At 35.6% G+C, this 115,343-nt stretch carries 90 protein-coding genes and 1 other RNA gene (2 of these 91 cut by a window edge); 36 read left to right on the forward strand and 55 right to left on the reverse strand.

Translation table 11 applies throughout. From position 1 onward, the window contains the following. A protein-coding gene (locus BZG02_RS06170; RefSeq protein ID WP_218972157.1) for an ammonium transporter crosses the window boundary here: on the forward strand, positions 1-660 show its 3' portion. It extends 582 nt beyond the left edge of the window; only the last 660 of its 1,242 coding nucleotides appear in the window; its start codon lies beyond the left edge, outside the window; its stop codon occupies positions 658-660. A gap of 164 nt (positions 661-824) precedes the next feature. Further along, positions 825-1,415, forward strand: a complete 591-nt coding sequence (locus tag BZG02_RS06175) for a DUF3332 domain-containing protein (protein WP_101260540.1) — start codon at positions 825-827, stop codon at positions 1,413-1,415. A gap of 306 nt (positions 1,416-1,721) precedes the next feature. Here the strand turns inward: BZG02_RS06175 and BZG02_RS06180 are convergent, their stop codons facing one another. The 5 genes from BZG02_RS06180 to BZG02_RS06200 all read right to left on the reverse strand — a co-directional run bounded on the left by BZG02_RS06180 (position 1,722) and on the right by BZG02_RS06200 (position 8,230). Continuing rightward, positions 1,722-3,086 carry a glycosyltransferase family 2 protein gene (locus BZG02_RS06180; protein WP_218972158.1) on the reverse strand — a complete coding sequence of 455 codons (1,365 nt, stop codon included), beginning with the start codon at positions 3,084-3,086 and terminating at the stop codon, positions 1,722-1,724. Positions 3,087-3,175: 89 nt separating this feature from the next. Beyond that, positions 3,176-4,369, reverse strand: coding sequence for a HEAT repeat domain-containing protein (locus tag BZG02_RS06185; RefSeq protein WP_180335648.1), 1,194 nt, complete (start codon positions 4,367-4,369; stop codon positions 3,176-3,178). A gap of 1 nt (position 4,370) precedes the next feature. After that, positions 4,371-5,672, reverse strand: a complete 1,302-nt coding sequence (locus BZG02_RS06190) for a CotH kinase family protein (RefSeq protein ID WP_101260543.1) — start codon at positions 5,670-5,672, stop codon at positions 4,371-4,373. A gap of 6 nt (positions 5,673-5,678) precedes the next feature. Continuing rightward, a complete protein-coding gene (locus BZG02_RS06195; RefSeq protein WP_101260544.1) occupies positions 5,679-6,965 on the reverse strand; it encodes a YaiO family outer membrane beta-barrel protein in 1,287 nt (428 codons plus the stop codon). Between the two features lie 92 nt (positions 6,966-7,057). Further along, positions 7,058-8,230: a hypothetical protein gene (locus BZG02_RS06200; protein ID WP_101260545.1), complete on the reverse strand. Its 1,173-nt coding sequence runs from the start codon at positions 8,228-8,230 to the stop codon at positions 7,058-7,060. A gap of 425 nt (positions 8,231-8,655) precedes the next feature. Here BZG02_RS06200 and BZG02_RS06205 point away from each other — a divergent pair, with 425 nt between their 5' ends. Together BZG02_RS06205 and BZG02_RS06210 are read left to right on the forward strand one after the other, a co-directional pair. Further along, positions 8,656-9,318: a DUF2461 domain-containing protein gene (locus BZG02_RS06205; protein WP_180335649.1), complete on the forward strand. Its 663-nt coding sequence runs from the start codon at positions 8,656-8,658 to the stop codon at positions 9,316-9,318. Between the two features lie 316 nt (positions 9,319-9,634). Further along, on the forward strand, positions 9,635-11,563 hold the full coding sequence (locus BZG02_RS06210) for a DUF3857 domain-containing protein (protein WP_101260547.1): 1,929 nt from the start codon (positions 9,635-9,637) through the stop codon (positions 11,561-11,563). Between the two features lie 697 nt (positions 11,564-12,260). Here the strand turns inward: BZG02_RS06210 and BZG02_RS06215 are convergent. Further along, entirely contained in the window at positions 12,261-13,430 is a 1,170-nt protein-coding gene (locus BZG02_RS06215; protein ID WP_180335650.1) for a hybrid sensor histidine kinase/response regulator, read from the reverse strand. Positions 13,431-14,133: 703 nt separating this feature from the next. Between BZG02_RS06215 and BZG02_RS20785 the strand changes: the two genes are divergently transcribed. Both BZG02_RS20785 and BZG02_RS06220 read left to right on the forward strand, forming a co-directional pair. Next, the gene (locus BZG02_RS20785; protein ID WP_180335651.1) at positions 14,134-14,271 is read left to right on the forward strand and encodes a hypothetical protein; all 138 of its coding nucleotides are present in this window, start codon (positions 14,134-14,136) and stop codon (positions 14,269-14,271) included. Between the two features lie 1,069 nt (positions 14,272-15,340). Further along, a complete protein-coding gene (locus BZG02_RS06220; protein WP_101260549.1) occupies positions 15,341-16,258 on the forward strand; it encodes a carboxypeptidase-like regulatory domain-containing protein in 918 nt (305 codons plus the stop codon). Positions 16,259-16,408: 150 nt separating this feature from the next. On the opposite strand, the gene BZG02_RS06225 is transcribed toward BZG02_RS06220, so the two are convergent. The 26 genes from BZG02_RS06225 to BZG02_RS06350 all read right to left on the reverse strand — a co-directional run bounded on the left by BZG02_RS06225 (position 16,409) and on the right by BZG02_RS06350 (position 47,587). Further along, positions 16,409-17,584 (reverse strand): mannose-1-phosphate guanylyltransferase, encoded by a 1,176-nt coding sequence (locus BZG02_RS06225; protein WP_101260550.1) that lies wholly within the window; start codon positions 17,582-17,584, stop codon positions 16,409-16,411. A 139-nt stretch (positions 17,585-17,723) separates the two neighbouring features. Continuing rightward, positions 17,724-18,860 (reverse strand): aminotransferase class I/II-fold pyridoxal phosphate-dependent enzyme, encoded by a 1,137-nt coding sequence (locus BZG02_RS06230; protein ID WP_101260551.1) that lies wholly within the window; start codon positions 18,858-18,860, stop codon positions 17,724-17,726. A 1-nt stretch (position 18,861) separates the two neighbouring features. Next, positions 18,862-20,841: an NAD-dependent epimerase/dehydratase family protein gene (locus BZG02_RS06235; protein WP_101260552.1), complete on the reverse strand. Its 1,980-nt coding sequence runs from the start codon at positions 20,839-20,841 to the stop codon at positions 18,862-18,864. Between the two features lie 3 nt (positions 20,842-20,844). Next, on the reverse strand, positions 20,845-21,447 hold the full coding sequence (locus BZG02_RS06240) for a sugar transferase (RefSeq protein WP_101260553.1): 603 nt from the start codon (positions 21,445-21,447) through the stop codon (positions 20,845-20,847). A gap of 28 nt (positions 21,448-21,475) precedes the next feature. After that, positions 21,476-22,855: a hypothetical protein gene (locus tag BZG02_RS06245; protein WP_101260554.1), complete on the reverse strand. Its 1,380-nt coding sequence runs from the start codon at positions 22,853-22,855 to the stop codon at positions 21,476-21,478. 13 nt (positions 22,856-22,868) lie between these two features. Continuing rightward, positions 22,869-24,320: a lipopolysaccharide biosynthesis protein gene (locus BZG02_RS06250; RefSeq protein ID WP_143470425.1), complete on the reverse strand. Its 1,452-nt coding sequence runs from the start codon at positions 24,318-24,320 to the stop codon at positions 22,869-22,871. Positions 24,321-25,805: 1,485 nt separating this feature from the next. Continuing rightward, positions 25,806-26,342 (reverse strand): GNAT family N-acetyltransferase, encoded by a 537-nt coding sequence (locus BZG02_RS06260; RefSeq protein ID WP_101260557.1) that lies wholly within the window; start codon positions 26,340-26,342, stop codon positions 25,806-25,808. Continuing rightward, entirely contained in the window at positions 26,339-27,403 is a 1,065-nt protein-coding gene (locus BZG02_RS06265; RefSeq protein ID WP_101260558.1) for an N-acetylneuraminate synthase family protein, read from the reverse strand. The genes BZG02_RS06260 and BZG02_RS06265 overlap by 4 nt, the downstream gene beginning before the upstream one ends. After that, on the reverse strand, positions 27,378-28,283 hold the full coding sequence (locus BZG02_RS06270) for a dTDP-4-dehydrorhamnose reductase family protein (RefSeq protein WP_101260559.1): 906 nt from the start codon (positions 28,281-28,283) through the stop codon (positions 27,378-27,380). Before BZG02_RS06270 ends, BZG02_RS06265 begins: the two co-directional genes overlap by 26 nt. Continuing rightward, positions 28,284-29,591 carry an aminotransferase class III-fold pyridoxal phosphate-dependent enzyme gene (locus BZG02_RS20995; protein WP_218972159.1) on the reverse strand — a complete coding sequence of 436 codons (1,308 nt, stop codon included), beginning with the start codon at positions 29,589-29,591 and terminating at the stop codon, positions 28,284-28,286. An 11-nt stretch (positions 29,592-29,602) separates the two neighbouring features. Further along, positions 29,603-30,364, reverse strand: coding sequence for a cytidylyltransferase domain-containing protein (locus BZG02_RS21000; RefSeq protein ID WP_218972160.1), 762 nt, complete (start codon positions 30,362-30,364; stop codon positions 29,603-29,605). Continuing rightward, positions 30,361-31,245 carry an aldo/keto reductase gene (locus BZG02_RS06280; protein WP_180335652.1) on the reverse strand — a complete coding sequence of 295 codons (885 nt, stop codon included), beginning with the start codon at positions 31,243-31,245 and terminating at the stop codon, positions 30,361-30,363. The genes BZG02_RS21000 and BZG02_RS06280 overlap by 4 nt, the downstream gene beginning before the upstream one ends. 11 nt (positions 31,246-31,256) lie before the next feature. Beyond that, positions 31,257-32,267, reverse strand: a complete 1,011-nt coding sequence (gene pseB, locus BZG02_RS06285; RefSeq protein WP_101260561.1) for a UDP-N-acetylglucosamine 4,6-dehydratase (inverting) — start codon at positions 32,265-32,267, stop codon at positions 31,257-31,259. Between the two features lie 27 nt (positions 32,268-32,294). After that, a complete protein-coding gene (locus tag BZG02_RS06290) occupies positions 32,295-33,401 on the reverse strand; it encodes a Wzz/FepE/Etk N-terminal domain-containing protein (protein ID WP_101260562.1) in 1,107 nt (368 codons plus the stop codon). 440 nt (positions 33,402-33,841) lie between these two features. Next, positions 33,842-34,147 carry a GIY-YIG nuclease family protein gene (locus tag BZG02_RS06295; RefSeq protein WP_218972161.1) on the reverse strand — a complete coding sequence of 102 codons (306 nt, stop codon included), beginning with the start codon at positions 34,145-34,147 and terminating at the stop codon, positions 33,842-33,844. Positions 34,148-34,296: 149 nt separating this feature from the next. Beyond that, positions 34,297-34,602 carry a GIY-YIG nuclease family protein gene (locus BZG02_RS06300; protein ID WP_218972162.1) on the reverse strand — a complete coding sequence of 102 codons (306 nt, stop codon included), beginning with the start codon at positions 34,600-34,602 and terminating at the stop codon, positions 34,297-34,299. 267 nt (positions 34,603-34,869) lie between these two features. After that, entirely contained in the window at positions 34,870-35,139 is a 270-nt protein-coding gene (locus BZG02_RS06305) for a nucleotidyltransferase domain-containing protein (RefSeq protein ID WP_218972163.1), read from the reverse strand. A gap of 263 nt (positions 35,140-35,402) precedes the next feature. Beyond that, a complete protein-coding gene (locus BZG02_RS06310; RefSeq protein WP_101260564.1) occupies positions 35,403-35,765 on the reverse strand; it encodes a four helix bundle protein in 363 nt (120 codons plus the stop codon). 237 nt (positions 35,766-36,002) lie between these two features. Next, complete coding sequence (locus BZG02_RS06315; protein ID WP_101260565.1) at positions 36,003-36,404, reverse strand: nucleotidyltransferase substrate binding protein; 402 nt, start codon at positions 36,402-36,404, stop codon at positions 36,003-36,005. A gap of 245 nt (positions 36,405-36,649) precedes the next feature. Next, positions 36,650-39,079: an SLBB domain-containing protein gene (locus BZG02_RS06320; RefSeq protein ID WP_101260566.1), complete on the reverse strand. Its 2,430-nt coding sequence runs from the start codon at positions 39,077-39,079 to the stop codon at positions 36,650-36,652. Positions 39,080-39,388: 309 nt separating this feature from the next. Beyond that, positions 39,389-41,341: a polysaccharide biosynthesis protein gene (locus BZG02_RS06325; RefSeq protein ID WP_101260567.1), complete on the reverse strand. Its 1,953-nt coding sequence runs from the start codon at positions 41,339-41,341 to the stop codon at positions 39,389-39,391. Between the two features lie 358 nt (positions 41,342-41,699). Next, an RNA gene (gene rnpB / locus BZG02_RS06330) (RNase P RNA component class A) lies at positions 41,700-42,057 on the reverse strand. Between the two features lie 55 nt (positions 42,058-42,112). After that, complete coding sequence (locus BZG02_RS06335) at positions 42,113-42,514, reverse strand: four helix bundle protein (RefSeq protein WP_101260568.1); 402 nt, start codon at positions 42,512-42,514, stop codon at positions 42,113-42,115. Between the two features lie 92 nt (positions 42,515-42,606). After that, positions 42,607-43,794, reverse strand: coding sequence for an SPOR domain-containing protein (locus BZG02_RS06340; protein WP_101260569.1), 1,188 nt, complete (start codon positions 43,792-43,794; stop codon positions 42,607-42,609). A gap of 141 nt (positions 43,795-43,935) precedes the next feature. Further along, complete coding sequence (locus BZG02_RS06345; RefSeq protein WP_101260570.1) at positions 43,936-45,825, reverse strand: OmpA family protein; 1,890 nt, start codon at positions 45,823-45,825, stop codon at positions 43,936-43,938. 526 nt (positions 45,826-46,351) lie between these two features. Continuing rightward, positions 46,352-47,587 (reverse strand): S-adenosylmethionine:tRNA ribosyltransferase-isomerase, encoded by a 1,236-nt coding sequence (locus BZG02_RS06350; protein WP_101260571.1) that lies wholly within the window; start codon positions 47,585-47,587, stop codon positions 46,352-46,354. Between the two features lie 162 nt (positions 47,588-47,749). On the opposite strand from BZG02_RS06350, the gene BZG02_RS06355 reads away from it, so the two are divergent. After that, positions 47,750-48,775: a Smr/MutS family protein gene (locus BZG02_RS06355; RefSeq protein WP_101260572.1), complete on the forward strand. Its 1,026-nt coding sequence runs from the start codon at positions 47,750-47,752 to the stop codon at positions 48,773-48,775. A 255-nt stretch (positions 48,776-49,030) separates the two neighbouring features. On the opposite strand, the gene BZG02_RS06360 is transcribed toward BZG02_RS06355, so the two are convergent. From BZG02_RS06360 to BZG02_RS06380, 5 genes are all read right to left on the reverse strand, one after another. Further along, positions 49,031-50,014: an ISAon1 family transposase gene (locus tag BZG02_RS06360; protein WP_101260573.1), complete on the reverse strand. Its 984-nt coding sequence runs from the start codon at positions 50,012-50,014 to the stop codon at positions 49,031-49,033. Then, a complete protein-coding gene (locus BZG02_RS06365; protein WP_101260574.1) occupies positions 49,995-50,369 on the reverse strand; it encodes an ISAon1 family transposase N-terminal region protein in 375 nt (124 codons plus the stop codon). The genes BZG02_RS06360 and BZG02_RS06365 overlap by 20 nt, the downstream gene beginning before the upstream one ends. A 170-nt stretch (positions 50,370-50,539) precedes the next feature. Next, positions 50,540-51,190, reverse strand: coding sequence for a LysE family translocator (locus BZG02_RS06370; protein ID WP_218972164.1), 651 nt, complete (start codon positions 51,188-51,190; stop codon positions 50,540-50,542). 52 nt (positions 51,191-51,242) lie between these two features. Beyond that, a complete protein-coding gene (locus BZG02_RS06375; RefSeq protein ID WP_101260575.1) occupies positions 51,243-53,048 on the reverse strand; it encodes a bifunctional lysophospholipid acyltransferase family protein/GNAT family N-acetyltransferase in 1,806 nt (601 codons plus the stop codon). A gap of 269 nt (positions 53,049-53,317) precedes the next feature. Continuing rightward, the gene (locus tag BZG02_RS06380; RefSeq protein ID WP_101260576.1) at positions 53,318-54,157 is read right to left on the reverse strand and encodes a histidinol-phosphatase HisJ; all 840 of its coding nucleotides are present in this window, start codon (positions 54,155-54,157) and stop codon (positions 53,318-53,320) included. Positions 54,158-54,358: 201 nt separating this feature from the next. Here BZG02_RS06380 and BZG02_RS06385 point away from each other — a divergent pair, with 201 nt between their 5' ends. Further along, positions 54,359-56,194, forward strand: coding sequence for a YgiQ family radical SAM protein (locus BZG02_RS06385; protein WP_101260577.1), 1,836 nt, complete (start codon positions 54,359-54,361; stop codon positions 56,192-56,194). A gap of 102 nt (positions 56,195-56,296) precedes the next feature. Then, positions 56,297-57,022, forward strand: a complete 726-nt coding sequence (locus BZG02_RS06390) for a tetratricopeptide repeat protein (protein ID WP_101260578.1) — start codon at positions 56,297-56,299, stop codon at positions 57,020-57,022. Position 57,023: 1 nt separating this feature from the next. On the opposite strand, the gene mnmL is transcribed toward BZG02_RS06390, so the two are convergent. After that, the gene (gene mnmL / locus BZG02_RS06395) at positions 57,024-57,977 is read right to left on the reverse strand and encodes a tRNA modification radical SAM protein MnmL/YtqA (protein ID WP_101260579.1); all 954 of its coding nucleotides are present in this window, start codon (positions 57,975-57,977) and stop codon (positions 57,024-57,026) included. Between the two features lie 289 nt (positions 57,978-58,266). Here mnmL and BZG02_RS06400 point away from each other — a divergent pair, with 289 nt between their 5' ends. The 7 genes from BZG02_RS06400 (at position 58,267) to BZG02_RS06430 (ending at position 69,672) form a co-directional block, all read left to right on the forward strand. After that, entirely contained in the window at positions 58,267-59,823 is a 1,557-nt protein-coding gene (locus tag BZG02_RS06400; protein WP_101260580.1) for a DUF4301 family protein, read from the forward strand. Between the two features lie 149 nt (positions 59,824-59,972). Continuing rightward, the gene (locus BZG02_RS06405) at positions 59,973-61,376 is read left to right on the forward strand and encodes a tetratricopeptide repeat protein (protein WP_101260581.1); all 1,404 of its coding nucleotides are present in this window, start codon (positions 59,973-59,975) and stop codon (positions 61,374-61,376) included. A 54-nt stretch (positions 61,377-61,430) separates the two neighbouring features. Further along, on the forward strand, positions 61,431-62,357 hold the full coding sequence (locus BZG02_RS06410) for a polyprenyl-phosphate transporter (RefSeq protein ID WP_218972165.1): 927 nt from the start codon (positions 61,431-61,433) through the stop codon (positions 62,355-62,357). Between the two features lies 1 nt (position 62,358). Continuing rightward, positions 62,359-63,099: a shikimate dehydrogenase family protein gene (locus BZG02_RS06415; protein WP_101260582.1), complete on the forward strand. Its 741-nt coding sequence runs from the start codon at positions 62,359-62,361 to the stop codon at positions 63,097-63,099. A 234-nt stretch (positions 63,100-63,333) separates the two neighbouring features. After that, positions 63,334-65,697: a DUF2339 domain-containing protein gene (locus BZG02_RS06420; protein WP_101260583.1), complete on the forward strand. Its 2,364-nt coding sequence runs from the start codon at positions 63,334-63,336 to the stop codon at positions 65,695-65,697. Positions 65,698-65,756: 59 nt separating this feature from the next. Then, positions 65,757-66,992, forward strand: a complete 1,236-nt coding sequence (locus BZG02_RS06425) for a DUF3999 family protein (RefSeq protein ID WP_218972166.1) — start codon at positions 65,757-65,759, stop codon at positions 66,990-66,992. A gap of 205 nt (positions 66,993-67,197) precedes the next feature. Continuing rightward, entirely contained in the window at positions 67,198-69,672 is a 2,475-nt protein-coding gene (locus tag BZG02_RS06430) for a S8 family peptidase (RefSeq protein ID WP_101260585.1), read from the forward strand. Here BZG02_RS06430 and BZG02_RS06435 read toward each other — a convergent pair. The 3 genes from BZG02_RS06435 to truA all read right to left on the reverse strand — a co-directional run bounded on the left by BZG02_RS06435 (position 69,669) and on the right by truA (position 72,240). Further along, the gene (locus BZG02_RS06435; protein WP_101260586.1) at positions 69,669-70,679 is read right to left on the reverse strand and encodes an AAA family ATPase; all 1,011 of its coding nucleotides are present in this window, start codon (positions 70,677-70,679) and stop codon (positions 69,669-69,671) included. The genes BZG02_RS06430 and BZG02_RS06435 overlap by 4 nt on opposite strands. Positions 70,680-70,976: 297 nt before the next feature. Beyond that, positions 70,977-71,456: a ribonuclease HI gene (locus BZG02_RS06440; RefSeq protein WP_101260587.1), complete on the reverse strand. Its 480-nt coding sequence runs from the start codon at positions 71,454-71,456 to the stop codon at positions 70,977-70,979. Then, the gene (gene truA, locus BZG02_RS06445) at positions 71,449-72,240 is read right to left on the reverse strand and encodes a tRNA pseudouridine(38-40) synthase TruA (RefSeq protein WP_245868061.1); all 792 of its coding nucleotides are present in this window, start codon (positions 72,238-72,240) and stop codon (positions 71,449-71,451) included. Before truA ends, BZG02_RS06440 begins: the two co-directional genes overlap by 8 nt. 339 nt (positions 72,241-72,579) lie before the next feature. On the opposite strand from truA, the gene BZG02_RS06450 reads away from it, so the two are divergent. The 9 genes from BZG02_RS06450 (at position 72,580) to BZG02_RS06490 (ending at position 82,508) form a co-directional block, all read left to right on the forward strand. Continuing rightward, positions 72,580-73,575 (forward strand): AAA family ATPase, encoded by a 996-nt coding sequence (locus tag BZG02_RS06450; RefSeq protein WP_101260589.1) that lies wholly within the window; start codon positions 72,580-72,582, stop codon positions 73,573-73,575. Between the two features lie 105 nt (positions 73,576-73,680). Then, positions 73,681-74,550, forward strand: coding sequence for a DUF58 domain-containing protein (locus tag BZG02_RS06455; protein WP_101260590.1), 870 nt, complete (start codon positions 73,681-73,683; stop codon positions 74,548-74,550). A 19-nt stretch (positions 74,551-74,569) separates the two neighbouring features. Beyond that, a complete protein-coding gene (locus tag BZG02_RS06460) occupies positions 74,570-75,601 on the forward strand; it encodes a hypothetical protein (RefSeq protein ID WP_101260591.1) in 1,032 nt (343 codons plus the stop codon). Between the two features lie 18 nt (positions 75,602-75,619). Then, positions 75,620-76,612 carry a vWA domain-containing protein gene (locus BZG02_RS06465; RefSeq protein WP_218972167.1) on the forward strand — a complete coding sequence of 331 codons (993 nt, stop codon included), beginning with the start codon at positions 75,620-75,622 and terminating at the stop codon, positions 76,610-76,612. 34 nt (positions 76,613-76,646) lie between these two features. Continuing rightward, positions 76,647-77,684 (forward strand): VWA domain-containing protein, encoded by a 1,038-nt coding sequence (locus BZG02_RS06470; protein WP_101260592.1) that lies wholly within the window; start codon positions 76,647-76,649, stop codon positions 77,682-77,684. A gap of 18 nt (positions 77,685-77,702) precedes the next feature. After that, positions 77,703-78,509, forward strand: coding sequence for a tetratricopeptide repeat protein (locus tag BZG02_RS06475; protein WP_101260593.1), 807 nt, complete (start codon positions 77,703-77,705; stop codon positions 78,507-78,509). 109 nt (positions 78,510-78,618) lie between these two features. Then, positions 78,619-80,430, forward strand: coding sequence for a BatD family protein (locus BZG02_RS06480; RefSeq protein ID WP_101260594.1), 1,812 nt, complete (start codon positions 78,619-78,621; stop codon positions 80,428-80,430). A gap of 77 nt (positions 80,431-80,507) precedes the next feature. Then, complete coding sequence (locus tag BZG02_RS06485) at positions 80,508-81,257, forward strand: tetratricopeptide repeat protein (RefSeq protein WP_101260595.1); 750 nt, start codon at positions 80,508-80,510, stop codon at positions 81,255-81,257. A gap of 372 nt (positions 81,258-81,629) precedes the next feature. Then, positions 81,630-82,508, forward strand: a complete 879-nt coding sequence (locus tag BZG02_RS06490; RefSeq protein WP_101260596.1) for an aldose 1-epimerase family protein — start codon at positions 81,630-81,632, stop codon at positions 82,506-82,508. Positions 82,509-82,556: 48 nt separating this feature from the next. Here the strand turns inward: BZG02_RS06490 and BZG02_RS06495 are convergent, their stop codons facing one another. Next, the gene (locus BZG02_RS06495; RefSeq protein WP_101260597.1) at positions 82,557-83,639 is read right to left on the reverse strand and encodes an alkene reductase; all 1,083 of its coding nucleotides are present in this window, start codon (positions 83,637-83,639) and stop codon (positions 82,557-82,559) included. A gap of 245 nt (positions 83,640-83,884) precedes the next feature. Here BZG02_RS06495 and BZG02_RS06500 point away from each other — a divergent pair, with 245 nt between their 5' ends. From BZG02_RS06500 to BZG02_RS06525, 6 genes are all read left to right on the forward strand, one after another. Next, complete coding sequence (locus tag BZG02_RS06500) at positions 83,885-85,705, forward strand: peptidase U32 family protein (RefSeq protein ID WP_101260598.1); 1,821 nt, start codon at positions 83,885-83,887, stop codon at positions 85,703-85,705. Between the two features lie 39 nt (positions 85,706-85,744). Continuing rightward, positions 85,745-86,392, forward strand: coding sequence for an AlbA family DNA-binding domain-containing protein (locus tag BZG02_RS06505; protein ID WP_101260599.1), 648 nt, complete (start codon positions 85,745-85,747; stop codon positions 86,390-86,392). Between the two features lie 435 nt (positions 86,393-86,827). After that, entirely contained in the window at positions 86,828-87,535 is a 708-nt protein-coding gene (locus tag BZG02_RS06510) for a TatD family hydrolase (protein WP_101260600.1), read from the forward strand. After that, positions 87,532-88,254 carry a tRNA threonylcarbamoyladenosine dehydratase gene (locus tag BZG02_RS06515; RefSeq protein WP_218972168.1) on the forward strand — a complete coding sequence of 241 codons (723 nt, stop codon included), beginning with the start codon at positions 87,532-87,534 and terminating at the stop codon, positions 88,252-88,254. The genes BZG02_RS06510 and BZG02_RS06515 overlap by 4 nt, the downstream gene beginning before the upstream one ends. Before the next feature lie 104 nt (positions 88,255-88,358). Continuing rightward, entirely contained in the window at positions 88,359-88,865 is a 507-nt protein-coding gene (locus tag BZG02_RS21195) for a methylated-DNA--[protein]-cysteine S-methyltransferase (protein WP_143470426.1), read from the forward strand. 204 nt (positions 88,866-89,069) lie between these two features. Continuing rightward, complete coding sequence (locus BZG02_RS06525) at positions 89,070-90,869, forward strand: hypothetical protein (protein ID WP_101260601.1); 1,800 nt, start codon at positions 89,070-89,072, stop codon at positions 90,867-90,869. A gap of 482 nt (positions 90,870-91,351) precedes the next feature. Here the strand turns inward: BZG02_RS06525 and BZG02_RS06530 are convergent, their stop codons facing one another. From BZG02_RS06530 to BZG02_RS06540, 3 genes are all read right to left on the reverse strand, one after another. Beyond that, a complete protein-coding gene (locus BZG02_RS06530) occupies positions 91,352-92,689 on the reverse strand; it encodes a citrate (Si)-synthase (protein WP_101260602.1) in 1,338 nt (445 codons plus the stop codon). A gap of 67 nt (positions 92,690-92,756) precedes the next feature. Further along, a complete protein-coding gene (locus BZG02_RS06535) occupies positions 92,757-95,024 on the reverse strand; it encodes an aconitate hydratase (RefSeq protein WP_101260603.1) in 2,268 nt (755 codons plus the stop codon). Positions 95,025-95,397: 373 nt separating this feature from the next. After that, a complete protein-coding gene (locus tag BZG02_RS06540; protein WP_101260604.1) occupies positions 95,398-95,898 on the reverse strand; it encodes a metallophosphoesterase family protein in 501 nt (166 codons plus the stop codon). A 245-nt stretch (positions 95,899-96,143) separates the two neighbouring features. Between BZG02_RS06540 and BZG02_RS06545 the strand changes: the two genes are divergently transcribed. Beyond that, complete coding sequence (locus BZG02_RS06545) at positions 96,144-97,718, forward strand: peptide chain release factor 3 (RefSeq protein ID WP_101260605.1); 1,575 nt, start codon at positions 96,144-96,146, stop codon at positions 97,716-97,718. A 78-nt stretch (positions 97,719-97,796) separates the two neighbouring features. Then, positions 97,797-98,171: a thioesterase family protein gene (locus tag BZG02_RS06550; RefSeq protein WP_101260606.1), complete on the forward strand. Its 375-nt coding sequence runs from the start codon at positions 97,797-97,799 to the stop codon at positions 98,169-98,171. 72 nt (positions 98,172-98,243) lie between these two features. Here BZG02_RS06550 and BZG02_RS06555 read toward each other — a convergent pair whose 3' ends face one another. The 9 genes from BZG02_RS06555 to BZG02_RS06595 form a co-directional block, all read right to left on the reverse strand. Further along, positions 98,244-99,491: a DUF438 domain-containing protein gene (locus BZG02_RS06555; protein ID WP_101260607.1), complete on the reverse strand. Its 1,248-nt coding sequence runs from the start codon at positions 99,489-99,491 to the stop codon at positions 98,244-98,246. Between the two features lie 124 nt (positions 99,492-99,615). After that, positions 99,616-100,614, reverse strand: a complete 999-nt coding sequence (locus BZG02_RS06560) for a glycosyltransferase family protein (protein ID WP_101260608.1) — start codon at positions 100,612-100,614, stop codon at positions 99,616-99,618. A 107-nt stretch (positions 100,615-100,721) separates the two neighbouring features. Further along, complete coding sequence (locus tag BZG02_RS06565; protein WP_101260609.1) at positions 100,722-101,585, reverse strand: UDP-2,3-diacylglucosamine diphosphatase; 864 nt, start codon at positions 101,583-101,585, stop codon at positions 100,722-100,724. Positions 101,586-101,927: 342 nt separating this feature from the next. After that, positions 101,928-102,635, reverse strand: coding sequence for an RluA family pseudouridine synthase (locus tag BZG02_RS06570; protein ID WP_218972169.1), 708 nt, complete (start codon positions 102,633-102,635; stop codon positions 101,928-101,930). A 180-nt stretch (positions 102,636-102,815) separates the two neighbouring features. Further along, positions 102,816-104,657: a sensor histidine kinase gene (locus tag BZG02_RS06575; RefSeq protein ID WP_101260610.1), complete on the reverse strand. Its 1,842-nt coding sequence runs from the start codon at positions 104,655-104,657 to the stop codon at positions 102,816-102,818. 201 nt (positions 104,658-104,858) lie between these two features. Further along, positions 104,859-107,108 carry a peptidase U32 family protein gene (locus BZG02_RS06580; protein ID WP_101260611.1) on the reverse strand — a complete coding sequence of 750 codons (2,250 nt, stop codon included), beginning with the start codon at positions 107,106-107,108 and terminating at the stop codon, positions 104,859-104,861. A 199-nt stretch (positions 107,109-107,307) separates the two neighbouring features. Further along, a complete protein-coding gene (locus BZG02_RS06585) occupies positions 107,308-109,779 on the reverse strand; it encodes a glycoside hydrolase family 2 TIM barrel-domain containing protein (RefSeq protein ID WP_101260612.1) in 2,472 nt (823 codons plus the stop codon). Between the two features lie 179 nt (positions 109,780-109,958). After that, positions 109,959-111,269: a type II toxin-antitoxin system HipA family toxin gene (locus BZG02_RS06590; RefSeq protein ID WP_101260613.1), complete on the reverse strand. Its 1,311-nt coding sequence runs from the start codon at positions 111,267-111,269 to the stop codon at positions 109,959-109,961. Further along, a complete protein-coding gene (locus tag BZG02_RS06595; protein WP_101260614.1) occupies positions 111,263-111,607 on the reverse strand; it encodes a helix-turn-helix domain-containing protein in 345 nt (114 codons plus the stop codon). Before BZG02_RS06595 ends, BZG02_RS06590 begins: the two co-directional genes overlap by 7 nt. 442 nt (positions 111,608-112,049) lie before the next feature. Between BZG02_RS06595 and BZG02_RS06600 the strand changes: the two genes are divergently transcribed. Continuing rightward, positions 112,050-113,198 (forward strand): hypothetical protein, encoded by a 1,149-nt coding sequence (locus BZG02_RS06600; RefSeq protein WP_101260615.1) that lies wholly within the window; start codon positions 112,050-112,052, stop codon positions 113,196-113,198. A gap of 129 nt (positions 113,199-113,327) precedes the next feature. Here BZG02_RS06600 and BZG02_RS06605 read toward each other — a convergent pair whose 3' ends face one another. Next, entirely contained in the window at positions 113,328-114,044 is a 717-nt protein-coding gene (locus tag BZG02_RS06605) for an RDD family protein (RefSeq protein ID WP_101260616.1), read from the reverse strand. Between the two features lie 284 nt (positions 114,045-114,328). On the opposite strand from BZG02_RS06605, the gene BZG02_RS06610 reads away from it, so the two are divergent. Further along, positions 114,329-115,291, forward strand: coding sequence for a stage II sporulation protein M (locus tag BZG02_RS06610; RefSeq protein WP_101260617.1), 963 nt, complete (start codon positions 114,329-114,331; stop codon positions 115,289-115,291). Positions 115,292-115,311: 20 nt separating this feature from the next. Then, on the forward strand, positions 115,312-115,343 hold the beginning of the coding sequence (locus BZG02_RS06615; protein WP_101260618.1) for a glycerophosphoryl diester phosphodiesterase membrane domain-containing protein. 823 nt of this gene lie beyond the right edge of the window; only the first 32 of its 855 coding nucleotides appear in the window; it begins with the start codon at positions 115,312-115,314; its stop codon lies off the right edge, out of view.

Raw genomic sequence — 115,343 nt, forward strand, 5'->3', positions numbered from 1 at the left:
AACGGAAAAGTAAATGCTATTCCAGGTCATAATCTTACCTTCGCAGCTCTTGGTGTATTTATCCTTTGGTTTGGATGGTTTGGCTTTAATGCAGGCTCTCAGCTAGCAGCAAACGGAACGGCTAATACTGCAGCTATATCTCATATTTTCTTAACCACCAACTTATCGGCCGCCGCTGGCACTTTATCGGCCTTATTTATTAGTTGGATGCGATACAAACGTCCTACCCTCTCTTTAAGCTTAAATGGCTCGTTGGCCGGATTGGTAGCAATCACAGCAGGTTGTGATATTGTATCTCCAACTGGTGCTATAATTATTGGCTTACTCGCAGGCGCCGCTCTTGTATTCGGTGTTGAATTCATCGACAAAGTGTTACGAATTGACGATCCCGTAGGTGCCGTAAGTGTACACGGAATTAACGGTGCCTTAGGAACCATTCTTGTCGGATTCTTCGCAAAAGAAGGTGGTGTATTTTACGGAGGAGGATTCAGTTTACTAGGAATTCAAGCCTTAGGAGTTGTTGCAGTTGCGGCATGGGCTCTTGGAACTGCATTTATCATTTTCAAACTACTAAAAATAACCGTTGGCTTAAGAGTATCTGCCCGCATCGAAGAAGAAGGTTTGGATATTTACGAACACGGCGAACAAGCATATCTATAACATACTCTATCAAAACCGTTTCTCTTAAATGGCAAAGATCAAATAATGATCTTTGCCATTTTTTTTTCATCTTAAGGAAGATTTTTTACAAGATAGTTTGTAATTTCATGTCACATTCTACGTTAGCATAGGATAAATGGTAATTAACTTTAAACCAAAAAAAAATGAATCAAATGAAGAAAGTAAATGTATTTTTATTAGCGTGTTTCTTTTTAGTACTTAGCATCGGTCAATCGGGATGTTACGGTCCTTTTCGCCTTACAAAAAATTTACACGAGTGGAATGGTACGGTAGGTGATAAATTTATTAATGCACTAGTGTTTTTTGCATTTATTGTAATTCCTGTATACGAAGTTGCTGTTTTTGTCGATGGCGTAGTACTAAACACCATTGAATTTTGGACTGGGGATAATCCAGTGAGCATGGGCGAAAATGACAAAGATGTTCAAATTGTAAAAAAAGATGGTAATAAATATCGCATTACTGCCACTCAAAACAAATTTCATATTGAACAACTTCAAGGAAGCAACAAGGGCGATACCGCTGAATTAATTTTTGACCCAGCAAACAAAACATGGAGCCTTAAAGATGGAAATAAAGACCTGCAAAAACTGGTAAATCTTAACGAAGAAGCAAACCTAATTCAGGTTTACAAGCCTAATGGTCAAATCGTAACTTTTGATCAGAACACAAATGATCTGGCAAGTATTAAATTACAACTGCAAACAGAATCTGTAAACTGGGCTCAAAAATAAATTACAAGATACTGTCCGAAAAGCTACATTTCCTGGCTACTGTTACATGAGCTATAAAATGATAGACATTCTGCCAACTTCCCAATATCAAAGGAATAGCAACAAGAATAAGCATCTACTTTTCGGACAGTATCTTAAATCCTAAAAAAAGACACCTGTTTGTCTTTCACTACTATTAAAAATTGCAGAAATGTAAAGAACAAAAAAAAGATAGTATTGAATCCCAACCAAAAATTTACATTCAAAATAGTCCCTGCTTTTTTCAATAAACCACCAGTCAAAGCTGGACAAAGAATACGAATCAACTTAGTTTTTCGAATCCACTTTTTTAGGTTTATTCTTATGATGTTGAAAGCCTTTCCGCTCCATTTTTCCCCAACTTCTATTTCCCATTAAATATTCAACATTCCCTTTAACTGCAAAAAATAAACTTATTGGGTGAAGAAGAAAAGGCTCCAATAAAGCCGCTATCCACAAGCGGAATACATCCATTTTTCGTTCGTAGCGATGAAAAGTTAACTCCTCGTACAATATTGCACAAGTTGAAAAAAACACCGCAAATGTGTACACAAACAAAGATGTTATCAATACAAAATCCAAACTTAAGTTATCGGTTAAAAATAACACTATCATATAAATAATACCCAATACCTCAACAAGAGGAGCTAACCACTCGAATAAAAACCAAAATGGATAACCCAATATTCCCATTGCCCCGTACCTAGGCGAAAGAAATATTTTCGAATGATCTGTAAGTGTTTCAATTGTACCTCTAGTCCACCTGCTTCGTTGTCGACCAAACACCTTCAAATCAACAGGAGCTTCGGTCCAGCACAACGGATCCGGAACATACTCAATCTTATACTTTTCGCGATTCTCTGACATGTATCTTCGAATCCGTACCACCAATTCCATATCCTCACCAATAGAATGTGCATAGCCACCACTTTGAATCACTATTTCGCGTTCGAACATTCCCATTGCACCAGAAATAATAATTAATCCATCAAGCTTAGCCCAAGCCATCCTTCCCATTAAAAAAGAGCGCGTATATTCCAACACTTGCATTCTGGCTAAAATATTCCGAGGAATTCTTACTTCCGCTATTCTTCCTTTTTCAACAACACATGAATTAGCAATTCGAACCACCCCTCCAGCAGCAATCACCCGTCTATCGGTTCTTTCTAAAAATGGTTTTACTAATTTCAAAACAGCATCCGGCTCTAAAATCGAATCTGCATCAATTGCCATAAACAAGGCTTTGTTCGACACATTAATACCAACATTCAATGCATCGGCTTTTCCTCCATTCTCCTTATCAACCACAATTAAATTTGAATAGGTGGAAAGAGTCGATTTATAGATTCCTCGAACCTCTTTTGTGGGTATTTCTGCATTCACTGCAAAATTCACCTTCTCTAATTTAAATGCCTCCAGTAACTCTTCAAAAGTTGAATCAGTACTACCATCGTTAATAATTATAACATCAAAATTATTATAATGAATTGTATAAATAGATTCTACATTATCCACAATGGTTTTAGCTTCATTAAATGCGGGCACAAGAACCGAAACAGAAGGTGCTAAGGGAGAATCCAGAATCACATTATAATCCACAAAGCTATTCTTCTTCAAATAATAGTTCAAAGCAATCCCCGATATAATACTCAAAACTGTATAACTAAAGATCAAAAGAAATGCATAGGAGATAAAAATCCTATCCAGAAAAAAACTAATAAATCTTATAAACTCATCGTAATTCATATTCTTGGATCTAAAACATGATTGACTATTCCTTTTAACTCTTCATCGCCGTTTTCTGCAAGTGTCTTTAATTTAGCAATCCCAGTATCACCTACAAGCGCCATAGATTTACAACATTCCATCCTGATCTTAAACTCTTTGGAAGCCATATTTTCTATTAAGAAATTCACCTCACTCTCTAAGCGCAATTGACCAATTGATCGAATAATATTGACCTGATTAGGAAGTTCCTCTAAAAAAAAGATATTTTTCAACCTAACAACCGCCTCTTTACTCTCTAAATCTACCAGCGTTTTAATCACTTTCCCCTTCACTAAATCACTCTGATGATTCAGCAATTCTAATACTTTTGGGGCGGCCTCCTTTTGCTTTAAAACACGAATCATATCCAAACAAAACATCACAACTGAATCATTCCAATGATCCAACCACAAGTGAAACTCGGGTATTTCGATTCTCTTTTTTCGAATTAGATCGAAAACGTTAATCTGTTCCCATACGGTAAAAGGTTTTTCCTGAGAATCTAAAAATGCAAAAGGCACAAACGGAAGCAACTTAATTAATCCCATTTGAGTTTCAATTCTAAGAATCTCGTTTGGTCTTTGAAGGAATTCCATGATGTATTTGTTTTCGCTCTTCACTCCCATGTGACTCAGCTCGCGAATTCCAACTATTTTATGATGCCACCTTCTTCGAAGCTTTTTAATTGAATCTTCATTTAATTTCATTTCCAAATACAAGCCTCTAATTTGCTTGCTTACTATCTTACTCTCAGCAGTATCAATAGAAATTAAAACCGCTGTCATAATTTTTCTATGAAATTTAGACTTAATACGTTTTAAATCTGTAAGTTCTTTTTCCGATAAGTCGTTAATTAGAAAGCGCACTACTATCCTAGAATACTTTTGATGCAACAATGCCGTTTTCCGCTTCCGATAAGCAATATATAATTTAGAAAACAGGATGGAAGGCAATAAAATTAGCAATGCAATAAAGAAAATAATGATCATATAGATGATCAATCGATTCAATACAGTATAAGGCAGACGCTCAAAAGTATAGTTTACAATGGACTGCGCCCTGTCAAAATGGTTTTTCCAAAAATCAAAATACACGAACACTACTCCCTGAACGTGACTAACGCGTCCGAACAGCTCCATTAAAATGATATTTAGAAATTGTATTAGCATTCTAATTTTTTATTTTGAGTTCTTTTTTTACAGCCTTTATTCTTTGCTCGATAAAAGGTTCCAAACCAGGAATAAAAGCACCTGCATCATTTGTATTTCCTATTGATAAATGAATATTTGTTTCAAATTCAGCATTGCTATACATTTTATGCGTATCGTAATAAACCGAACGTCGTATCTTTCTGGCTAAAGTTTCAATTTCTCTATTCAAGGCTTTACTTGTAAATTTCTCACTTAGCAAATAGGTAATATAATCTGTGTAAAGTTTCTGATATTCAGCCTTACTAAAAAGCAATTCGGTTAATGGATTGTCGAAAGTATCGTGCAGATAAAAGACACTTAAATTTTCTGCCTGATTCAAATCAAAAACTGAACTAAATGCACAAAGTGCATAATTTCCATCGTAAGGAATCCATTCAAACTTTTTCGTATCTGTATTTTTATACAAATAAAAATTATGCGGATAGAGTAAATTATACGCATCAACATTTAAAAACAAACTAGTAATTGCAAATATCTTCAAGCAACTTTCTACATTAAAAACATCATTAATTTGCAGTGAATCCGAACCTTCTAATTCTTCCTTCCCGTTTATCACCCGAATTAATTGCATTAAATCGGCATACTCATTTACCGACTTATTTTTATTTCTATAATCCCCCACATACACCAAACTATCATCACCGTGATAAGCAAAAGTTGCTTTTGGTTCTCCTTTAAAAAATGCCCCTTTTTTATTCTGAAAGTTTCGCTCTAAGAAACCTCTATCCACCTCCTCGGTTAAAACATAAAGCCCCAAATGCTCATTGTTAAGATAAACATTCGCATAGGTACATCGAGGAACTGGCAAACCTTCTTCTCTCATAAAATCGAGATACAATTTCTCTCTCATGAAACTCGGATCTCTAAACGCATTGTTAAGGTTGATGGTTTTTAACCCATCTAGCTTTTGCGTTTTATTAAATTCTCCAAACTTTATCTTCAAAGATTTTTTCTTCCCTGGATAGTAATCGAAAGATGACTCCCCTTTTATTCGCACCCCACAACTAAAATACTTTTTACCATTTACCTCCACATTTCCCTGCAGATATCTCTTCACCCGTAAAGAATCTCTTTCTTTTTTAATAAAGAGTAAGCTATCCCAGGCATCGCATTGAAGAAACTGAATACGCACTTCATGAATGATATCCGAATTAAATATGCGACCTCCGGCAATACTATCCTTATTCACTGAAATAGTATCAGGAAAAGCTATGACAGGATATAAAACTAAAACGATTAATAATTGTAAAATTTTATTCATGAAATATTAAAATTGGTAAGACAACTTCACTGAAAAAGATAGAACATCTCTCTTTTCATTCACCTGATACTCTTCTCTTTCATACCCCAACTTAACCAAATAGAGTAACCGATCTGTCTTGATACGATCCTGATAGGACAATCTTAACTTTCTACTTTTATAATCATAGTTACCCAAGGAGGAAAAGTTTCCTCTTGGTTCATCTGGTGAAACTCCAGTGGCTAATTCAAGTCCTATATAATTCTTAGAATCTCTTAAATACCTTCTCGTTGTTAACCAATACGATTGAGAAAGATCTCCATTCTTAGGTGTCAGATAAGTGCGAAAGGAAAACCAATAATTCCGATAATATTTCTCTACCGATGCGGTATAGATATAAACATTTTTATTTCCGGAATCGGAATCAAAATGCAAAAATCTCATTCCTGCCGAAACTCCAAAAGACTTTGGCAATTTATAATACAATTCAGCACCTGCCCGATGTTGAGGAAATAAATTATCAGGAGAAAAACCATAATTTAAATACGCATAACTCTTCTTTGTAACTCGGGGATAAGCATCCACCTCAAATTGCTTGGCTACTTCATTCGACCAAAAGCTCTCTCCATCAGAAATTAAATCTCCCAAATTAAACTTTCCAATAAGTGATCCCCAATTATAGCGACGAGCCAATTGAAAAGAACTAAGATGCCACCTTCTATCATAAGGCTCGTTAAATCGTTCGTAATCGTGTTGATATATCGCTTTATAATCCATTCGCGACGATTGGTGTTTTTCCAGCAAAAGCAAACCCTCTTCGTTAGATGGATTTAATTCTAATAGCTCGTCTAAAACAAAAGCCGACTTACCTTCATCGCCAATTTCCTCTAACAACTTAACCTTCTGAACTAAAAAAGCCTCTTCATTTGGGAAAAAAGACAAACCATACTCGCAATAAAAAATGGCTTTATTTGCATCACCATCCCATTTTTCCGTATCAATAATAGCAAATATTGCATCCCGATTATCGTAATCTTCATCCAAAACTATTTGCAATTCTTCCCGGGCTTGTTTAAAATTTTTATCCCAAGCATAAGTTCTTCCTATTAATATTCTTGCATCGTAAAAATTCGGAGTCCGACTCAATATTCCATAACATATGCTTCTGGCTTTTTCACGATCTCCTGCGAAAGCCATACCTCTTGCCTGTTCGAATTCCTCCGAATTATTATTTGAGCTCTCAGGAATTTCCTGAGCAATGGTTTGCCCAAACGAAAAAATAAAGAAAAGTGTAAGTAGAGATAAAAATTTCATTATCTATATATATATTTTATGTTTATTCTTTACCGTACAAAAACACGTGCAAATATCCAGCTTTAACTTGACAATAACAAATCCATTAAGGTTTAGTCCACACACTCCATTCTATTCAGCTTATCTGCTGATATATCATCCATTACAGTTTTCATGAAAGGCCGATAGTACTCCCAAAAAAACATCTTTCTATCCTTTACCTGATTGACATTATAAAATGCTGCGCTCAACTTATCAACTCCCCTAAAGTAGGAAGAATAGATACCCATTTCATTATCAGAGAAATCGCAGGCAAAATAGATAAAGTGATAATCTTTATTGTGCTCTATAATTGCCGGAAACTTTTTAGGCAAATCAAACTGATTTAATAAAGCCTCGCCTTTGCGGTTCACATCTAAATGAAACCAAGCCAAAATAGTATTTTGTGAATCGCTTGTATTTATATCAAACCAAAATGGATAGTAGATTGATTCAGGAACTTTATATTTCTTTTGCGTGCTCAACTCACTTTCCAATACCGGAAAACGTCTGTTTAGGTGTTTTTTTGCATCCAGAATTACGATTCGCTCCTTATTGTCGACCAATACGATACCTGCATTTTTAAAATCATACTTCTTTTTGTAATTCTTCTCATACAAATCAGGCACCCAACGAGGAATTTCCGAATCGAGAAGCGTATCCAATGTGTTGTAATATTTTCCTACCCAACCATTCCATTTCACCCCCAACATATCTTCAGCTTGCTGGCGAATAACGGGAGCCGTTGGCGATGCAAAAAAATTAAATTCAGCAATAATCGTCTTGCCTTTCTGCTTTAACTCTCTAATCAAATCAATCTCTGTGGCTTGCAATCCTCCATAAAAAAAGGATATTGTATCTTTTCCATAATCAGGATGATCTTTCCAATTCGAATTATAGATTCCGTAAGTATCCGCAAAAAAAGCAACATCCAGAGAATCTGCAAGCGATGCAAATCCTTTCTTTTCAAAAACCCGCAAATCTTTAATTACGTAATCCCCATGCCCATCTGGATGAAAACCATAAAAATCTTCGGCAAAATTATATTCCTCTCCATTGGGTTTTACCCATCGTTTTTGATTAGCAAGCCAAAAAAATGACAAGTGCTCAGAATAATTACAATTGGGAGTCGTTTTATCCACCACCAAAAGATTAATTTGCACCTGATCCTTAAACTTCCAACTAATCCAAGAAACTACAGGAATTAAAAGAAATAAAAGAATTACTATTCGCAACAATTTCCACATTCGTTATTTTTATTTAAATTACTTGCAATATTCACACTTATAACGCTTATAAACAATATAAAGTTCATTTTTTTTGATAAGTAATTTTTATTTAAGGGTGTAAAGCTCTTTTTTAGGCTTGACCGAATTTATAAAACTAATATAAATTTAATTTTCCTTAACTTAAAATCAGATTATCATTCATCCATCAAAATTATTTCTTCATGAAAAACATGCTTACAATAATAATTTTTCTCCTTAAGTGATTTTATTTCCAAACCAAACACTCGTCTGTCAAAAAATAAAAAAACAGAAACCATGTGCAGCATCCTATGAGCTTGCTGCTTTACCCGAAAAACCTGAAACAGATGTAAAATATATGGGGAAACCTTTTACCGAATACCTTAATAAAGATGATAAAGGAATTCCCTTTTAAAAACCAAATCATGTTAAATAAAAATGTATACCCCTTTCTGCTCGAACTAAGAGAAAACAACAATAGAGAGTGGTTTCGTGCAAATAAAAACAAATACGATAAAGCCAAAAAAGATTTTGAACTTTTTGTGGCATTAAGTATCGAACAGCTAAAACAAATTGATCCTGATCTTTCGGGACTTGTTGCAAAAGACTGTATTTTTAGAATATTTAGAGACGTCCGATTTTCGGAGGATAAACAACCGTACAAAACCCATTTTGGAGCTTTTCTGGCAAAAAATGGCCGAAAAAGCAGCTATGGAGGTTATTATATTCATATTCAACCCGATGGAAGCTTTTTAGGAGGTGGTTGCTTTATGCCTGCCCCCAATGTTCTTAAAGCCATTCGCGAAGAAATATACCATAACCCATTAGAGTTTAAAGAAATAATCACCAATAAGGAATTTATTTCCCATTTTCCAGAACTATACGGAGACAAGCTTAAAACTGCTCCTCGTGGCTATCCTAAAGATTTTGAATATATTGACTTGCTGAACTATAAAAACTACGCAGTTGGTAAAATGGTGCCTGATGAAATCGTTTTATCCGATCGATTTCCGAAGGAAATTTCAAATTGCTTCACGAGTTTACATTCCTTAAATGTATATCTAAATCAAATACTAGAAGATTTATAGAAACCTTTGTCTTTTTATGTTGATTTCGAAAAATAGTTTCCTACAGAAGTCTACAAAACAGCAAAGCTTTTCATTTTAGGAGGAGATACATCTTACTATCCTAAAAGAAAAGGTTTTTCTTGTTCTCTATTGTGATACAATGTAAATTACTACTTCCCATATATTATCTATTAATTGGCATTTCCCGATTTAGATTCATTCTTTTATGTTCGTTTGTTATATTAGATGAAATTTATAAAAAACTCATTGGTGCGGCAAAACAAAATTGTGGGCAGATTTGCACCCCATCCATCTGCTGGACGAAAGACCATACAATATGAAACAAATTACAATCCTTAGTTTACTGACTTACTTTTTACTTCTTCCTCCTGCTTTTGCAAAAAAGGAAACGAGTAAATATCCTGCCTCTGCAATTCCAGCCAAACTTAAAAAAAATGCCAACGCAGTGGTTCGTTTAGATGAGTCGGAGTTTACCGTGCACTCCTCAAAAAGCTCAAGACTAACACAAAAAATGGTAATTACCATTTTAAATAAGAAAGGGGAATCGTACGCCTCAATTCCTTTTGGATACAGCAAATTTACCACATTAGAAAATTTGAAAATCACCATTTACGATTCCTTTGGTATGGTGATTAAAAAGGTTAAAAACGCTGAAATTAAAGATTACAGCTATAATTCGGCGGGTGAGCTTATTGGTGATTCCCGCTATAAAATTTACGAACCTGTTCAAAAAAACTATCCTTATACCATCGAATATGAATCGGTATCAGACTATAAAGGTATTTTTGTTTACCCTAGCTGGCATGCTTATCCAGGATATTTGGTTAGTATTGAGAAATCAGTTATGAAAGTACTTCTTCCCCTGCAGGAACAATTACGCTACAAATGCATTCATTTTACCGACTCCATTCACACAGCAATTGAAAATAATCAGCAAATTTATCAGTGGGGAATTGATAGTTTGCCAGCCTTAAAAAGCGAAGCATACTCAAGCGGTGTGTTAGCACAATCACCTCAAATTCTTTTGGCTCCTCTGCATTTCGAAATGGATAATTATCCTGGTAGTTTAGATAGTTGGAACAGCCTTGGAAAATGGTCGGCCAGCCTTAATAAAGGAAGGGACATAATTCCGGAAGAAGAACGAACTCATATTTTGACACTTAGCAAAAACTGCCAAACAACTGCCGAAAAAGTAAAAGTTTTGTACGAATACATGCAATCTAGAACGCGATATGTAGGCATACAATTAGGTATTGGTGGCTGGCAAACTTTGCCTGCCGAAATGGTTTCGGAAAAAGCATATGGCGATTGCAAAGCTTTATCGAACTACATGAAATCTTTACTTAAAGTGCTTGGTATTGCTTCGAATTACACATTAGTAAAAGCAGGTGAAAGTAATAACCTGCAACATACCGATTTTGTACATAGCTATTTTAATCATGTTATTCTGCGCGTTCCCTTGCAACAGGATACTATTTGGCTCGAATGCACAAGCCAGAAAATGCCATTTGGATATCTGGGAAGCTTCACCGATGATCGCGACGTGCTGTGCGTAACCGAAGATGGTGGAGAGCTTTGTCATACTCCGGTGTACACGATGGAACAAAACCAGCAAGTGCAAAAAGCTACTTTTACAATACAAGCCAATGGGGATGCTCATGCCGAAATTTCAACCATGTTTTCAGGCATTCAATATGAAAATATAGAAGCCCTTTACCATAGAACCAGCGCAGAGGATCAGAAACAGTTCCTTTACGAAAATCACATTTCATTACCCGATTTCACCATAAATGATTACAATTTTGTAGAAGATAAACAGCAAATCCCTTCCTCTGTTTTACATTTAAACCTGGAGGTGCGAAACTATGCTTCCCAAACTGGCGATCGTTTATTTATCCCATTAAATCAAATCAACCGAGCCACCTACATTCCTAAAAAAGTAGAAAACAGACTTACTGATATTCGCTACACCAGGGCAATGGAAGATAAAGACAGCATCTGCTTTGTACTACCGAATGGATACAGCATTGAAAATATGCCCAAGGAAAAAATTATCGATTCGGATTTTGGATACTATAAAAGCACAGTTGAATTTAAAAATCAAAAAGTGTATTATACCCGAATTTTCCGCAAAAATAAAAACACTTTTAAAGCATCCCGATACGAGGAATTTCGTTCCTTTCGGAAAGAACTTGCCAATGCAGACAAGATAAAATTGGTGTTGAAAAAAAATACCAAATCGTGAAAAGCATCAGGAAATAAAATATATAAAATCCGGAAAGCATAAAACATCCAAAGATTCAAAGCTAAAACAATAGGAACTTACATGACTTTGTTTTTTTTACCTTCAAAGCCCCAAACTAAAACAAGGGGCAAAAGATAAGAAACGTCCATGGCAAAGCAATTTTGACACACAGGGAAATGATTATCCCAACATGGTAAGTTCCATATGGCAAAAACTTAAAATTATAATCATATGAAACGTCCATGACAAGGATATTTTAACACACAGGGAGATGATTATTCCAGCATGCTAAGTTCCATATGGCAAAAACTTAAAATTATAATCATATGAAACGTCCATGACAAAGGTGTTTTGACACACAGGGGGATGATTATCCCAGCATGGTAAGTTCCATATGGCAAAAACTTAAAATTATAATCATATGAAACATTACTTCTCATAGTAAAAGCTTAGTCTTTTTTGAGATTTTGATACTTGATATCCAAACTCTGCAGTAGTCCGACGCGAATTAAAATTGCATTCCAAACAACTATTTTACCTAGGTCGCGACTTACCAAACGCATACCTACCCGAGCTTACAACCGCCTTACTCCTTTAGTCCAGGCTAGCGGAATTGGAGCCCTGCAGACTCAAAAATTCTATTTAAAACTTGGATTTTGGATCTTGAATTTTATCCTTTGATACTTGATGCTTGTATTTAATACACTGGCAAATAGAAGGATACACGAACGCCACCTTCTTTTAAATTCTCCACATCCACTTTCGCTTTGTGCAAATCCATCACTAGTTTTACAACCACCAAACCAGCGGTAAAGCGTTTAAAATCTTCTCTTCGGGCATCTTTACTGAGCTCAAAAAAGTGAAAGGTATAATTGACTTCCGATGGAGTGAATTGAACGCCTAAATCCTGAACAAAAACTTTCACACTTTGTTCGTCGAGGGCAGCACCAATAATAACCTCCGAACGCGAGGGAGCATTCGTAACTGCATTTTCAATTACTTTCTCCATACTAATACCTAATAATTTCTCATCCCCACGAATAATGTAATTTTTAGGAATATCTACCTTTAATTTGATCTTACGCTCCGAAATAAGAGGCTTTAACTTTTCGATACTCCCTTTAACCACTTCGTAAACAGAGATACCCAAAATTTTCATTTCGTAACGATCAAAACGCAAAGCAGACAGCAAGAGTGCCATGTCCGAAACACCAATTAACTTTTCGCAAGCCTGAATGATGTAACGCACATATTTTAAATTGGTTTTATTTTTAATAGAAAACTCCAACATTTCGGCAAAGCCAACTACTCCGTTTAGTGGCTCGCGTAATTCTGTCGACATCAGCGACAGAAAGTCATTTTTGGCGTCCTCGAGAGTAGAAAGTTGATGATTGGCACGCTCCAGACTTTGGTTCGCATCCACTAACTCCATGGTTCTGGCTGCAACACGCTCCTCCAATTCTAAATTCATCATTTTCAGCGCCTGATTCTTACATTTTAAATCAAGATGCGTATTTACTCTGGCAACTAATTCCTGAGGGTTAAATGGTTTAGTCACATAATCCTGTGCCCCTGTTTGAAAACCTTTAACAATAGATTCTTCATCTACTTTGGCAGTAAGAAAAATGACAGGGATATCTTTCGTTTTTTCTTTCGATTTAAAATACTCACACACCTCATAACCATCCATTTCAGGCATCATGATGTCCAATAAAATTAAATCAAAACTTTTTGACACACAAAGCATAATAGCATCTCTGCCATTTAGTGCATAACTGATTTCATAGGAGTCATCGGAAAGAATGGATTGCAAAACTTTAATGTTATCTGGTATATCATCAACGATTAAAATCTGATATTTCTTCATTTCCGGTAAATTATATAAGTAGCTTGTAGTCATTCAAATCATAAGGTAAAATGCTATCCATTTAACATTTACCTCTTTCTAATAAATTAAAGCATAAATATACCACATAATTTTACACATCAAAACCGAAATCCTACTTTTTTAATGATTGCCTTGTTCTTAGAATCGTCGAAGGGTGTATTATACGACGGTTTCTTTCTCCAAAACCTAAAACTGAATTGTAAATCATATGGTTGGTCGGCACTAGAATAACCCAGGATAACTTTTTATCACGTCGACTTCCCAACCTAAATCCCCGAGCTAAAGCACGGTGCAAAGAATAAGGCACATTACACTTTTTTAGAATACATCCTCCGGCACGGAATAAAATCCTACTTCAAAAAAACATGTTCATCTGCGCCAATTTGTAACCTCTCATTTTTTCGCGGGGCGTCACTCACTTCACTCCTTTCCTCTAGACTATGGGATGATAGCCCTAAAGACTCGGGAATTCTATTGGAAACTGAAATTTTGGAGCTTTAAATTTGCAACTTACACTTTTGACTTTCCCCCTGCCAGATTACATAAACATTCAAAATAATGACATAAAACCATTTAAATCGAAGACTAAAGTTTCGCTTGGCAAAAATGATCTCTTGACTTTTTCTTTTTTTTGTTTAATTTTACACCGTAATTATACACTACTACTACAAAAATGCGACCAATGGAAAATTTACCAAAGGAGATCGCCGATGCGATTAAAAATGGAATGGGAGAAAAACCTCTCATTGAAATGGCAACCCGCCTTTTAGAAAAAGGAGATCAGGAAAATGCCGCCAGAGTATTAGATCTTTGCATTTAATACCTATCAAAAATTTAAAACACTTTAAAAAAGCCTCCGAAGATTTTTTTCTTTAGAGGCTTTTTTTTGCCTGGGTATGCTTAAAATACCGAAAAGGGATTTGTATCGCTAAAGCGGATTTAAGAATCCTTCCCCACTTATCCATACCAAAACCTTAAAATATTCAAAAATAAACGGCTAAATACTAGCATTCTCCCTTTCTCTTGCCCCTTTTCCCTTTCCATTCAGCAAGAAATATCTATAATTTAATTTTTATTAACATTTATTATAGTTTTAGCTGAACTTTAACTTTGATTATGTGAACACTTTTTTCTACATTTAGAATAGGATTATGTTACAGCTGTTTTAATTCATTGTTTACAGGTTGATCCTTTCTAATCAATCGTCAATTTTAATATCATACCAAATCGAAAGAGAAGGTTTCCGATGGCAAGCCAAGCGCTTTAGGATGTCTTTGATTCAAACAAAAAGACATTCCAGGCAGATCGCACCATCAGAATTGCTCCCAATTACTCTCTGGCTTATGAATCATTCGTTTTTTCCAATAAGCCATATCAACTGCAGACTTCTATCCCTGCAAATGACCTGCATATACCAGTTTAAATTTATCCTTAAAGCTTGAATAGCAGTACAACAATAATTAAAACAGCTTATTACCTCCTATTTTTTCAATTTAAAATTTAGTTTTTTATCATTCGTTAACGCAAGAACAAAAGTGTTCTGGTAAAAAATGATTGTCTCGCAAGGAAGTGGACTTCTGCGCTCCTCCTTTAAGGATCGGATAATTTGCAGCAGCCAATTCCAGACTCATTGGATGCGTTTATAAGGTGCAAAACAAGCTTTACCTTCCCTACGGAAAGCTCGTACCGGCTCCCGAAGAGCTTGTACCAGACCAAGGAAAGCTTGTGCCGGCTCCCGAGAAGCTTGTACCTTCTCCCGAAGAGGCAGAACCATCAAAGGGGCTTGTTTATTCCCTTGCATCCCTTACTGTTTTCCTGGAAAACAGAATGCCCTCGATTGTATGGAACATTTGTTTGTTCCTCTTTTTAAACCATTTAAATAAAATATCATGCAAAAGTCTATAAAATCTCAGCAAGAAATGCATAGAGTATTTCGCAACTTTATTGAAAATAATCTGGATAAATTGATGGCAATCTCTATCATCAAAGAAATTATTGAGGTGCAACTAAATAATATGACCCACTTCGATACGCTTTGGGAGCAGTCGCAAATGAACCACAGAGGAACTACCATCACCAAACACAATACCAAGGAGTTGGCGGCCAAGTATCTGAATCGAATCAATCTTCTATTTTATAATTATTGCCTTAAAAACAGTAAACTAGAAGATAGTGCCAATTTAAAAGGCAGTATTCCGTACTACATGAACCTTTCGGATGAAAATTTTATCAGCAAACTAAACTTCTCCTGCAAATTTGGAGAGGCTTTGGGCGAAAATTTGGCCGAAACTGCTGTAAGTGCTGAGGAACTAGCTGACCTTAAGTTACTGCACGAAAGCTATATTAAGCTGGCACCACGCCCCCGCGAGATGCAGTCCTCTCTAAAACTTTCGAATCTGGAACTAAAAAAAACAGGAGCGAATATCCTTAACATCAATAAAACCAGACTCAACAATGTAATGCAATCGCTTTTCTCGCTTTCCGAACCGGAATTCTATAAAAGCTATCTGCAAGCTACAAGCATCGAAAAATATAGCAATCGGAAAATTGCAGTGGCTGGGTCTATTTGCGACAAGAATACCCACCTGCCAGTGCAACGTGCTCATATTTTGATTCCCGAAATTAATCTGGATCATATTTGTACCAGTAAAAAAGGAAGCTTCCGAATTTCGAAACTAAACCCAGGCACTTACCAGGTTCAGATACAGGCGCTTCCCTATAAAACCATTGAGCTGGAACTGGTACACTGCGGCGGGGAAACCAATCTGCTCGAAATAGAAATGGAAACCGAAAATGAAGCTAGCTAATGCCGGGAAAGTGGAAAGCCGGCACTTGTTGGCCGTCCCCTAGTCCTAAAAACAAACAGCCCTTAGAAAATGAATTCTTTGGGCTGTTTTATTTTTCCTGAATTTACTTCGGCCTCGCATATTGTTGCAATTAAAAAGCATAAAAGGGAATTAATCCTCCAGAACAGTTGCTCTAAACTCCTTAATCCTTTGCTCCTCCTCCTTTTTACAAATCAACAAAACATCATTGTCTTCCACTACAATAAAATCCTGCAAGCCTTGAATCACCACTTTCTTATCCTTTGGCATGTTCACAATGCAATTGCTTGATTCGAATACATGAACCTTTTCACCAACCACAGTATTTCCTTGTTGATTCCGTTCGCGCTTCTCCCAAAGCGACCCCCAGGTGCCCAAATCGGACCATCCAAAATCAGCTGGTTGCACATAGATGTTATCTGCCTTTTCCATGATGCCGTAATCAATGGAGATATTCATACATGTCGGAAACATTTCGTCAATAAAGGCCTGCTCTTTATTTGTATTGTAAACAGACTCTCCCTTAGCAAACAAAGTGGCTACTTCAGGCAAATCGTTTTCAAATGCACTCAAAATACTTTTCAAGGACCACAAGAAAATACCAGAATTCCAGAAATAGTTTCCTTCTGACAAATATGTTTTTGCCGTTTCCAGATTTGGTTTTTCTTTAAACGAAGCAACTTTACAAATTCCCCCTTCGCTTCCCCCTGAAGGGGGAAAGTTGGGTGCCATATTCTGCATTGTCTCACAAGATTCTCCCTCCGATCCAATTTGAACTGCTTCCTTCTTATTATTAATTGTTAATTTTCCATTATTAATTAAATCGGCCTGTATGTATCCATAACCTGTTTCGGGACGGTGAGGTTGAATGCCCAGAGTTAGCAGGGTATCGTTATTGGCAGTAAATTTCAATCCATTTTCGATAATGCGTACAAACTCTGCCTCATTGGTAATTAAATGATCCGATGGAGCAACAACAATATTGGCATTCGGATTTACTCCTTTTATTTTGTAAGCGGCATAAGCAATACAGGGGGCTGTGTTGCGCATGCACGGCTCCAGCAAAATATTACTCTCCAACAATTCAGGACATTGCTCTGTTACCAATTGCTTGTAGTTGGCTGATGTCACAATAAGAATGTTATTTGCAGGTGCTATGCTCTTAAATCGAGCAACTGTTTGTTGCAACAGACTTTTTCCAATTCCTAAAACATCTAAAAATTGCTTGGGCTTGGCTTCTGTACTCATGGGCCAGAATCGGGAACCTACTCCCCCAGCCATAATAACGATGTAGTTGTTGTTGTTCATAGCTTATTTATATCTAGCCTAAGGCGACTGAAGTAATCTGCTGCAAATCGAGTCTCCTGCTTACTAATTTACTTGTGCTATTTCCTTCGGCCCCGCAAGAACAATAGGTTCTTACGGGGTAGTACGCCCAAGTATGCCTTTACTTCTTAAATACTTTTAAAAGGGCAAGTTTTATTCGATTTCGTTCTTCCACGGTCATATTCGAACCCGAAGGCAAACACAATCCTTTTTCAAATAATTCTTCTGAAACCCCATTTCCATAGTAGGCACAAGCTTCAAAAACAGGTTGCATGTGCATTGGTTTCCACAAAGGACGACACTCAATATTTTCTTGTTCCAAACCCAAACGCACCTCTTCACGGGTAACTCCTCCTGTTTTCGAAGGATCTATTAAAATAGAAGTCAACCAAAAGTTACTAAAGAAATCCTTACTCGGCTCCTCCTGAAGACTTACTCCGGAAATATCTGAAAATAATTCCTTGTAAAATTCAAAATTAGCACGGCGTTGAGCAACCCGCTCCTCCAACACTTCCATTTGACCACGACCTATCCCTGCAACAATATTACTCATACGGTAATTATAGCCAATATGAGAATGCTGATAGTGAGGTGCATTATCGCGTGCCTGTGTTGCTAAAAATCTAGATTTCTCAATTAACTCCTGATCATCTGAAATTAAAGCTCCTCCACCAGAAGTAGTAATGATCTTATTTCCATTAAAGGACAGAATACCAAACTTTCCAAAAGTTCCCATGCTTTTTCCTTTGTACCTGCTACCCAAAGCTTCGGCGGCATCTTCAATTAAAGGAATATCATATTTGTTTGCAACAGCCAATAATTCTTCAATCTTCCCAGGCATGCCATACAAATACACCACCACAATTGCCTTAGGTTTCCTTCCTTTCGCAATCCGATCTTTTATCGCTTTCTCTAATTGTATTGGACACATGTTCCATGTTTCGGCTTCGCTATCCACCAGAATTGGTGTTGCCCCCACATAAGTAATAGGATTTACTGTAGCCGAAAATGTAAAAGAGGAGGCAAGCACTTCATCGCCAGCCTTTACTCCCAACAAAATTAACGAAAGATGAATGGCTGCAGTACCAGCGCTCAATGCCGCCGCATGCTTTGTACCTGTGTACTTTTGCAAATCTGCCTCAAAACCATTTACATTGGGACCCAAAGGGGCTACCCAATTGGTATCGTACGCTTCCTGAACGTACTTCATTTCGTTTCCTCCCATGTGAGGCGAGGAAAGCCATATTTTTGAATTCATATCAGTCTGCACAACTATTCTCCTTTTTATTAATTACATTAAACATTTCCTTAATCGTATCCTCTATAGAAAATTTATTTTTCCAACCAAAAGATTGAGCTAACTCAGAATTTACCATAGAACTAACTTTAACATCATTTGAATCTGATAAATTAATACTACCATTTTTACTTTCTTTATTTAAACTATTGGAAACCGCACTACAATATTGCTTCAACGATAAATTTGTGCCTCCAATATTTAATACTGATGGTAAACGAGAAAAATCCTTATAATCCACAAAATAAGTAATTGCACCAACAGCATCATTAATATCAATTAAATTAATTTTATTTAAAGGATTTGGAATACTAGTTTTTTCACCTTTAATCATAGATGATATGACCTTTGCAAAAAATCCTTCGGGCTTCTCTTCGGAAGATGACACTCCTATAACTCGTGAAAACCTAAGTGATAAAGTTTTTGTATAGGGATAATTCTTTGAAATCACATTGAAATACTCTTCCCCCATAAACTTTTGAAAAGCATATAAATTGTTAATACAAAGATCATCACCTTCTTTCTTTTCTATATCCTTATTCTGATCGTAAACCGATTGTGAGGATACATTTAGAATAAGGGGTATTCCAGCATTAGCAATCTTTTGAGATTGTATAAGCTGAAAATGTATTGCTTGATATAATCTTTCATCCTTCTCATTAGCTCTTGCACTTGCCAAATTGATCAAAACATCACTTTGGCTATATCTACTTTCCAAGTCTTGTGAAGATTCCTTGATTATATGAACACCAGAAACATCACTATACATGTGCAAATATTTTTCGTATGAGTTATCTCTACAAATAAGATTAATTGCTGTGAAATTATTATTTTTAATCAGCTCTTTAACAAAACAACTCCCAATGAAGCCACTACCACCAAGTATTGCATAGGTTTTCTTTGAATTTATATTCATGTTTGAGCGAGGCTTTGTTAAACAAGCAACCTGTCTTATTCCAACCTTATTAAAAGCTTCATTACTTAATGTAGATGGCGAGCCCAAGAAATCATTTACTAAAAAAGCCACCTCGTTAAAACCAAGCTTTGCTCTTGTTCCTGTAATCCCAGTAAAACGCATATTCATTTCAAAAAACAAAAAACCTCTATTTGTTATGCGTCCTTGCAGATTAACCGGACCAATTACTTTTTTCTCTTTTAAAACATTGGCAAACTTATAAATCTCACCAATATATTCGAATTGCTGAGGATCGATTGTGTCTACAAAAATAGGAACTCCACTTTTCAAGGTGTTCTTTGAAATAAACAATCCAGCCATTTCCGATTTTGCATTAAAAACAATTTGCACTGAAATTTCTGACATTTGCACAAACTCCCCATTCTTTACAGCATTCTGTATAGTTTTAAAATTTGCATCCTCTTCAAGTGGAAACAAATAAGGTTGAATAATATCTTCATCCTTCATCTCTGACAACTCTTCAACTTTATTTAATATATAAATACCTTGAGACGCGGAACCTCCTGACGGTTTTACAATAGCAGGAAAGATAGAAGGATCTGGATTCTCCCGAAATTCTAAAACCGAATATGTTGGTACAATAGCACAACCATAATCTTTAAAAAACTTATACCAGCGAAATTTATCTCTACTAATTTCAATAATTTCCGACGAAGAAGAAGCAACAACTACTTTAATATTTTCGTCGTTAAATCTTTTAATGTTATTAGCAAAAAGCAATAACTCATGATCATGCCCAGGAATAACTATATCAACGTTCTCCTTTTTGCAAATTACCAATAACTCATCAATATAAGTATCTGAATAAATACTGGATGTGATATGAAAATGATGACAATAATCGAATGCAAAAACATTCTCATTCATATCACAACCAATTAAAATATCTCTACTATGAATATTCAAAGAATCCAAAACCGATTGTCCAACACCAGAACCTGCACAGGTAATTAATACTCTTGCCATAATTTATTCCGTTTTATTATAATTTTTATCTTGATCGAGCCTAACAATTGAAAGATCTACATTACTTTCAACCCCTTCTTTTTTAATCACTTTCACAAAAGTTGTAAGTATTATCTTACAATCCATAATAAAAGTTTGATTTTTAACATATTCTATATCAAGACTCAATCGATTATTCCAATCAACATTATTTCTTCCATTAATCTGAGCTAATCCAGTCAGTCCGGGTCTCACAGCATGTCTCACTTTATGTTTATCCTTATAATAAGGTAAATATTCAACTAATAAAGGACGCGGTCCAACAAAACTCATCTCCCCTTTCAATATGTTCAATAAACTTGGTAATTCATCCAGACTTGCATTTCGTATAAATCGCCCTAATTTGGTTACTCTATCTGCATTACTAACCAAACCTTTTTTTTCATCAATATTCCTCATTGATTTTAATTTGTATATAGAAAAGACCTTTTCGTCTTTTCCAATTCTTTTCTGTTTAAAAAATGGCCCACCCACATCAAGATAAACGAATAGCAAAAGAATCAAAAAAATAGGAGAGATAAGAATCAAACCAATCAAGGATAAAGTAAAATCAAAAATACGTTTCATAATTACATTAATATTTAACAAATAAAGCTTACTTCAATTTTTCAATTTTATCCGAATCAAAACAAGAATAAATTCCACCTGATTCACTAACAACATTTTTCGCACAAAAACTCTCAAAATCTTCTAGGCTATTGATATAAGTGAATCCATCTATAGGCTTCCCTTTAATAGAATCGGAAGTTAATCCTCCAATGTTAAACCTCCCGACTTTCTTGCCTAAGCTTAAAGCCTCATAAAGAACAGATGAATTCTCACCTAAAATTAATTCGTAGGCCTGTATAGCCACTGAAGATTCAACTGCATTATTCTGTATATCTACATTATTTAAATTTTCAAATAACCCTTCCTGATACTGATTTAAATCTTCCTGGGGATGCAGACGAATATGAAACATATAGTCATTATATTTATTTGCCAGTAGAACAGCGACTTTTATAATCTTTTCAGTTATGTGAGGTTCTGAAATAAGTAAGACAGAATTTTTACCAAAAAACTCAATTTCCCTATGAAACTTCCTCAAAAAATTAGCATACGCCCAACCTACATTTATAATACGGTCAAGGGGCATACCAAACTGCGTTCCTATCCAAGTTTCACCAAAAACCAAAAAGTAATCAGGATCTATAAACGAACAATAAGATCCTGAATAAAGAGGCGTATCGCCATGAGTAACACCATGCTGCAGCTCATAAACCATTATTCCATTTTTTTTACAAGCTCTAATTGCAGGAAAACACAATTCCCTATTTACAACAAAAATTCTTTTAGTTTTTTTTCTTTTAAATAGAAAGTCATAAAAATGATACTCAATTATAAATACTGATAATTCAATCGTATTGGAGAGTAAACTAATACTACTCAAATTAACTAAATTTCGCATTTTCCTGTGTAACCTTAACAAGGTAGAAGCATATAACAAAAAGATAACAGGGAATATCAAGACACCCAAAAACCTAGATCCTACCTCTATAAAATCAGTCAATATTAAACTATCCGAATTATACCTTGGAGTTTTATGCTCTCCAGAAAAGTGACGCTGAAATACAATAAAACTATCTTTTATACTCGAATATTCTATAACTGGATCCGTAAATTTATCAAAATAATACTGATCCACTTTTTGTAATCGTGGAAACGCGAAAATAACATTGTCAACAATATCCTTTTCAAAAAATAAAAATTTAAAAAATCCTAAAAATGATTTAAAGGTATTCTTAAGTATTAAAAATATATCTATTCTATTCCTAGAAGTCTTAAATACAAACCCTGTTCTTATATTTAAGGATTTTGATCGGCTTTTAAATCTAAAAATTCTCCAAATTGAAAAATCAAATAACTTCTCCTTGTAAATCCCAGAGCTAATTTCTTTCTTTAATATATTTTTTAATAAATCTATTTCTGACTCCATAAATTAATATTTTTTATAGATTAATCACATTTGGTTTTTTTATAACTCTTTTTATAGTCTCTATTACCTCTTTAATTGTTTGAACATTTAACATCATAAAAACTAACAATGGAATAAAAACTATATATTTTAATTGAAAGATTGAAATCAACACAGCAATTATATACGGAATCAATAATCGAATCGGAAACGCTTCGTTAAAAACTATATCAAAAGACGCGTTACGGCCTAAATTTATCTTGCCAAAGTAAACAAAAAAGAAAGTATAAAATAAATAAGAAAACATCGTAGCAATTATTACATAGGAATAAGGAGCCTTCAAAACCTTAACCATAATTAGTGCTAAAAAAACATTCAAAATTAACCCAACGACCGACACCGTTGCAATAATTTTTTCCTTATTTCTTGCCATTAAATAGGAATTATAACCAAAAGCATTAGTATACAAGACTATGGTCAGTGCTATTAAATTAAGTGCTTGTAGGGTATCTCTATACTTAGGAATCAATTCAACAAAAATTGGGAAAAATATTATTGCTACATAGATCAAACAATGTGACAAACAAACATAATTTGAGCGAATTAATTTGATATTTCTTTCAACTTCATCGGCATTATCCGAATTTAACTTATCAATCAATTTGGGAAAAATTACAAAAGTCATTGCATCTAATAACAATAGAAGTGAATTTGCTAAGGTGTAAGAAAAAGTGAAAAAACCGAATTCTTCTACGGAATAAAAGATACTTATAATTGTTCTAACCGATATTATTAAAAGATAAAAACAGATATTATAAATAAAAAGAAAAAAACCTTTATTAATAATGACTTTACTATCACCAAAATTCACATTGCCTCTGGCTGGCAAAACTTTTCTAAAAAGAAATAATAAAAAAGAAAGTAGATGACCAAACAGATAAATTCCTAATAAAATGATTATCAAATTTTTCTCTTCCAAAATAAAAAGAGCAACCAATATTAAGACCGGAATAACAGATTGATAAAAAGCAATCTCAAATAGTCTATTCTTAACCCTATAAATAGTTACAAGTAACATATTAACATAGACAAACATGGCAATTAAACAGATTGGGTAGAACAGATTGCCAACTTCATATTTATCAAAAAAAGAAATGCCATAATAATAATAATATAATGCGAACAATAAAACGACAAAGCACAGACAACCAATTAATACAAAAGCAGTAGAAACTAAATTTCTACTTTTTGAGTCATCATTTTTATATTGAACTAGTAAAACATTAATTGCATTTGAAATTCCTAAATTAGTAATTTGAAAATATGATAAAAGGAGTAACAAAAAACCCCATAAACCAAAATAATAGGGTCCTAATTTTACAGCGATAAATATCGATATAACAAATTGAATAAAGTAGGTAAGATACCTCGTAGCTAGGTAAACAATTACCTTATTAAACTTCATATTTCTTAGTGAAAATTTCATTTTCTATATTATTACTGTTTTAGTGTCTAAATAGTATTTACGAAAGTAAAAAATTCGTATTAAAAACATTACAAAGAGTAAATAAGAAAGTGAATAGGTCACCATTGTTACTTTCATAGAATGAAGAAAAAAATAAAGAACAAATAAACCTACATAACGAGTTTCTATGCTTCTTCTTAAATTTAACACAATAATTCGATAAACAAATATCGACAAGAAGAACAGGTTTATGAAGAAATTAATAAATCCAACATTCATGGAAGGATCTGGTTCATTCCAATAAGTTTTTAAATATCCTAAATTAAAAAAATTAGTTCCTATTAGTGTCTTTGGTTCAAAAGCGAACAAAATGGTGCTTTGAGAATACGTCGCAGAACCTGAAGATAATTTATTAACAATAAAATTATACAAGACAGGATCAATGAGTAGAAAAACACTTATAAAAACACCAAATATTAATGAGAGTAAAAAAAAATTCTTCCTATACTTCACAAAAAAATATACAGACAGGCAAAGCAAAAAAGCAAGGATATTGGTAGTTGATGCCTCTATCAGCATTACAACAACGTATACAGTAAAGATCATTAATTTCAGAACAGAATTTTTCAAATATCTATAGATGAGAAAAAAAGAAGGGATTACCAAAAAGGTAAATGAATGTGGTTCATGAAATAAACCTGTAATAATCCCATATTGCTGCAGATAAGGAACTCTAATACCTGTAGTATCAAACAAAACCGATATCCCTAAAGGAAAATAATATGTATCTCTCGGATCTCTGAGGTTTGACCGGAAAAGATCCATGGAACTTCCTATATCATTGACATGTGGTTGAACATTGAAATAAGTAATCAAAATGAATAGGGTAAGTACACTTAGTATACTAATTGTACTTAACCAAATATAACCTCGAATAATTAGCCAAAAACTCCGATCAAAAGTAAATACCTCTATATATTTTCGGAATAAATTATAAAGTAAGATATAAAAGGTCATATTTGCAAACAAGAATGGAAACATTCCAATTCCAAATGTATTAGTTACTAACCCAAAAATATAATTCAACACATTAATCACAATAAAACATAAAAACAGTGTATCTTTTAAATTAAATACACCTTTCCGCCCGAACCTATATATTATATATATAATATTAATTAATATGATAATTGAAGTATTGATAGCTCTATAATATTGAAAAAATAGTAGGTAAGGAATTATTGAATAAGAATTCGAAATATTGAGAAACACAATAAATGAATCTAAAAGTAATTTAATATTTGGCTTTTTAATTTTCCCTCTCACTACGGTTCGAATATTGATAATTTTTATTTAAAATATTTTTGTGAAGATTAAAGAACTAAAGTTTAGCATTGAAAGAAGACAATATTCTATCCTTTCCATTTATTATTTCAATGATGATAACCTAATAATAACTATTTTTTCACGATTTCAATCTTCAAAATATCGATAGGTTATGAAGTCTTAATTTCTCATTTCAGACCTTAAAAGTGATATTATGATGGAATCCCAATACTTTCCATCTTCAAAACAATTCTGTCTTAGAATACCATCTTGTTTGAAACTAAATATATTTTCAAAGAAATTTATCTTCTTACTATCGAATTCATATAACTCCATCCAAATTTTATTAAGATTTAAATTATTAAATCCATATTCTATAAGCAATTTAGCGGCTTCTTCTGCATACCCATCATTATCAATATATTTCTTTCCTTTCCCAATATAGAAAGAAAAATCAGCCGATCTAGTATGCCAATTAATATACAGCAAGCCTCCAGCACCAATCACTTTATTATCCTTTAAATCAACTATAGTAAACATATAGTTGATATGCTTCGTTCTTTGAAGACTATCAAACCAAGCTTCCTGGTCAGTTAATGACAATTCACGAACTTCTCTAAAATTTTTTCTAAACTCTGGAATATTTCTCCAATCTCTCAAAAAGACCAAATCTTCTTTCTCAACAGCCCTGAGTCCAATTATCTTCCCTGATATCATTTTATATTTGTTATATTAAAACTACAACCTTCCTCCAAATCGAATACTAATTCTTTCCCAATAATTTCATCGATTTCATAAGGCTGAAAACTACCTACTCCAATAGGGCGCAAGGGGAATACATCATCTTTGGTAATTCTATGTCCCTTTTTCAAATCCATTTTAGCACATAAACACCGCCTTTGCACAATATAAGATTGTCTTTCATTGTCCTCTACCCGCTTTTCACCGTCCCCTAATGCAAATAACAATTCATAAGAACGTTCGATCATCTCCTTCCATGAATGAGGGTTCATCGCAAATGCATGATCTGGTCCCTCCTGACTATTGTCATCTGTAAAATGTTTTTCTATAATCCTAGCTCCTAGTGCAATACTTCCCAAAACCGTACTATGCCCAGGTGTATGGTCTGATAATCCCAACACTACACCCGGATATCTTTCCGCATAAGCTTTTAAAACATTTAAATTACAATATTTAAAATTCTCAAAGCTCCCTGTATAATTTGTATTACACTGCATTAAAACAACATCCTGACTTTTTGATTTTGCAAGATTCATCATTCGTTCAACATCATTCCAATCACAGGCTCCAGTGGCGAATATAGTTGGCTTTTTTTTATCCAGAATATATTCAATTATTTCAGTCCAAGAAGCATCTCCACTGCCAATTTTATAAAAATCGACAAATGGATCCACCAAATCCACTGACTCAAAATCATAGGCACTGGTAAAATAATCAATACCAACTTTAGTACACTCCTCCTTTAGTATTTTGGTCCAGTCTTTGTTGATACTAGCATCCTCATAAATTTCAAAAACAGATTTCTTCCATTTTGATTGATGAGAAACCTTTCCTTTCATTGCATTAAATCCCTGTTTGCTAACAATCTGTTTTGCTGAGAAATTTTGAAATTTAGCAGCATCAGCACCTGATTCTTTTGCTAAATGAATTAACGCTTTAGCCTTTTCTAAAGAACCATTGTGATTGGCTCCAATGTCTGCAATAAAATACAATGAGTTATCATCGATTAGTCTATTCCCTAATTTGATACTTTTCATTTTCTTTGATTTTTGAAACTAAGGTTTGAATTGTTTTTTCATTGTTGGGTAAAATTCTTTTACTATGCTCCTGATACAAATTCACGTTTAAGGTCTGATCTGCACACCGCTTAGCTCTATCCTTAAAGTTTAGAATAGAATCTTTTTCGATATTTAGGGCCGGTATATTCAATGCATCCAATAATTTTTTCCCAAATTCATACTTGGATAAAATTTCAGTCCCAGTTATATGATAAATTTTTGCAGGTAAAGTATGGCTAGTGAGAAATATCAATTCTTCAGCTAAATCCCAAATAGTTATAGGAGTAAATAAAACATCATTAAATAAACCAACCTTATCATTTTGAATTGCAGATTGTAATATCCATTCAACAAATCCAAGCTTAGTTGTATCTTTATTCAAACCCACAATGGTGGTCCGAACTATAATATAATCTCTATCTGTATTTCTCAAAAAGAACTCACCAATTTCTTTTGATTTCCCATAAATATTTTCCGGAAATGTGAGATCCTCTTCTTTCGCTAAATGTGTACTTGAAGGAAAAACAGCATCAGAAGATATATATAGTATTTTTACCGATTTATCCGTTGCATCAACAAGTTTCTTAAGTGAAATCCCATTAATATCAAAAGCTTCTTTAGGATGTTCGTTGCAATAATTACCATTAATTATTGCAGCACAATGTACAACCACCTCTGGATTTGACCAAGTAATTAATTCTGAGTAATCATCTGATGCTAAGTCATAGCATTTATAATTAGGTATATTGACCTCATTATCAGCTCCTGTTGCATACACTTTAAAACCACATTTGCTAAATATGTTTACTAAAGTAAAGCCTAACATACCTGACGCTCCTGTTATAAGAATTCTTTTCATCTAATTTAATCGTTTAAAGCCACCATGACAAACAGGGCCTTCTAATAAATCATCAATATTTTTATTTTTCAATTCGCACTGACTAATCACATAAAATAACTCCTCCAAATTGGTCATGTAAGGATCAATAATATGCTTAGTATGTGCTGTTGATGGATACAATAATGTAGAAGCTAAATACCCTCGCTTTAGCATTTCCTGTGTAATAAGAGTTTTATACTTTAATGCATTCTCAGATGTAAAACTAAACCCAGTTAATGCAGGTATACCGAATGTATTTATCTTTAGCTTATTTTTTTCAGCCAATTCACACCACTTCCCAGTAACATATTTTCCCATCTCAGTGATATATTCCCAAGGTTTATCCCTTTCCATTACTTCTAATGTTTTCAACGCGGCGGTAGGACCAATCCTTTCAGTCCAAAAAGTCGAACTGATAAAAGTTTTCTGAGCCGCTTCCATAACCGCTCTTTTTCCAACAACAGCAGTTAAGGCATAGCCATTAGCAATCGTTTTTCCAAAAATTGTCATATCAGGTTCTACATCATATTTCTTAAATAATGGACCATAAGTTTCTCTAAAACCCGAAGTACACTCATCAAAAATTAAAACAATATTATGCGCATCAGCTAAACCTCTAACTTTTTTTAGAAAACCATTTTTAGGCGGATCATTTCTCTGTACTTCCATCTTAATCACACCTATGTCATGATTCTTGACAAGATTTTCTAATTCTTCAAAATTGTTATATAAAAACGGTAAAGTACTTCCTTTAAGGTTTTGGGGTACACCGCACGGATCAAGACCTGGAAGGAGGTGTTGTGCTAAACCTTCGTCATTCCCTAAATTAGTAGACAAATACCAATCATGCCAACCATGATAACCACAAATTGCAACTTTATCTTTTCCCGTAGCGGCTCTCGCAATTCGAATAGCAATCGCATTAGCCTCACCTCCACTTCTTGCAAATCGCACCATATCAGCCCACGGATTCATTTCAACCAACTTCTCAGCCAAATATACTTCCTCTGGACAATTAAGGGTAGACATGTTTCCATTCTTTACAACTTCGAAAACAGCCGCATCAACCTCTGGATGCGAATAACCCATAATATTAGTACCTATACCCATGATAGAGACATCAATGTATTTTGTACCATCTAAGTCCCATACTTCACATCCTTTAGATTTCGAATAATAAGCTGGCCAATTATCTGGCAAAAACATTTCTGGCCTTTTAGATAGAAGCATTGTTCCACCAGGAATTACTTTCTTTGCTCTTTCATATAATTTTTGTCCTGTTCTCATCATCATTAATTTTATAGATCTTCTTTAATAGATTTAATATATCCTTCATTCCTTATTATGCCACTATTTAAACCTCCCACACCCTCATTCTCTACATAATATTTAGCATATACATTCCAACTCTCTTCCTTCCCAAATTTATCAATCATTTTAGAAATAACCAGGAAATCTTCCGGTTCATCAACTGTCATTCTAACATCCTTATAATCGGCATATTCCGAATAAAAATTAATTGCTTTAAAAATTTGCTTTTTATGAAATGTAGAATTGTTTTTGATAAAAGGAGTTACATGCTCTCTTTCAGATTTGAGTTTTGCCTCAAACCATGCTTTTTCTAAAGTATCAAAGGTGAAAACCTCAATATCTTGCCCGTCAGGAAAAGTTTCCACTAAAGTATTAGAGCAATAATCCACCCGTTCCTTCAACGCCATTTCTATTACCTCATCAATCAAGTGCCCATCAATTAGAGGGCAATCTGAGGTCAATCGAACAACATAATCAGGCTTAATTAACTTAGCAGCCTGATAAAAACGATCTAATACATCATTTTCAGAACCTCTGTAAGAATCAACCCCTAGTCGACGAGCTTCCAATTCTATCAATTCATCCTCAACTTTTATGGTTGTCGCTACAATGATATTAGAGATCATCTTAGATGTCCTAATTCTGTTAATTTGAATCTCCAATAAAGATTCATTATCTATAGTCTTCAATACTTTATTTGGAAGTCTAGAAGAACCTGTTCTCGCCTGGGTTATTGCTAATATTTTCATTGGTTCCAATTGGAAGGATTTAGTAAAAATTTATTACTGACTTTAATTTTATCTATTTGTTCTAGTACAGTTTTGGGTACAATATTCTTCAAACTATTAAGATTCACTTCTAGTTGACATACATTTTCAACCCCAATTAGCACTTTATCGATATATTCTTTCTGAGCTACATAATGCAATGCCAAATCATTAATTTTTATATTAGAATCATTACAAATTAATCTTAATTGAATTAAGGGGTCAGCTAATCCAATCAAATTTCCATTTAATCCTTCAATATCTTTAAAGAATAACCCTTGCAAAAAAACGGATCTAACATGCACATCAAAGCCTTTTAGTTTTGCCTTTTGTAAAACATCCTTTCTTTGACTACTATTATCTAAGAGATTAAATGGCAATTGTATTAAATCAATCGTATCATCCTTAATAACCTGCTCAATTTCCTCATTAGTATATAGAGAAACTCCAACTTTGTTAATTATACCCTGATCCTTAAGCTTAATTATACCCCTTCTAAAAGTTGGATAATAAGATATATAATCACTGTATGAATGAAACATATAACTTTCGAGTGAATCAACACCAATAATCTCAATATCTTTTTTAATTCTGTCTTCAATATCAAAAGGTAAATCGAGCCTGTTAGGGGCAAATTTTGTACTTACATTAAATTTATTCTCTCCTCCCTTATGATAGGTCCCTATTCTAACCTGTGAATCACCATAGATTTCAGCAGTATCTAAAAGATCAATTCCTTTAGAAAATGCAAAATCAAATATTTCCTTTACTCTTTCATATGTAGGCTTTCCTTGATGGTTATTAATACCATAGCTAAGCCCAAATTGAACAGTTCCTAAAATAATTTTACTTAAAATATCCAAAACAAAAATTTTTACACTGAAAATTTAGGGTCCACATGCTTTACAATTAAGCCCCTTAAGCTCTCAACTGTCTCCCAGTCTACATTATTACCAGAATTATAACTAAAACCTTCATCTACTTTTTTTGCCTTAAACTTTTCGATAAATTTTTCTAAAGGAAAATTAGGGAATTGAGGTAAAATAGCATAATATTTACCTAAATCATAAGTATTCAACGAATCAGAAACAGTAATCATTTCTTCATGCAATTTTTCACCAGGTCGAATCCCTACTATTTCTTGTTTACATTCGGGTGCAATTGCTTTAGCCACATCAGTTATTTTATAGGATGGTATTTTTGGCACAAATATCTCCCCTCCCATAGCATTATGTATTGCAAAAAAAACCATCTCACAACCATCTTCCAATGAAATTGTAAAACGGGTCATTTTATCATGAGTGATAGGCAAAACTTTTTCATTCATTTTCTTTAAAAAGAATGGAATAACAGAACCATTTGATCCCATTACATTACCATAACGAACTACTGAGAATATTATATCCCTGCTTCCTTTAATATTATTCGCAGCAATAAAAAGCTTATCTGATGCTAGTTTTGTAGCACCATATAAATTGATCGGAGCTGCAGCCTTATCGGTTGATAAGGCAACAACTTTTTTAACCCCACAATGCAATGCTGCATCAATTACATTTTGAGCTCCCAATATATTTGTCTTAACACATTCCATTGGATTATACTCTGCTAAATGAACATGTTTCATTGCAGCAGCATGTATTACCACATCAATCCCTTCAAAAGCCTTCATCAAACGTCCTTTATCTCTAACATCTCCAATAAAAAATCTCATTTGAGGATATTTATCCTCAGGAAAATCCTGTGCCATTTGAAAATGCTTTTGCTCATCTCTTGAAAAAATCACTAAACGCTTAACATTTGGGTAATTCCTCAATATTAATTTAGTAAACATTTTGCCAAAAGAACCTGTACCTCCTGTAATTAAAACAGACTTGTAATTATACATAACTATAGTTTAAAATTTATAAAATTATTAATGGTCATCTAATTTTTCCTTTAGTACTTTAATTAGATCCTTAGTAAAAACAATTACAACACCAACAATTCCCCCTAAAAAAGCAAAAATTATAATTGTTAATAATTTACCTCGAGATGAGGGTTTAATTGGTATACTAGTTGGCTGTAAAATTGTAAAAATTGGCGTATTCTCCTTCACCTGTATTTTTTGCGTTTCCAATTGTTTTGCCAATTCATAGTAAACTCCATACACCAAATTAAATTCTGCATTTAACTGTTCTTCCTCTGCTTGGGCAATAGCAGAACTTACATTTTTATTTCGATCGCGAAATTGTGCCAATTTATTTTGTATCTCTTCAAATTCTTTTTGTTTTTCCGTATAACGATCTTCAATAAAAGTAAGTTGCTCCTTTGCTTTTTGTATTTTAAAATCCGTAATAGCTTGTTGTAATAGTTGCTGAGCCATTTGTGTCAATTGAGCGGCAGCGATAGCCTCTGGCATACTTACCGTCAATGTAACATCTCCATCCTTATCATTCATTGAGAAAGTTAAATCCTCTTCTAAAATCTTAATTAATTCCCTTTCTTCCTCACTAATCCAGACTAAATTATCAACTATTAAATCTTTATTGTTTAAACTTTCACCTTTTATGGCTTTAATCACCAAGTCAGGCATTCCGATGACATACTTTTTAATATAGCCAAAAAGGCCTGGATTATGAATATTCGAATAATAATATGCAAATGTAATTGGCTCGCTTTGTCCTGCTATACTCAATTTGGTTTGCATCAGTTCCTTTTGGAAGGGAATGCTACCGATAATTTTTGGATACAAACTTGGTGAAATTGTAGAACCACCACTAATATTCCCCAAATCAATGCCCGCCATGGCAGCCAATCCTCCCAAACTACCGCTCAAACCAGATCCGCCTTCGGCAGCCTGTGGCACCATGGTGGTGGTGGCAGTGTACTCCTTGGCAGAGAAGATTGCAATGAATAAACCCAGCACCATAAAAATAAGCGTGGTGCGAATTACGGTACGGCGGCCGTTCCAGAGGGTCTTTGCCAATTGAATCAAATCAATCTCATCTTCAGCTTGGGTGGTATTTTTTTCTTCTTGCATACTTGTTATAGTGATTGCGCGGATTGGAGCGGATTTCGCTGATGGGGCGTTACTGCTTTTAAACTACGCTTTATTAATTATTTTACTTCTTTCTTTTTGGTCGTCATGCTGAACTTGTTTCAGCATCTGTATTTATCTTTAGATCCTGATGTATTTGACATCATATAAATGTATCCACCTTTCATTTCAATATTATTCGTCATGCTGAATTTATTTCAGCATCTGTATTTATCCTTTAGATCCTGAGATCCTGAGATCCTTTAGATCCTGAAACAAGTTCAGGATGACGTACGTCAGTTCTAGATGACAGTCGTCAGTTCAGGATGACGTACGTCAGTTCTAGATGACAGTCGTCAGTTCAGGATGACGTACGTCAGTTCTAGATGACAGTCGTCAGTTCAGGATGACTGTATCCATCCTGAGTCATTTCCAAATTTCATTTATCTAAAATCCATTTTTAAATCCTTCAATTCTGGATTCAAACTCTTAATTAAATTCATTTTCCATTCTCTCTTCCAATTTTTCAACTTCTTCTCCCTCGAAATAGCATCACCAATATCATCAAACTCCTCAAAGTAAACCAAGTCTGTCAAATTATATTTACTTGAAAACTTAGACCCTTCTCCTTCTACATGCTCTGCTATTCGTCTATCTAAATCTGATGTCACTCCTATATACAATGTTGTTCTGTTTTTATTTGACAGTATATAAATGTATCCACCTTTCATTTCAATATTATTCGTCATGCTGAATTTATTTCAGCATCTGTATTTTATCCTTTAGATTCTGAGATCCTGAGATCCTGAAACGAGTTCAGGATGACAGTCGTCAGTTCTAGATGACAGTCGTCAGTTCAGGATGACTGTATCCATCCTAGGTCATTTCCAAATTTCATTTATCTAAAATCCATTTTTAAATCCTTCAATTCTGGATTCAAACTCTTAATTAAATTCATTTTCCATTCTCTCCTCCAATTTTTCAACTGCTTCTCCCTCAAAATAGCATCACCAATATCATCAAACTCCTCAAAGTAAACCAAGTCTGTCAAATTATATTTACTTGAAAACTTAGACCCTTCTCCTTCTACATGCTCTGCTATTCGTCTATCTAAATCTGATGTCACTCCTATATACAATGTTGTTCTGTTTTTATTTGACAGTATATAAATGTATCCACCTTTCATTTTAATATTATTCATCATGCTGAATTTATTTCAGCATCTGTATTTATCCTGAGATCCCGAGATCCTTTAGATCCTGAAACAAGTTCAGGATGACGGACGTTAGTTAAAGATGACGTACAACAGTTCCAGATGACTTCGTCAATTCGCGTAATCTGAAGTTAAACCATACAAACCCCAACAATCGCATAACACTTATCCTTATGTAACAAGTCAACCATTCGCGTAATTAGTTAAATTCGTGCAATTCATAATTAAGAGATTGCTTCACCACTGACCATTGACTATTTACAACCTCTTTCCCTTTTCATCAATGTGCCTTCTCAGTTCTTCATTTGTGATTTGCTCATAATGAACTACATCAAAAAAATAGGGCAATGAATACTCTTCCTCCAGCAATTCCCGCAAAGATAAAACGATTTGACTGTTTATCTTACTTCCTTTTATACATAGATCCACATCAGAAGCTATTTTATAATTTCCCATGGCACGGGAACCAAACAAAATCGCTTCCTGAATTTCCGGCAATTTTTTTATTGCTTCTTTAATCCATATCATATCCTGTTGTGTTAGTCCGTACATATTTAATTTGTCATTCGTTAACTGGTCATTGGTGCATTCGTCACTAGTTGACTGGTTAATTTGTCATTGGTTGATTCGTTGATGCGTCATTGGTCATTGGTCATTCGTTCACTCGTCATTGACCATTCCCCACTGACTATTGACTTTTTTTTTAACCATCGACTATTGACCATTGACTATTTCCCATTAACTATTCCCTAATGTCTATTGACCTTTTTTCAACCCATTGACCATTTTCCCTATTGACTACTCTTTCCAATTGAGCGGATGTAAGCGTTTAGCATTTTTGCTATTCGAATACTCTCTACCTCCAGTTCTTTATAAATTTCAGATTCAATTAATTTTCTATCCTTTGCTTTTCTTAACCAATTCATTGTCTCATAAAGTGACCCGCGAGCATAAAACAAAAAATTTTTATTCTCTTTATAATGGTATCTGCCATATCCTTCACTAATGTTGGCTGAAACAGAATCTGCTGATCTCACCAATTGTTTTCCTACAGTCGACTTCTCAAAATACGCCCAAGCATCAACAATCCCCCAAACCTTTTCTTCAAAAGAATATGCCAATTGATAAACCTGTAAATCTTTTAAGTCAGACATAAAACAAAATTTAATTCATTCATTTGATTGGTTAACTGGTCATTGGTTGATTCGTCATTGGTTAATTGGTCATTCGTCATTGGTTGATTCGTCATTGACTATTCCCTAATGACTATTGACCTTTTTTCAACCCATTGACCTTTTTATTGACCATTGACCAATGCACCATTGACTTTTTTTTAACCATTGACTATTCCTAATTTCCCACTGACCATTTTTCTTGCCATTCCCCACTTCCTACAGCCACTCTTTCATTTTCACATACAAGCATTTAATAGCCGGATAATAATTGTTTTTTATTTTTAGTCCCATCTCCTTTGCAAAGGCTTCATCGTATGTATGCACAGTTAAATTTCTATCTTTTAAGGCATCCATCCAAACATGACCATCCTCTACCAGTTTTACCTGAAAAGCATGCTTTATTGTTTCACGTGGAGATTTGGGATCAAAGCCCTCCGACTCCAAATAATCTTTCATCACCTTCCATGCCAATTCAAAACTCAATTCGAACGCCTGAATAACAGCCATAATTTCAATTTCGGAAGGAGAAATAATCTTCATGGTTTTATCCAGCACGGTATACGCTTTTTCAAAATTCTGAAAACGCTGTCTCCATCGTATGTCTTTTCCTTGGTTCATGCTATTTATCATTCTTTGATTCGTTGACTGGTTTACTCGTCATTGGTCATTGGTCATTGGTCATTCGTTCACTCGTCATTGACCATTCCCTACTGACTATTGACTTTTTTTTTAACCATTGACCATTGACTATTTCCCATTAACTATTCCCTACTGACTATTGACCTCTTTCTTACCATTAACCATTCCCTATTGACCATTTTTTTTCTCTGACTATTCCCAATTGACGATTGACCACTTTACGCCTACCTTGTTGCCACCGCAATGGCGGTAATTAATGTTGCAAAGGTAGATGCAATGGCCAACCATTTGCTTGCCTGTCCGGCTTTGTCTACCTCTGGTTTTTCAGGAACAATAATTTCGCACCCCGGTTCCACCTTCGGAAAACGACGACCAAACAGCCCTGATCTGGTTGCCTGAGTAGTCCCATTGGCATACAGCACGTACACCTTTCCCTTTTTGGCCCGTTCGGCAAATCCACCACTTCCGTTCACGTAATCTTTTAACTTTCTTTTTTGCGTAAAAGTATGCGCAACCGGACTTAAAACCGAACCCGACACCATTACGGTCTCCAATTTCGACGGCACTAAAATCTGATCGCCTGCTTTAACCTGTAAATCTTCTACTCCTCCCGGACTACTAAGAATCGTAGTCAAATCAATTCCTACAATCTGATAAACTACCTTTTCGATTTCCTCTTCGGTCATGGTGGTATCCTGAGCAGCAATGGCAACTTTGGCCTGATATTCGGCCTCGCTGAGTTCAATTCTTCTTCGTAAGGAAGCACCTTTGGTATAAGCTTCCGGAGTAATGCCTCCCGCCCGGCGGATGATATCGGATATTTTTTCATCCTTGCGGGTAATTCCAAAATCGCCGGCATATTTTACTTCCCCCTGAATATTTGCCACTCCCTGCGGACGATATCCCGGCGCACGGCGCACGTACACCTTATCGAAAGGTTTCAACAGAAAGGCTTCGCCCTTGGGATCCAGTTTTAAATTTCGATCCAATGAAAATTGGAAAGTATGCAGCAAGGATTTAGTCAGCTCGCTGGTTTCCTTGTAGTCCAATACCCTGCTCACCTCTAAACCGGCCACTTCTGCTTCCTCTTTAAAGCCTCCGGCCTGAAAAATCAGATCGCCGATTCGTAAATTTTCGGCCCAGGCGTAAGTTCCTGCGAACTGCACCTCGCCAACAATCTCGACCGTTCTGGCTTCGCGCATATCGAATATGGAGGAAATCTGCACCCGATCCTCCCGTTGCAGGTCGAAATCAATTGCCCCCTTTACTACCTCGCGCACCGAAAAGGAAATGGCTTTCAGACTCATGTCCTCCATCTTTCGGGTAATCACCCCTCGCTCCATGAATGCCTCTTCCTTTAACCCTTCGGCCTCCTTAATTAATTCGGATAATTTTAGTCCCTCGGTCAGCTCGTAATTTCCCGGGCGATAAACAGCCCCATCAATACTCACCCTGTTTTCGAAACGCTCGGTAAGCATCCCCGCAACCAAGGAGTCGCCATTCAATAATTGCACCTGATCGTATTGAGCTGCAGCAACTCCCTTAAAAGTAAGTGTTCGTGTATTGTTACGATACAATTCCAATCGATGAGTATATGCCTTATCGGTAAAACCACCCGCAAAACGCAAGAGATCTGCTACGCTTTCGTTTTCCTGTGCTTCGAATAAGCCGGTTCGTTTCAACTCGCCACCTACCTTTACCCGTTTGGCATAGGGACGAACCAAAATCACATCCTGATCGCGCAACTGTATGTTGTTTTGTGTTTTTCCATCGATTAAATAGGCATACACATCTATGCTCTGTATGGTTTTCCCATCGCGAATAACATCGATATTTCGGAAAGATCCATTCTCGTTAGGTCCACCAGCCAAATACAAAGCGGTAAATGCCGAGGCGGTAGCAGGCAGGGAATAGCTTCCCGGCAAATTTACTTCCCCAATTACATTTACCTTCACTCCTTTTAAACTACCCAAACTAATACTTACAAAGGTATTGGGACGATCGCCCCCCATGCCGTTGTAGATGGAAAGTAATCTTTGCTTTATTTTCTCTTTCGCTTCCCGAAAAGCAATGCCATAAACAGGCACTGGCCCTACATCAGGAATTAGAATGGCACCGCTCTTCTCCACCATTAACTGATAGTTTTGCTGAGAAGCTCCATAAACCGAGATATTTACCTCATCGCCTATGCCTAAGGAATAGGATTCTGAAACGGGCACATCTACCGCAGGTTCGAAACTTAAATTTTTAGAATTGAAAAAGTGGAAGCCAAAAACCTCCTTATTTTTAGGGGTCGCTTCAAAGACTTCTTTTTCAGAAAGATCAGCTTCGGGATTGACAATCAAATCTTCTTTCTCCTCCGTCTTCTCAATTTTTCCGTTTCGTTTCCCACTCTTGTACTCGTTGATCTTTTTCACCATTTGATCGATCTGCACTTGGGAAGCTCCCCGGGCTCTTGCCAATGCCATAGCTTCCTCCAAACTCATCCCATTTTTCTCCATTTCGGAAATCAACTTTTCAATCTGAGCATCGCTCAAAGCCTCTACATTCACCGCAGCAGGATTGACATTTGTATTTTGAGCCTTCCCTGTTCCTGCAATTAGCAGTGCAAAGAAGCAAAACAAAAACATTTTTTTTACCGACCCAATCATCATTTCAATAACATTTATAGTAGTGTGTCCTTTTTTATCTTTCTCTATATCCGTTTTACGGGGATAAAACCCTATTTTAAGGAGATAAAAGAATAATTTTCGCCCCGCAAAAATAGGCAACGAATATCCAATTCCCTAATTTAACCCCCTTTACTTTCCCTGTTTTTAGAAAGATTGCAGGTAGAAACCAACATAACTTGCAATAATAGCACTTTTCCTTCTTTTTTTGCCTGTCTAATTTTCCAAATAAGAAAAACCGTGCCAAACAAATCTGATACGGTTTTTAGGATCTTCTTTTTTACGACTGTATTCCTAACGCAGCATTTCCTTTATTTCCGTCAGGTCGATCACGCCCAATTTTTCTTTTTTTCGGATGATTTTTGCATCCAACTGCTCGTAAATCGAATTCATGGATTTAAATTCAGGCACCACCGCCTTCATGTGAGCCACAATTTTAAAATTATCGTTCTCCTCGAGCAATTCGTGAAAATGATCAATAAGAACCTCCACCTCTTCCCGTTCGTAGGAACGAACTTTCGCAATCATGATTCTCGGATGTTTGGTAGGCACTGTGTTCTCCTTCACATTCAACAGTTCTTCGTACAGTTTTTCTCCGGGGCGCAAACCGGTAAACTGCACATTCACATCTACCCCTACCTTCAGCCCACTTAATTTGATCATTTTATATGCCAAATCGACAATCTTCACCGATCGGCCCATATCGAATATGAAAATTTTCCCCCCTTTTCCGATAGCTCCGGCTTGCATTACCAGCTGACAAGCTTCGGGAATGGTCATAAAATACCTGGTAATATCGGGATGTGTTACCGTAAGTGGTCCTCCCTTTTGTATTTGTGCTTTAAAGCGTGGAATTACGGAACCATTTGAACCCAATACATTTCCAAACCGGGTAGTAATAAAATGGGTTTGTCCTCCCGGGAAATTCATACTTTGCGTATAAATCTCGGCAATTCGTTTCGATGCCCCCATTACATTGGTAGGATTCACCGCCTTGTCGGTAGAAACCATCACAAAGCGCTCCACTCCATATTCCAAGGATAAGTCTGCAATATTCTTGGTTCCAAACACATTGGTTTTGATCGCCTCCGAAGGGTTGTTCTCCATCATGGGAACGTGCTTGTAAGCTGCGGCATGATACACCAACTGAGGTTTGAACACATCAAACATTTTTCGGGTTCGTTCCAAATCCCTTACATCTCCAATAACAATCTCGAAATTATAAAAATTCAATTCTTCCTTTAAGGAGAGCTCCAGATCGTACAAGGGGGACTCCGCCTGATCGAATAAAATGATACACTTTGGTCGGAAACGAGCTACCTGACGAACCATTTCGCTGCCAATAGAGCCTGCAGCACCAGTCACCAACACTGTTTTACCGCCTACCTGACTATCTATTTCGTCCCAATCGAGTTTGATCGGCTCCCGTTCCAATAAATCTTCAATTTTAATCGCTCTAATTTGCTTTACGCTCAACTCCCCGTTCACCCAACTCTCAAATTTAGGAACCTCCCAAACTTTCACATTTTTATTCAGGCATTTTTCAATGATATCCTGACGTTCATCAACGCTTAAGTCTTTTTTGGCAATAATCACCTTATCAATCTCCTGTTTCTCTAACAATCTCTCCAGATCATGAGGTCCATAAATCCTGATATTTTCTAATTTACTGCCAACTTTTTTGTTGTTATGATCGACAAATCCGACGATTGTACTATTCACTTCTTTTCCACTATCCAAGGCATGTTTTGCCATAATTCCGAACTCATCGCTACCATAAATCAGTATGTTCTCACGAATTTTTGAGTAGGTGATGTAACGAAAGTAAATAGCTTTGAAAATTATGCGGCTACTGGTCATTAAAAAAACCATCGAAATGTATTCGATGATAAGGATAGAAAATGGAATAAAAAAAGCTCCATTCTGAAGATAGTAACTAAATCCGTTTGCTAGTACCAAAATTAGAGATCCTGCAGATATAACAACAAAGATACGTTCGGCATCTTTAGCACTAGTATATCGAACAATTCCCGCATAGGTGCCACCAATCAAAAAGCTCGTGGCTCTCAGTATCAGGACCAAAGGGATAACTAACTTCGCAGAACTCAAATTAACACTTTCGATGTTAAAATTGAAGCGCAATAAATAGGCTGCAGAAATTGATGCAAGTCCAATAAACAAATCAATTAGAAAAACGATCCAACGAGGTGTGTTGTGATCGAAGACACTAATTTTAGATAAATTCATAATTATTGGTTTAATATGTAGTAGTGATATGCGTAATAAATCTAAACCACAAAAATACGTCCTTATTTTTCTAAAAGCAACTGTCATAGTTGCCATTTTTTTATTTTATCCTTTTTTAGGGACTATTCACAAGCAAATATTGTATTTTAATCCACACCTCTGAAAACTATAAGATTACAAAAATTGCAAAGGGTTGCGTCCTCATTTTAAAAAAAATACAAGATTCTTATCCACAAACACTTAATAATCGAAACTAAGCAATCATACCTCCCTGCGTGTTGCTCCTTAAACACTGTTTACTCCCGTGCTAAATAAAAAATAGACCAACTCCTGAGTGTTGGTCTATTACTATTTTTTTTAAAAAGGCAAACCTATAAGCCGGGTCCTGTACTCTCCGAAGAGAATTTCTATCATTTATCTAGAACATTTGTCACCAAATGTCTCGAGCAATCCACCCCCCGAACATCAGCCGAGTCAGCCTACATACGCCGGTATACTTGATCTTGCAACACATAAGGTACACAGCCACCAATGTCGCCACCAGTGCTGGTGAGCTCTTACCTCACCTTTTCACCCTTACTCCGATAAATCGGGGCGGTTCTTTTCTGTTCTACTACTAAAGCCCTTCGACCTTCTTCCCGTTAGGAAGTATGTTACTCTATGTTGCCCGGACTTTCCTCTCCTTTTTACAAAGCAGCGATAGAACGGTTTGCCGGCGCGAAGATAAAGAATTTATCTCAAGCCCCAAAAAACAAACTCCAAAATACCAAATTACGAAGCCCAAGTACACCTTAACAACTTGGAAGTAAGGAATAAAATTATTTTCTTTTGTGATATTTTGTTATAGATCGAGCCAAGTATCTTAATAATTTCCTCTGATTCCTTCTCCTGTTTAGGCCACTCCTCATTTGGTAAGGATATTGCTATAATAATTCTTATCCAATAGTTCGTTTCACGGATTTCTTTTAGAGAGATACCCACTTTATTGGCAAAGTCGGCTTTTGAAACAGCTGCTTGAGCCTCTTCAAAGTTAGCACCAACCGAAGTGGCTGATTTTAAAACTTGGTAAGAAATTACACGATACGCTTTGGAATCAGAGAAATTTCGCACCTCTTTTATGACCCGAATAGAAAAGTCAAATAATCTTTTAAGTAGATCGTATTTAGGAGCCATTTATTCAAACACTTTTAGAGCATAATTACTTTTGAATTCGCTATTGACACCTGAAATTTGACAATTGAGATTTGTTTTTTGTAATTTGGAATTTATAATCTAACAATAAAGGCATCACTATAGCCTTTTTGGCGAACTTCGCGCAATTCGCGGCGACAAACCCAATAATTATCGTAATTTCCATAGAAATAGCGATACAATTCATCCTGAGGATCGTAGGTTTGTGTCAAATCTTTCATAGGAATCCGCTTCGTATTTAATTCTAATTTACTGGCAAATACTTGGATCGTAAAATGAGCAGTAGGACTAAGATTTTCTACTGCAACTTTTGTTTTTTGGGTATCTGGTGTTTTAATCCTTGCTTGAGTAAAGCCCAAATCCTTTAATTTCTGCACTGCTTCCTTAGCCGACTCTTTCGTTTGGTAAGCTCCTATTTCAATAGTATAGAGAGGATTTTCAACTCCTTGAAGTGATCCTAATTCATAGTAGTAATCCACATATTCTTTTCCCCGCATTTTCCGTCCCATATTATAAGAACCTACTGAATTCGAAGCAATTTTCACCTCCCTATTCTTTCTTTCGCTTTCTTTTACTTCTACCAACTCTCCTTTATTAATAACCACCACTTTGGCATTCGGAAAGTCGTCGGCAAGTTCTTCCTGCAAATAATTCTTTGCATCGCCTACGTCTTCAAACCGTCCCAATAAGTAGTAAAACTTGCTATTAATTTCGAACACTTTTACCGAAGCATGAGGAGAGAAACTTTCGGCATTCAGAATTTCCTGACTCTTTTGAAGCAATACCGAATAAAAATAATCGTTCCCAATATTCGTTAGTTTGCTAATAGCAAGTTCCGCATCAGCATTCTTTTTTATCGTTTTACTGGTAATTTTCTGCTTTTTAGTATTATCCTGAACTTTATTTTCTTTGCTTACTACTGCAGCTATCTCTTCGGCCGAAAAATCGTGATTTAAGTCCAAGACTTTTGCATCCGCATATCCAAAAGATTTTATCTCCTCTACACGTTTTTCTGCTTCCCCTTTAGAAGTAGTAATACCAGATATATAATGATATTCACCATTTTTTCCGCTCAATTCGACAACATCGTCTAATTCTTCGAAATAATCAGTATACACTGGATATTTGAATTTCGCAATTTCCACTCCATAGCTTGTACCACCAGCAGTAGAACCAGTAAAATTAATATCGAAAAATGGAGAAAAGGAACCAATTGTTCCTACAGTCAGGAAAAAACAGATTAAAAAGTAGATATTTCTCATAGCAAATGGCAGAAATAGAGTGTCAGATTAATTCTTAAAAATAACAAAAATTAACAGTAGTAAATATAATAAAAACCTTAAGGAATGAAAATAAATATCAAAAAAGCCTGTACTTCTTCCTCCCGCAGCTATATATATAGCTTACAATACAAAAATTAACTCAATTCTTCGGTTCTCCTGATGTTGCTCTTCGGAACATTCTTCCTCTGCAGTACAAGCATTTAAAACAAAGGCCTCCCCCCACGCACCTACCTCTATTGCTGACACTTCCACTCCTTTACTTACCAAATACTGTTTGGCTTTTTCTGCCTTTTGCAAGGAAATATCCAGGTTCTTTTCCGAAGAACCTTTAGCATCGGTATGTGCATTTATCTTAATGCCTAATTCTGGAAATTCTTTCCAAAATCGAGACAAACGATCCATTATTTTTTGGGCCACCTCACTAAAATCAGCCTCATTTTTCTCGAAATAGATATTTTGAAAGCTAATTTTTTGGCGCGGATAAGCAATTGGCAACAGCTCGGATGCAAAAGAAAATTTTGGAAGCTTATTTATGGGATCCAATTTTACCTCCACCCTCTTTTTTTGTGTAGAAGGATAGTATTCCACTACTCGATCCTCATATCCTGATTTTTTAAGATGAATCTCATACAATATTCCTTGATCCAATACGGAAACCGGCAGTTGGAAAGAAAACCCGCCGTCGGTCATTCCTTTATCTTCCACCGAAATACTTTCTTTATCGAGAGCTTTTAAAACGCTACAATGTACATTCGTAATTAATTCATTGGTGCTTGCATCTTTAACGAATAGTTGAATGCGCTCCTGCGCCTCTTTTTTTATCCAATAGATTTTATCCCGCAAACCATTATCTTCCCGATCGGAAACCAATAGCTGCACGCCAACTTCTGGCACATCCTGAATTGCATAATCCGAAAAAGCAGAATTAAACGGTTCTCCCGGATTAATCGCCGGAGTCCAAGTTCCATCCTCATTTTTGGAGGTGAAAAACAGGTCCAACTCTCCATAACCTCCTCGACCATCGGACGAAAACCACAGTTGCTCATCAGACAACATTCGAGGATAAATCTCGTTTTTTGCTGTATTTACTCTTTTCCCCAAATTTTGAGGCTCCGTCCATTTATCCCCTTCTTTTTTACTAACATACAAATCCATTCCTCCATATCCACCTTCCTTGTCGGAAGAAAAATACATGGTTTCTCCATCCGAAGACAAAAATGGATAACAACAGGAGTATTTCCGACTGCAAAAAGCCAGACTTTCTTTCGATTTCCACTCTCCCTTTTCCTTTTCCGCTATAGCAATCTCCATTTGCTGCTTTCCTCTTCGATAAAACCAACGTGTGTAGTACATCACATTTCCATCGGGAGCAATACAAATTGCACCTATATCTGTTTTAGGCTCCAATTTAGCGGCAAAAGCTTGTGGCGAACTAAATACTAATTTTTCATGGGTGGCAACTTGTAATTTGTAATTTTTAGCCGACTTCAATTTTCCAGTACCGGTTTCTGAATAAACAATTTCTTCGGGCGACAAAAAGATGCCCAGGCACTTTCCTTTCGGCTGCAGCTCAATCGGATTCATTTGCAATTGTTGATTCGTACTTCGAAACTCCATCCATTTACGAACAGTCGCCAATTGAACTTGAACTTCATTTGGATCAGCTCCCAGTTCACCTGCTCTTTCTGCAAATAAAACAGCGGCCGCAAAATTATCATTTGCAAGTTGCATTTGCGAAAGCTGGAGTAAATCGGCAGCTATTTTCTCCTTTTCCTGAATGCTATTATAAAACCTTTCGGATGCTTCGTAATTCCCCAATACAAAATAGCAAGCGGCTATCTTTCGCGCGACTGAAGCACTTTTATCTTTACTGTTTTTAAACTGAACAATTGCCTCCTGATAATCTCCCTTAAGTAGTGCTTTATCTCCTTTTTTTTCAGATTTTGATTGACCGAAAATAGCAGCTGGAAGCAACAACAATAGAACAAATACTTTTAGCTTATAAATCATTTCCAGATGTTTTTAGAATAAACATAAACTAAAAATAAGGGTTTTGAGAACAATAACAAACAATGATTTATAAATTCTTAAACATTTCGTGCAAACGATACGATCCTGTTTCAAAAAAAAACATTTTCACCTTCGCCGATTGGTAAGCTCTCCTTTTGTCCCGCGGCAACAATCGCTTCACTCCTTTGCCTGGGACTATCAGGATTGGAGCCCTACGAATTCAGTAATTGTATTTGTAAGCTGGATTTTGCCATTTTGGGTTTTTCTACTGGATACTATGCCTTTGATCTTTGGTACTTGATAATCGAACGCTGTACCATTCCAACGAAAATCAAATTTGTATCCCAAACAAAATTGTTACCTGTGTCAGCACTTACCAAACGCATACCTGCCCAGGGTGGCATTAGAGTCCTAGAGGCTTAAGAATTCTAATTGAACGTTGAGTTTTGTAACTTGATACCCGATACTTGCTACTTATAATTTATCCTTTGTCCCCTACACTTTCTCCAATTTTTTTTGAGTCATTTTATTCCTTCATTAATAAAGAACTATCGCCATAGCTCAAAAAGCGGAAATCATTATTCAGAGCGTATTCATATATCTTTTTCCAATTGTCACCAACGAGTGCCGAAATTAGCAGAAGTAATGTACTTTGTGGCTGATGAAAATTGGTTACCAAACCCGAAATAACTTTAAAATCGTAACCCGGAGCAATAATAATTTGGGTAGCCGCATTAAACAAGTTTAGATCCCTGGCTTCCATATACTTATCAATTGCTTGATAAGCCTCCTGTCGGGTAGGTTTGGAGGATAGCTGATAAGCTTCCCACTGCTTTAACAAATGTGGATTTTCCTTTTGGCTGAGAATCTTAACTCCCATCCAATAAAGGCTCTCCAGACTTCGCACCGAAGTAGTCCCTACGGCAACAATTTGGCCACTAATCTGCATCATATTCTGAATACTTTCACGAGTTACCTGAATATGCTCTGTATGCATTTCATGATCGCCAATTTTTTCCGATTTTACCGGTTTAAAGGTTCCTGCACCAACATGCAAGGTTAATTCTTCCCGTTGAATATTTTTTGCCTTTAAACGTGCAAATACAGCTTCGGTGAAATGCAAGCCAGCAGTTGGCGCTGCCACCGATCCTTCCAATTTAGAATAAACAGTTTGGTAGCGAACTAAATCGACTGCTTCGGTATCGCGATTTAAATACGGAGGAATAGGAATTTTACCGGTCTGCTCCAAAACCTCACTAAAACTAAGACTTGGATGATTCCACGAAAAAAGAATCTCCTGTGCTCCTTCCAACACCTCCTGCTTCTCTGCGGTTAAAAAATATTCCTTCTCCTCCACATAAAAAGGCATTTTTAATATGCCAGACTTCCACTTACGTGCATTCCCTACAATACATTTCCAGGAAGAAGAATCACAAGCCTGAAAAGCCAAAGCATAATCTGCCGGACGTAAAGGTTCCAGACAGAATATTTCGATTCTGGCTCCAGTCTCCTTATGAAATATCAATCGCGCCTGAATCACCTTGGTATTATTAAACACCATACTGCTTCCCTCCATTATTTCCGAAGGTAAATTTTCAAATAGCGATTCAGAAATCTTTCCCTTTTTATAAATCAGAAGTTTTGACAAATCCCTATTTTGTAAAGGATGTTTGGCAATTCTATGATCGGGCAGATCGTAGGTGAAATCGGAAATTTGAATTTGTTTCGCGTCCAAACTATTTGTATTGATATTACAATCCATCTATTTCTTAATTAATCCAGCTTTATTCCTAATAAAAAAGGTGCTTTACCTTTTGGTCGGCAAAAATAGCTAACTTTGTCGGGAATAGAAAACCTGTTGACTCTTTTAGATTTTTGAATTAAAATAGAATCCTAAAACAGCCAACATAAACCAGATAATCCGATGCAAATAAACATAGGAGATAAAGTCCGATTTTTAAATGAAACAGGCGGTGGTGTTGTTACCCGAATTATAGATGCTAAAACGGTAATGGTTTTAAATGACGAAGATGAATTTGAAATTCCAAGTTTAAAAAGCAATTTAGTAGTGATTGAATCTGTAAACACAGGAACATCCCCACAATCAAAACAAAGTAATCCTGCGAGCTCCAGCTCCTCTTTCACTCCAACAAAACAATCTCTTTTTGTTGAAAAAGAGGAAGTTTACGTGGCTTTTGCGCCAAAAGAAAACGCAACACAATCGGAAAGTCCATTAGAGCTTTACCTAATTAACGATACGCCACAAATTCTTTTGTACAGTTTCTGTGATGAAAAAGGAAATGGACGAGAAGGCGTAACTGCAGGAACGCTCGATCCCAAATCGAAAATTCTTTTGTCGGAATACGAAATGAAAGATTTAAATGAATTGAATTCCTGTCATTTTCAAATCATTTTCTATCAGCAAGGAAGCTGTAATCCGAAACATCCTTTGGATAGAAGCCTTAAAATTCAGGCTGTAAAATTTTATAAGTCATCAAGTTATAAGGAAACCGCTTACTTTCATCAGAATGTAGTTCTTTATAAGCTTACCGGTGAAAATTTAGAGCAAAAATTAGATGAATTAAGCAATAACGATTTCCAACAGGCAATTCGCGAGAAGGAAACTTCCGAAAAGCCAAGCTCTTCGGTGAAAAATAACAATTCCGACAATTTAATTGAAATAGATCTACACATCAATGCTTTAATCGACTCGGTTACAGGTTTATCAAACGCTGACATCCTTGATTTTCAGATGAATAAATTTCATGAGGTATTGCGTCAAAATCAATATGAAAAAGGCAAGAAAATTGTATTTATTCACGGCATTGGTAATGGCACACTAAAACAGCGTGTTCATAGTGAGCTTAAAAGAAAATACAGAAAACATTATTCTCAAGATGCTTCTTTTAAAGAATATGGATGGGGTGCCACCATGGTTACCATTCGATAAAAACACCAAAGTATAGAAGCGTCTAAAGGTAAATAAATAGCAGAGTATGGACAGTCGAAAAGTTTAAATTCCGGAAAGCAAAGGGACTTGTTCATTCTTGAATCCCTGAACTTTTTTCTATGTTTAAAGAGATTAAGAAATCAGGTATTGGTGAGAATGCAATAGCAAGGACGCAATTTTATTGCGTCTTTTTTTTGCATTACTGGATACAAAATCAGTATGGATCAATTCAAATATCAGGTGGAGTAATTTTTTCTATGCATATATTTTGGCTACTCTAAAAAGAAAGAAGTTTATCTCTCTCACACCTCTAAGTGATGCCCTGAATGCTTTCAGTTTAGCATTGAAAGATTCAGCAGAAGCATTTGTACTTCGATTTTCAAAGTAGTTTAAAATACCTTGGTAATGATTCTGGATTGTGTTTTTAATGCTTGTGAAGGCTTTAAATCCAGACTCTTCAACCTTTCTAAACCAATGAGCTAATTTTGTATAAGCAATACCTTTTTCTTTGGTTTGAGTGAATATCAACCTCAGATTATGCGTTAATATGTATGCTTCTTGTATATCAGGATATTGAGCAAATAAGATTTCTGCACGTTTTTTCTGACTTTTGGTCCAATTGTTTGCAGATTTAAAAAGTAAATACCTGCTTCTTGCTAAAAGCTGTTTTTTAGAATCCCCATTATCAAATACGACTGGCTGATATTTCTCTTCCTTGTAATTTGCTTCTCTTATCGCCTTGGATTCTTCATTTAAAGCATCCCAGCGATGAGCTATCCGCATTTCCTGTAAACCCTCATAAGCTAATTTCTGAACATGAAAGCGATCAATAACCCTGCTTGCCATTGGAAAGCTTTTTTGTACGATTTTATTCATGCTTCCTGCCATGTCCAGAGTTACTTCTTCTACTATACTTCTAAGGCTCTTTGGAATTTTTTTTAAGATGGATATGATATTTTCGGATCGAGTTCCTTGAATCATGGCAACCAGTGCTCCTTTTTGACCTTTTGCTGCTTTATTGGTGATTATTGTATAAAGCTCTCCATTGGTTAAGGCGGTTTCATCAATACTCAGGTTAGGACCAATGTTTTCAGGAAAAATCATCCACTTGTGAGCATGAGATTTCTGATCCCACTGAGTAAAATCACTTAAGTGTTCCTTGTATTGCTGGGAAAATTGATTCCCATCGATATGGTAATGTTTTTCAAGGCTTTTACTGCTAATCGGGTATTTGTCCAAATAATTCTTTTAAAAAAGAAGCGAACCCTTTTGTATATCGAGCTCCCTTTGCAATCAAATCCCAATCTCTACTTACAATCTGACCCGTAGAACATACCAGCCACTTTCTTTTGCGAACATGCAGGTAAACCATTCGTTCCCGAATCGGGTAATCTTGAATCACAACTGCTGACTGAAAGCCTTTTGAAGTCAGCTTCTCCGTTGAAAATTCTTCCGGAAATTGATGTAATTCATCTAGATGGACATCCAATCTCTTTTCATCAATAATAACTTGTGTGATCTCAAAATAGGAAAATATCTCTTCTGGTAAAATGGCTTGAAGTAGTAACTTGTAATGATCTTTATTTGAATCCATGCTATAAAATTAAGATTGCAAATATTCATTTATTTTTATTCTCCACCAACTTTTCGAATTGATCCATCAGTATTATCCTATTTATTGAAAGAAATTAGACACAACAATACCATCTAAATAAAGTGGTAAATATTCCATAAAAAACTCAGCAGCAACTGATATTCTATCGGTTAAGCGTGAAGAAATGATTTGATTGGCTCAAAACAAGCCAGAAAGGCAAGAAATCCAAGTGCAGCAATAACAATTCCTGAAATTTTATTGATCCAAAACAACTGTTTTAATCGGAATTTTTTGCGAAAAATATTAATAATGGTGGACAAGGTATACCACCACAATGCTCCGCCTAATAAAACCCCTAGTATTAAAAACAATTCAATTCGAAGTGTTGGATTACTTCCAAAAATAGACGTTCCAGCAAAGACTGCCACAAAAACAAAAACTGCTATAGGATTTGAAGCCGTAAGGAAGAAAATAGAAATAAAATCGCCTAACATTCCCTTCTTACCGGGTTTTCGTGCGCCTCTTATTTGCTTTATCGGATTTGTAAAAAAAATTCGCAGACCAACATAAACCAGAAAAATACTACCAACCAATTGAAGATAAAACTCTTGCGTTCGAATAAAGCTAAGCACCATTCCTAATCCAAAAGCCGCAACGGTAGCATAAAACATATCTGCAACAGCAGCCCCCATCCCTGAAATAAATCCAGCCAATCGCCCTTTTTGAATGGTTTTTTGAATAATTAACACTCCTATTGGACCTAATGGAATGGAAACCATTAAACCTACAACTATTCCTTTAAATAAATATTGAAAATCCAACTAATAATCTTTTTCAGTGAACAAAATTGCCTGCAAAGTTCGAAAAATATCGCTAAAACTTGACATCCTCAGACGAAAATCTTTTCATAATCGTATCGTCATTAAACTCCTTCGACAAGGATTCGATTACTTTGATAGGCACATCAAATAAATCAACAACGATTAATCCATCCAAACAATCATTAAAGTTCGGATCGATATTAAAGCCTACTATTTTGGCATTCAACGATATATATTTTTTTAGCAAAACGGGCAATTTGTCATTTGTTATCTCGAAATCACCAATTAGCTTATCTAATTTATTAATATCATTCTTCGCCATTTCCAATAAAATATCCACATCCAGATCTTTTATTTTCACCTTGAACTTCTTTCTCGATTTAATGTACTGTCCTAAATCATAATTAAAATAATTCCGCATTATAAATTTAATGATCAAATCTTTCGACAAATCAGAATACTTATTACTTATACTTACCGGTCCTATTAAATAACGAGATTGAGGATTCTTCAACAAGAAATATAAAATCCCTTTCCAAAGTAAAAAAAGAGGCATAGGCTTTCTTTGATACTCCTTCACAATAAAAGAGCGTCCCAATTCCAACGACTCATGCAGAATAGGCTGAAACTTTTTACTCATCCGGAACAAGCTTTGCAGATAAAATCCTTTCAAACCATAATTGGAAAGAATTTCATTCCCCTTGCCTACCCGATAAGCTCCCACAATTTTATTTTCGTCTTCATCCCAAATAAAAAGCTGATGGTAGTACAAATCGTACTCATCCACATCAATTCCCATATTTGTTCCTTCGCCTACTTCCCGAAATGTAATCTCACGCAATCGCCCAATCTCGTTTAAAATATTGGGCAATTTGGAGGAAGGAGCACAATACACCACAAAGTTTCCGCTCTTAAAAAGCATATATTCCTGAGCCAAACCTTCCACTTCTCCTTGAATAATAACTGGATCTACTGCGGGAATTATCTCTTCTACTTTAGCAACGGTTTCTTTACGTTTGAACTGATAAAACTTTTTCACCTCTATGGGAGTACCTAACATATAAGTCTTTGCCCGCAAAAAACGACCGTATTGATTAATATCTGTAAATCCTTTCTGATCATTTACAGAAATAGGATTCCCAATACGAATACGAACCGTCTTGTTCTTTTTATTTAGTAATTCCGAAGGCAATTTTACGGTTCGCAATGTAGGATGTATCATCCCCAATAAATGGAAAATTAAACTATTGCTTCCCTGAAAATAGACCGGAATAACCGGCACTTCGGCTTTCTTAATAAACTTAAGAATAGATGGTTGCCATTGTTTATCAGTAATATTATTGGTATGCGATTGATAGGACGACACCTCTCCCGCAGGAAATATCCCTAACGGAAAACCATCACTTAAATGACGAAGGCCCTCTTTGATTCCTCCTGTACTTGAAGCCACACCCTTTCTTTCTTCGAAAGGATTTACGCCCAAAAAGTAATCTTTTATTGGTTCAATTTTTTTCAGCAGGAAATTAGCCATTGCCTTAAATTCTGGCCGCACCATACAAATCAGCTTAATCAAAATTAAACCATCAATACCACCAAATGGGTGGTTTGATATTGTAATAAACGGCCCTTCTTTCGGTATTCGTTTTAATTCTTCCTCGTCAAAATCAAATTTAATTCCTAAATCATCCAACAAGGCATCAATAAAATCAATCCCCTCCTTGCCACAATTTGCAGAATACAAATCATTCAATTTATTCAATCGAAGAATATACATCAACAACTTGGCAAAACTTTCCCCGCCAAACCAGCTCAAATTCTCGCTAGCTTTTAATAAATCTTTTGCATCAACCAGCTTCATATGTAAATACGTTCTATTAAGGTTGTCCCGAAACCTATCGGGAGTGACAAACTAAACCAATTGCTATCTTTAAAAGCAGTAAAAATGATTTAGCATCTATTTATAGTTTCTTTATTTTCAAAATATTACCAAATTAAAAAAGTCTTGCAGATTACAAATCCATCTATCAAAATAAAGCTTGCAGACTTTTTTTAACTGGATAAAAATAGTATTATTTATCAATACTCTAGTCCATTAATCAATTAAAAAAACGTAATGATTACTGGTAATTATAAAGCCTGATCCAGCCAAGTACCGCCACTAAAAACACGAACATACTCAAACCCAATCTCTTTGAGCAAGGTCTTAGCTTCCTCAAATCCCGAAACCAATTCGTCTGCATGATGAGCGTCGGAACTAATGGTAACCGGAATCCCATTCTGTTTACATGCTTGAAGAAAATAGGCATCTGGAAAAAAAGAATCCGATTTGTTCTTGTAAATCCCTCGGGTATTCACTTCAACGATACAACCCGAATGCTTAACTACTTTAATCGTACGATCCAATAAATCAACATACCACTTGTCCTGTTCCGAAAAAAAACGGCCTTTATTATTCATTTTCACTTTATCGATATGTCCAATGATATCCGGATTTTGGGTTTCAATCATTTCAATTACCTGATTGTAATAGGCACTTACCGCTTTTTGTACATCGCCATCAAATAAAACTTCGATACCATGAACATAATTGGTGTCTGGACCATCGAGAAACCAAAATTCGGAAGCAGACTTTGCTTTCACCAAATGAACCGAGCCAATTGTGTAATCCAAACCAAGCTCCTTACTTAGCATATCGAAAGGCTTCGTCAATTGTGGGATATAATCGATCTCCAGAGACAAATAAATTTGTATTTGAGACTGATACTTTTGTTTCAATGCCTCTATCTCCTCCTTATATTCCTTTAATCTGTATAAAGGCATGCTCCATGGCTCATTTTGCGCTAAAGGTGCATGAGAAGAAAATCCAATTGCACTTAAACCAAGCTCAATAGCTCTCAACACTAATTCTTCCGCGCTACTTTTACCATCACAAAAAGTAGTATGGGTATGATAAGAAAAATAATTCATTCGTAGATTTTAATCCTGCAAAGATACGGCAAGACAACATTACCACAAAGCTATTTCTCAACAAACGCCGATTGTTAAGCCATACTTTACGCACAAAACATACATTATTTTACAGAAAGTGTAAATAATTATTCCTTTCGATGAAAATGCTTCTTTAAAATCTTTATAAATAATACTATCTTTGCAGTAATTATAAGCGATATGACTGAGAACAACAAATTACACATAGATAGTTGGCTTCCTACATCAGCTAAGGAAGTAAAAGAAAGAGGTTGGGACGAACTGGATGTTATCCTTTTTAGTGGCGATGCGTATATTGATCATCCATCATTTGGAGCTTCGGTGATTGGCAGAGTTCTGGAAAATGAAGGACTACGGGTTGCCATTGTTCCACAACCAAACTGGCGCGATGACTTGCGTGATTTCAAAAAACTAGGACAACCAAAATTATTTTTTGGAGTCACAGCTGGTAATATGGATTCAATGGTGAATCACTATACTGCCAACAGAAGATTAAGACACGATGATGCATATACTCCCGAAGGAAGACATGGACAAAGGCCAGATCGTCCGACGATTGTATATTCGCAAATTCTAAAAAAATTATATCCCGATACGCCTATCGTAATCGGAGGCATTGAGGCTTCGTTGCGAAGAGTAACCCATTACGACTATTGGGCTAATGAGCTTAAGCCAAGCATACTCTGCGAAAGCAGTGCCGATTTATTGGTTTATGGAATGGGCGAAAAACCTTTAAAGGAAATTGTTCGTCTAACCAGAAAAGGGGTTCCTTTTTATTCGTTAACCAATATTCCTCAAACATCGTTTTTGGTTGCAAAAGACGAAGCTTACCCAACCAAAAAGCAATGGCAGGATCAGGAACTATACTCGCATGAAGATTGCCTGAGCGACAAGAAAAAATTTGCAAGTAACTTTCGATACATCGAGATGGAATCGAATGCCATGATGGCAAAAAAACTCACTCAGAATTATAAAGATCAAAGTATTATTGTGAATCCTCCTTATCCGGTAATGAATGAAAAGGAAATGGATGAGGTTTACGATTTGCCTTATACCCGATTGCCACACCCTCGCTATAAAGAGAAAAGGATTCCTGCTTTCGACATGATTAAATTCTCTGTAAATATGCACCGAGGATGTTTTGGTGGTTGCTCTTTTTGTACGATATCTGCTCACCAAGGAAAATTTATTGCCAACCGATCTGAGAAATCGATCCTAAAAGAGGTAGAAAACATCACAAAAATGCCTGATTTTAAAGGCTATCTTTCCGATTTGGGAGGTCCTTCAGCCAATATGTATCAAATGAAGGGGATTTTTGAATCCATCTGTAAAACATGTCGAAGACCTTCGTGTATTCATCCGGATATTTGTCCCAACCTAAACACGAATCACCAGCCAATGCTGGATATTTACAAAAAAGTAGATCAGGTTCCTGGCGTAAAAAAATCATTCGTTGGGAGTGGCATTCGTTACGATCTTATTCTGCACCAAACAAAAGATGAGAAAGTGAATAAATCCAATCGGGAATATGCCACCGAATTAATTAAAAATCATGTGTCGGGAAGATTAAAAGTTGCCCCAGAGCATACTTCCGATGACGTTTTAAATATGATGCGCAAACCATCTTTTGATTTATTTTACAAGCTTAAAGCTTTATTCGATGATATTAATAAAAAGGAAGGATTAAATCAACAGCTGATTCCTTACTTTATATCCAGTCATCCAGGAAGTCAGCCAACAGATATGGCCGACCTTGCGGTAAAAACAAAAGAACTGGATTTTAAATTGGAGCAGGTTCAGGATTTTACTCCAACACCTATGACCGTTGCTACGGTAATTTATTATTCCGGCTATCATCCATACACTTTAAAAAAGGTATTTACCGCGAAAAGTGAAAAGGAAAAACTATCGCAACGCAAATTCTTATTCTGGTATAAGAAAGAGTATCGGGAAGCGATAAAAACAGAACTAATAAAAATGGGTAAAAAAGACATGTTAACCAAGCTTTTTAAATAGTTGAGAAAAGCGAAACATATTTCCATAACAATAAGAGGGGGTTTCAAAACCTCTTCTTATTAATTTTACGTATATTAGAGCCACTAACTCTTACTACTTTACATGAATAAATTTAACATACCAGCTCCCCTTCTATTATTACTTATCGTTTTCGCCTTCACTACATTTGGATGCAGTCAATCTAGCGAATACAAAGCAAATGAGAATGCCATTGAATTAATGGAAGAACAGGAATACACCAAAGCAATTCAAGAACTTTCCACTATTATTGACGGAGATAAGAACTATCTTCCGGCTTATTACAACAGAGCTATTTGTTACTCTTACCTCAATCAAAATAAAGCGGCATTAAATGATTTGAATTTTGTTATTTCGAAACAAGAATATGAAGAAGAGGCTTATTTAAACAGAGCTATTCTATTTGAAAATCAGAAAGACTACAAAGCTGCAATTAAAGATTATACACATATTATTACCTTAAATCCGAAAAATATTAGAGCCCTCCATTTTCGTGGCATTTGTAAATATTACAGTAAAGATTATACCGGAGCTTTGGCTGACTATAATTTAGCCATTCAGTATGGACTAAATTCATCGGGAGTATTCTACAATAAAGCAGTTGCTTTGGATTGTTTGGAACAATTTGCCAATGCGATAAAATACTACGGCAAAGCAATTCATATTGATAAAAATTTGGAGCGAGCTTATTTTGCTCGTGGAGTAGCCAATTTAAAAAATGGCAATAAAGAAGCTGCAATTGCAGACATCAAACAATCCGAAAAATTAGGCTTTAAAAAAGCAGCTGAAGCACTTCAAGAAATCGGCTAGCCTAAGGAATTTTCTTAAAAAACTTCCCTTGCCATGCATCCCTTTCTACTAGTTTCTTATCGAGCTTAGCAACAAATTCAAAATTTTTGATTCCCCATTTTGGTGCTATCAACCAACCTTTTGGTGCCTGATTAATAAATCGTTCCAAGCTTACTTCCGGGTTAATTCTCTCAATTACATCCACTACAAAGTCCAAATATTCTTCCATTTCGAACAAGTGAAACTTTTCCGGATTTACTTCATATTCTTTCGCCATTGTGGTATGGTTAAGAATTTGTAACTGATGCATCTTAAGGGTATCAATCGGTAAATTTGATAAGCTTATGGCATGTTCCAACATCATTTGCGGAGTATCGCATGGAAGACCATTCACTAAATGGGCTCCAATATGTATTCCCCGCCCCGAAGTTCTTATTATCGTTTTTTCTGCCTCCTGATAGGTGTGCCCACGATTAATAGCTTTCAAAGCATCATTATTCAAAGATTCTACTCCATACTCCATACTGATGTAATAATCTTTTGCCAGGCCTTCCAAATAAACTAAAAGAGCATCGGAAACACAATCGGGTCGAGTACCAATCACCAAACCAACCACTTTTTCGTGCGACAATGCCTCCTCGTAGATTCGTTTTAAATGATCAAGCGTACCATAGGTGTTCGAATAAGCTTGAAAATAAGCCAAATAACGTTGCGCTTTGTATTTGGCATTAAAGAAATCGATCCCCAGAGCTATTTGCTCGGTAACCGTTTTTTTGGGACTGCAATAAGCAGGATTAAAACTATTATTATTACAATAAGTGCATCCACCTACTCCTTTAGTCCCATCCCGATTGGGACAAGTAAACCCTGCATCAATGGATATTTTTTGTATTCGTTCGGAGAACCTTCTTTTAAATAAACTTGGAAAATCGTTATACCTTTTATTATTCCCCCACTGAAATTGCTTGTCCGTCATACCATTCCTATATTTTACGCAAAAATACAAAAGAAATCCATTGAAATAAATGGAATACGACTAAAAGGAATCCATCAAGATAAATTAGCGATAAAAAGAATGTATTTCGAAGCCATTCCTCCAACAGTTTATCCCAATCAAACTCCTCATTTTTTATGCTGAAATTCTATTTTTCTACTTGAAAACTGCAAAGCATTGCATAAGTATTTTTTTTATTTAATAGAATCAGCGTTTCATTTATTGAAACTATTCTTTATATTGCCTAGGACACTTTATTAAAATTTTAAACATGTTTTCAAAACAAGACCAATCTCAATTCAAGGCCAAAGCCATTGATATTAAAACCATTGAAGAACAGCTAAACAACTTCACTACTGGTTTTCCTAAAATGAAATTGAAGAAGCCTGCCACAATTGATGACGGAATATTGCAAATTAGTGAAGATGAACAGGAAATTTATCATGAGGTGTTTACTGCTCATGTAAAAAGCCTTTCCTTACTAAAATTTGTTCCTGCGTCGGGTGCTGCAACTCGAATGTTTAAATCACTTTACGATTTTCTAAACACCTATCAGGACACTGAAGACGAATACCTAAAATTCCTTTGCACCAAAGGTCCGGAAACCATGTATAACTTCTTCGAAAGAATAGACGATTTTGCGTTCTATGGAGATCTCCGAAATGTTGTTTCGGAAAATAATATGGATTTGGAAAAAATGATTGATAAAAATCAATTCAAGCAAATTTTGGCCATGCTGCTAACGCGAAAAGGGCTTAACTATGCAAGTCTTCCAAAAGGATTATTAAAATTTCACAGGTACAAACATTTTTCCAGAACAGCTTTTGAAGAACATTTGGTTGAAACGCTGAATTACGCAAAAAACAGTAAAGGAGATGCGCAAATTCACCTTACTGTATCGGAAGATCACAAAACTCTTTTTGAGGATCGTTTAGAAAAAACCAAGGATACTTTTGAGGAAAAATATGAGGGCAAGCTAAATGTTACTTACTCGGTTCAAAAATCATCCACCGATACTATTGCTGTTGATATGAACAACGAGCCCTTCCGGAACGAAGATGGAACCATTCTATTTCGTCCGGGCGGACATGGTGCTTTAATTGCAAATTTAAACGAGCTAAATGCCGATATCGTATTTATTAAAAATATTGATAACGTTGTTCCTGATCGTTTGAAAGAAATCACTTATCGATTTAAGAAAGTATTAGCTGGTATTCTGTTGGAACGCCAATCGTTTATTTTCGATTATTTAAAAGTGCTTGAAGAAGATAAAGATATTGCGCAGGAAACTCTGAACGAAATGCTTGCCTTTTTAGAAGAAAAACTTTGTACCAAAGCTCCTGCAAGTCTTAAAATTGATGATCCTGAGAAATTAAAGAAATACCTATTCTCTAAATTCAACCGTCCTATTCGTGTCTGCGGAATGGTTAAGAATGAAGGCGAACCTGGTGGTGGCCCATTCTGGTCAAGAAATTCAGATGGATCCGTATCTCTTCAAATTGTGGAAGGATCGCAAATTGACAAACAAGACGTTCGACAAACAAATATTCTGGAACGATCGACTCATTTCAACCCTGTAGATTTGGTTTGTGGGATTAAAGATTTTAAAGGAAATAAATTCGATCTGCATACATTTGTGGATAAACAAACCGGTTTTATCTCCCAAAAATCGCATAATGGCAACGATCTAAAAGCAATGGAATTGCCAGGATTGTGGAATGGTGCCATGTCTGATTGGAATTCTGTCTTTGTTGAAGTTCCAATTGTTACTTTTAATCCTGTAAAAACAGTATTTGACTTACTAAGAATTGAACATCGCAATTTATAATTAACAACGGCCTCTTGCAAGAGGCCGTTTATTTTAGGCAATATCCTGTTAAAGAAGAAATACGGATTCCCTTTTGTTGATATCTTACACCTTGAATATTTTAAAATTAATCCTATTTTTGCAGTGCAATAATCATTTTAATTTGTTAGATGATAGAGAATACAGAAAACTATCTTGATGATGATGCGCTTACTTTGGTAAGCCGGTTCGAGGAAATGATTAAAGCTGAGACGCTTTACTATTTCGATGTACATGAATTTGAAAGCATCATCGATCACTATATTGAGAAGAGCAATCTTTTAGAAGCCGTAAAAGTTTCTAACATTGCTAATCGGCAACACCCGGGAGCTATTTCTCTTCAAATTAAAAAAGCTCAGATCCTAGTAGATCGCGAGCAACACCTTGAAGCACTTTCCATTTTAAAGAACATACAAGGAATAGAAGCTTCGAACAAGGAAATACTCCTATTGAAGGGAAATATTTACAACAGCTTAGGGAAATTTAAGCTTGCGAAAAAACAATTCGACAAAGCCTTAAACCTTAGTTACGAGAATCGTGAAGATTTACTTTTCAGGATTGCGTTGGCTTTCGAGCAACTAAGTCAGTTCGACCTTGCTATTGATTATTTGGAAGAAGCTCTGGAATTAGACGAAGAAGATTCGGAAGTTCTTTTTGAATTGGGCTATTGCTACGAGAAAATTGGAGAGGATGAGGAAAGCATTCTATTTTATGAGCGTTTTTTGGAGCTAAACCCATTTTCGGACAATGCATGGTACAATCTGGGAATTATTTTTAACCGCATGGGCAGTTTCGAGAAAGCGGTTGAAGCTTATGAATATACCCTAGCGGTAAATAATCAACATAGCAAAGCATACTTTAACAAAGCCAATGCTTTAGCGAATCAGGGACTTTTCGAAGATGCAATTAAATGCTATACCGAATACCTGGATTTCGACGATGATCATGCTTCCACCTATTCGTATATTGGCGAATGCTTCGAGAAAATGGACGAATACGAACAAGCTTTAATCAATTACGAAACAGCTATTAAAACGGATGAGAATTTAGCAGATCCATGGTTTGGAATGGGACTAATCCTCATGTATCAGGATAAAATTGATGAGTGTTTGGTTTATCTTGAAAAAGCAAAAAGCCTGGATGATTCAAATTCTGATTATTGGTTTGCCTTAGGATCGGCTTATGCAAGAGCCAACTCGCCCCAAAAAGCAGTTCAGGCTTTTCGAGAAGCTATCGATTTGGACCCTTTTGATACTACTTATCCGATTACTTTGGCTGAATACTATCATCAAAATGAAAATGAGGAAACCGCTATTGATGTTTTGTTGGAGAGTCTTGCTCAAACTCCAAACTGTCCACAATTACTAAGTAATTTAGCTGCTTACTATGCAATTATTGGTGATATAAGTACGTCTGAACATTATATCAGACAGGCAATTGATATTGATTCAGAAAATATTAACGACATCTTCATTCAATTTCCAGAACTGAAGAAAAATAAAAACTTCACCAAACTAATTAAAGCAAATCAATAATTGCTTGTAAAACCAGTGAAGAAGCCTCAACAAAATTATACTATGCCCAGAAAAATGAAAGACTACCTTCTTATTGCTTTTAAAGGAATGGGAATGGGAGCAGCAGATGTTGTACCAGGTGTTTCTGGTGGCACAATAGCATTTATTACCGGTATTTATGAAGAATTAATAAACAGCATAAAATCCATTAACGGAAATGCTGTAAAGCTCCTTTTTCAATTTAAATTCAAAGAATTATGGCAGGCCGTTAACGGCAATTTTCTATCTGCTTTAATCTTTGGCATCTTCCTTAGTTTTCTGTCTTTTGCCAGGCTAATTATCTATTTACTGGCCGAACAACCTATTTTAGTATGGTCTTTCTTCTTTGGATTAATTGTTGCCTCGGCTATTGTTGTAGCCCGCAAAATAAATGAGTGGAAATTACGTACCATTATTGCCTTGGTTATTGGTATTGGAATTGCCTATATGGTAACGGTAATTACACCTGCCGAAACGCCTACCTCCTATTGGTTTCTTTTTCTTTCGGGAGCTTTAGCTATTTGCGCAATGATTTTACCTGGAATATCAGGAGCATTTATTTTACTCCTTTTAGGAAAATACGAATACATTATGAATGCCCTGAGCACCTTTAAATTGGATGTGATTGCAGTTGTTGGTGCCGGTGCTGTCGTGGGTCTTTTGACTTTCTCGAACCTACTAAGCTGGTTACTAAAAAAATACCACAACATGACTATCGCCTTGCTTGCTGGCTTCATGATTGGCTCATTAAATAAAGTTTGGCCCTGGAAACAAACCGTTTCTACTTTTATTGACCGACACGGAGTAGAAAAACCCTTGCTGCAAGAGAATATTTTACCAAACACCTTCTCAAATATTTTGGAACAGGATTCTCAGCTGATATTTGCAATTATTTTGGCCATAGCCGGATTTCTACTAATTTGGATGATGGAAAAATTTTCTCCAGAATCAAAATCGAATTAAAATGGATACATACGGAATTCTTGGTTTCCCTCTTGGGCACTCTTTTTCAAAGAAATACTTTAGCGATAAATTTACAGAAGAAGGTCTGGATGCTACTTTTTTAAATTTTGAACTTCCAACTATTCAAGAATTTCCTACCGTATTCAATAAACATTCCAAGCTAAAGGGATTTTGCGTTACCATTCCCTACAAACAAGCTATTATTCCATTTCTGGATGAGATTGATCCCTTAGCAAAAAGAATTGGTGCCGTAAATTCAGTACAGATTATCCGTGAAAACCAAAAAGTAAAATTAATTGGTTACAATACCGACATACTTGGCTTTACCGAATCCCTGCGCATTTTTTTGGATGGAACAAAACCGAAAGCACTAATTTTAGGAACCGGAGGAGTTTCGAAAGCGGTAGCTACTGGATTAGAAGAAATGGGAATTAAATATCAATTTGTTTCCAGAACGGCTTCGGATAAATGCATAAGTTACCACATGCTTTCCTCGGAATGGGTGAGTAATTATCACTTAATTATAAACTGCACCCCACTGGGTACTTTTCCAAAAAATCATACTTGTCCGGATATTCCCTACCAATTGCTCACAAAAAATCACTTTTTGTATGATGTTGTGTACAATCCGGCAGAGACTCTTTTCCTAAAAAAAGGTGCAGAACAAGGGGCTAAAACCCACAATGGCTTGCAAATGCTTCACCTGCAAGCAGAAAAAAACTGGGAGATTTGGAATCGATAGTTCCACAAAACGATCCTTCGCTTCCTGATAAGGTAAATTTTCGATGCCATATAATTTCAATAAACATTCAATTTTACCTGCAAGTGCAAGCAAAACGCACCTTTTGTTTATCTAGAATGCTTTTCATAAATTAGGCCGTCGAATAAATATTTTCCTTTTTACGAAAAGCCTTGCTCCTTTCCGATTATGAAATTAACTGAAAATTTTATTTGCAATATCTACTAAACCAATAGAATGTCAGAAAATAGAGCCAAAATCAATCAACTCCTCGAAAAACAGGAAATTCTTCATGAAAAACAAGAATCCTTGTCGGAGGAATTGAACGAATTACGCAACGAAATAATTCGTTTAAAAAACGTTGCAACAGCACCTCTTGAAAAAGAAAAAGAAATTCAAATTTTAAATGAAAATCTTCTTGAAGATCTTAAAAATATAGCATCGCCAAGGGTGCAGGAAGAAACCAAAATAGAAACTGCAAAGATAGATGCAAACCCTTCCGAAACAATTAAAGCTTCCCAATCGAAATCTGATATTGAGAAATTTATTGGAGAAAATCTGATTAATAAAATCGGCATAGCCATTACCATTATTGGTGTAGCAATAGGTGCTAAATATTCTATCGACAACGATCTTATTAGTCCTTTAACCAGAATAATTCTTGCTTATTTAATGGGAATAGGTCTGCTTGGTTTTGGAATAAAGCTGAAGAGCAATTATGAAAATTACAGTGCCGTTTTGGTGAGTGGTGCCATCGCAATTCTATATTTTATTACCTATATGGCCTATAGTCTGTACAATCTTTTTCCACAGTTATTTGCCTTTATTCTGATGTTAATTTTTACGGTATTCACTGTTGTTGCGGCAATAAATTACAACAAACAAGTAATTGCGCATATTGGTTTGGTTGGTGCCTATGCCGTTCCCTTTCTGCTGAGTGATGGTTCGGGCAAAGTAGCGGTACTTTTTAGCTATATGACCATTATAAATATTGGCATTCTATTTATAGCTTTTAAAAAATATTGGAAGGCATTGCACTTTTCTTCCTTTGTATTTACTTGGTTAATTTTTTATTCGTGGTTCCTAGGAAAATACGAAACCAGCGAGCACTTTATGATGGGAAGTAGTTTTCTATTCCTATTTTTTGCAATATTTTACGTCCTGTTTCTAGCCTATAAATTGGTTCGAAAAGAGAAATTGAACAAAGGCAATTCGTTGCTAATAGTAGCAAACTCTCTTCTCTTTTTCTATCTAGGATATTCAATTTTATCGCTGCACGAAACCGGACAACATTTATTAGGATTATTCACCCTTATCAACGCAATTATCCATAGTATTGTTAGTATAATTATCTACAAACAAAATCTTGCCGACAAGAACATTTTCTACCTGATATCGGGTCTGGTTTTACTATTTATCACCATTGCCTTTCCTATTCAGCTAGATGGAAATTGGGTAACTCTTCTGTGGGCCAGTGAAGCTGCATTGTTGTTTTGGATTGGCCGAACTAAAAAAGTCTCCCTATACGAGGCAATGTCTTATCCACTAATGATACTTGCTTTTACAAGTATTTTGCAGGATTGGTTTACTGTGTACAACAGCTATGTGGTAGAAGATACAGAAACAAGAATCACACTTTTCTTGAATGTTAATTTCTTAAGTTCAATACTATTCATTGTTTCTTTCGCATTCATTAATAAGCTAAATAGCAAGCTCAAGTATCCAACGCTATTAGGATCCTGGATAAAAGTTACCAAACTATTATCTTATGTTCTTCCCTTTATTCTTCTATTTACCCTTTACTATTCTATTCGAATAGAAATTGGCAACTACTGGAATCAGCTATTTGAGGACTCGGCACTTAGCATACAAGCAGTAGGCGAAGAATACTCTAATTACTATTCCAACTACAATTTAAAAGATTTTAAAATAATTTGGATCCTCAACTACTCCTTGCTATTTTTTTCTGTTTTATCGCTTGTGAATATCAAGAAATTGAAAAACAGAAAACTAGCATTTGCGAATGTTGGCTTAAGCACTCTAACAATTCTCGTATTTTTAACCCTTGGATTATACTCATTAAGTGAACTTCGAGAAAGTTACATCAGCCAAAGTTTAGCAGAATATTATCAACGTGGAACCTTTTATATCCTTATTAGATACATCTCCTTTGTTTTTGCTGCTATTGCACTAACAAGCAGCTATTTTCAAGTAAAGGAAGAGTTTGCCACAAAAAAATACAAAATAGCATTCGAATACCTGCTTGGTATCTCTATTCTGTGGATTTTTAGTAGCGAATTATTGAATTGGATGGACATTAGTGGATCCACACAATCTTATAAACTTGGCTTAAGCATACTTTGGGGTTCGTATTCCCTACTCTTAATTGCTTACGGCATTTGGAAAAACAAAAAACACGTGCGAATTGGCGCAATAGCCTTGTTTGCATTAACCCTAGTAAAACTATTCTTTTACGATATCTCGCACATGAGTACAATTGCAAAAACCATTGTGTTTGTTTCGTTAGGAATACTTCTTTTAATCATTTCTTTCCTTTACAACAAATACAAAAACAGTATTACTGATGAAGAAGATGTATAACCGTAAACCCTATTCTTTAATGCTGATGCTACTTAGCCCTACTATTAAAAACGATTCTCATGAAAAATAAGATCTGTTTACTTCTTTTGCTATTTATAAGTTCCTATTCCTTTGCTCAGCACCATAATTTCGACTACCAAAGAGAGATTATGGGAATCAACGAAGCATGGCATAAACTGGAATTACCAAATGAAATTTTTGGGAAAATTTCTCCAAAGCTTAACGACATCAGAATTATTGGCATTACAGCACAAAACGATAGCATTGAAGCTCCATACATACTTCACTCAACCGAAGATCTAATTAAAAACACAGCAATTGATTTCAAATTATTAAATCAATCTCGCGACAAAAACGGCTATTACTTCACCTTTAAGCTTCCTACCGCCAATACCATTAATCAAATTCAGTTAAATTTTGAACAAGAGAATTTCGATTGGAATATTAGGCTGGAAGGAAGTCAAAATCAACAAAATTGGTATACTCTTATCGAGGATTACAGAATTCTATCTATTAAAAATGCGCATACCAATTATCAGTTTTCGAAACTAAATTTTCCAGATGCCAATTATTCATTTTATAGAGTCTTAATTAACAGCAAGGAAAAACCAAAATTAAAAAATGCGGCATTATCTCTTCAAGAGATTGTAACAGGAAAATCCCGTAAGTACGCCAGAAATAAAACGAATACCTTCGAAAATAAGAAATTGCAACAAAGCGAACTTGATATCGATATGGGTTCTCCCGTATTAATAAATAACATTAAAATTACAGTAAATGAGAATTTCGATTATTATCGACCTATTCATATTCAATACGTTACCGACAGTACCAAAACGGAAACAGGATGGATATACAACTATCAAACCCTTACTTCGGGCACACTCAGCTCTATCGAAAAAAATGAGTTCCAATTCAATAATACCATCGCCCAGCATGTAAAAATATTTATTCATAATTCGGACAGTGAAGCGCTTACAATTAATAGGATTGAAGTGGAAGGTTCTATTTATGAGTTACTGATTCGATTTTCGAAACCGGCCAAGTATTTCTTATGCTATGGGAACAGGAATGCACACAAACCAAATTATGACATCGCTCGATTTACCGAAAATGTGCCAAAGTCGATAAGTACGATTCATTTAGGCAATGAAATAAAAGTCCAAAAAAAGGAATCGCAAAAAAAAGAACCGCTTTTTGCCAATGAAAAATGGCTGTGGGCGCTTATGGCAATCATTATATTAATTCTTGGAGGCTTCACCCTAAAAATGATTAAAAAAACGGACGAGAGATAATTTTACATTTTGCTTGCTCTCAAAGCATTTCGGGCATTTAAACAAAAATAAGACAAGCTCCTTCCCTAGCTATTCATTCAAAACACAGCGACTTACTCATTTCCTTTTCTGAAAACAAACTTTACTGCAGGTATCTTTTGTTAATCTGCTTACCTTTCATAACTTTGGAAACGCAGTATAAAAAATTCCCCAAAGACTAACGACCATGGCAGATAACAATAAACCACACTTATACTTTCGTAATCCTCAAGAAGGATTAGTTGAATACAAATCTCGAATCGGTGGCGGTAAAGGTAATGACGATGAAGATCAAGAAGAAGAACCGGATTACACCTACATGGCAGAGGTATTTGCAGAAAATAGAAGACAATTCAATATTGATATTGAATTAAGGCACTCAAAAAGGACGATTAAGTTGCCAGTGCATTTTGATCTCATGGAACTGGAATTTTTTGCAGCATTTGACCAGCCTAAATATGAAAACTATTATCTCGAAAGATTTGGACTGGCACTCCTTCATCTGTCAAACTTCAACAAAAATATATTATTTGCAATCGAAAATCAGGAAAGATATAGATTCTTTGACAGCCAAATTCTGGCCTTTATTGATAATAAACTGAAAAATATCAACTCACATTTTGATGGGAAAATATTGTTTATAAAGAGTTTTAGATTGTTCTCATCAAACGACATGCTTAGCACTATAAACAACTATCAAAATATTCACTTTACATTTATCGGAAAAGGATTAATGGAAAGAAAACTCATTGATCCCCAAAAAGTAGCATTCAGGGAATACTTGGAAAGAAACAACTTAAGCCACAAACTAAACGAAGATAATGCCGAGCTCTTTGATACTTCATTTGAAACTGTCATTGAAATAGTGAACAATTTTGATTTTATCTATGCTACATGCTCCGGTTCTGGAGCAGTAATATTACCAAACAGATATAGTTTACCTTCACGAGAGTTTGGTTTTGAAATAATCAATTCAAACGAAGATTTACCCATTATTGGGATTATTGATACCGGTATTTCAGATCAAACTCCGTTAGCAAGTATCTTAATTGGAAGTAATGGAGAATTTGACACAACAGGAACAGGTTCTTTTTTAGATGAAAGCGATCACGGAACAGGAGTCGCTGCATTTGCTGCATTTGGGAATAAACTTATTCCGGATTACAAAGGAGAAGTAAAAGCAGATGCTAAATTACTTTCAATAAAAATACTCAATGGAAAACGAGGTGCAATTTCTCAAAGCGCGACAATAGATTTAATAAGAAAAGCTCATGAAGAATATAATGTTAGAATTTTTACTTTAACCATTGGCTATGCCGATTTCCCATTAAAAGACAATCAGGAATTTTCAACGTATGCAAAACTGTTAGACAAAGTTTCTTCAGAATTAGACATTCTCATTTTTATCTCCACAACAAATCATATATTTCAAATTCAAGGCGTTCGAGATTACCCAGTAAAATTTCAGTCGCAAAATGCAAATATTGCTCCACCAGCTGAAAGCATGAACAACATAACCATTGGAGCAATTGCAGATAATTTCGAAAACAGTGAATTGCAAAACTTTGCGCTTTCAAAAACATTTCCTGCAATCTATTCAAGAAAACTGCATTATAACTTTGATGACCAGGACACATTTAATGCACAAACAGCAAATCATTATTACCGAAAACCCGACATTCTAACTCCTGGGGGTGATTATACTGAAGTTCGAATGTTGGGAGAAATTGATTATGATAATGGAAGTGAAGCAGGATTAGAAATTTTGTCATCTGATTTACATGAAAGAACATATAAACAAATAGGCACGAGTTATGCAACCCCAATAGCTGCAAACATTGCTGCAAAATTGGTTTCAAAATACCCTAATCTCGACATGCAAACAATAAAAGCCATGTTGATAAATGGTTCCAGTGAGATCGAGACAGGTTCTGAATTTCAAGCTTTTTCCAATAATCAAAAGAAACGAATAATGGGATATGGAACCCCTGATATTGATACAATTCTTTTTTCAGATGATAATAAAGCAACGTTAATAATTGAAGATGAAATCTATCCCGGATATATAAAATCTTTTCCAGTATTTCTCCCGGAATATTTAAACATTGCAATAAGGAAAATTGGACTATTAAAAATTACCGCGACACTTTGTTTTAAATTTCCACCAAAGCAAGATAATCAGTTGTTGTATTGTCCTTATCATGTCACTTTCGCCATAGGTAAAAATTTAGAACTAAATGAAAATCACATAGAAACCAAAATTTCTGAAAATGGAAATGAAAGGGAAATTAATGTACCTGATGGGTACAATGGGAATTCGAGCAAGGAAATTAAACTGAATTCATCCTCAAAAGGATGGGTACAGGATTATTATTACAAAAGCAAGTTGGTTAGCAACGTTCAGAAAATTAGCTTCAATGTCAAGAAAGAAAACATAATAAACGAACAGAATTGCTTTAAAATCGCCATTAATTCAGCATTTAACAAGCTACTAACAGAAGCTGAAAAAGAACCATTTCAACAAGCAATCCCTTATAGCTTAGTGATAACAATTGAGCAGGTTCCTGCAAAAAATGAAACTCTTAATTCTCTTTACAATGAGCTACAGTTAATTAATAATCTAGTAGCAATTGCAGAATCCGACCTTGAAGCAGAAATTTAGACTTTTTCTTTTAAGATTAACTCTTTTAAAATTGCAGAATCAAGGTATAGATTAGGTTTTTCTACATCCTTTAAACCAAACAGTGTTCTTTTGATAGCTGTTATGATTGATCTTTGAATCAAATAAAAGGATAATCCTTCGGATAACTTAATAATTTCAGCTAGTTCCTTTTTGGTACGAAATTTAAAAGGTGATTTAGTCAAAGTTTTTTCAATCAATTCTTGTATCTGAGAATTGCTTGGCAAACCCAAATTAATCGTCATGTCAAACCTGCGCAATAAAGCGTCATCAATCATTTGCATCTGATTGGTTGCAGCAATAACAATACTATTCTGAGGTAAATAATCAAAGAGCTGAAGAATAGTGTTAACTACACGTTTCATTTCGCCATGATCCTGACTATAATCCCTTACTTTACCAATAGAATCAAACTCATCGAAGAAAATAATGCAATTTTCACTGGTCGCTTGTCTGAATAATTTCGATAGATTCTTACTGGTTTCACCCAATTTTGAAGAAACAATGGCTCCTAAATTCACCACATACATCATCATATCCAACTCGCCGGCTAGTACGTATGAAGCCAATGTTTTTCCACAACCCGATGGGCCATGAAAAAGAATACGGTTTGAAACTGGTAAATCGAATTTGTTTAGCAATTCAATATCACGATGCTCTTGAACGAAATAAGTTAATTCCTCTTTAATACCAGCAGAACAAACCAAATTTTCAAAAGAATAATCTGAAGTGAGTTTTTCAATGATCAATTCATTTAATGCACGATCATCTTCTTTTAAATAATATTTTTTGGATCCTACAGTTGCTAAACCCTTAGTTTGTTGTGCGCGTAACCCTTCCTTTAGTATCGATTGTAACTGTAAAGCCAGGTTCACTTTTTTAGTTTGCCGTGAATGCTCTATCAATTTACTCAATACTTCCAAAAGTTGATCTTGATCATTCTCAAGACCAAACCTTGCAATATCCTTTATATAATCAGCTTGACTCATTTTGTTCTTCTATCAGCAAATTTAGTCAATTATCTTAATTCTGGAAATCCTAATCAAATAAAACTATAATACTATCGTCGGCATGGAAAAATAGTTTCATCTTGTAAAAAAATATGGTTAAAATTTACCGTAACTAAAAATAAAAAAACCACTTTGATGACAAGCAAACTCCCACCAGCGACATCACCTACCGAACATTCTAGTCAGTAAAATTAGAAACATTACTCATGGAAGACTAGCCAAGACCTCCCCAAGTGATCTTACTCAGTTTCGAGGGGCAATGAAAATTAATAATTATCAACCCCTCTCCCGCAAAGCATTTCTCGAAGCCCTATCCACCAATGAAAAGAATTGATCAACTTGATCTTTCTGACCCAAAACTTTGTGCCCTTTCACCTTTACAAATTCACATCGTAAGCTATCGGTCAGTCGGTAAAATTCCTGATACAGTTCATAATTGGCAATGAGTTTACCGTTTTTGGAGCGATAATCGTTTTTTTCAAAACGTTCTCTTCTGCCTGGCAAACCAATAATATTTTGAGAATCGGTATAGACAATTATATGACAATTGTTAGAATCTATTTCAGTTAAAGCAAAAAGTAAAACCTGCAATTCTAATTTTGTTGAAGAAGTATTTTCGAAACGCTTAATTTTCACCAGCGATTTAGCTACCGCCAAAGAAATACTTAAAGAGGATAAAAATAGAAAGGCTCCAAAACCAATTTTGTTTGGAGGGTCAACACTTCCATCGGCAAATAAGAACAGCTCCTTACACATCTTCTGCTCTTAAATCATCTGGATATTCAATTTTGACGAGGAACAAACCATGACCAGGTACTGATGATCCTGCATTGGATCGATTCTTGCTTTCAATCACCTTTCGAAAGCCAGCTAAATCCATTTTACCTCGCCCAACTTCTACCAAAGTACCAACAATAGCACGAACCATGTTCCGTAGAAATCGATCAGCTTTAATGGTAAACACCAACTCGTCTGCAGTTTCCAACCATTCTGCTTTCGAAATTTTACAGTTGTTAGTTTTTACATCGGTATGTAATTTACTAAAGCTTGTAAAATCGATATATTCAAATAAAATTTTAGCAGCATCGTTCATTTTGGCAACATCAAGCACGTGCTGAATTTGCCAATGAGACTCTTTTCGAAACGGATTTTTCCGCTTTGTAATTCGATAAACATAGGTTCTCGCAATTGCATCAAAACGTGTATGAGCATCGGCTTTTACGCGAAAAATTTCATTAATAGCAATATCATAAGGCAAAAAACGATTCAACTTAAAAGCCAATTTTTCACAATCGAACTCAAAGCTCTCCTCCACCTCGAAATGCGCCATAAAATCACTGGCATGCACACCCGTATCTGTTCTGCCACAACCAACTACATTAATTGCCTGATTTAAAACCGTAGACAAGGCCTTGTTTACCTCCTCCTGCACTGTGCTGGCATTCGGCTGAATTTGCCAACCATGAAAGTTGCTTCCTTTATAACTTAAGCGAATAAAATATCGTTTCTTCAATTCAAGTAGTATTACTGTTTCCCCCACAAAAGTAAGCATTTTTAGCAAGCTGGAAAGTGAATTTCAGGATAAGGTAGTGTCTGTATTTTTTTGTGCTTGTTATTAGCTATAATCGTAACCTAACATTTACAGCTTGCTATATTCAAGGTACAACGAAGTTCAAACCAACTCCTAAAGATCTATTACTTGTCACTTAATACTTCTTCCCTGCTCCTTATTCCTTAATCCTTGAACTCTCCCAAAACCATTAACAATTTTTAACGGCCATGCATTTTCATAAAACGCTCAAAGGTTTATCTTTGTAAAGGTTTTCTAAAAAACCGATTTCTTTTTATGTAAATTTTTCAAGTAATTAAATATATTTCTATGATCCAAACAGTTGATATCAAAGAACTAAATGAACGTATCCAAAGAGAAAGTTCCTTTGTGGATATGATTTCTATGGAAATGAACAAAGTTATTGTTGGTCAAAAGCACCTTGTTGAAAGCTTATTGATCGGATTACTTTCGAATGGGCATATATTATTAGAAGGAGTTCCTGGATTGGCAAAAACACTTGCAATTAATACCCTTGCAACTACCATTGAGGCTGACTTTAGTCGTATTCAGTTTACTCCCGATTTGTTACCTGCCGATTTGTTAGGTACCATGATTTACAGTCAGAAAAAAGAAGAATTCGTAGTAAAAAAAGGACCGATTTTCGCCAACTTTATTCTTGCCGATGAAATTAACCGTGCTCCGGCTAAAGTACAGGCTGCTTTATTGGAAGCCATGCAGGAACGACAAATTACTATCGGCGATAACACCTATAAGTTGGAAGAGCCGTTTTTGGTAATGGCAACACAAAATCCGATTGAACAAGAAGGTACCTATCCTTTGCCAGAGGCTCAGGTTGACCGTTTTATGCTGAAAGTAGTAATCAACTACCCTAAAAAAGACGAGGAACAACTAATTATGCGTCAGAATCTTTTGAAAGCATTTCCAAAAGCATCTCAAATCTTAAAACCAGAAGACATTAATAAAGCACGCGATGTGGTGAAAGATGTTTATATGGACGAAAAAATTGAAAAATATATTGTTGATATCATCTTTGCAACCCGTTTTCCTGCCGATTATGGTTTAGAGCAATTCAAAGAAATGATTGCCTTTGGAGGTTCTCCCCGTGCAAGTATCAGCCTAGCTGCCGCTGCAAAAGCGTATGCATTTATTAAGCGAAGAGGTTACGTAATTCCAGAAGATATTCGTGCCGTTTGTCACGATGTACTTCGTCACAGAATTGGTTTAACCTACGAAGCTGAAGCAAATAATATCACCAGCGAAAATATTATTAGTGAAATTTTAAATACCGTTGAAGTACCGTAGTAATTACGAATAAGTAATTGAGAATTACGAATTGAATGCCAAAACGTAGTTCTTAATTTCCACCACTTAATTATTAATTTATAATTATTCATTCGTAATTAAACTATGGAAACTAGTGATTTATTAAAGCGAGTTCGACAAATAGAAATCAAAACCAGAGGGCTTTCTCGAAATATTTTTGCCGGAGAATACCATTCTGCCTTCAAAGGGCGAGGTATGACTTTCAGCGAAGTTCGGGAATACCAATATGGCGATGATATCAGAAATATCGACTGGAACGTAACGGCCCGCTACAATCAACCTTACGTGAAACTTTTCGAAGAAGAACGTGAATTGACTGTAATGCTACTAATTGATGTGAGTGGTTCCCGAGAATTTGGAACCATTTCTAAACTCAAGAAAAATCAGATTACAGAGATTGCTGCGGTTCTTGCCTTTTCGGCCATTCAAAACAACGATAAAATTGGAGTCATCTTCTTTTCCGATCGAATAGAGAAATTTATTCCACCAAAAAAAGGAAAATCTCATATCCTACGAATTATTCGTGAGCTAATTGATCTGAAACCAGAACATCGAAAAACCGATATTAACAATGCATTACGATACCTAACACAGGTGATTAAAAAACGTTGTACCACTTTCGTGATTTCCGACTTTATTGATGATGACTTTGAAAATGCCTTAACCATCGCCAATAAAAAGCACGATTTGGTTGCACTTAAAATATTCGACAAACGCGAACAGGAAATCCCTTCCATTGGCTTGATTAAAATTAAGGATGCGGAATCGGGAGAATACAGCTGGATAGACACTTCGAATAAAAAGGTAAGAGAAAATTACGCCAAATGGTGGGCCGATAATGACAACCTACTTACCGAAACATTCAAAAAATCTGGTGTTGACGTGGCAAATATTCGAACCGATCAGGATTACGTGAGATCATTAATTGCCTTATTTAAACGAAGGGGACACTAATTTTTAGAAGCAGACGACTATGACAAATAGAATTAAAATCCCAAACAATGGCTTTGCAAAAGCACTTTTCGCATTTACAATTGTATTGGGAGCTACTTTTTCCTCCTTCTCGTCTTTTGCTCAAGAAGAAGGTAAAGACCTAAACTACAGTGCTCAACTCGACACCAATGTTATTGTAATTGGCGATCAAATAAACCTGAAGCTATCTATCGAACAGCCAAAAGGCCTGTTTGTTGAGTTTCCTGTATTTATGGACAGTATTAGTTCGGGAGTGGAGATTATCAATCAATCTCCTCAGGATACTACGACCTTAGAGAATGGTAATATTAAAGTGAATAAGAACTTTTTAATTACTTCTTTTAACGATGGTGTTCATAAAATGAATCCTTTTGAATTCAAGATTCATGCTGAAAATCTAATGAATATCATTAGAACCGACACGATGCTTTTAGGTGTAAAAACTTTCGAAATTGATACAAGCAAAGCTAATTTCGATATAATAATGCCAATACATACTCCCATTGCATTCGCAGAAATTGCCCCTTGGGCTTTTGGAGGATTATTGCTTGTTGCATTAATTATTTTATTGCTTTTATATCTGCGAAAACGGAAAAAAAATCAACCTTTGTTTGTGAAAGTAAAACCCTCCGAACCTGCTCATGTTATTGCTTTGCGGAAGTTAGACGAGATTAAAAAACAAAAGCTTTGGGAGACTGGAAAAGTGAAACAGTTTCATTCCGACCTAACCGATACCATTCGATTTTATTTGGATGAACGTTTCCAACTATCCACCCAAGAATCCACCACCGATGAAATATTAAAAGCAGTAAACAAGGTGGAGGTAAACTCGGACTGGCACACGAAATTAAAAGAAGTTTTAGAACGTGCCGATTTGGCAAAATTCGCAAAGTTTACTCCTTTACAGGATGAAAATGAACTAAGCTTGAAATTTGCTTACAAAATTATTGAAACCACCATTGTAGAAGAGACTCCTGCGAAAGAGGAAAAAGAAACTACTGCGGTGGAAGAGACAAAAAAGGAAGAAAAGTAAACTTTGAAAATCCAAAGTATGAGTTCTATAGAATTTGCAAATCCAGAATATTTTTACTTGTTGCTACTTTTAATACCACTAATTACCTGGTATATTTTAAAAGATAAAAATGCACATGCAAGTATTCAGGTATCAACATCAAAAGGCTTTCATTCAAGTGCGAGAACCTACAAATACTATTTACGACATGCTTTATTCGTATTTCGTGTTTTAGCAATTGTTTTTTTAGTAGTCGCTATTGCACGCCCGCAGTCCAGTAATAGTTTTGAAAATGTAACTACCGAAGGAATCGATATTGTAATGTCGCTTGATATTTCGAGTAGTATGCTTGCCCGCGATTTTGAGCCCGATAGATTAGAAGCTGCCAAGGATGTAGCTGTTAATTTTATTAGCGGTCGCCAAGAAGATAAAATTGGATTGGTAATTTTTAGTGGCGAAAGTTTCACACAATGTCCATTAACCACCGATCATGCTGTTTTAATTAACCTATTCAAAGATATTCAAAGTGGAATGATTGAAGATGGTACGGCAATCGGACTTGGATTAGCCAATGCGGTGAATCGTTTAAAGGAAAGTAAATCGAAATCGAAAGTAGTTATTCTTTTAACCGATGGTGTTAATAATCAAGGAGAAATTGCTCCTATTACCGCGGCAGAATTAGCAAAAACCTTTGGCATTCGTGTGTATACTATTGGTATTGGAACCATGGGAACCGCTCCCTATCCTATTCAAACTGCTTTTGGTATTAGCATGAGAAATATGCCAGTAAAAATTGATGAGGAAGTTTTACAGCAAATTGCGAATATGACAGGCGGTCAGTACTTTCGTGCAACAGACAATAATAAACTAAAAGCAATTTACGAACAAATTGATAAGCTGGAAAAAAGTAAAATTGAGGTAAAACAATACAGTACAAAAAGCGAAGAATATTTATTTTTTGCACTCTTAGCAGCCTTATTTTTACTACTGGAAATAGCTTTGCGTAATTCAATATTGCGAAACATTCCGTAAGTATTTTTAATTGAACACAGAAAATCATTGAACCATGAATCAATTTCGTCTTGATCATCCGGATCTTCTATATTTATATCTAATCCTTCCAATTCTTGGAATTTTATATTGGATTAGTTATTCAAGAAAAAAGAAGGCTCTTGCTGAATTTGGTGAGATGAATATCATCTCTCAACTAATGCCTTATGCTTCGTTTACCCGACCGTTTTATAAGTTTGGTATTCTTTTACTGGCTTTAAGTTTTATCATTTTTGGTTTGGCCGGACCGCAATTTGGTTCCAAAATCCAAACCATTAAAAGAGAAGGAGTCGAAATTATTATTGCCTTGGATGTTTCCAATTCGATGATGGCACAAGACATTCAACCCAATAGATTGGAACGAGCCAAACGTGCTATTTCCAAAATGGTGGATGAATTGAATAATGATAAAATTGGATTGGTGGTATTTGCTGGCGAGGCATACACCCAATTGCCAATTACAACCGATTATGCTTCGGCAAAATTGTTCTTGTCGTCTATAAGTACCGACATTGTTCCCATACAGGGAACTGCAATTGGTGCCGCAATTAATTTATCGGCAAAAAGTTTTACTCCCGATACCGAAGCTAGTAAAGCAATAATTGTAATTACCGATGGCGAAAATCATGAGGATGATGCCATTACTGCAGCAAAAGCAGCGCTCGATCAAGGAATTACAGTACACACCATTGCCATGGGCTTGCCCGAGGGAGCTCCAATTCCGGTTAGCTCTGGCTCTCGCGATTTTCGCCGAGATGAGAACGGAAATGTTGTCATCTCAAGACTTGATCAAAAAATGGTGGAACAAATAGCTACTGCTGGAGGAGGAAAACCAGTAATCGCAAACAATACAACCACTGGTTTAAACGTTCTTTTTACTGAGATTAATAAGATGAACAAAACAGAATTAGAGCAAAGAGTATATGCAGCCTACGACGAAAAATTTCAACTATTTATCGCAATTGGTTTACTCCTTCTTTTTCTGGAATTCATAGTGCTGGAACGTAAGAACCGCCATTTAAAAGATATCAATTTATTTAAAGCCCCGAAATAGAACACAATTCAGATTATTATGAACAAACATATAGCAATATTCATCGGTGTACTTTGCCTCTTTAGTTTAGATGCATTGGCACAAAAGGAACGGAAATTTATCCGAAAAGGAAATGGACTGTTTGAAGGAAATGAATATGAAAACTCTGAAGTTGAATATCGAAAAGCTTTGGACAAAAGAATCAACTCGTACGAAGCAGGTTTTAACTTAGGCGATGCATTGTACAAACAAAAAAAATACGATGAAGCTTTAAAACAATTTCAGACCTTAACCGTGACAGAAAAAGATCCTAAAAAACTAGGCGAAATTTATCACAACATTGGAAATACACTTCTCATGAATCGGAAAATCGATGAGAGTATTGAAGCCTACAAAGAATCTCTTCGAAATAATCCCAATTCGAAAGAAACAAAGTACAATTTGGAATATGCCCGAAAAATGAAACAGAAAGAGGAAGAGCAGAAAAAGAAACAGGATCAAAATAAAGATCAAAACAAGGATCAAGACAAAAAGGATCAGGATAAGAAAGACCAAGATAAAAAAGAACAGGATAAAAAGGATCAAGACAAGAAAGATCAGGATAAAAAAGATCAGGATAAAAAAGATCAGGATAAAAAAGATCAGGAAGACAAAAAAAACAAACCTGGTGATCAGGATAAGAAAAAAGGAGAACCAGAAGAGCAACAAAATAAAATTTCGGAACAAGATGCTAAGCGCTTGTTAGAAGCACTTGAAAACGATGAAAAAAAGGTTCAGGAAAAAGTTCAGAAAGCGAAAGCTGCGGCTCAAAAAACAAAAAGAAGCAAGATCAAAAAGGATTGGTAATTGATCTTCCAAAATTGATACTTCCTAGTGGTTTAATCAGTAAGTTTGCGGAAGTATTTTAAATACAAATTAATTGCATTTATAACATCTGAAAAATAAATACATACAGATGAAGAAAATAATTCTCTCATTAGTAACAGTCCTATTAATTGCAACATCAGTGTTTGCTGATGAAATTAAATTTACTGCTTCGGCCCCAAACGTGGTGGAACTTGGTGAACAATTTCGTTTAACCTATTCCGTAAACAGTAAAGGGAAAAACATTCAAGTACCAGAATTGGATGGATTTAGGGTTCTTATGGGACCTTCGACATCAAGCAGTATGAGTACTCAAATTATTAATGGCAAAGTAACTTCGAGCTCTGCCTACTCATACACCTATGTACTTTTGGCGGAAAAAGAAGGTAAATTTGATATAAAACCAGCATCCATTTCGGTGGATGGTGAAACTAAAATATCCAATTCGCTAACTATCGAAGTTGTGGAAGTAAATAAAACACAACAGAGCTCCGAATCAGAACAATCGCAAAATTCAGCCTCCACCGATAAAATCACAGAGAACAATTTATTTGTTAAAGTGCATCTTGATCGCAGCAGCGTTTACATGGGCGAGCATATTGTTGCCACCATAAAGGTGTACACACGACTTAGCATTGCTGGATTTGGCGATTCTAAATTCCCATCTTTCGATGGATTTTTAAGTCAGGAAGTTCCTACTCCAGGACAAATCTCCTTGGAACGAGAAAATATAAATGGCACCATTTACAATACGGGAATCATTCGTAAATTAATTCTTTTTCCACAGCACACTGGCGAAATTACCATCGATCCTTTCGAATTAGAGGTGATCATCCGTCAGCGAAAAGCGAACAAAAGAAACGGTTTCTTTGATGAATTCTTCGATAATTACCAAGATATAAGAGTTCCTCGCAAAAGTAAGCCTATCCGAATTCGAGTGAAAGATTTTCCATCGAACAAACCTGCAAGTTTCGACGGTGCAGTTGGTAATTTTGAGCTTATTACAACTATCGACAAAGATTCTGTGAAAGCGAATGATGCGGTTACCATGCGGGTAAAAGTTGCTGGAAACGGAAACTTAAAGTTGATTAAACCATTGGAATTTAACTTTCCTGCTGATTTTGAAGTATATGATCCTAAAACTTCGCAGAACTTAAATAGTACTGAGGCAGGTATGTCGGGCTCCACTACTTTCGAATATTTAATAATCCCTCGTCATGGTGGCGAATATGAAATTCCTTCAGTAAATTTTTCATTTTTCGATCCGAAAGCAAAAATATTTCGAACCCGCTCAACCGAAAAATTTACGATAAAAGTAGCGAAAGGAGAAGGTGATAATTCGGGAACTATCATTAGTTCCTTTTCTAAAGAGAAAGTGAAATTTCTTGGAAAAGACATTCGATTTATCAAAACCAATGATTTCACTCCACAGTTAAAAGGGGAAGTTTTCTTTGGCACTACAAATTTCTATTTGGCCTATATCGTACCTTTCTTTCTATTTATTTTAGCCTTTGTATTCAACCGAAAACGAATAAAAGAAAATGCAGACACTGCCAAACTAAAAAACAAACGTGCCAATCGTGTTGCAATGAAAAGATTAAAAGCGGCATCGGCAAGCTTAAAAGCACAACAAAAAGATCGGTTTTACGATGAAATACTTAAAGCAATTTGGGGATATACTTCAGATAAACTGAATTTACCTTTGGCGAATCTCAACAAAGAAAATATTAGTGAAATACTACTGAGCAAAGGTGTTGAATTAGAGCTTAAAGACGAATTTTTAAGTATCCTGGACACCTGTGAATTTGCAAGATACTCTCCTTCTGCCGGATCATCGGAGATGGATGAATTGTATCAGAAAAGCATGAATACAATTACCAAATTGGAAAAAAACATTAAATAGGTTACTAACTCATACGTGAGTCGGATTATTTAATCAGAATAAATTACATCTGACAACTGCATATAAATTTTTTACAGATGAAAAAAGCATTACAATTTATACTCGCTATACTTCTAAGCACGCCGGTTTGGGCGCAAAGCAACCCCATTTCCGAAGCCAATGAAATGTATAAAAATGGAGAATACGAAAAAGCAATTCAAGCCTACGAATTTGTTTTAGATACGCATGTGGAAGCTCCCGAAATTTATTTTAATTTGGGAAATGCCTACTATAAAACAGGCCAAATATCTTCTGCAATCTTAAACTTCGAACGAGCATTACTTTTCTCTCCCGACGATAAGGATATCCAGTACAATTTAGAATTGGCTCGAAAACATGTTTTGGATAAATTCGAAGTCTTGCCCGAGATATTTATAAAAAGATGGTATTCGGGAATTCGAAATAGTTTTTCGGCCGATTTATGGTCTTACTTCTCCATTCTTCTTTTCTTGTTAACACTTATTTTTGCCTGCTTTTACCTATACAGCAATAAGTCAGGACTAAAAAAGTTTGGATTTTTCTTCGCATTTTTTGCTTTTGGACTTACCCTACTTACCTACTCCTTTGCCTCCGAAAAAACGGATGAAATAAATATTCGAGAGCATGCAATTATTATTAGTCCCAGTGTTACGATTAAAGGCTCGCCCGATAAAAGTGGTACCGAATTGTTTTTATTGCACGAAGGAACCAAAGTTAAAGTGATTGGAGAACTGCAGGATTGGAGAAACATTCTGCTAAGCGATGGAAACGAAGGCTGGCTAAAAAAAGAAGACATTGAAATGATATAATACAATTCTACAAAAGGATTTCGAAAATCGAAATCCTTTCTTTATTTAAGATTACTGTGTTTTCTCCTTACATCAGTATTAGAAAGCTATTACGAGGCTGCGCGAAGCTTCCATCACTCGGTGGAAGCTTCGCGCAGCAGTGTTTGGAGCTTCCATCACTCGATGGAAGCTTGTCGCAGCAGTGTTTGGAGCTTCCATCACCCGATGGAAGCTTCGCGCAGCAGTGTTTGGAGCTTCCATCACCCGATGGAAGCTTGTCGCAGCAGTGTTTCATGTTTCCATTAAAAAAACAGAAAGCCAATCTGTATAACTTTTTAATACCCCAATAATCCTTACATTTAATGCATTAAAAAAAAGTAAAAATTTACCCCAATGAAATACAGCATACAAAACGAATTCTTTAAAATGGAAGTGTTGGAAAAAGGCGCTGAACTTTGTAGTATTAAATCTGTAACTACAAATCAAGAATTTATGTGGCAAGCCGATCCCGAAATATGGGGAAGCCATGCTCCTAACCTATTTCCTGTTATTGGTAGTTTAAAAGAAGATGCATTTATTTATAAAGGCAAAGAGTATCCCATGCCTAAACATGGCTTTGTTCGCAATAATAAAGCAATTCAATTACATAGTAAATCCGAAAAGGAGCTTTGTTTTGTTTTAAAATCAAACGAAAACACACGCAAAATATACCCTTTCGAATTTGAATTCTATATTCATTATATTTTAGATGAAAACCAAATTCAGGTAAAATACAATGTGATTAATACCGATCGGAACAAAATGTTCTTCTGCCTTGGTGGTCATCCAGCTTTTGCTTGTCCTCTAAAAAAGAAGGAAAACTACTCCGATTACTACTTGGAATTTGAACAAAAAGAAACCGCCAAAACCTGGATGATTGTTGAAGGTGGGTTAATTGGCGATGAAGGCAAACTCGTTTTAAACGATACGAATCGCATTGACTTGCATTCGGAACTATTTGCCAAAGATGCATTGATATTCAAGAATTTAAAATCATCATTTGTTCAACTAAAAAGTAAAACTTCCAACTTTTCGTTAAAAGTTAGCCTTGATGATTTCCCATACTTAGGACTTTGGGCCAAACCAAATGCACCATTCGTTTGTATAGAACCTTGGATTGGCATTGCCGACAGCTACAGGTCAAATCGTGAATTCTCTCAAAAAGAGATCATTCAGTCGCTTGATTCCAACAAAACATTTAGCGCAAGTTTTTCAATCGAAATTACTGAATAATAAAAGAGGCCGTCTTCAACAAAACGGCCTCCTTTTCTATCTTTTTTTTTACTTTAGTGCAGGGTAATCGGTATAGCCAACTTCGTTACCACCATAAAAGGTTTCCTGATTAGCAACATTTAATTCTACTCCTTGCGCAAATCGTTTTTCCAAATCGGGATTCGCCAAATAAGGTACCCCAAACGAAACTAAGTCTGCTTTTTTCGAAACAATTACCTCATGACCGCTATCTTTCGTAAATCCCCCATTCACCATTCGAACGCCCTTGTATTGCTTGCCATAATAATCTGTAACATCTTTAATCAATTTCGGATGCTCGTCGAGAGGCATTAAAGGTTCAATTAAATGTAAATACGAAAGATCATAACCGTTCAACTTTTCAATTACATAATTAAAAATAGCACTCGGATTCGAATCTCCCATATCATTAAATAAACCACTAGGCGACAAACGAATACCAACTGCACCGGCATCCCAAACCTGAAGCGTAGCCTCTAAAACTTCAAATAAAAAGCGAGCACGATTTTCTACCGTTCCCCCATATTTATCGGTCCGATGATTTGTTTTATCCACTAAGAACTGGTCGATTAAATAGCCATTGGCAGCATGAATTTCGATACCATCAAAACCTGCTTCTTTTGCATTTTTCGCTGCAGTTTTAAAATCTGCAACAATAGCTTCTATTTCCTTTATTTCTAAAGCTCTAGGAGTAACAAAATCCTTCAAACCTTCATAGGTAAATGCTTGTCCTGCCGCACAAATAGCCGAAGGTGCAACAGGTAAATCACCATTATGAAAGTCGGGATGTGAAATTCGCCCCACATGCCAAAGTTGAATAAATATTTTTCCTCCTTTCGACTGCACTGCTTTAGTAACTTGTTTCCAGCCATCTATTTGCTCCTTACTATAAATTCCTGGCGTTGCAGGGTAACCCATTCCTTGCGGAGATACTTGGCTCCCTTCCGAAATAATTAATCCTGCTCCAGCTCTTTGTTCGTAGTACTCTGCCATTAACTTTGTCGGAACATTTCCTACACCAGCTCTGTTTCTGGTCATTGGAGCCATTACCATTCTATTTTTCAATTCGATTTCCCCAATCGTAAAAGGAGTTAATAATGTATTTTTATTCATCTTCTTTTTATTATTTTTATTTAGTCAAGATAGAGATAAGATTTCGATTTGTAAAAAAACTACTATTAGAGATTGGTATAAATCGATTTATAGCTCCGAATTTTTCATCAAAAAATAAAACAAACGTCCTATATTTCCGCTGATCTCAACATTGGTTCGTATCTTCGCTAAAAATTTGAAAAGGTTGAATCTCTTTGATTAATTTGGGAAAGATTCATCTGACATCTTTAAATAATTTCAATCACATGAAACAAATAGAACTATTAGCTCCAGCCAAAAATCTGGAAACCGGAATGGCTGCCATTAATTACGGAGCTGATGCTATATATATAGGTGCTCCGAAATTTGGCGCTCGCGCTGCTGCTGGAAATACCCTCGAAGATATTGCTGCTTTAATTACCTATGCGCACAAATACTGGGCAAAAGTGTTCATCACAATGAATACAATCTTGTATGATAACGAATTAAAAGAAGCCGAAGAACTTATCCATCAACTTTATAAATTGGGTGCCGACGCTTTAATTGTTCAGGATATGGGCGTTTTAGAAATGAACCTGCCTCCTATCGAACTTCATGCCAGTACTCAAACTCATAATTACGATTTGGATCGAATCAAATTTCTCGAACAAGTCGGATTTAAAAGAATAATTCTCGCAAGGGAGCTTTCTCTTGATCAAATTAAGGAGATTAGAAAAAATACCACTGTAGAGCTTGAATATTTTATTCATGGCGCTTTATGCGTTTCTCTAAGTGGCCAATGTTATTTCTCTCATGCCATTGGTGGCCGGTCGGCTAATCGTGGTGAGTGCAGTCAGGCTTGTCGGATGAAATACGATTTAGTAGATGCAGAAGGAAAAGTAATTGCGAAAGATAAACACTTGCTTTCTTTAAAAGATCTGAATCTATCTGGTCATATGAAAGAATTAGTGGAAAGTGGAATTTGTTCGCTAAAAATTGAAGGACGTTTAAAAGACAGCTCCTACCTTAAAAATGTTACCAGCTACTATCGAAAAGAACTAGATGTTGTTTTTGCAAAGAAAACAGAATTTGAAAAAGCATCGTCGGGAACAATAACTCCTGACTTTAAACCAGATTTAGACCGGACTTTTAATCGTGGATATACAAGCTATTTCTTTACCGGAAGAATTCCTGAAATCGCAAATTTTCACACCCCAAAATCCTTAGGAAAAGAGATTGGCAAAATTGTCGACATTCGCAAGGATCATTTTATAGTGGACACCAAATTTGAGATTCACAATGGCGATGGCTTATGCTTTTTTAATCACAATAAATTGCTAAAAGGGATTCAAGTGAATGGAGTAAAAGGAAAACAAATTTTTCCTAACGAAATGAACATGTTAGTTAAAGGTGCTGTTCTGTATCGTAATAACGATCATGAATTCGCTAAAATACTTAAAAGAGACAACTCCATAAGACGCATTTCTGCAGATCTTTTTCTGGAATTTAAAGAAAATATTTTAAGCTTATTTGCTACTGATGAAGATGGAATTAGTGCATCGATACAATTAAAAGAAGAATTTGAATTGGCCCGAAATACCGAAATGGCTATTACTAATCTCAAAAATCAGTTATCAAAATCGGGTGATTCTATCTACTCGATTCATGCAATTGACATTAGTTTTACCGAAGCTCCTTTTATTCAGGCCAAAGTGCTTAACGAATTGCGTCGACAAGTTCTTGACTCGTTAACCAAAAACCGAATTGCAGCATTTCAACAACCAAAAACAAAACCTTTAATCTCGCATCCAAAATATCACCTAAAAAACCTAAACTATATGGGAAATGTGGTGAATTGTAAGGCAGAAGAGTTTTATCACAAGTGCGGTGTTGAAAACATCGAAAAAGGATTTGAGTTGCAATCCAATTTCAAAGGAAAAACAATTATGACTACCAAGCATTGTTTGCGTCATGAATTTGGAATGTGTAACAAAGAGATTAGTACTGGTAAAAAAGAAAATCAACCATTGTATTTGGTTGACAATAAGAATCGCTACAAACTTGAATTTCATTGCCAAAGATGTGAAATGAAAATCATTTTTGAATAAAATTATCTCAAATCCGAACCCTATTTAAGGAGATTAGCTATGGTTCACTATATAGAAAAACTAATTCACGAAGGAGAACATCAGCAACAGGATTTTAAATTCTGTATTACTGATTCGCGAAAAATTGCCAAGTCATTATCTGCTTTTGCCAATACCGATGGTGGTAAATTGCTGATTGGCGTAAAGGACAATGGGAAAATAGCAGGAGCAAAAGTCGAAGAAGAATTTCATATGATAAAAGCTGCCGCAGAAATGTACAGTCGTCCAAAACTTACTTTCGAGAGTAATGTATGGCAAGTTAACGGGAAAAATGTTTTAGAAATCACAATTCTTCCTTCTCCCGAAATGCCACATTATGCAGCAAACGAAAATGGAAAATGGTTAGCGTACTTTCGTCGCGATGATGAAAATATTCTAGCCAACAAGGTGCTTCTCGAAGTTTGGAAACGAAAATCAAAACCAACCGGCACCTTTTTGGAGTACACCGAAACAGAAGCTATATTAATGGATTATTTGAATGATAAAAAGGAAATTAGTTTGAATCAGTTCTGTAAAATTGCTCGAATTAGTCGCTACAAAGCAGAACGAATTTTAGTGAAACTTATTTGTTGGAATCTTATAGCCCTTAACTTTACAGAAAAAGGTACTAAATACCACATAAAACACGAAGTAGCTTCAAAAATTTAACCCCTTTCGAAAACAATCCAGCACCACTGATATACAGATGATTAATATCACATATACAGGTAAAAAAAAGACATAAAAAAACCGCACTAATTAATAGGATTTTAAACTCCTAAATGACAGGATTTGAGTGCCAGTCTGATCAAGTATCCCCTGTGCCGAAACAACCCGAAGGTTGGGGCCCGCTTTAGCAAACATGTAGCTTTCTCGGTATACTATAAATGTTGAGTTTAACAATCGATAATTAATGCGGTATGCGATTATCTTATTTCCAAAGAACGTTCTCTTTAATACTTGCAAGCTAAGGAAGAATCTCTGCTTTTGCAAGGCTTCGACTATATATTTTAATCTAAATTAAACGAATCCACCAATAATATAAGCCAAAGCTCAAGCAATTAATTTGTTATCGTATCTCTTTTTATTCTTTAAAACGAAAATTTGTCTACATCAGCAATATTTGTATTTTTGCCAAAAAAATTGACTCGACCAGTGATACCTTTCATCAATATTCATACGCATAACTTTAGTATTCAGTCTAATGTTCGTTCTATCTTTTCCATTCATCCGGAAGAAAAGTTGTCGCACACAGAAACTGCTTATTATTCCATAGGAATTCACCCATGGAATATTGAGACTACAGCTATCGCTGCAACAATGAATAAAATGGAAGAAATGGTTGTACACCCCGCTATTTTGGCCATCGGAGAAATTGGCCTCGATCGAATGATTACCGCCCCACTTTCTATTCAAGAAAAAATTTTTCAGCAACAATTACAGCTTGCTGAAAAGTATGAAAAGCCCGTAATTATTCATTGTGTAAAATGCTTTTCGGAATTAATCCGGATTCGCAAAAAAGGTCAATTTCAACTTCCATGGATTATTCATGGATTTGTTAAAAATCAGAAAATAGCCGAAGATTTAATAGAATTAGCTTGCTATCTTTCATTTGGAAAAGCATTGCTAATAAATGAGCAATTACAACAGCTTTTTAAAACGCTTCCTAGCAAGAATATTTTCTTGGAAACTGATGATAGTGCTATCGAAATAGAAGAATTATACAAAAAAGCAGCTGCAATAAAAAACCTTGAAATAGAGGATCTAAAAAAAGAATTACTTTCAAATTTTAAGACTTGTTTTAATAAATGATGAATACAGAATGGCTTAGCAGAACAGAACTGCTTCTTGGAAATACAAAATTAGACAAGTTAAAAAATTCACATGTACTTGTGGTTGGTTTAGGCGGTGTTGGAGCATATGCCGCAGAACAACTCTGTCGTGCAGGTGTTGGTGAAATGACCATTGTTGATGGTGATGATATTGAAATTACTAATATCAATCGACAACTACCTGCAAGTATAAGTAATCTTGGGAAAGATAAAACGAAAGTAATGGGCGAACGCCTTTTGGATATCAATCCAAATTTAAAACTCAACATTATTAACGAATACCTTCGCGATAAAAGAATGATTGAGGTTTTACAGGAAGGAAAATACGACTATGTTTTGGATGCAATAGATACGTTAGCTCCCAAAATATTTCTTATTTATCACAGTCTGAAATATAATCTTAAAATTGTGAGTGCAATGGGTGCCGGAGGAAAAATGGATCCCACTAAAATTCAAATTGCAGATATCTCAAAATCTTACAACTGTAAATTGGCAAGAATGCTTCGTAAAAAATTGCATCAACTAGGTGTACACGAAGGTGTGCAAGTTGTTTTTTCACCCGAAGATGTCTCTAAGAACGCAGTTGTAATTGCCGAAAGTAAAAATAAAAAATCGAATGTAGGCACCATCTCCTACATGCCACCCTTGTTCGGATGTTTTTGCTCTTCGGTGGTTATAAATGGATTATTAGCTGACTAATTAATATTTTTTAACAGCCTGAAGCGAAAGAAGTGTGCCTGGTTCTATATAATATTATTACATTGATGTTTGCAAATACATCTAAATAATTTGAATAGGCTGCTATGATTTACTATGATATTCTCCCTTCTCCAATGGGGAACTTATTACTTGTTGCAAGTGATAGCGGTTTAAAACAAATTCTGTTTGATTCTGAAAATCAAAAGGAGCAAATAAAAACAAATTGGGTGAATGATGCGAATAAATTGAAACCTATTGCCGATCAATTAATTGCATATTTTAATAAGGAACGAACCACATTTGATATAAAACTAGCACCCGAAGGAACCGCTTTCCAAAAACAAATTTGGAATCAATTACTCAACATCCCCTACGGTAAAACTTGCTCCTATCAGGATATTGCTATCGCAATTAGCAAGCCCTCGGCATGTAGAGCAATTGGAATGGCTAATTCTAAAAATCCCATCCCAATTATAATTCCTTGTCATAGAGTTATTGGTAAAAATGGAAAGCTTACTGGTTATGCGGGAGGACTACCCGCAAAAGCCATATTGTTAGGTATTGAAAATATTGATCATTCTCCCTCCAAAGAGCAATATCTGTTATTTTAAATCAATTAGCATTCCTATTATACTTACCGCACCTCTCACCTTATTCAAGCTTAGCCTACTTCCCCTTAATAAGAATCATAAATACGTAAAATAGCTTTGATATCATTGACAAATCAGTTAACTTGCACAAGCATTTTTCTATCTGAACACCTATGTTTTAGGTAGAAAATTTGCACAAAATCATAAAACAAAAAAAACGAATACATGAGTAAAATTTTAGGACACAGTTTCCACATCCCAGTTATGGGGACCGGATATACGGTGGATACTCCTGCAAAAGTGGCTCATTTAGGAATATCATCGGTTATTTCAATTGTTGATGATATTCTACTTGAAAAAATGAGAGAATTGTATTGTACAAAACTCAGCTTGCCATTTTCACCAATTACGGAAAAAAACAAAGATTTTCGCGCTGAAAGAATTACTTCTTACCTTAATTTAATGGATAAGATTGTAAAAGAAAAATTTGAAAATCTTAAAGCATCCGTTCAGGAAAAGAAAGAAGATTTGGAAGAATATCTTGATATGCTACCCGATTTTTCGGAATTGAAAAAGGAATTTAAAGAGAAATTTGAAGGCAATTCTTACGTAAAAGAAGCGAAAGAATGGTTATCAAAGAATCTTCCTATCGGATCGATTGATGTTAATATCATGACCAAGCTGGATAAGGATAACTATTATGAAGGGGAACAACTACCTGTAGAATATAACGATGCACATGCAGCTCTTCGTGGATTTGCCATGAGTAACCTGGAGAGCTCCATGGTTTTATCTGCTGGAATGAACCCTCGTTTATATGGTTATTTAGAGCAATTTGAAGATTTTTATCCGGATGAGACCGGACATTTAAGGAAAAAAATTGTTTTGAAAGTAAGCGATTATCGATCTGCCTTAATACAAGGTAAATTTCTTGCCAAAAAAGGTATTTGGGTTTCGGAATTCCGTATTGAATCTGGTTTAAATTGTGGTGGTCATGCTTTTGCAACCGAAGGCACTTTAATGGGACCAATTTTGGAAGAGTTCAAAGAACATCGAGAAGAGTTAAAAAATACGCTTAACGAGATGTTATCTCAAGCGCTGCAAGCAAAAGAACGAACTTGTCCAAAATTAGATTTAGATATCAGAATCACTGCGCAAGGAGGTGTTGGAACCGCTGAAGAACAAGAATTCCTGATGGATTATTACCATCTGGATTCAATTGGTTGGGGAACCCCTTTTCTTTTAGTTCCTGAAGTTTGCGACGTAGATGAAAAAACATTACACCTACTTGAAATAGCTGAGGAAAAAGATTTAAGACTTAGTTACGCTTCTCCTTTAGGTGTTCGTTACAACAACCTTATTGCAAACACTAGAGATAAAGATGTTCTTAAGAATTTTGCAAATAATAAGCCAGGAAGCGCCTGTACAAAAAAATTCATGCTGTCGAATACAGAATTTACAGAGAAACCTATTTGTACCGCATCAATTCAGTACCAAAAGTTAAAACTTGCCGATTTAAAAGCAAAAAATCTACCCGAAAAGGAATATAACAAAGAGGTAAGTCTGCTTCTTGAAAAAACCTGCTTGTGTAAAGGCTTATCAGCATCTTCCTTTTTGGTGAATCATATTGATACAAAAGCCGATGGCGATGGAGTTTCCATTTGTCCTGGACCAAATTTGGCCTATTTTTCGAGAAAAGCTAAATTAAAAGAAATGATTGATCATATCTATAATAGAACCAATCTGATTGTAAGAACAGACAGACCTCATATGTTCATGAAAGAAATGAGTTTGTATGTAGATTATTTAAAGGAACAAATTGATGAGCTTCAGAATCCTGTAGCAAAACAATTGAGATCTTTAGAAAAGTTCAAAAACAACCTCTTAAATGGTGTTGATTACTATAAAGACTTATCGAATAGTATTTCTGGCAAATTTAAAAATATGAAAAACCAAGTTAGTGAAGACTTGGAACATTTAGAATTTGAAATTCGGGAATTACTTATTTCCGCCGAAAAACAATAATTTTTAAAAGCCAATCGAACCGATTGGCTTTTATTTTATTACCCACTCGCCACTAACCAGTTACCCATTTCGAATAACTTTTTTGTCGTAAAATACCCAGTTCTTTTGAGTATTTATAACCTACAGTTTGGGTAAATTCAATGATTACTCTCCTTAAAAAATCATGCATTTTTGTAATGTGAAAGGGATATCACAAGAGTTGTAACAAACAAATTGTGAAAGACAGATTTGTAGCAAGTGCTTCTGCTGCGAGAATACTTTAAATCCTGCGTGGTTTAGGTTAGGGTTAGGTTTGTTTAGTAGGATTTAAAGTAGATCTCTTTTCTTTTACAAATAAAATAGAATTCATTGGAACGTTTTCCATATTGTTAGTTTTTGCGCAAACTGTATAAAGGTCTTCACCAGCTTTTATACAGTTTTTTTTATAAAAAAAGCTGATCCCTTTTCAGAAATCAGCTTCTTTTGATCTTATTTAAGCGGTTCTATTCTTCTGCTTCTTCCGCTTCTACCGCCTTTTTTATGCCAGCAATTTTCTCTAGCATATCAGTGGTAATTGATTTAGGCCTTTCCAATGGATATCCCAAAGCTCGATCCCAAATAACATTCGCACAGATACCAATGGAACGACCAATACCAAATAGAACGGTATAAAAGTCGTACTCAGTAACTCCATAATGCCATTGAATTACACCTGACTGTGCATCCACGTTGGGCCAAGGATTCTTTGCTTTACCATGCTCTTTTAAAATATCTGGAACTACCTGATATAGCATATCTGCATATTTAAAAATAGGATCCTCTGGTAAATGTTTTAGACTAAATTCTCGTTGCAACATATATCTGGGATCTGTCTTACGCAATACCGCATGACCAAAACCTGGAATTACCTGCCCCGAATTTAATGTATCCCACACAAACTGGGTCATCTCCTCTTTAGTAGGAACCCGATTGTCCATTTTATCCATTACCTCTTGCAACCATCTCAGAACTTCCTGATTAGCAAGACCATGCAATGGCCCGGCCAAACCATTAATCATTGCAGAAATAGACAAATAAATATCCGACAAGGAACTTGCTACTAAATGACCTGTATGTGCACTCACATTACCACTTTCGTGATCACTATGAATGATAAAATGTAAACGAGAAACATCATCGTAAGGCTTTGCAACTCCCATCATATGAGCAAAATTTGCTCCCATATCCAAATTTGGATTCGATTGAATTCTTGGTCCTTGACGATATAGTTTATTATAAATATAAGCTGCAATTTCGGGAAGCTTAGCAAGCAAGTTTAACGAATCCTCGTAAGTTGCATCCCAATACTCTTTTTTATTTAGTCCGGCATGGTACTGTCTGTTGAATACCGATTCGCGATTTAATGTAAGAATTGCAGTTGAAAATATAGCCATTGGATGACTACAACAAGGAAACGAATCAATTACCTCGTACACATAACGAGGTACAATTCTGCGCTTACTAAATTCATCAACTACCGTCATTACCTCCTCCTGATTTGGAATATCTCCAGTAAGAAGTAAGTAAAACAAGCCTTCCACATAAGGCATGTCTCCTCCTTTAGGTTTTGGTAAGCCCTTAATTACCTCTTCTAATGTAAATCCTCTATAGCGTATTCCTTCATCCGGATCTAAATAGGAAATATCCGTAACCAAAGATTTCAGTCCCCTCATTCCCCCAATTATTTGGGATATGGTAACCTGATCCACAACTACATCCCCGTATTCTTTCAACAATCTTTTTGTTCTAGGTCTATGCTCCTTAATTTTTTCGAACAAGGTTTGCTTTAATGTTTTTTTCATATGGTCTAAACTTTATATTTGGAAACCAACCGGGGAGATTGGTTTCACGTTAGGAAATGTTTATTGTTTATTTTGCGTTTTGAATTCTGATTAAATTTAAAGCACTTCCCGCTTTAAACCACTCTATTTGTACATCGTTATAGGAATGATTTGCCACAATGGTATCTTTTGACCCATCCTCATGTGTAACAATTAATTCCAACGCTTTTCCAGGAGTAAAATTGGTTAATCCGACAATATCAAATCTATCCTTCTCCTGAATTTTATCGTAATCTGCTTTATCAGCAAATGTTAATCCTAAAACCCCTTGCTTTTTAAGATTTGTTTCGTGAATTCTTGCAAACGAACGAACAATTACAACCTTAACACCTAAATGTCGAGGTTCCATTGCTGCGTGCTCTCTTGATGATCCTTCGCCGTAATTTTCATCTCCAACCACAATAGAACCCAATCCACTAGCTTTTAAATCTCTTGCCACCACAGGAACTTCTTCATATTTTCCGTTTACCGGATTAAATATTGAATTGGTTTCCTCGTTAAAATAATTAAGCGCTCCAATCAGCATGTTATTGGAGATATTATCCAAATGACCTCGATATCTTAACCATGGTCCAGCCATCGAAATATGATCGGTTGTACATTTTCCTTTTGCCTTAATCAATAATTTAAGACCGCTCATGTTTTTCCCATCCCAAGCCTGAAATGGAGCAAGTAGCTGCAAACGTTCCGAAGTTTCATTTACATTGATAACAATAGAACCACCATCTTTACCAGGAGCCAAATAACCTGAATCCTTCATGTCGAAACCATTTGGAGGAAATTCCAAACCTTTTGGCTCATCTAATCTTACCTCAACACCATCTTCATTAATCAATGTATCGGTCATCGGATTAAAACATAGATCTCCGGCAATAGCCAAAGCAGTAACTAATTCGGGCGATGCTACAAAACCATGTGTATTTGGATTGCCATCATTTCTTTTGGCAAAATTTCGATTAAAAGAGGTAATAATAGAATTTTTACGAGTTGGATCGTCTGTATGACGTTTCCACTGACCAATACATGGTCCGCAAGCATTCGCCATTATAACCCCACCTATATCTTCAAATTCTTTTAAAATACCATCTCGCTCGGTTGTATATCTTACCAATTCGGAACCTGGTGTTACCACAAATTCGGCTTTCACTTTCAAATTTTTATCCTTTGCCTGTTTTGCCAACGAGGCTGCTCTCGAAAGATCTTCATAGGAAGAGTTGGTACAAGAACCTATTAGACCAACTTCCAAAGTTTGTGGATAATTATTTTCTTTAACTGCCTTTCCAAACACACTTAAGCTATGTGCTAAATCTGGAGTAAAAGGACCGTTAATATATGGTTGCATTTCCGACAAGTTAATTTCGATGACCTGATCGTAATATTTTTCAGGATTCTCGTATACTTCCTCATCTGCACGAAGATGCTCCATTACCACATCCGCTAAATCGGCAACATCTTCTCGTCCGGTGTGACGAAGATAATTACTCATATTTTGATCGTAACCGAAAATAGAGGTTGTTGCTCCAATTTCAGCACCCATATTACAAATGGTTCCTTTTCCGGTACAAGACATTCCATCGGCACCTTCACCAAAATATTCGACAATAGCTCCTGTTCCCCCTTTAACGGTAAGAATCCCAGCAACTTTTAATATTACATCTTTCGGAGAAACCCAACCGCTTAATTTTCCGATCAACTTCACTCCAATTAATTTTGGCATTTTCAATTCCCAAGGCATACCTGCCATCACATCCACAGCGTCGGCACCACCAACACCGATGGCAACCATTCCTAATCCACCTGCATTTACGGTATGCGAGTCGGTTCCAATCATCATTCCACCAGGAAATGCATAATTTTCCAATACTACTTGGTGAATTATTCCAGCACCTGGTTTCCAAAAACCAATTCCATATTTCTGAGAAACAGATTCTAAGAAATCATATACTTCGTTATTTTGTTGTTTTGCATCTGCCAAATCTTTATCGGCACCAATCGAAGCCTGAATAAGGTGATCGCAATGCACAGTAGAAGGCACGGCTACTTTTGTTTTTCCTGCATTCATAAATTGCAAAAGAGCCATTTGAGCAGTGGCATCCTGCATTGCTACTCTATCGGGAGCAAAATTTACATAGTCTACTCCTCGTGTAAACTTATTCCCTTTTTCTTCAACCGATAAATGTGAGTATAAAATTTTCTCGCTTAAAGTAAGTGGTTTTCCTAAATTCTTACGGGCATTTTTTACCTTTTCAGGCATTTGTTCGTAAACAGATTTTATCAAATTAAAATCAAATAGCATAGTTTGATGAATTTTTGATTTATATATATTTTAATTCTTATTTATTTTGAATCCGAAAAGATCGCAAAAGAAAAGGATTAATATCGGACTTACCGATCTTTTAATGCAATTTCCTTTAAATCCAGTAGGAATGTTTATTGCTTGATTAACAGTTATTTATAATCTTATATTCGAAATAATTGTCTGTTAAGTATCATTAAATTTAAATATCTAAATATAACAAAAACTTGGTATATTAAAAAGCCACAACTAAAATTCTTTACGAGCTTTTAACCTGCCTAAAAAGATACATAATTATCCCTCACATCCAATAAAATTCCCCCGAATAAAATAGACTTTTTTATAATTTGAGCAATAAAAAGACGATTGTCTGTTATTTGCCTTTATTCCCAAATTCCACCACTTGAAGATCTTTAATTTCCTTGCCGTCGATGATGAACTTAACCATCGTTTGTACTTGGTGGAAACCATGAACTCCTGCTGCACCTGGATTGATATGTAAAAGGTGTAATTCTTTATCGAAAATAACCTTTAAAATATGAGAATGACCTGAAATAAATAACTGCGGTGCATTTTCATAAATTTCGGGCTTAACATTCCGATCGTAATTTTTAGGATAGCCTCCAATGTGTGTCATCCAAACATCAACCTGCTCGCAAAAAAACCTTTGGTGTTTTGGATAAACAATTCGAACATTGTGGTCGTCTATATTCCCATGAACAGCTCTAAGAGTTTTTATTTCCGCTAAGCTATCGGCGATTTCAATGCCTCCAATATCTCCAGCATGCCAAATTTCATCGCATTCTTTAAGGTGTTTCACCACAACGGGATCAAGCCAACCGTGAGTATCAGAAAGTAAGCCTATCCGCTTCATAAAATTTTTCTTTTTTTAAAATTTTGAAACGTAAATCTACAAAAAGAAAATGAAAAAAAAGTTTCATTAACCAATTTACGCAAAGTAATTGTTAGGGGTACAAGTCTCATTTCTCTGGGGTATCAGCCGGTTTTGATCGATTATTCGCACTAAAAAAACGAGCCATTTAATCGACAATTAAACAAGGGGAATCGGTAAAAAATGATTACTTTTGCATGCTTTTATTTTTAAAGAAAATACTATCGATGGGGTTTAAAGACGAGATAAAAAGACGAAGAACATTTGGGATTATTTCTCATCCGGATGCGGGAAAAACAACACTTACCGAAAAATTACTTTTGTTTGGTGGTGCAATTCACGTTGCTGGTGCTGTAAAATCCAATAAAATAAAGAAAACGGCTACTTCCGATTTCATGGAAATTGAACGACAGAGAGGAATTTCTGTTGCAACTTCGGTAATGGGATTTGAATACAAAGGCCACAAAATAAATATCCTCGACACACCAGGTCACCAGGATTTTGCAGAAGATACTTTCCGTACACTTACCGCTTGCGACAGTGTAATTATTGTTATTGACGTTGCAAAAGGAGTAGAGGCACAAACCAGAAAATTGATGCAGGTTTGTAGGATGCGAAAAACACCGGTTATTGTTTTCATTAACAAAATGGACCGTAGTGGTAAAGACGCATTTGATTTGTTGGATGAAATTGAAACAGAATTGCAAATTAGTGTAAATCCATTAAGCTGGCCAATTAATATGGGTCCCGATTTTAAAGGAGTTTACAACATATATCAGAAAAATTTGAGTTTGTTTACACCTGCAACTCAAACCATTCAGGAAACCATTGAATTCGATGACTTATCGAACCCTAAATTAGAAGAATATATTGGGGATGATGCTGAAATTCTTCGAGAAGAGCTTGAGCTTGTTTCTGGAGTTTATCCTGAATTGGACCTTAAAGAATATTTGGATGCTAAAATAGCACCTGTTTTCTTTGGTTCGGCTTTAAACAACTTTGGTGTTCGAGAACTTTTAGATGCTTTTATTCAAATTGCACCATCACCTCTACCCTGCCAAACTGTTGAGCGTATAATTGAACCAAATGAAGAAAAATTCTCGGGTTTTGTGTTTAAGATTCATGCCAATATGGATCCAAACCATCGCGACCGTATTGCCTTTGTAAAAATTGTATCGGGAGTATTTAGAAGAAATACAGCTTATTTGCATGTGCGTAACGGTAAAAAGTTGAAATTCTCGAGTCCGACAGCATTTATGGCAGAGAAAAAATCGATTATTGAAGAAGCGTACCCTGGCGATATTGTAGGTTTGCACGATACTGGAAACTTTAAAATTGGGGACACTTTAACCGAAGGTGAAAAAATTCACTTTAAAGGAATTCCTAGTTTCTCTCCTGAGCTTTTTAAATACATAGAGAATGCCGATCCGATGAAATCGAAACAATTGGCTAAAGGTATTGACCAATTGATGGATGAAGGGGTTGCACAGCTATTTACATCGCAATTTAACGGACGAAAAGTAATTGGAACCGTTGGTGCACTTCAATTTGAGGTAATAGAATATCGTTTACTGCACGAATACAGTGCTTCTTGTAGATGGGAACATATTAACTTGCACAAAGCTTGCTGGATTAAATCGAACGATGCCGAGCAACTGAAAGAGTTTAAAAAAGCCAAATTCCAATACATTGCAAAAGACAAACACGGAAGAGATGTTTTTCTTGCAGATTCGGGCTATATGTTGCAAATGGCACAAACTAATTATCCGAAATTAGAATTCCATTTCACATCGGAATTTTAGATTTACGAAACGAATAATTATCTAATTTCAGCAATCTGAACAAAATTCTTGATTGGAAATACAAAATAAGATAGAAATATGGCATTAAAAGAAGGATTAACAGTTACTCAAACAATGACTGTAACCGATAAAGATACTGCAATTCATTACGGATCAGGAAAGCTAAAAGTATATGCAACTCCTGCTATGGTAGCATTTATGGAAAATACGGCAATTGCCTGTATTGATAATGATTTGGAAAAAGGAATGGATACCGTAGGCATTCAAATTGATACCAAACACAGCAAAGCCAATAAGGTAGGACAAAAAGTAAGTTGCACTGCTAAACTAGTAAAAGTAGATGGTAAAAAGCTAAGCTTTGAAATTGAAGCTTCTGATGAAGAGGGTGTTATTGGTTCTGCAACGCATATGCGATACATTATTGATCCGGTTAAATTTATGGGCAGATTGTAATCTCTGCATGAATTATAATATTAGAAAAGCCTGCAATTCGCTCCGATTTGCAGGCTTTGTTTTACGTATCGGTTACGATTCATCCATTAATCGTTTTTCACCATCGAGTTTACGAATATCGCTTACATCCTGACTAACTTCAATGCAACCTTTGTAAGTACTTTCCTCATCGCGTAAAGCGAAATATTGAATTAGAATAAAGCGACCTTTCATTTGAATCCAAAACGATTCGCTGTCCTTCTCTCCACTTTTAAATGCTTTTACTAAATCATCAACAACGTGAACACTCTCCGGTGGATGACAATTCTGCACGGTTCTTCCAATAATCGCTTTGGAACGAGGAAAAAAGCGATCTTTCGGATTGGAGAAAAAACACACTCGGTCGTTTTCATCAATCATGGTAATATCAACCGGCAAATGATTTAGTAATAGCATTGCTTGTTTTAAAGTCATTAATCCGGTATCGAAATTCAATATTGTATCTCCCAATTGATCACTATCTAATTTTTCTGCTGCCATTTCACTTGTTTTTGTTGCTAATTTATTTCCTTTTTTCGCTAACTGAGGCGTTTCGATAAAACTGAAGCCAATTTCATGACTCTGATTATTCATCTCCTCCCAAAGCTCCTCCGAAACAGCATTTAATGCTACTGGGAATAGCAGATATTCCTCGCGCGAGATAATGGCATACGTAAAAAAGAACAAATCACCTAGCAAACGATTTATCCGTTTCAGATCCGTAGAGCTAGATTTTAATTCTACCAATAATTGTTTTTGTACCCTTCGAATATCGTCGTGAATAGACCACATTACCCCCAAACATTTGTACTCAGGAAACTGATTTTCGAAATAAGGAAAGAAAATATTTTCTTTGCGCTGATAGTGCTTGTCCATTTCGCTCAAAGCTTGAATCTTTGTTCCTAACAAAGACAATGCCTCTGCCAGTTTTTCCTTGTCTTTTATACTATTGATGCTTTTTGCTAAAGGTCTAATTTCCTTTAAGCGAGTATCCAGCTCGGCATTCTCCTGCATCATAATACCCAGAAAATGAGTATCCTCAACAGCTGCCTTCGAATGACTATATATTTGTTTGTGAAATACGTTTAGCGCTTTATTAATTCCAATCTTTAGTTCTTCCATTGGAACTTTTGCCTCTACCAGGCGATGCACTACCAAAACAATATCGTTCGGTTTTAATTGATCAATTGCTGCCTGATATTGCTTAATTAATTCGGTTCCCTTCGCTCCTTTTATCAGCTGAAAGCAAAAATTATACAAGGAATTTACCCTTTCCTGATTGTTATTGATGAATTCGGACATATTGTTTGTTTTAGATCGTTCCTAATTCGGGGAAAATACAATAAAATGCCCACGAAACCAACAATACGAGCGGTTCTGCGGCTTAAATAAAAGCAAAAAAAGAAATATGAACTGAATAATTAACCTAGACTTTAACAGTAAAATGACTCATTAAATACTTGATTACATGCCTTGCATTATCAGGAAAATTTATAGATATGCCCTTTTCATTTTGTTGCAACCAATGTCCAATCAACTCGATACTATAATCTTCCAAATCATAAAAAACAGGAACGCCTAACTTTTCAAGTGCACAGGCATTACAAAGTTGTTCGAACTGATTTTTCATGGGAATTACTGCCAGTTTTTTACCTAAGTGCATTGTTTCGGCAGGCGTTTCGAAACCTGCTCCACAAAGAACACCCTCACAATCTTTTAATGCGGCAATAAACTCGTCGGAATTTACCGGTCGAATACTTACATTCCTTTTCTGATAAGCACATTTACTATGTTTCGAAAAAACCAGCCATTGAGTAGATGAAAACCGGGATAGAACAGAGATTATTTTCTCGTCGGAATAAGCAGGCAAATACACCACATAAAAACCTTTGTTTTGCACTTCTAATTTGCGAATTTCCCTTCTAATAACCGGCGTAAACATATTGTGTCCGTATTCTTTAAAATGAAAACTTAAATTTTGCGAACAAGGCGCGTAGTATTTTAAAATTTTATATCCGAATGCATCCATATTTTCGGGTAAAGGTGTTCTACTGTTCAGCATTGCAGACTGATGACTTAACCCTAAACAGAATACCTTTTTTAGTTTGCAAGCCCATGCCGTAAGTGGCTCAAAATCGCTAATTACCAAATCGTATTCTTCTAGCGGAAGCGAACGAATATCCTTTATAAAGCGGTAAACGTTAAATTTTCGAACGGTTTTCCAAATATCAACGCCTCCATTCTTCCCAAAAAAGAAACCCAATCCCTGCTTTTTATATTTTACAGGATGATTAAATTCCAGATCGTGGTGCAGACCGGAGATTAAAATATCGACCTCGGCTTCTTCTTTTAAGTGAGGAATTAACTCAATTGCCCTACTTAAATGCCCATTACCAGTACCTTGAATTCCGTACAGTATTTTCATCTGTTTTTATTTTTCATGTGATTGGTCAACAGTATTTATCTGAAAGAAGAAGAACTAATAAAGTGTTTTTGTAGATAAGACCATAGAGTGTAGTAGATCCTTTCAAATTACGATACTGCTTGCTTATCTCCGGAGGTAAATTCGCCAAGCATCTCCTTAAATATTTTATCGTAATCGTCGAGCTGATAGCTCTCTAAATCGGGAATGAATTCTCGAGCCTTTTCATCATGATTGTATTCATAAATACTCCATTTTCCCTGGTGATATTCCAAAGCACTCAAACTTTCGACCCAATCGCCGGAATTAAGATACATGGTGGTTCCCTGCGTATTACTTACCTCCTTCAATTCGGGTTGATGAATGTGCCCACAAACCACATATTCGTAGCCTTTTCGTATGGCAATATCTGCAGCAATGTCTTCAAAATTATTAATGTATTTTACTGCCGACTTCACACTATTCTTTATCTTTTTAGATAGAGAAACCTTCTCTTTGCCAAGCATTTTAGCGAAAAAATTAACTACTGCATTAATCAGAATAAGCAAATCGTAACCAATTGATCCTAATTTGGTGAGCCACTTAGCATGTTGCATGGTTACATCGAATACGTCGCCATGAAATATCCATGCCTTTTTGCCATCCAAATTCAACACAATTTTATTTACAACTTGCAAACCGCCCAAGGTAAATCCCTCAAATTTTCGAAGCAATTCGTCGTGATTTCCGGTAACGTAGTACACAGGAATTCCTTTGGATAAAAAAGAGGTAAAATGCTTGATGATCCGCATGTGAGATTTTGGCCAAAATCGCTTGCTAAACTGCCAAATGTCAACAATATCTCCATTTAAAATCACCTTTTTAGGCTGAATAGAACTTAGGTACTTTAGAAGCTCCTCGGCCCGACAACCCATGGTTCCCAAATGAATATCAGAAAGAACCAAAACATCTACTTCACGTTTGCTTTTAGGCATAAGTATATCAGATTAATTTATCGGTTAAATATATTTCCCGCCTGTTAACTTATGCCTTTGCTTAGTTTATGAAATAATAAAAAGACAGCTCTCTTTTGTTAAGAAATTGCTGCAAATAAAAAAAAACTGAGATGAACGATCGGGAAAACAAAAGTGAGGAAAAACAGGCGTGGCAAAAGATTTCCAAATCGGGCGAGGACAGCCCATCTTCGGGCGAGCGTTCCACAAATCGGGCGAGGACTTCCCATCTTCAGGCGAGTGTTCCACAAATCGGGCGAGCAGTCCCGACAAAATAGAAAAGACATTTCAATCTGCTTTACTCTTCGCCCTACTTATTTGATACTATTTCATTAATTGCTTAAAGAAACCAGGAGTTCCAGCTTCGAAGGTCATCTCTTTTTTAGTAAAAGGATGCTGAATGGTAAGTGATGTAGAATGAAGTGCCAGACGTTTCACTCCTTTTCCTTTTATGCCGTACATTTTATCGCCGGCAACAGGATTTCCATGTTCGGAGAAATGAACACGAATCTGATTTTTACGACCAGTAAATAGGTTTATTTCGAGCATGCTAAAATATTTCGATTCTCGAATTACTTTATAACCCGTTTTTGCATACTTGCCCTTATTGGGATTTTTAACGGAAAAAACTCTGTGAATGCTATTTTCGGTAAGATAAGATTCAATAATCCCCTCCTTTTCGGCTAACTGCCCCTCTACCACGGCAATGTAAGTTTTACTAAAGCTCTGCCACTCGGTTTGTAGATATACTTTTGCTGCTTCGGTTTTAGCAAATACCAATACCCCTGAAGTATCCTTATCTAACCTATGCACAATAAATATGCGGTTTTTAGAACGCGGATTTCCTTTTTTTACGTAATGCGTAACATGTTGGTATGCTGTTTTAGTGCGCTCTCTGTCGCTTCCCATTGTAAGCAAACCACTCACTTTTTCAACAACAATAATATCCTGATCTTCGTAAAGAATAGCACAACCTCGTGGCTGAAATCTAGGTTTTACTTTTTTTTGTGCTTTTTGACTCTCTTCCATCATTGTTTACTAAGAATACCGAATGTTATATTAATTTGCCGATTAAAGCCTTCTTTTTTTTTGATTCGGCAAAGATTGCTCTTTCATTTTGTTTTATTGCCAAAATGGGTGGAAAATATTTCCAAAAATAAGAGTGAAAAAATTCGGCAGCTATCTAATGCCTACTGCAAAATGCAAATTGTACTATGCATTTACCTCCTGTTTGTGTACGGGTAAACTAAATCTAAAACAACTACCTTTTCCAACTTCACTTTCTACCCAGATTCTTCCTTGGTGCTTTTCAACAAATTCCTTACATAACATCAATCCCAGTCCAGTCCCTTTTTCTTTGGCCGTTCCTAAACTGCTGTAACTTTCGGTCATTAGAAATAATTTCGCCAAATTCTCTGGCGGAATACCTACTCCGTTGTCGCAAATACTAATGGTCACCACGTCATTCTGTTTTTCGGCAGCAACAACTATCTCGCCACCAGGCATTGTAAATTTAATTGCATTGGAAATTAAATTTCTTATCACTGTACTAATCATTTCCTTATGCGCAAAAATAGCAAAGTCGGATGGTAGGTTTGTGACAATTTTTATAGATTTAATCGTGGCAGTATCCGTTAATAAAAGAACTGCTTCGTGTATTTGCTGGTTTAAATTATACGAAACGGGCTTAAAATCAATTTTTCCTATTTGTGAACGCGACCATTCTAAAAGATTAGATAGCAAATCCATGGCTCTGCTCGATGAATCATGAATAATTTCGGCATACTCTTCAATGCCTTCATAATCTTTTTCATTCACTTGCTGCAACAATACGCTACTAAAACCTATTATGCTGTTAAACGGATTAATTAGGTCGTGGGCAACCACCGAAAATAACTTATCCTTAGTAGCATTCAGTTCGCGCAAAGCTGTTTCCCGTTCTAATAATGCTTCCTGCGATTTCAATTTAAAATATTGAGCTCTTACCAAACGATACAAAACAAACAACCAACTAATAAATAGTAAGCTTAAAACAAATAAAGCTTGTTTCCATCTCATATTACTTTTCTCATGCAAAACAGCAAAAGGAATGAACGAAACAATTTTCCAATGATAGTCATCCACAGTACGCAGATTTCCACTCTTATTGGGAGTTAAATTTTCAGGAATCGGATAAACTGTTTTAAAAGTAAACAAACCGCTGCCTGTTTCAAATTGGGCTTGTCCTGTGTCAACAATACTATCCCAAACCGCACCGTACCTATTTTTAAAAGTTAAATTCCGCTTATCCTCATACATAAAACCCCAATCATCAGCCGCATTCTCCCCCTTAAACCAATATCCCTCTGAATTAAGAAACATCAATTGATCCTTAATTAGCGGATTGTCCTGATTCACAAATTCATCGATAATATTTTGCCCGTAATAATTCAAAACAACCACCCCACGCTTTACATTTTGCTTATCAAAAACAGGAGTTGCGAATCGTATCATTGGCTTTAAAGGTTCTTCCAGCTCCCCATTTTCTACATTTAAATCGAGTGGTGAAATAAACACTTCATTCCGATTTAGCTGAAAAGCATTGTAGAAATAATAGCGGTCTTTTTTATTTTGCAAAACTTCTTTTGGAACTACAGAAGGACTTCCTGAATTATAATTGATCCGAATAATCTCCATTCCCTCCTCATCAATCAGTCGTACCTGATCGAAAACATAATGATGAAATGAAAGGTTTAAAAACTCCGCTTCCAAATCCTCTATTACACCCTCTTTATCGTTCCAATACTTCTTTAAACTTGCACTTTCGGCCAACATCATTAAATCGGAAGTGACAGACTTTACGTCGTCCTGAATGTTTTCAAGTTTTGTAGCCAAAACACTTTCAGTAACCTCTTTATAAGCCTTTAACTCAACCTCATTATACTTATTTAAGGACAGAATTATACCTGCAACGATCAGGGCAAATGCTAATATAAAAATCGACAATAAGTTACGCACAAAACTACGCAAACCCTTATTCTCATTTTTCATGTAGCTGTACCAAATATTTTTCATATTAATAACGATTTATTTTTGCATTGCACCAGCAGGAATAACTTCTAAACTAAAAAAACATATGTTAGATTCTTCTTTGAATTTATTCAACTTAAAGATAATAAAAATGACTAAGAATACAATCAAACACTTAATAAACAGTAAGCTAACCCACTAAACTTCCATTCAACAAAAAATAAAAACTTCATAGAATAAAGTTTTCTAAATTCCCTTTTCGTATTGGGTATTTGTTGTTGGGTAAATTGCAGTTTTCACTTTAATTTCTGCACCGGTTTTTCTGTCGAGCAGATTTTCGAAAAGAGAAACAATTTCTAATTTCGATACCAACCGCTTTGTTTCAGTTTTCACCTCGCGCAAATCAATCATAAATGCAGAGAAAAACGTTGGTAAATCGGAACAAACAGCGGTATTTAAAAAATTGTTTTCATTGTAGACCGCATGATAATTCCCTTTCGATTTTTCAATTTGAAACGAATTATTTTTTAGATTGGTGATGGAAGCTGATTTCTCACAAGTTGCAATACAAGTAGCATCAACCTTCTTCTTTTCGCAACCAGTTACCTGATGAAACAAACACTGCCTACTTGTCATGAGCACAATGGGATGATAAATACTGTAATGCAATGCGAAATCGGAAGGAGTTATCAGTGCTTTAATTTGTTGCAGGCTAAGTTCGTTAGAAATGAACGCTCCGGAACAGTTCATCTTCTCTTTTAATGAGAGTAAGCTATACGAATTTACTATATTAACCTGAGGTCCGGCAATCCACTTTATACCTAAGCGATAAGCCTCCCATGCAATTCCAGTATTGTTTGTTACAATCGTTTTGGGCTTTAATTGTTGTAAAAAATCAAGCGCAACAGCATAATCTTCCCCTATTATCACCGATGGAAAGTAGGGAATTAAGCTTTTGTTCTGCATAAACAATTCTAACAATTCCGAATACCTGCTTTTAAAACTATTGGGTAAACAAAAATAAATATCAGCATTGGTTTTCTGCGTTAACAGCACATCTTCTTGCGAAGATATTAAAACAGAAAGACTTGGCTTTCGCCTTTCTTCTTCAATCTTTTTTATCGCGGGAAGCCTTATCGGATCGATTGTTTCTTTAGATCCGTTTAAAAGAAACAAAATTTTTTTCTTTAAGGAAGTTAGCTCTTTAAATGAAATATATACATCGCCAACAATTCCGTTTAGGTTCAATTCTTCGATAAAATACTCGGTATCGTTAAAAGCTTTGAATCGTTTTAAAACCATAGCTTCCGATAGGGCTTCTGTTCCCTTATCGACCAATTTGCATTCCGAAAACATATCAAAACTAGCTTCTGTTGTTTTTACGGCTACTTTTAATGGTGTGCCAGAAGCTCCCGAAAGATAAATTTGCATTGCTACTTTTTCAGCATTCACCGATTTAATCTTCTGCTCGACAATCGCTTTTATTTCTTCTTTTTCCTGATACAGCTGTAATTGACCGCTCTCCAACTTATCCGCGGAAGCGTACGAATTAATTTCTGATAGATGCTTGATAGAATGATCGCGAGGATTATCGATAAACATGCTTTTACTGATCTCGCCCGTTAGTAAAGTATTCGAAAAATCGCGGTTAAAAACCTTGTACAAAAGACTGTTATCTGTCCCAACAATATTTTGATTGTACAAAGTATCGAGTTGCTTCCTCCAAACATCCACCACCGTGTACACGTAATCGAACTTCTTAATTCTCCCTTCAATTTTCAAAGAATCCACACCAGCATCGTACAATTCTTTTACATTGAAAAAAGCGGAATTGTCTTTCAAATTTAAAGGATACTCCTTCCCTGTTGCGCTTGTGATATATTGATCGCGACATGGCTGACTGCATCGACCACGATTGCCCGAATTCCCAGTTAAAACAGAACTCATATAACAAATTCCCGAAAAGGAAATACAGTTGGAACCATGCACAAACACCTCTGTAAGCACATTATTCTCGTGTCCAACAGCGGTTAGATGCTTTATTTCATGAATATTTAGTTCTCGAGAGAGATTCACACGGGTAGCAGAAAGTTTACTTAGGAATTTTATCTGTCCTTGGTTGTGCGTAGTTAACTGAGTAGAAGCATGTACATTTAGACTTTTAAAATACTTTTGGAGTAAATAAAGCATTCCTAAATCTTGAACAATTACGCCATCGATGCTGGTATTTACCAACTTATTCAGTAAGCTAATTAAAGCAGGAATTTCGCGTTCTATAACGATAATGTTGAGCGTAAGAAAAACCTCACAATTGTGAGCGTGTGCCAAATGCAAAATTCCCTGCAAATGATTAAAACTGATATTTACAGCTCTGTTTCTTGCATTAAACTGATCTAGACCACAGTACACTGCATTTGCCCCGGCGAGTATTGCTGCTTTTATGGAATCAACATCTCCACCTGGCGCTAATAATTCAATCTTCCTTTTCGTAACCATCCTGTCGCTTTATTCCCTGCCAAAAGTAAAGATTTTTTAGTTGGATTCCTGCAATAAAGTTCCCGTACCCAAAACAGTCACCTACCGCTAAAAATACAAATACCGCAAGAGAAGCCTGCGGTATTTGATTATCATTTATAAACCAGAAAAAATTCTTGTTGCTAATTACTCCGAATCATTTACAATTCGCAGCGGAACTCTATTCCGCTTGAATTAGAAGCTCATTTGAAACCAATTTTCCTGCTTTCGCCACGATTTTTATTGAACCAGCTTTCCGTGTGCTCTGCACCAATAACATTGCTTTTCCGTTATGAGTTACAATTAAATTGGATTTGTGTTTTTGTACGTTTCTTTCCCATCCATTATCAACGCCAATATTTACACCTTCTCCTTCGATAGAAAATACAAGTTGCATTTCTTTATCTGGAACCAAATCGCCTGATTTCGATTGAACAAAGGCTTCAATATGAACAACATCATACCCATTCGCTTTCATACTAGTTCGATCGGCTTTTAATACGATCTCAGATATGTAATTCGCGGTTTTAATGCTATACTCAGCCTCCTTCTCTCCCGCATTTACTCCGACGGCTTTTATTTCCCCTGCTTGATAAGGCACCAAATATTTTACGATATTATCGCTAAAATCAGAAGGACTTTTTAAACCATAGCTTTTGTTATTTACGAAAAGCTCTACTTGTGGAGAATTAGAATATACTTCAACAAAAACCGAATCTCCTTCGGTATAATTCCAGGTTTGCTCTACATCTTCAAATAACCATTTATCCAGCCAATGTCGAACCCGATTATCTATAAACTTCCCATTTTCGTATTTCCATTGCGCTTTTTTCTCGTGCTTAGTAGCCAAATAAGTATATGGTTGATCGCTCCAAAGCGTTCTGTAAAAATGACCTCTTGGTGTATAAAACGCACTAAAATCGAGCAAGGAAATTTCTAATCCTTTCCAAGGGAAAGGTCCCGATTCCCCTAGGTAAGCAATTCCTGTCCAAATAAAAATACCAGCAACAAAATCCCGATCGGTTGCATCCTTCCACTCTTGATAGGTTCCCCAATTTTCAGAACCATACATTTTCCTATTTGGATAATTCTTATGGTCTTCGTCGTAATTTTCTGCTCGGTAATTATAACCAATTACGTCGGGCACATCAAAATATCCAGTAAGATTACCTGCTTTCGGCAACACTCCTCCTGTAGTCACAAAACGAGTTTGATCTATCTCTTTGATCCATTTTTCGATTTGCTCCGCCGTTTCTTTTAACTCATCACGCCCATCGCCAGTTTCTTCCATCAAAACCTGATTTCCCAAACCTTGATTACTCTGCTCCATCTTAAAATAGTATGGATAAGTCCACTCTATTTCATTCCCCATACTCCACATAATTATTGATGGATGATTCCTTGAATATCGAACCATATCTTTAACATCTCGCTCTGCCCATTCCTCAAAATCATCTCCATATCCGGTTTCTAATTCTGGTCGCATATCATTCGCAAAACGAGAAGTAATCCACTTCCCCTTGTTGCGCTTCCACTCATCCAAAGCCTCGTTAATCACCACAAAGCCCATTTCGTCGCACAAACTTAAAAGTCCAGGATCACCCGGATTATGAGACATTCTGATGGCATTTACCCCGATCTCTTTCAATTTTAACAAGCGTCGTTTCCAAACGTCACGAATAAATACAGCTCCAACTGCTCCGGCATCGTGATGAAGGCAGACACCTTTTAACTTAACGCTCTTATCATTTAAGAAGAAACCTTTATTCGCATCAAAACGAATCGATCGAATTCCAAAATCAACAAAATACCTATCTACAATATCTTTACCAGCTATTACTTGAATTTCGGCCTTGTACATATTGGTTTGCTCGATACTCCAAAGTTTAGGATTTTTAAGGGATAAACTCAAACTAACAGTGTCGCAACTTACAGAGGTCAGTTTTTTAGTAGCGCTTGCCAAAGAATTATTTTGCTTGTCTTTAATCGAAACATGAACTCGCAAATTCTGTTGCTTTCCAGAAGCATTCTTTACAATTGCCGCAACCATTATTTTTGCCTTATCGGAAGTAATTTGTGGTGTTTCCACCCATGCTCCAAATGGTGGAACGTACAAATTAGAAGTATTCACCAATCGTACATTTCGATAGATTCCCGAACCAGAGTACCAGCGGGAATCGGCATAATTGGAATGATCCACTTTAACCGCAATAATATTTTTTCCTCCGTAATTTAAATATTTACTTAACTCGTAGGAAAAAGCACTATAGCCGTATGGTCGTATCCCCAAATAATGTCCATTAATCCACACTTCTGAATTACGATATACTCCATCGAATTCGATAGTAGTAATCGTATTTTTCCAAGAAGTTGGCACTTCGAATGATTTTCGATACCATCCAATTCCTGTAGGAAGAAAACCAGTAGAGCCCGCAGTATTTTCTGATGTGTAATTTTGTTCGATAGACCAATCATGTGGAAGATTTAGTACCCGCCAATCGGTATCATCGAATTGCGGATTCTGTGCTTCTTTCGCATCACCAAGATAAAATCTCCAATCGAAATTAAAATCTTTTTGGGTTCGTGAATCCTTAGCAAAACTACTTGTGAACAATACCATCAAAAAGAGAATAGCTACACTTGTTTTTTTCATCTTTGCTTAAAAATAGGTTATTAATTAAGTTCTGAAAAAGCAAATTTACATAAGGAATACATTCTATTTTTAAACTATATTACCAATTCTTTAGTTATATTATCTTTCTCAAATAAGAATGCATATTTATACACTTCCACCCTTTTAATAATTGCTGAACTTTTAGCTGATTTCTATCCCTAAAAATTCAATAATGTTCCTTTAATCGCATTTCGCAATTTAGAATCTACTCCAACTTGGTCGGCATAATGATTCCAATTTTGCACTTTGCTACTTATTTCAGAAACAATCTTTTCTGCTTTTTTGATATTCATCGCTTTTGCAAAGCTTAATAAATCAGCCTTTTCCAAGTTTATTCTCTTGCCATTAATACTTAAAGCATGTTGACTTACCCAAATACTATCCGGTCGGTAAGCATGGCAAATATCGTATGCTGGTGCCAGCTCCCAATTTCCTCCTTGCTTTAACCTAAAAGCAAAATTCTTTGTGTGGTCGTCGCAATTGCGTGCGATTACATTAAATACCATTCTTCGATACATTTGCTCTGCTTGTGGATACGGTAAACGCAAAATTCTCATGGTTTGAAACAATTGCTCGTAACTAAAACTTCTTACCTCGTTAAAATCATAATGTTGCATCGCACAAAATGTTTGAATGTGGTATTTTTCCGCTCCATTTTCCCGGTCGAATCGTTTGGTCATAAAATGTGCTCTGCCATTTTCTTCCAACAAGTTAGATTCCATCATCTCAATTCCACAATCTTTAGCCATATTGTAATAAGCCATTTCAATTCTTCCATAACCAATGGTTTTTCCAAATTGAGCATCACTCACCCCATCCAACTTTATTAACCAATGCTCGAACCCTTTGGGAGCATTCGTTTGTCCGGAACGAACCTGTCCTGTTTTTTTATTATAGGCAATAATTGCTTTTGGTCTTGCTCCACCAGCCGATGTTCCAATTTTTAGGATCTCGTGCATTGCCCGCTGTTCATCCTTACTCAAATTAGCTTCAAAATCTTCCCGTTTGCCAAGCATTTTTTGAGCAATATCCACTAAGCCATTAATTTCAACCTGAAAAGAATTTTTATTTGATTTAAGTTGTGTTGGTTCAAATTCTAAAGCTCCCATACCTCTTGTTCCAATAAAACAGAGTTGCTCTATTGGGTTCATGCTATTTTCGGCACGACCATTCTGTGCCAACCATACATTTATTAGCTGATTTCCATATTTATCGGGTAACACATCGGCCAATAAACCAGGCAAACCTTTAAATGTATCGTATTCGCTATTTTTTGAAGATCGAAGTTCCGGAAATGAAAATATGAGCTGATTGGAGCGAATAGGCATTTTCACAGGCGCTAAATCAATTCCCAGGGCTTTAAATTTTGGTTCGTATTCGAAACTAGCCAATTCTTGCTTTTCATCCCAGGCAACAGCGCCAACAGTTTGTCCCCAAATTTTTACATATGCCGTTTTAATTTCTACCATTCGCTTTCGTTTTGCTCGTTATCGTCCTTACTTCTGGCTCTTTGCCTTTTTTTCTTTTCTAATTTAGCCAGTTCTAGTGGACTAATCTGTGTTTCAATCTTAAAATTGTCAAGTACATGTAATAAGTCAAGAGCTCTCAAAATTTGTAATAATGACAGCAACGAAACGGCTTCCCCTTTCTCTAACTGACTAATAGTCCAGCGATTAACACCAGCTACTTCAGCAGTTTTTGCTTGTGTTTTATTTTGAAGCAAACGTTGCTGTTTCACATACCTACCAATAGTAGAAATGATTGCCTTATCGCTCATTAAAACCCAATAATTGTTGGCATTTCCCATCTTTAACTCTATTTATTACACTTAAGGTTTGCATTTACCAACATAAATATACTAAAATAATCACAATAACAATATATTGTGTTGGTAAATACTATCATTATTGTCAATTAATTCACTTTAGGTTGGTTTTTCCCAACAATACTATTTGCTTTATGCCATTTCAATTTAGTAGTTTGTAATAGTCTACACCTGCTTATTGTACCAGTATTTCATCACAACTACTTATGAAAACTTTAAAATATGTTGTTGCAGCAGACTTCCTCAATTAGTAGATTCTAAAAGTTTCTTTTTAAAGTGGCACACTGTTTGTTTAACAATTATTAATACTGAATACCATTTATTGTATGGGAAGAATAAATCTAAAAAAAAGGAAGCTTACCTACTTAATGGCATATTCTCAATTTTAAAATTAAATTTGCAACCTAACCAACATCCTACATCAATGAATAAAACATTACGCTACTCGCTTATTGTACTTCTCTTAATTTCGGCTGCATGCAGTACCGGAAAAAAAGCCTTGCAAAATGGAGATTACTATTCTGCAGTTATTAAATCGGTAGAGCGTTTACGATCCAATCCTGACAAGGCCAAAGCCCAATCGACTTTACAGCAAAGCTACCCATTAGCAGTAAACTGGTATCAGCAGGAAATAAGTACGCTTTTATCTTCGAATGATCCTTTTAAATATTCGAAAACAGTTGGGCATTATCAGACATTAAACAAGATGACTGACGAAATAAGACGATGTCCTGGTGCTTTGCACGTTATTCCTTATCCTAAAAATTACCAGACCGAGGAAGAAATGGCGAAACAAAATGCGGCACCAGAATGCTATGCTGCCGGTGTTCTAGAACTTGCAAAAGGTAGCCGACAAGCTGCCGTAACTGCCTACTTAAATTTCGAAAAAGCCAATCTGTTTGTTCCCAACTACAAAGATGTAGCAGAAAAAATGGACGAAGCCGAATTTCTAGCCACTTTAAAAGTAATTATCGATCATGTTCCTGTTAATTCTACAAAATATCAATTAAGCGCCGAATTCTTTCAAGATCAGGTAACACAGTATATTTTTCACAATATTAAACAACGCTTTGTTCGGTTTTATACACCCAAACAAGCTGAATTAGAAAAATTAGAATATCCCGATCAGGTTATCGGTATGCGTTTTGAAGATTTTGTTGTTGGTGAAACTCACGATACTAATATTGAAAAAGAAGTAGTAAGTGCTGACAGTGTTGAAGTTGGAAGTACAAAACTAAAAAATGGCGAAACCATCAAGGTTTTTAATAAAGTGAATGCAAAATTACACATTCACAAGCGCGAGGTGATTTCAAAAGGAATTCTATCGCTTCATATTATTGAATTCGATAATAAGAAGGAAATAAACAACAAACAGTTTGGTGGGCAGTTTAACTGGTTTCATCAATGGGGACATTACAATGGCGACGAAAGAGCTCTGAATAAGGAAGAATTAAATATTTGCAATAACGAACCAATTCTCCCCCCTGCTCATCAGGATTTATTTGTAGAGTTTACCAAGCCAATTTTTACCGACCTTACAGCAGAATTGAAACGTTTTTATAGTAGGTACTAATTACTTACTTTACCAGGAATATTTAATTCGAATTGATTTTACCCTTAATAAACAAGAACAACGTATTCTAAAATAAATAAAACGAGACAGAAATTTAGTTTTCTGCCTCGTTTTCTATTTTATACCTACCTATCGATTCCGATGTATATAATTATAATCGGTAATTAATATTTTAAAAAACTCGAGTGGTTTTATCTCGGTTTGGATTTCAAGTTTTTCCATCACGTTTTTTCGTGCACGCAATCCAAATTGCAATTTTTCAACCGGATCCTCCAAACTTTCAATCTGAGCAATTACCTTTTTAAATAAAGGCAAATCTTTTTCATTAATGTTACGAGATTCAGGAAAAACCTGTTGATAATTTTCAGGAATATCCACCAATATTGTGTCTTCAAATAACACTTTTCGTTTGGTTCGAATCACAGTCGTTTTTGCTAATATATCTCCCAAACGTTGCCCTTTTTGTCCCATCACTATGCACAAAATACCACAAACCCCATAGGTTAACGAAATATCAACCAATCTAAACATCCACCGAATTAAATAATTGAGAAAATTAGGTGCAGAACCATCAACGGTTGCTACCTTTATCTTCATTATTTTTTTCCCTGGTGTTTGTCCGTTCATAAAAACCTCAAACAGTAAGGAATAAAACAACAAAGGCACCAATAAAAATAATATCCAAACCGCTCCGTCCCCCACCAAGGCAATTACCAGCAACAAAAGCATGTAAACTCCTAAGAAAAATAAAAAGTCGAGTAAAATGGCTGAAATTCTTTCGCCTATACTTGCCAATTGAAAATTAATACGAACATTTTGAGTTGTTTCTATTCCTAAATCTGCCATTTAATTTCAAAAATTTGTGAAGTCGAATATACCTATCATAAGAAAATAAAAGAAATATTCGAATAATTATTTTCATCATTTAAAATCATTCTACTGACTCATTGATAGTTAGTAAACTAATATCAAGATTTATAATTAAGCTAGCATTTGCAATTATCTTTAATTACAATAACTTTAGCATTGTTTTATAGAAAAACCACAAATGAAACCTTCGAGAATCAATAATTATTCCCTCACAAATGAAGCGTTTCAGTTGATAAGAGAATAAAAAAAACTAGAATTAGATGAAAGAAGTAGTATTTCTGGATCGCAACAGCAAAAAATGGAAAGAATTTGAAACTATTCTTTCGGACGAATCGCATCACGATCCAGATTCAATTGCCGATTTATACATCCAGTTAACGGATGATCTATCCTACGCACAAACTTTTTATCCTAATTCCTCTACTGCTGAATATCTTAATCAATTAAGTATGACTATTCATCAGGAAATCTATAAAAATCAGAAAACAAAAAAAGGAAAATTTAAACAATTTTGGACTACCGATTTGCCACTTGTTCTATTCCAAACCCGGAAACAACTACTTTATTCATTACTTATATTTCTTACAGCAACACTCTTGGGGGTTGTTTCTACAATGAACGACCAATCGTTTGTCCGAGCTATTTTGGGCGACAATTACGTAAACATGACCATCGACAATATTAAAAAAGGCGACCCAATGGCTGTGTACAAGCAGGAAAGCCAAACTGAAATGTTTCTGGGAATTACCGTAAACAACATTAAGGTATCCTTTATGGCTTTTGTTTTTGGGATGCTTACTGCCTTTGGTACAGGATACGTCCTTTTTAATAATGGAATTATGCTGGGATGTTTTACCTATTTTTTTGTTGAAAATGATTTATTTTGGGAGACAACCAGAGTAATTTGGATACATGGAACACTTGAAATTTCTGCGATCATTATCTCGGGTGCTGCAGGCCTGGTATTGGGCAACAGTATTGTTTTCCCTGGTACTTTACCACGAAAAACATCCATGCAAATTGGTGTAAGCAAAGGCATTAAAATTATCATTGGAATTATACCCATGTTTATTACTGCGGGCTTTTTAGAAGGCTATGTAACCCGACATACCGAAATGCCAATGTGGTTCAGCTGGATTATTATAGCTTGTTCCCTACTATTTGTTATCTGGTATTTTATTCTTCATCCTAAAAAAGTATATCAAAAACTAAGCAAATTATAATAACCAATTAATCTAAAAAAATGACAGAAAATAAGTTACCACTCGAAAAAAA

Origin of the sequence: Labilibaculum filiforme (genome assembly GCF_002843315.1) — a bacterium.
GTDB classification, from domain to species: Bacteria; Bacteroidota; Bacteroidia; order Bacteroidales; family Marinifilaceae; genus Labilibaculum; species Labilibaculum filiforme.

Excerpts from the sequence above, each read along its gene's own strand:
- BZG02_RS06175 (WP_101260540.1), top strand. The coding sequence starts at position 825 with ATGAATCAAATGAAGAAAGTAAATGTATTTTTATTAGCGTGTTTCTTT.
- BZG02_RS06185 (WP_180335648.1), bottom strand. The coding sequence starts at position 4,369 with ATGCTAATACAATTTCTAAATATCATTTTAATGGAGCTGTTCGGACGC.
- BZG02_RS06190 (WP_101260543.1), bottom strand. The coding sequence starts at position 5,672 with ATGAATAAAATTTTACAATTATTAATCGTTTTAGTTTTATATCCTGTC.
- BZG02_RS06195 (WP_101260544.1), bottom strand. The coding sequence starts at position 6,965 with ATGAAATTTTTATCTCTACTTACACTTTTCTTTATTTTTTCGTTTGGG.
- BZG02_RS06200 (WP_101260545.1), bottom strand. The coding sequence starts at position 8,230 with ATGTGGAAATTGTTGCGAATAGTAATTCTTTTATTTCTTTTAATTCCT.
- BZG02_RS06205 (WP_180335649.1), top strand. The coding sequence starts at position 8,656 with ATGTTAAATAAAAATGTATACCCCTTTCTGCTCGAACTAAGAGAAAAC.
- BZG02_RS06210 (WP_101260547.1), top strand. The coding sequence starts at position 9,635 with ATGAAACAAATTACAATCCTTAGTTTACTGACTTACTTTTTACTTCTT.
- BZG02_RS06215 (WP_180335650.1), bottom strand. The coding sequence starts at position 13,430 with ATGAAGAAATATCAGATTTTAATCGTTGATGATATACCAGATAACATT.
- BZG02_RS20785 (WP_180335651.1), top strand. The coding sequence starts at position 14,134 with ATGGAAAATTTACCAAAGGAGATCGCCGATGCGATTAAAAATGGAATG.
- BZG02_RS06220 (WP_101260549.1), top strand. The coding sequence starts at position 15,341 with ATGCAAAAGTCTATAAAATCTCAGCAAGAAATGCATAGAGTATTTCGC.
- BZG02_RS06225 (WP_101260550.1), bottom strand. The coding sequence starts at position 17,584 with ATGAACAACAACAACTACATCGTTATTATGGCTGGGGGAGTAGGTTCC.
- BZG02_RS06230 (WP_101260551.1), bottom strand. The coding sequence starts at position 18,860 with ATGAATTCAAAAATATGGCTTTCCTCGCCTCACATGGGAGGAAACGAA.
- BZG02_RS06235 (WP_101260552.1), bottom strand. The coding sequence starts at position 20,841 with ATGGCAAGAGTATTAATTACCTGTGCAGGTTCTGGTGTTGGACAATCG.
- BZG02_RS06240 (WP_101260553.1), bottom strand. The coding sequence starts at position 21,447 with ATGAAACGTATTTTTGATTTTACTTTATCCTTGATTGGTTTGATTCTT.
- BZG02_RS06245 (WP_101260554.1), bottom strand. The coding sequence starts at position 22,855 with ATGGAGTCAGAAATAGATTTATTAAAAAATATATTAAAGAAAGAAATT.
- BZG02_RS06250 (WP_143470425.1), bottom strand. The coding sequence starts at position 24,320 with ATGAAATTTTCACTAAGAAATATGAAGTTTAATAAGGTAATTGTTTAC.
- BZG02_RS06260 (WP_101260557.1), bottom strand. The coding sequence starts at position 26,342 with ATGATATCAGGGAAGATAATTGGACTCAGGGCTGTTGAGAAAGAAGAT.
- BZG02_RS06265 (WP_101260558.1), bottom strand. The coding sequence starts at position 27,403 with ATGAAAAGTATCAAATTAGGGAATAGACTAATCGATGATAACTCATTG.
- BZG02_RS06270 (WP_101260559.1), bottom strand. The coding sequence starts at position 28,283 with ATGAAAAGAATTCTTATAACAGGAGCGTCAGGTATGTTAGGCTTTACT.
- BZG02_RS20995 (WP_218972159.1), bottom strand. The coding sequence starts at position 29,591 with ATGAGAACAGGACAAAAATTATATGAAAGAGCAAAGAAAGTAATTCCT.
- BZG02_RS21000 (WP_218972160.1), bottom strand. The coding sequence starts at position 30,364 with ATGAAAATATTAGCAATAACCCAGGCGAGAACAGGTTCTTCTAGACTT.
- pseB (WP_101260561.1), bottom strand. The coding sequence starts at position 32,267 with ATGTATAATTACAAGTCTGTTTTAATTACAGGAGGTACAGGTTCTTTT.
- BZG02_RS06290 (WP_101260562.1), bottom strand. The coding sequence starts at position 33,401 with ATGCAAGAAGAAAAAAATACCACCCAAGCTGAAGATGAGATTGATTTG.
- BZG02_RS06295 (WP_218972161.1), bottom strand. The coding sequence starts at position 34,147 with ATGACGAATAATATTGAAATGAAAGGTGGATACATTTATATACTGTCA.
- BZG02_RS06300 (WP_218972162.1), bottom strand. The coding sequence starts at position 34,602 with ATGATGAATAATATTAAAATGAAAGGTGGATACATTTATATACTGTCA.
- BZG02_RS06305 (WP_218972163.1), bottom strand. The coding sequence starts at position 35,139 with ATGATATGGATTAAAGAAGCAATAAAAAAATTGCCGGAAATTCAGGAA.
- BZG02_RS06310 (WP_101260564.1), bottom strand. The coding sequence starts at position 35,765 with ATGTCTGACTTAAAAGATTTACAGGTTTATCAATTGGCATATTCTTTT.
- BZG02_RS06315 (WP_101260565.1), bottom strand. The coding sequence starts at position 36,404 with ATGAACCAAGGAAAAGACATACGATGGAGACAGCGTTTTCAGAATTTT.
- BZG02_RS06320 (WP_101260566.1), bottom strand. The coding sequence starts at position 39,079 with ATGATGATTGGGTCGGTAAAAAAAATGTTTTTGTTTTGCTTCTTTGCA.
- BZG02_RS06325 (WP_101260567.1), bottom strand. The coding sequence starts at position 41,341 with ATGAATTTATCTAAAATTAGTGTCTTCGATCACAACACACCTCGTTGG.
- BZG02_RS06335 (WP_101260568.1), bottom strand. The coding sequence starts at position 42,514 with ATGGCTCCTAAATACGATCTACTTAAAAGATTATTTGACTTTTCTATT.
- BZG02_RS06340 (WP_101260569.1), bottom strand. The coding sequence starts at position 43,794 with ATGAGAAATATCTACTTTTTAATCTGTTTTTTCCTGACTGTAGGAACA.
- BZG02_RS06345 (WP_101260570.1), bottom strand. The coding sequence starts at position 45,825 with ATGATTTATAAGCTAAAAGTATTTGTTCTATTGTTGTTGCTTCCAGCT.
- BZG02_RS06350 (WP_101260571.1), bottom strand. The coding sequence starts at position 47,587 with ATGGATTGTAATATCAATACAAATAGTTTGGACGCGAAACAAATTCAA.
- BZG02_RS06355 (WP_101260572.1), top strand. The coding sequence starts at position 47,750 with ATGCAAATAAACATAGGAGATAAAGTCCGATTTTTAAATGAAACAGGC.
- BZG02_RS06365 (WP_101260574.1), bottom strand. The coding sequence starts at position 50,369 with ATGGATTCAAATAAAGATCATTACAAGTTACTACTTCAAGCCATTTTA.
- BZG02_RS06375 (WP_101260575.1), bottom strand. The coding sequence starts at position 53,048 with ATGAAGCTGGTTGATGCAAAAGATTTATTAAAAGCTAGCGAGAATTTG.
- BZG02_RS06380 (WP_101260576.1), bottom strand. The coding sequence starts at position 54,157 with ATGAATTATTTTTCTTATCATACCCATACTACTTTTTGTGATGGTAAA.
- BZG02_RS06385 (WP_101260577.1), top strand. The coding sequence starts at position 54,359 with ATGACTGAGAACAACAAATTACACATAGATAGTTGGCTTCCTACATCA.
- BZG02_RS06390 (WP_101260578.1), top strand. The coding sequence starts at position 56,297 with ATGAATAAATTTAACATACCAGCTCCCCTTCTATTATTACTTATCGTT.
- mnmL (WP_101260579.1), bottom strand. The coding sequence starts at position 57,977 with ATGACGGACAAGCAATTTCAGTGGGGGAATAATAAAAGGTATAACGAT.
- BZG02_RS06400 (WP_101260580.1), top strand. The coding sequence starts at position 58,267 with ATGTTTTCAAAACAAGACCAATCTCAATTCAAGGCCAAAGCCATTGAT.
- BZG02_RS06405 (WP_101260581.1), top strand. The coding sequence starts at position 59,973 with ATGATAGAGAATACAGAAAACTATCTTGATGATGATGCGCTTACTTTG.
- BZG02_RS06410 (WP_218972165.1), top strand. The coding sequence starts at position 61,431 with ATGAAAGACTACCTTCTTATTGCTTTTAAAGGAATGGGAATGGGAGCA.
- BZG02_RS06415 (WP_101260582.1), top strand. The coding sequence starts at position 62,359 with ATGGATACATACGGAATTCTTGGTTTCCCTCTTGGGCACTCTTTTTCA.
- BZG02_RS06420 (WP_101260583.1), top strand. The coding sequence starts at position 63,334 with ATGTCAGAAAATAGAGCCAAAATCAATCAACTCCTCGAAAAACAGGAA.
- BZG02_RS06425 (WP_218972166.1), top strand. The coding sequence starts at position 65,757 with ATGAAAAATAAGATCTGTTTACTTCTTTTGCTATTTATAAGTTCCTAT.
- BZG02_RS06430 (WP_101260585.1), top strand. The coding sequence starts at position 67,198 with ATGGCAGATAACAATAAACCACACTTATACTTTCGTAATCCTCAAGAA.
- BZG02_RS06435 (WP_101260586.1), bottom strand. The coding sequence starts at position 70,679 with ATGAGTCAAGCTGATTATATAAAGGATATTGCAAGGTTTGGTCTTGAG.
- BZG02_RS06440 (WP_101260587.1), bottom strand. The coding sequence starts at position 71,456 with ATGTGTAAGGAGCTGTTCTTATTTGCCGATGGAAGTGTTGACCCTCCA.
- BZG02_RS06450 (WP_101260589.1), top strand. The coding sequence starts at position 72,580 with ATGATCCAAACAGTTGATATCAAAGAACTAAATGAACGTATCCAAAGA.
- BZG02_RS06455 (WP_101260590.1), top strand. The coding sequence starts at position 73,681 with ATGGAAACTAGTGATTTATTAAAGCGAGTTCGACAAATAGAAATCAAA.
- BZG02_RS06460 (WP_101260591.1), top strand. The coding sequence starts at position 74,570 with ATGACAAATAGAATTAAAATCCCAAACAATGGCTTTGCAAAAGCACTT.
- BZG02_RS06465 (WP_218972167.1), top strand. The coding sequence starts at position 75,620 with ATGAGTTCTATAGAATTTGCAAATCCAGAATATTTTTACTTGTTGCTA.
- BZG02_RS06470 (WP_101260592.1), top strand. The coding sequence starts at position 76,647 with ATGAATCAATTTCGTCTTGATCATCCGGATCTTCTATATTTATATCTA.
- BZG02_RS06475 (WP_101260593.1), top strand. The coding sequence starts at position 77,703 with ATGAACAAACATATAGCAATATTCATCGGTGTACTTTGCCTCTTTAGT.
- BZG02_RS06480 (WP_101260594.1), top strand. The coding sequence starts at position 78,619 with ATGAAGAAAATAATTCTCTCATTAGTAACAGTCCTATTAATTGCAACA.
- BZG02_RS06485 (WP_101260595.1), top strand. The coding sequence starts at position 80,508 with ATGAAAAAAGCATTACAATTTATACTCGCTATACTTCTAAGCACGCCG.
- BZG02_RS06490 (WP_101260596.1), top strand. The coding sequence starts at position 81,630 with ATGAAATACAGCATACAAAACGAATTCTTTAAAATGGAAGTGTTGGAA.
- BZG02_RS06495 (WP_101260597.1), bottom strand. The coding sequence starts at position 83,639 with ATGAATAAAAATACATTATTAACTCCTTTTACGATTGGGGAAATCGAA.
- BZG02_RS06500 (WP_101260598.1), top strand. The coding sequence starts at position 83,885 with ATGAAACAAATAGAACTATTAGCTCCAGCCAAAAATCTGGAAACCGGA.
- BZG02_RS06505 (WP_101260599.1), top strand. The coding sequence starts at position 85,745 with ATGGTTCACTATATAGAAAAACTAATTCACGAAGGAGAACATCAGCAA.
- BZG02_RS06515 (WP_218972168.1), top strand. The coding sequence starts at position 87,532 with ATGATGAATACAGAATGGCTTAGCAGAACAGAACTGCTTCTTGGAAAT.
- BZG02_RS21195 (WP_143470426.1), top strand. The coding sequence starts at position 88,359 with ATGATTTACTATGATATTCTCCCTTCTCCAATGGGGAACTTATTACTT.
- BZG02_RS06525 (WP_101260601.1), top strand. The coding sequence starts at position 89,070 with ATGAGTAAAATTTTAGGACACAGTTTCCACATCCCAGTTATGGGGACC.
- BZG02_RS06530 (WP_101260602.1), bottom strand. The coding sequence starts at position 92,689 with ATGAAAAAAACATTAAAGCAAACCTTGTTCGAAAAAATTAAGGAGCAT.
- BZG02_RS06535 (WP_101260603.1), bottom strand. The coding sequence starts at position 95,024 with ATGCTATTTGATTTTAATTTGATAAAATCTGTTTACGAACAAATGCCT.
- BZG02_RS06540 (WP_101260604.1), bottom strand. The coding sequence starts at position 95,898 with ATGAAGCGGATAGGCTTACTTTCTGATACTCACGGTTGGCTTGATCCC.
- BZG02_RS06545 (WP_101260605.1), top strand. The coding sequence starts at position 96,144 with ATGGGGTTTAAAGACGAGATAAAAAGACGAAGAACATTTGGGATTATT.
- BZG02_RS06550 (WP_101260606.1), top strand. The coding sequence starts at position 97,797 with ATGGCATTAAAAGAAGGATTAACAGTTACTCAAACAATGACTGTAACC.
- BZG02_RS06555 (WP_101260607.1), bottom strand. The coding sequence starts at position 99,491 with ATGTCCGAATTCATCAATAACAATCAGGAAAGGGTAAATTCCTTGTAT.
- BZG02_RS06560 (WP_101260608.1), bottom strand. The coding sequence starts at position 100,614 with ATGAAAATACTGTACGGAATTCAAGGTACTGGTAATGGGCATTTAAGT.
- BZG02_RS06565 (WP_101260609.1), bottom strand. The coding sequence starts at position 101,585 with ATGCCTAAAAGCAAACGTGAAGTAGATGTTTTGGTTCTTTCTGATATT.
- BZG02_RS06570 (WP_218972169.1), bottom strand. The coding sequence starts at position 102,635 with ATGATGGAAGAGAGTCAAAAAGCACAAAAAAAAGTAAAACCTAGATTT.
- BZG02_RS06575 (WP_101260610.1), bottom strand. The coding sequence starts at position 104,657 with ATGAAAAATATTTGGTACAGCTACATGAAAAATGAGAATAAGGGTTTG.
- BZG02_RS06580 (WP_101260611.1), bottom strand. The coding sequence starts at position 107,108 with ATGGTTACGAAAAGGAAGATTGAATTATTAGCGCCAGGTGGAGATGTT.
- BZG02_RS06585 (WP_101260612.1), bottom strand. The coding sequence starts at position 109,779 with ATGAAAAAAACAAGTGTAGCTATTCTCTTTTTGATGGTATTGTTCACA.
- BZG02_RS06590 (WP_101260613.1), bottom strand. The coding sequence starts at position 111,269 with ATGGTAGAAATTAAAACGGCATATGTAAAAATTTGGGGACAAACTGTT.
- BZG02_RS06595 (WP_101260614.1), bottom strand. The coding sequence starts at position 111,607 with ATGGGAAATGCCAACAATTATTGGGTTTTAATGAGCGATAAGGCAATC.
- BZG02_RS06600 (WP_101260615.1), top strand. The coding sequence starts at position 112,050 with ATGAATAAAACATTACGCTACTCGCTTATTGTACTTCTCTTAATTTCG.
- BZG02_RS06605 (WP_101260616.1), bottom strand. The coding sequence starts at position 114,044 with ATGGCAGATTTAGGAATAGAAACAACTCAAAATGTTCGTATTAATTTT.
- BZG02_RS06610 (WP_101260617.1), top strand. The coding sequence starts at position 114,329 with ATGAAAGAAGTAGTATTTCTGGATCGCAACAGCAAAAAATGGAAAGAA.